Genomic DNA, 113,806 nt, shown 5'->3' on the forward strand with positions numbered 1-113,806 from the left:
TGCCCGGACAATGCGCGGGCGTGGAGTCATAGTTTTTTTGCAACTGCTCGGCGGTCCGGGCGCCGATAGAGGCCTGGGCGGTGGATACGCCGGCCAATAGGGCGACGGCAAGCAAGGTGCGGGATACTGAAGTGAGCATGATGAAGCCCTTATGGGGAGTGGGCTCACCAAATTAATGATGGAAAGAGCAGGGGTCATGAGTGAAAAAGTGCAGGATCAGGCAGTAAAGCCCTGGTATGTCTACTTGGTAAGGGCTGCCAATGGATCGCTGTATTGCGGTATCAGTGATGACCCGCAGCGGCGTTTTCTGGCGCACCAGAAAGGGCAGGGCGCGCGTTACTTCAAGACCAGCCCGGCCCAGGCGCTGGTGTATGTGGAGCAATGGCCGGACAAGAGCGAGGCGTTACGCCAGGAGCGGCTGGTGAAGCGGCTGCGCAAGTCGGCGAAGGAGGCGTTGGTGGCCTCCTATGGCGCAGTAGTGGCTGCTAATTAGGGCCGCTTCGCGCCCCATCGCCGGCAAGCCAGCTCCTACTTCGGCTGCATAGACCTCAGGCCTGTGCAGTACCTGTGGGAGTTGGCTTGCCGGCGATGGGCTGTGTAGCAGCCCCGGGGCCATCAGTCCTTGCGCCGCTTCAACTGATCCACCAAGGTGGTCGGAAGGCCCTTGATGATCAAGGTCCCTGCCGCTTCGTCATACTCGACCTTGTCCCCCAGCAGGTGCGCTTCGAAGCTGATCGACAACCCCTCGGCACGGCCGGTGAAGCGGCGGAACTGGTTGAGGGTGCGCTTGTCTGCGGGGATTTCCGGCGACAGGCCGTAGTCCTTGTTGCGGATGTGATCGTAGAACGCCTTGGGCCGGTCCTCGTCGATCAGGCTGGACAGCTCTTCCAGCGTGACCGGCTCGCCGAGCTTGGTCTGGGTAGTGGCGTACTCGACCAGGGTCTGGGTTTTTTCGCGGGCAGACTCTTCCGGCAGGTCTTCACTCTCGACGAAGTCACTGAAGGCCTTGAGCAGGGTGCGGGTTTCGCCCGGGCCGTCGACGCCCTCCTGGCAGCCGATGAAGTCACGGAAGTAGTCCGAGACCTTCTTGCCATTCTTGCCCTTGATGAACGAAATGTACTGTTTGGAGTTCTGGTTGTTCTTCCACTCCGACAGGTTGATGCGCGCCGCCAGGTGCAACTGGCCAAGGTCGAGGTGGCGCGAAGGCGTCACATCAAGCTCGGCGTTCACTGCCACACCTTCGCTGTGGTGCAGAAGGGCGATTGCCAGGTATTCGGTCATGCCTTGCTGGTAGTGGGCAAACAGGATGTGGCCGCCGGTGGACAGGTTGGATTCTTCCATCAGCTTTTGCAGGTGCTCCACGGCCACACGGCTGAAGGAGGTAAAGTCCTTTTCTTCGTCCAGGTACTGCTTCAGCCAGCCGCTCAGCGGGTAGGCGCCGGACTCGCCGTGGAAAAAGCCCCAGGCCTTGCCTTGCTTGGCGTTGTAGCTGTCATTGAGGTCGGCCAGCAGGTTTTCGATGGCGTCGGAGGCAGCCAGTTCGGAATCGCGGGCATGCAGCACGGCGGGGCTGCCATCGGGCTTTTTGTCGATCAGGTGAACGATGCAATGACGGATTGGCATGGAATTCTCGGCGAGCTGCAAAAGTCGTCCAGTTTACCCTAGACACCAGGTGATGCAGTGGCCGGATGTTGGCAGAAATGCCGGTTGTTCGTTTTTTGTTCAATTTTGTGCGTTTTGGGCTAAAACCCCCGAAAAACCTGCATTAAATCGAAGCGTGCAGCGGATATTTATCTGCTCCTGTGGTAGCTTTGCGCGGTCTTGCGCCCCTTGTGTGGCGCATTGCTGGCAGCGTGCTGTCGTCGTGTCGAACCAAACGTCGATTTGCGTATCTACATACGCGATTGGCGCGGCCCTCCACTTTCAGGGGCTGGCCCGATAACGTCGTAGTCCGCTGCATAACCATCGAATTTGATAGGGAAGGAACACCACCATGGCATTGACCAAAGACCAACTGATTGCCGACATCGCCGAATCGATCGCCGCGCCAAAAGCCACCGCCAAGAACGCTCTGGAGCAACTGGGCCAGATCGTTGCCGACCAGCTGGAAAACGGCGCTGAAATCACTCTGCCAGGCATCGGCAAACTGAAAGTCGCTGAGCGTCCTGCCCGTACCGGCCGCAACCCTTCGACTGGCGCTGCCATCGAAATCGCTGCCAAGAAAGTCGTCAAGTTCGTTCCGGCCAAAGTGCTGACCGACGCCATCAACAAGTAATTGTTGAAGCTTTGACGAAACCGCGCCCGGCTTGCCCGGACGCGGTTTTTTCATGCCTGGGTTTTACGCCCGGCGTGCCAGGCCTGGCGCGCCTCGTCGTCGTGGAAGCTCCAGGCGACCATGCGGCTTTGCTTCTGCCCCTGGCCCATTTCACTAATGCGCACGGCCTTGGCGCCCGCTTTCCTGAGCGCAGCCTCGATCCCCGGCAAGTTGCTGGCCTTGGACACCAGGCTGGTGAACCACAGTACCCGTTCGGCGTACTGCACGCTTTCACTGACCAGTTGGCTGACAAAGCGGATCTCGCCGCCTTCGCACCACAGTTCGTTGTTCTGGCCACCGAAGTTGAGCACCGGCAGCTTGCGCTTGGGGTCCTGCTTGCCGAGGTTCTTCCACTTGCGCTGGCTACCACGGGTGGCTTCGTCGCGTGAGGCATGGAAGGGCGGGTTGCACAGGGTCAGGTCGAAGCGTTCGCCCTCCTGCAGCAGGCCGCTGAGGATGTGCGCACGGTTGGCCTGTTGGCGCAGGGTGATGGCCTTGCCCAGGCCGTTGGCCTGGACGATGGCCTTGGCCGAAGCCAGGGCCACGGGGTCGATGTCCGAGCCAAGGAAGCGCCAGCGGTAGTCGCTGTGGCCCAGCAGCGGGTAGATGCAGTTGGCCCCCACGCCGATGTCCAGCGCACGCACCTGGGCGCCCTTGGGGATCTCGCCGGCATTGTCATCGGCCAGCAGGTCGGCGGCGACGTGAATGTAGTCGGCGCGGCCGGGAATCGGCGGGCACAGGTAGTCGGCGGGGATATCCCAGTGCTGGATGCCGTACTGGGCCTTCAGCAGCGCACGGTTGAACACCCGCACGGCCTCGGGGTTGGCGAAGTCGATGCTGGGTTTGCCGTGGGGGTTGGTGATGGTGAAGCGCGCCAGGTCAGGGTGGGCCTTTATCAGGCTGGGGAAGTCGTAGCGGCCCTGGTGGCGGTTGCGCGGGTGCAGGGTGGGTTTTTCGGTCATGATGGGGTCCTGAAAAGCATCGCCGGCAAGCCAGCTCCCACAGGTACAGCGCTTTCCTGTGGGAGTCGGCTTGCCGGCGATGGGCTGCGAAGCAGCCCGCTATGGCTTCACTTTTGGTTACAGCGCTGCAATCCGCGCATGCTGCTCGGTGAAGTTGGCCAGGGCCTGTTCGGACTCGGCCAGCTTGGCGCGTTCCTTCTCGATCACGGCAGGTGGTGCCTTGTCGACGAAGGCGGCGTTGGACAGCTTGCCACCCACGCGTGCCACTTCACCCTGCAGGCGCTGGATTTCCTTGTTCAGGCGCGCCAGCTCGGCATCCTTGTCGATCAGGCCGGCCATTGGCACCAGCACTTGCAGGTCACCGACCAGGGCGGTGGCCGACAGCGGCGCTTCGTCGGCATCGCCCAGTACGGTGAACGATTCGACCTTGGCCAGCTTCTTCAGCAGGGCTTCGTTTTCCTGCAGGCGACGCTGGTCGTCGGCGTTGGCGTTCTTAAGGAACAGCGGCAGCGGCTTGCCCGGGCCGATGTTCATTTCGGCGCGGATGTTGCGCAGGCCGACCATCAGCTCCTTGAGCCACTCGATGTCGCCTTCGGCAGCAGCATCGATGCGGCTTTCATTGGCCACCGGCCATGGCTGCAGCATGATGGTCTTGCCTTCGATGCCGGCCAGCGGCGCGATGCGCTGCCAGATTTCTTCGGTGATGAACGGCATGAACGGGTGCGCCAGGCGCAGCGCCACTTCCAGCACGCGCACCAGGGTGCGGCGGGTGCCACGGGCGCGCTCGACCGGGGCGTTCTCGTCCCACAGCACCGGCTTGGACAGCTCCAGGTACCAGTCGCAATACTGGTTCCAGATGAACTCGTACAGCGCCTGGCTGGCCAGGTCGAAGCGGAACTGCTCCAACTGGCGGGTCACTTCGGCTTCGGTACGCTGCAGCTGCGAGATGATCCAGCGGTCGGCCAGCGACAGCTCGTAGGCCTCGCCGTTCTGGCCGCAGTCCTCGCCCTTGTCCAGCACGTAGCGGGCGGCGTTCCAGATCTTGTTGCAGAAGTTGCGGTAGCCTTCGACGCGGCCCATGTCGAACTTGATGTCGCGGCCGGTGGAGGCCAACGAGCAGAAGGTGAAGCGCAGGGCGTCGGTGCCGTAGCTGGCGATACCTTCGGGGAACTCGGCCTTGGTCTGCTTGGCGATTTTCTCGGCAAGCTTGGGCTGCATCATGCCGCTGGTGCGTTTTTCCAGCAGGGCGTCGAGGGTGATGCCGTCGACGATGTCCAGCGGGTCCAGCACGTTGCCCTTTGACTTGGACATCTTCTGGCCCTGGCCGTCACGTACCAGGCCGTGCACGTACACGGTCTTGAACGGTACCTGCGGGGTGCCATCCTCGTTCTTGATCAGGTGCATGGTCAGCATGATCATGCGCGCAACCCAGAAGAAGATGATGTCGAAGCCGGTTACCAGCACGTCGGTGGAGTGGAACTTCTTGAGGAACTCGGTCTGTTCCGGCCAGCCCAGGGTAGAGAAGGTCCACAGGCCCGAACTGAACCAGGTGTCGAGTACGTCGTCGTCCTGGCGCAGGACCACGTCGGCGCCCAGGTTGTGCTTGGCGCGCACTTCTTCCTCGTTGCGGCCGACATAGACCTGGCCGGCCTCGTCGTACCATGCCGGGATGCGGTGGCCCCACCACAGCTGGCGGCTGATGCACCAGTCCTGGATGTCACGCATCCAGGAGAAGTACATGTTCTCGTACTGCTTGGGCACGAACTGGATGCGGCCATCTTCCACTGCGGCGATGGCAGGTTCTGCCAGCGGCTTGGTGGAAACGTACCACTGGTCGGTCAGCCACGGCTCGATGACGGTGCCCGAACGGTCGCCCTTCGGCACCTTCAGCGCGTGGTCGTCGATGCTGACCAGCAGGCCCTGGGCATCCAGGTCGGCGACGATCTGCTTGCGTGCGACGAAGCGGTCGAGGTTGGCGTACTGGGCCGGCAGGCGGGTGTCCACCTGCTCGTTGACGCTGCCGTCGAGGTTGAAGGCCTGCGCGCTGGCCAGCACGAAGGCATTCTTGTCGAAGATGTTCAGCAGCGGCAGGTTGTGGCGTTTGCCGACTTCGTAGTCGTTGAAGTCGTGGGCCGGGGTGATCTTCACGCAGCCGGTACCGAACTCGGGGTCGCAGTAGTCGTCGGCGATGATCGGGATGCGGCGGCCGACCAGCGGCAGTTCGACGAACTTGCCGATCAGTGCCTGGTAGCGCTCGTCGTTCGGGTTGACTGCCACGGCCGCGTCACCCAGCAGGGTTTCCGGACGGGTGGTGGCGACGACCAGGTAGTCCTTGCCTTCGGCGGTCTTGGCGCCATCGGCCAGTGGGTAGCGCAGGTTCCACAGGTGGCCCTTCTCGTCGTGGTTCTCCACTTCGAGGTCGGAGATGGCCGTGTGCAGCTTGGTGTCCCAGTTGACCAGGCGCTTGCCGCGGTAGATCAGGCCGTCTTCATGCAGGCGCACGAAGGCTTCCTTGACCGCTTCGGACAGGCCGTCGTCCATGGTGAAACGCTCGCGGCTCCAGTCGACCGACGAGCCCAGACGGCGGATCTGACGGCTGATGTTGCCGCCGGACTGGTCCTTCCATTCCCAGACCTTTTCCAGGAACTTTTCGCGGCCCAGGTCATGACGGTTCTGGCCCTTGGCCTCTAGCTGGCGCTCGACCAGCATCTGGGTGGCGATACCGGCGTGGTCGGTGCCTGGCTGCCACAGGGTGTCGCGGCCTTGCATGCGGCGGAAACGGATCAGGGCGTCCATGATCGCGTTGTTGAACCCGTGGCCCATGTGCAGGCTGCCGGTCACGTTCGGCGGCGGGATCATGATGGTGTAGGACTCGCCTGCACCTTGTGGAGCGAAATAGTTCTCGGACTCCCAGGTGTTGTACCAGGAAGTTTCGATGGCGTGCGGCTGGTAGGTCTTATCCATGCGCGGCGGGACCCTGTGCATTTATTCGGGAAAGCCGGGAAGTATAACCAAGCTGGGGGCCGCAGGCGACAAGCTGCTGCTATCTGGCAGGCAGGGACGGCCTATTCGCGGGTAAACCCGCTCCCACAGGAGCTGCGCAAGCTTTAAGACTTGCGCCGGTCCTGTGGGAGCGGGTTTACCCGCGAAGAAGGCATCGCCGAATTTCGGTTCTACTCGGAACGCTTGATCAACCGCTCAATCCGCGCATCCAGCCGGCGCTTGATCTCGTTCTCGATGTGCGGGGTAAAGTCGTTGATCACGTCCTGCATGATCATCTGCGCCGCCGCACGCAGTTCGCTTTCCAGGTGCAGCAGGGTGTCCTGGCGACGAGTCTGCGGGTCATCTTCGGGTTCGGCAGCTACCGGTTCGGCCGCAGGCACATGATTGCCGGGCGCTTCTTCCAGCAGCAACGGGATCTGCTCCACCGTCTCGGTCAGCAGCGGTGGTTGCAGGTCGGCGTCGCCAAGCAGCTGGCGTATCGACTCGAGGTCATCGAGCAGATGGGCGGAATCGGGCAGGGGGGAGGGCTTGTCCATCGTCGTCAAAGTCGCTGTAAGCGGTGGTCTTGCAGAGCATAGCCCTGTTCACGGTAGAAACGGAATCGTTCACGGGCCGATTGGCGGATGCCAGGCTCTTCAACGACGATTTCGGCCACCCGCTCGAACTGGCCAACGAAGGCCGGTACGCCGGCGCCCAGGTTGATCAACAGGTCGTGGTGGTCGCCCGCACTGTCGGCGGCCAGGCCCAATGCCACGCTGGCATCGGCATGCACCTCCGCGAGGTCGTGGGGCACGAAGGCCTCGCCCTTGAAGCGCCACAGGCGTTGGTCCAGCTCGTTGCGCTGCTCGGCGTCCTGGCAATACAGGTAGACCCGGTGGCCGAGGCGCCAGGCCTTTTCGCATAGCTTGCAGGCGAAATCGAGCCGCGCCGACAGCGAGTCGGTGGGCAGGATGTAGAAATCGACTTTGCTCATGGTGGTATCGCCGGCCGGTGGCGCGCGCGGCGCCACCGGCTCAATGGCGTCAGGCGCCGGCGCGGTCCAGCAGGTACTGGGTCAGCAGGGGTACAGGGCGGCCAGTGGCGCCCTTGTCCTTGCCGCCGCTGACCCAGGCAGTGCCGGCGATGTCCATGTGCGCCCAGTCGTAGGCCTTGGCAAAGCGCGACAGGAAGCAGCCGGCGGTGATGGTGCCGGCCTTCGGCCCGCCGATGTTGCCCATGTCGGCGAACGGGCTGTCCAGCTGCTCCTGGTACTCATCGAACAGCGGCAGCTGCCAGGCACGGTCGTCGGCGCGCTTGCCGGCGTCGAGCAACTGGCCGACCAGGTCGTCGTTGTTGCCCATCAGGCCAGTGGTGTGGCTGCCCAGGGCGACGATGCAGGCACCGGTCAGGGTAGCGATGTCGATGACTGCCTGCGGCTTGAAGCGCTCGGCGTAGGTCAGGGTGTCGCACAGCACCAGGCGGCCTTCGGCGTCGGTGTTGAGGATTTCCACGGTCTGCCCGCTCATGGTGGTGACGATGTCACCCGGGCGGGTGGCGCCGCCGCTCGGCATGTTCTCGGCGCAGGCCAGCAGGCACACCAGGTTGACCGGCAGCTGCAGCTCGAGCACCGCACGCAGGGTGCCGAGCACGCTGGCGGCACCGCACATGTCGTACTTCATTTCGTCCATGCCGGCGCCAGGCTTGAGGCTGATGCCGCCGGTGTCGAAGGTAATGCCCTTGCCCACCAGAACGAACGGCTTGTCCGCCTTCTTGCCGCCCTGGTAGTTGAGCACGATCAGGCGTGGCGGCTGGTCGCTGCCCTGGCCGACGGCATAGAACGCGCCCATGCCGAGGTCCTTGATCTTCTTCTCGTCCAGCACTTCGACTTTCAGCGCCTTGTGCGCCTTGCCCAGGTCCTTGGCCTGTTCGGCCAGGAAGCTTGGGTGGCACAGGTTGGGCGGCAGGTTGCCCAGGTCGCGCGTGAAGGCCATGCCGGTGGCGATGGCACTGGCATGCTTGACGGCACGTTCGACCTCGGCCTGGCCGGCCTTGTCGGTCAGCAGGGTGACCTTCTTCAGGGCGCGCGGCTCTGCCTTCTGGCTCTTGAAGCGATCGAACACGTACTCGCCGTCGAGCAGGGTTTCGGCCAGCAGGCGGTACTTGCCGTAGTGCGCGTCACGGTTGCTGACCGCAATGTCGTCCAGGGCCAGCACGGCGTCAGCGCCGTTCAGACCCTTGAGCACGCCGGCGACGCTGGCGACCAGTTTGCGCCAGGCGCGGTCGCCCAGGGCTTCGTCCTTGCCGCTGCCCACCAGCAGCACGCGCTCGGCCTTCAGGCCCGCGAGGTTCTGCAGGAGCAGGGTCTGGCCCGGCTTGCCGGCCAGGTCGCCACGTTTGAGCACGGCACTGATGGCGCCTTCGCTGGCCTGGTCGACGGCCTTGGCCACGGCGCCGAGCTTGCGGTTTTCACCTACCGGGAGGACCAGGGTGGCGGTTTTTACGGATGCAGCAGCTACGCTTTTTACAACCAGTTCCATGTCAGGATCCCCGAATGATCGATACAGTCGGCGCTGTGTATTCCAGCGCTCTGGACGGGCCTGGCCGCGTCGTCGCGCGCCAGCGGAAAAGCTGCCAGTTTGAGCCTGCGGCAAGCGTGCTGACAACCCCGTTATGCGCCTTCATGCGCGGCGAAGTGACAGGGGCGGTCAATCACAGGATAATGCGCGCACTTTACATGGAGGTTCGCCTTTGGCGAACCGGCATTGGTCTTGGCTGTACTAAGTCATTGTCTGGCGCCATTGATTGGCAGTCCGCCCTGACAACCCAGGAGTGTCTGGTTTGATCGTCTTTCGTTATCTGTCCCGCGAGGTCCTGGTGACCTTGAGCGCCGTCAGCGCCGTGCTGCTGGTGATCATCATGAGCGGGCGCTTCATCAAGTACCTGGCCCAGGCTGCCCAGGGTGTGCTCGACCCGAGCGTGCTGTTCCTGATCATGGGCTTCCGTCTGCCGGGCTTCCTGCAGCTGATCCTGCCTTTGGGGCTGTTCCTCGGCATTCTCCTGGCGTACGGGCGCCTGTACCTGGAAAGCGAGATGACCGTGCTGTCGGCCACCGGCATGAGCCAGCAGCGCCTGCTGGGCCTGACCATGGCGCCGGCCGCCCTGGTCGCCCTGCTGGTGGCCTGGCTTAGCCTGAGCCTGGCACCGCTGGGCGTGGCCCAGGTGCAGCAGATCATCGCCCAGCAGGATGCCCTGACCGAGTTCGACACCCTGGTGCCGGGCCGCTTCCAGACCCTGCGCGACGGCTCGCGGGTGACTTACACCGAAGAGCTGTCGGACGACCGCATCAACCTGGCCGGGGTGTTCATTTCCGAGAAGCGCTTCAACCAGGACAAGACCAAGGACCGCGCCCCGTCGGTGCTGGTTGCCGAAAAAGGCCACCAGGAAATCCAGGCCGACGGCAACCGCTACCTGGTGCTGGAAAACGGCTACCGTTACGACGGCAACCCGGGCCAGGCCGATTACCGTGCAATCAAGTACGACACCTACGGAGTGCTGCTGCCCAAGCCGGAAGTCGCCGAGGAAGTGACCGATCGCGAAGCCATCCCCACTTCCGAGCTGATCGGCAAGAAGGGCCTGCGTGAGCGCGCCGAGCTGCAATGGCGGCTGTCGCTGCCGATCCTGGTGTTCATCGTCACCATGCTGGCGGTGCCGCTGTCCCGGGTCAACCCGCGCCAGGGCCGCTTCCTCAAGCTGCTGCCGGCAATTCTTCTGTACATGGCCTACCTGACAATGCTGATTTCCGTACGCGGCGCCCTCGAGAAGGGCAAACTGCCGATCGCCCTGGGCATGTGGTGGGTCCACGGCCTGTTCCTGCTGATCGGCCTGGGCCTGATGTACTGGGAGCCGCTGCGCCTCAAGCGCGCCGCCCGTCGTGCGGAGGTGGCCCATGGGTAAGCTCGACCGCTACATCGGCCAGAGCGTGCTGCTGGCCATCCTCGCCGTGCTGGGGATCATCCTCGGCCTGGCTTCGCTGTTTGCCTTCATCGACGAGATGAGCGACCTGAGTGACACCTACACGGTGATGGAGGCGGGCAACTTCGTCCTGCTGACCGCACCGCGGCGGCTGTACGAAATGCTGCCGATGGCTGCCTTGATCGGCTGCCTGATCGGCCTGGGCAGCCTGGCCAGCAGCAGCGAACTGACCATCATGCGTGCTGCCGGGGTTTCCATCGGGCGCATCGTCTGGGCGGTGATGAAGCCGATGCTGGTACTGATGCTGGTCGGTCTGCTGATCGGCGAGTACGTGGCGCCGGTGACCGAGAACAAGGCCCAGGCCGACCGTTCCCTGGCCCAGGGCGGTGGTGAGGCGCAAAGCTCCAAGCGCGGCATGTGGCACCGCCAGGGCGAGGAGTACGTGCACATCAACGCCGTGCAGCCTAACGGCCTGCTGCTGGGTGTGACCCGTTACCGCTTCGACAGCGAGCGCAAGATTGTCACCTCGAGCTTCGCCCGCCGTGCACAGTACCAGGACGACCACTGGATGCTCAGCGACGTGCGCACCACCTTCTTCCGTGGCGACCACACCGAAGTGGTGACCGCGCCGCAGGAGCGCTGGGACGTTTCGCTCACGCCGCAACTGCTCAATACTGTGATCCTCGCGCCGGAGTCGCTGTCCATCACCGGGCTGTGGGACTACATCCACTACCTGTCCGACCAGGGCCTGAACAATGCCCGTTACTGGCTGGCGTTCTGGACCAAGGTATTGCAGCCGATGGTGACCGCGGCGCTGGTGCTGATGGCCATTTCCTTCATCTTCGGCCCGCTGCGTTCGGTAACCCTTGGCCAGCGCGTGTTCACCGGTGTACTGGTGGGCTTCGTGTTCCGCATCGCCCAGGACCTGTTGGGGCCTTCGAGCCAGGTGTTCGGCTTCCCGCCGCTGCTGGCGGTGGTGATCCCGGCAGGCATCTGTGCGCTGGCCGGTGTGTGGTTGTTGCGCCGGGCAGGTTGATGGCCTGAGCTGTACAAAAAAGCCGACCTCGGGGTCGGCTTTTTGCTGCTTGACCAATAGCTGTAGACTAGCGGCGAACTTGTAGGAGCAGCCTTGTGCTGCGAAAGGGCCGGTCTGGCAAAACACTCTCGTTGCCAGTGATGGCCTCTTCGCAGCACAAGGCTGCTCCTACAGGTACATTGGTTGCCCTGAAGCTTGTACTTATCTCTTCTGCTTAGGCACCCGCACCAGCTGGCTTTCCGAATAGATGTCATGCCAGCCCCTCTGGCGCTTGTCGATCAACGCCCAGAAAAAACCCAGCCCCAGGCACAGCCACGAGGCAATCGACACCACGAAGCGCAGCAGCGCCTGCCACAGGCTGATGGCCGTGCCATCGGCGTTCTGTACCCGCACGCCCCACACCTGCATGCCCAGGGTCTGCCCGCCATGGGTCCAGAACTTGGCAAAGAAACCGAACAGGACGAACAGCAGCACCGTCGACAGCAGAGGGTCGCCGTCCAGTGCGCCAGCCTCGGTCAATTCACGCATGCGGGCTTCGCCGATGATCGCCATCTGGATCATCTTGTAGGCGCCGGCGGTCACGATCAGCAGCGCCGTGCACAGCAGGAAGTCGTAGAACATCGCCGCCAGGCGCCGGCCCAGGCCGACCGGCGGAAAATCACCCTGAGGTGTGAGCAGAGGCTTGGACATGCAAAACGGCTCCAGAAGACGAAGCCGCTATTCTACGGGCAAAAAAAAGCCCCTGCACTTGGCAGGGGCTTTTCTCGAAGTCGGGTTCGGCTTAGCCGGCGACCTGAACTTTGTCAGCCTGCATGCCTTTCTGGCCCTGGACTGCTTCGAAGGTGACCTTCTGGCCTTCTTTCAGGCTCTTGAAGCCGTTACCTTCGATAGCGCGGAAGTGCACGAACAGATCCGGACCGCTTTCTGGGGTGATGAAGCCGTAACCTTTTTCGTCATTGAACCACTTGACGGTACCGTTCTGACGCTCAGCCATTGTCTTATTTCCTATGAAGCTTGAATTTTGATGACAGTTTCTTTTGCAATAAAGGAAGCAAAAGATTACTGGGCTGGGTTGCAGGAAAGTAAGAGACGTCGAACGGGTTGTAGCAGATTGCGGCTACTGGCCCAGGTCACGAACTGTTGCGACCCATGCAAACACAGTGCAGTGACTCTACGCCAACTCCCGAGCGAAAAACAAGCCCTTGGTCGTATGGAAAATCGGCCGTTTGCCGATAACCGACCGATTTGTCGGAAACGGCATGGCGCCTGGCCTGGCGCCATGTTCAAAAGTTATTGGACAGGTTCGAAAACGAATATGTCGAACCTGCCCGCAACCTTCACAAAACGGCTTCAGCCCCGGTAGTAACGTTGTGCCACAAAAGGCATTTTGCTGACTTTCAAGGCAACCTTCTTGCCACGCACCACGGCAAACAGTGGGGTGTCGATAGCGGTATGTTCACTATCGATATAACCCATTGCTACAGGTGCACCGAGTGTCGGGCCAAAGCCGCCGCTGCACACTTTGCCTACAGGTTTATCGTTTGCATCGACAATATCCGCGCCTTCACGTACTGGGGTACGCTCCTGCGGCAACAGGCCCACACGTTTGCTCGCCACACCATCACGCTGATGGGCGAAGATGGCTTCGGCACCCGGGAAGCCGGCGGCACGCGCACCATCGGCACGGCGAACCTTGGAAATGGCCCACAGCAGGCTGGCTTCCACCGGCGTGGTCTCGGTGTTCATGTCGTGACCATACAGGCACAGGCCGGCTTCCAGGCGCAGCGAGTCACGCGCACCCAGGCCGATCGGTTGTACTTCGGGCTCTGCCAGCAGACGGCGGGCCAGGGCTTCGGCGGCAAGTGCCGGTACCGAGATTTCGTAGCCGTCTTCGCCGGTGTAGCCTGAGCGGCTGACAAAGCAGTCTTCACCCAGCAGTTTCACCGGGCGGAACTGCATGAAGGTCATGCCGGCCACTTCCGGGGCCAGGCGTTCCAGCACCTTGACTGCCGCCGGGCCTTGCAAGGCCAGCAGGGCGCGCTGCTCGAACAGTGGCTGTACCTCGCAACGGCTGCCGATGTGCGCTTGCAGGTGGGCCAGGTCCTGATCCTTGCAGGCGGCGTTGACCACAAGGAACAGCGTGTCGTCGCCCAGGTTGGCAACCATCAAGTCATCGAGGATGCCGCCTTGCTCATTGGTGAACATGGCATAGCGCTGCATGCCCACCGGCAGGTCGATGATATCCACCGGCACCAGGCTTTCCAGGGCCTTGGCGGCATCGCTGCCGCGCAGGGTGATCTGGCCCATGTGCGAGACATCGAACAGGCCGGCCTGCTCGCGTGTGTGCAGGTGTTCCTTGAGCACGCCCAACGGGTACTGCACCGGCATGTCATAGCCGGCGAACGGCACCATGCGCGCACCCAGTTCCAGGTGCAGGGCGTGCAGTGGGGTCTTGAGCAGTGTTTCGGACATCGGTGACTCCTTGCTGTTGTTGTCGGGTCAACATTCGATGATGTTGACGGCCAGGCCGCCACGGGCGGTCTCTTTGTATTTGCTTTTCATGTCGGCGCCGGTCTGGCGCATGGTGCGGATGACCTTGTCGAGCGACACGTAGTGCTGCCCGTCGCCGCGCAAGGCCATGCGCACCGCGTTGATCGCCTTCACCGAGCCCATGGCGTTGCGCTCGATGCAAGGCACCTGGACCAGCCCGCCAATCGGGTCGCAGGTCAGGCCCAGGTTGTGTTCCATGCCGATTTCGGCAGCGTTTTCCACCTGTTGCACGCTGCCACCCATCACCTCGCACAGCGCCCCGGCGGCCATCGAACAGGCCACGCCGACCTCGCCCTGGCAGCCTACTTCGGCACCGGAGATGGAGGCGTTTTCCTTGTACAGGATGCCGATGGCCGCGGCGGTGAGCAGAAACCGCACCACCCCGTCCTCGTTGGCTCCCGGTACGAAGCGCATGTAGTAATGCAGCACCGCCGGGACAATGCCCGCCGCGCCGTTGGTCGGCGCGGTGACCACGCGCCCGCCGTAGGCGTTCTCCTCGTTCACTGCCAGTGCATAGAGGTTGACCCAGTCGAGCACCGACAGGGCATCGCGCAGGCTGGCCTCGGGATTGCGGCTCAGTTGGCGGTACAACGCCGGCGCTCGGCGCTTTACCTTCAGCCCACCCGGCAGGATGCCTTCATGCCGGCAACCGGCTTCGACACAGTCCTGCATCACCTGCCAGATGCGCAACAGCCCGGCACGGGTTTCCGCCTCGGGGCGCCAAGCCGCCTCGTTGGCCAGCATTACCTGGCTGATCGACAGGTTTTGCCCGGTGCAATGACCGAGCAGCTCCTTGGCGGTCTTGAACGGGTAGGTCAGCGGTGTGCTGTCCTCGACGATGCGGTCGTGGCCGGCAGCGTCCTGGTCGACCACGAAACCGCCGCCCACCGAGTAGTACTCGCGGCTGCGGATTTGCAGGCCGGCCTCGTCGAAGGCGCGGAAGATCATGCCGTTGGGGTGGTAGTCCAGCGGCTTGCGGATCATCGCCAGGTGCTGCTTTTCGATGAACGCGATGCTGTGCTCGCCGAGCAGGATCAGCCGACCGCTGTCGCGGATGGCCTGCAGGCGGGCAGGGATGGTGTCGGTGTCGATGACATCGGGGTGTTCGCCTTCAAGGCCCAGCAGCACGGCCTTGTCGCTGCCGTGGCCCTTGCCGGTGGCGCCGAGCGAGCCGTACAGCTCGGCCTTGACGCTGACCGTGCCGGCAAGCAGGCCATCACGACGCAGCCCTTCGGCGAAGCGCGCGGCGGCGCGCATCGGGCCGACCGTGTGCGAGCTGGAGGGGCCGATGCCGATCTTGAACAGGTCGAAGACGCTCAAAGACATGGTGGACCTCCAGCCAGGATATTGGGCAAACGGTGAACTCTGTGGGAGCGGGCGTGCCCGCGAATGCGTGGTTGAAGCCAACATCGCATTCGCGGGCACGCCCGCTCCCACAGCGGACCACACCTTGAGTCAGGTGGCGGGCCCGAGGGCTATCAGGCGTCCTGATAGCTCTCGATCGACGGGCAGGCGCACACCAGGTTGCGGTCGCCGAACACGTTGTCGACCCGGCCGACCGGCGGCCAGTACTTGCCTTCCACCAGGCTTGGCAGCGGGTACACCGCCTGTTCGCGGCTGTATCCATGGGCCCATTCGCCAACCAGCTCGGCCGCAGTGTGCGGGGCGTTCTTCAGCGGGTTGTCGTCCTTGTCCAGGCTACCGTTCTCGACCGCGCGAATTTCTTCGCGGATCTGGATCATCGCGTCGCAGAAGCGGTCCAGTTCTTCCTTGGACTCGCTTTCGGTCGGCTCGATCATCAGCGTGCCCGCCACCGGGAAGGACATGGTCGGGGCGTGGAAGCCAAAGTCGATCAGGCGCTTGGCCACGTCGTCGACGCTGATACCGCTGGTGTCCTTCAGCGGGCGCAGGTCGAGGATGCACTCGTGGGCCACCAGGCCGTTGCCGCCGGTATACAGAACAGGATAGTGCTCTTCCAGGCGACGGGCGATGTAGTTGGCGTTGAGGATTGCCATCTGCGAGGCACGCTTGAGGCCGGCACCACCCATCATGCGGATGTACATCCAGGTGATCGGCAGGATGCTGGCGCTGCCGAACGGCGCGGCACAAACCGCGCCCTCGGTGTTTTCCAGCTGCGCGTGGCCGGGCAGGAACGGCGCCAGGTGCGACTTGACACCGATCGGGCCGACGCCCGGGCCGCCACCGCCGTGCGGGATGCAGAAGGTCTTGTGCAGGTTCAGGTGGGATACGTCGCCGCCGAACTTGCCCGGGGCGCACAGGCCGACCATGGCGTTCATGTTGGCGCCGTCGATGTACACCTGGCCACCGTTGTCGTGGATGATCGCGCAGATTTCGCCGATCGCTTCCTCGAACACGCCGTGGGTCGACGGGTAGGTGATCATGATCGCGGCCAGGCGCTCGCGGTGTTCGATGGCCTTGGCGCGCAGGTCCTCGACATCGACGTTGCCGCGGGCATCACAGGCGGTGACCACCACGCGCATGCCGGCCATGTGCGCGGTTGCCGGGTTGGTGCCGTGGGCCGACGACGGGATCAGGCAGATGTCGCGGTGGCCTTCGCCACGGCTGCGGTGGTAGGCGCGGATGGCCAGCAGGCCTGCATACTCGCCCTGGGAACCGGCATTGGGCTGCAGCGACACGGCGTCGTAGCCGGTGGCGGCGCAGAGCATGGCTTCCAGCTCGGTGGTCATCTGCAGGTAGCCCTGGCTCTGCTCTGCGGGGGCGAACGGGTGCAGGTTGCCGAACTCGGCCCAGGTGACCGGGATCATTTCGCTGGCGGCGTTCAGCTTCATGGTGCACGAGCCCAGCGGGATCATGCTGCGATCCAGCGCCAGGTCCTTGTCGGCAAGGCGGCGCAGGTAGCGCATCAGCTCGGTTTCGCTGTGGTAGCGGTTGAATACCGGGTGCGAGAGGATGGCCGACTGGCGCAGCAGGGCGGCAGGCAGCAGCGAGCCGGTGCTGGCGGCCAGCGCGTTGAAGTCCGGCTGGGCCTGGTCGCCACCGATCAGTTGCCACAGGCTCTCGACATCGGCCTGGCTAGTGGTTTCGTCCAGCGACAGGCCCACGTGGCCAGCGTCGATCTGGCGCAGGTTGATGCCCTGGGCGCGGGCCTTGTCATGCAGGCTGGCAGTGGCGCTGCCGGTGGCCAGGGTCAGGGTGTCGAAGGCGCTGGCGCCCACTACCTGCACGCCCAGCGTCTTCAGGCCGGCGGCCAGGATCGCGGTCAGGGCATGGGTACGTTCGGCGATGCGCTTGAGGCCGGCCGGGCCGTGGTACACGGCGAACATGCTGGCGATGTTGGCCAGCAGCACCTGGGCGGTGCAGATGTTGCTGGTGGCCTTTTCGCGGCGGATGTGCTGTTCGCGGGTCTGCATGGCCAGGCGCAGGGCGGTCTTGCCGAAGCGGTCGATCGACACGCCGACCAGGCGGCCTGGCATGTCGCGCTTGAATGCGTCACGGGTAGAGAAGTAGGCCGCGTGCGGGCCACCAAAGCCCAGCGGCACACCGAAGCGCTGGGCGCTGCCGATGGCCACGTCGGCACCGAACTCGCCCGGCGGGGTCAGCAGGGTCAGGGCCAGCAGGTCGGCGGCCACGGCGACCAGGGCATTGGCTGCGTGGAAGCGCTCGACCACTTCGCGGTAGTCGAAGACTTCACCGTTGCTGGCCGGGTACTGCAGCAGGGCGCCGAAGAAGGCGCTGACATCGCCCAGCTCGCGTTCGTCGCCGACCACGATCTCGATACCCAGCGGCTCGGCACGGGTGCGCAGCACGTCGAGGGTTTGCGGGTGGCAGTGCACGGAGGCGAAGAAGGCGTGGCTGGCCTTGTTCTTCGACAGGCGCTTGCAGAAGGTCATGGCCTCGGCCGCAGCGGTGGCTTCGTCGAGCAGGGAGGCGTTGGCGATCGGCAGGCCGGTCAGGTCGCTGATCAGGGTCTGGAAGTTCAGCAGCGCTTCCAGGCGGCCCTGGGAAATTTCTGGCTGGTACGGGGTATAGGCGGTGTACCAGGCCGGGTTTTCCAGCAGGTTGCGCAGGATCGGCGCCGGAGTGTGGGTGTTGTAGTAGCCCTGGCCGATGTAGCTCTTGAACATCTGGTTCTTGCCGGCGATGGCCTTGAGCGCGGCAAGCGCGTCGGCTTCGCTCTGGCCGTCGTGCGAGCCGAGCACGCTGGTGCCCTTGATGCTGTCAGGGATGACCGCTGCGGTCATGGCTTCCAGCGAGTCGAAGCCGAGGGCGGCCAGCATGGCCTGCTCGTCAGCGGCGCGCGGGCCGATGTGGCGGGCGATGAATTCGTTGGCGGTGCCGAGGTTGATGGTCATGGCGGGATTCCTCAGGCGTCGTCGTTGGCTTTGATCAGGCGGTCGTAGGCGTCCTGGTCGAGCAGGGCGGCCACGGCGCTGGCGTCGGCGGGAATGAAGCGGAAGAACCAGCCTTCGCCCATCGGGTCTTCGTTGACCAGTTCCGGGCTGTCTTCGAGCTGGTCGTTGATCTGGACCACTTCGCCGGTCAGGGGCATGTACACACCGCTGGCGGCCTTGACCGACTCGACGGTGGACGCTTCGCTGCCTTTCTCATACTGCTGCAACTCTGGCAGTTGCACGAAAACCACATCGCCAAGGGCATTCTGGGCGTAGGCGGTGATGCCCACGGTGACGCTGCCATCGGCTTCGACGCGCAGCCATTCGTGATCTTCAGTGAAACGCAACTCGCTCATGGGGAATCCTCGGGAAGCAGGGCGTTAGGCGCAGTAGCTCCGCGCTCTTGGGGTTGGGATTCCCTTAGCAAAAATGCGGCCAATCGTTAAAAATCGTTATAAATCAATATGTTAATTATTTTTCGTATTCAGTTTGTCATTCTTTTGGAATGAAAACGCTACAGCGGCAGGGGGATGGAAAAGGGTTTGGGGATCAAACCCTTGCACTGCCGTATCTGTATGGGTGTGTATTGATTTCAATACGATGTACTGAAATCAATACAATCCTGCCTGCAGGGCGCGAGTTTCAGCCGTCAGTTCTTCAGGCGGCCCTTCTTGCGATGCCCGTTCTACGTAGTTCTACGTAGATCGCGCCCGTATTACTGCGAATTTTCTTGTGGACCCGGCATGGCGAAAGTGTCGCCGTCCTTATCCGGACACATACAACAACAAAAGCCGTCGCAGGTTTACCACCCGCGACAGGAGAAAATTCGATGACCACACTGGCTACCCGAATTGCCTGGTTTGCCGTTGCCTTGCTTGGTGCGTTCGCGCTGGGCACCCTTGCACTACGCAGAGGCGAAGCCATCAACGCCCTCTGGATCGTGACTGCAGCAGTCGCCATCTACCTCATTGCCTACCGTTACTACAGCCTGTTCATCGCCAACAAGGTGATGCAACTGGACGCCACACGCGCCACGCCCGCCGTACTCAACAACGACGGCCTGGACTACGTACCGACCAACAAGCACATTCTCTTCGGGCACCACTTTGCTGCCATTGCCGGCGCGGGCCCTCTGGTTGGCCCGGTGCTTGCCGCGCAAATGGGCTACCTGCCCGGAACACTCTGGCTGATCGCCGGTGTGGTCCTGGCGGGCGCTGTCCAGGACTTCATGGTGCTGTTCATCTCCACCCGTCGCAATGGTCGCTCCCTGGGCGAACTGGTACGCGAAGAAATGGGTTCCATTCCCGGTACCATTGCCTTGTTCGGTGCCTTCCTGATCATGATCATCATCCTCGCGGTGTTGTCTCTGATCGTGGTCAAGGCGCTGGCGGAGAGCCCCTGGGGCATGTTCACGGTAATGGCCACGTTGCCGATTGCAGTGTTCATGGGCGTCTACATGCGCTACCTGCGCCCAGGGCGTATCGGTGAGATCTCTGTGATCGGCGTGGTCCTGCTGCTGGCGTCCATCTGGTGCGGTGGACTGGTCGCCGCCGACCCAGTCTGGGGGCCTGCGTTCACCTTCACCGGGTTGCAGATTACCTGGATGCTCATCGGCTATGGCTTCGTTGCCGCGGTACTGCCCGTCTGGCTGATCTTGGCGCCACGGGACTACCTTTCGACCTTCCTCAAGATCGGGACTATCGTCGCCCTGGCAATCGGCATCCTGGTCATCGCCCCCGACCTGAAAATGCCAGCCGTTACCCACTTCATCGATGGTACGGGCCCGGTCTGGAAGGGCGCCCTGTTCCCCTTCCTGTTCATCACCGTGGCATGCGGCGCGGTGTCTGGCTTCCACGCGTTGATCAGTTCGGGTACCACACCCAAGCTGTTGGCCAATGAAAGTCATGCCCGTTACATCGGCTACGGCGCGATGCTGATGGAGTCCTTCGTCGCGATCATGGCCATTGTCGCGGCATCGGTCATCGAACCTGGGATCTACTTCGCCATGAACAGCCCGGCCGCTGTGGTGGGTGGCGATGTCGCGACCGTGGCGGCTACCGTGAGCAGCTGGGGTTTCACCATAACACCGGAAATCCTGCAACAGACTGCCGCCGACATTGGCGAGCACACCATCCTGGCTCGCGCCGGCGGAGCGCCGACCTTGGCCGTGGGGATTGCCCAGATCCTCCACCAGGCGCTGCCAGGCGAGAACACCATGGCGTTCTGGTACCACTTTGCAATTCTCTTCGAGGCACTGTTCATCCTCACCGCCGTCGATGCCGGCACCCGTGCAGGGCGCTTCATGCTGCAGGATCTGCTCGGCAATTTCGTGCCGGCACTGAAGAAGACCGACTCCTGGACGGCGAACCTGATCGCTACCGCAGGTTGCGTGGCCATGTGGGGCTGGCTGCTGTACCAAGGGGTGATCGACCCGCTGGGTGGCATCAACACCCTGTGGCCGCTGTTCGGCATCTCCAACCAGATGCTGGCCGGGATCGCGCTCATGCTCGGCTGTGTGGTGCTTATCCGCATGAAGCGTCAGCGATACGTCTGGGTTACCTTGATTCCAGCCGTCTGGCTGCTGATCTGCACCACTACGGCCGGTCTTATCAAGCTGCTGGACAAGGACCCCTCGATGGGCTTCCTGGCGCTTGCCAAGAAGTACAGTGATGCTGCCGCTGCAGGCCAGGTGCTGGCGCCTGCGAAGGATCTGATGCAAATGCAGCACGTTGTGTTCAATGCCTATACCAACGCGACGCTGACAGCATTGTTCCTGTTGGTGGTCCTTAGCATTCTTTGCTTTGCCGTGAAGGTGGGGCGCCGTGCCTGGGTCATGCCCGAGCGCACCGACAAGGAATCACCGTTCCAGCCACAGCCGGACGTCTGAGGGGGCGCCCGGAATGTTCAATGACCTGAGCAAGATGGGTAAGTACCTGGGGCAAGCCGCCCGGATGCTGGTCGGCATGCCAGACTACGACGCCTATGTGGAGCACATGCAGCTCAAGCACCCGGAAAAACCGCTGATGTCCTACGAGGCGTTTTTCCGGGAGCGCCAGGAGGCACGTTACGGTGGCGGGAAGGGACGCCCAGTTCGTTGTTGCTGAGCGCTGACTAGCCCAGGCAGGCGCAACGTTCATCATGGTGCTCTCGCTTTGGAAGGCCGGCAGCAGGCATAGTGCTGTTGCCGGCCCGCTCCTGCATTGGAAATGACCATGCAACTCAAGCACAAGATCGTCACTCTCAGTGTGCTTCCACTCGTCCTTTCGGTCCTGTTCATCTGTGTCCTCGTGTTTGCCCAGAGTCGCAAGCTGGAGGAGGAACAGGCACGCCTGGTTGAAAGCAGCATCATGGCAGCAAAGAAGGCCGAGTTGAAAAACTACCTAAGCCTGGCGATGAGCCTCATCGCGCCGTTGTATGAAGGCAGCACCGATGATGAAGCAACTCGGCAGCGTGCACTGGAGATCCTGTCCCAAGCCAACTTCGGCCTCGACGGCTACTTCTTCGTGTATGACCAGCAGGGCAAGAACCTGATGCACCCGAGGCAGTCCGAGCTGGTTGGCAAGCAACTCATTACGCTGACCGACAAGAACGGGCTACCGGTCATCCAGGCGCTACTCAAGAGCGCCAGGGAGGGCGATGGATTCCAGTTGTACGACTGGCAGAAGCCTTCTTCCGGGCAGATTACCGGGAAACTGTCATATGTCGTGATGCTGGACCGTTGGGGCTGGATGCTTGGCACAGGCATATACATCGACGATGTGGAGGTGGCGACCCGCAAGTCCCGGCAAGAGGTCGCTACCGGGGTACTGACCACGGTTCTGGCGATCGCCTCGTTCTCGTTGATTGCCGTACTGGTGATTTTTACCGGTGGCCTGATGCTGAACGTCAGTGAGCATCGCCTGGCGGACCGTAAGCTTTCCACGCTCAACCAGCGGATCGTGAACCTGCAGGAGGAGGAGCGCTCGCGGGTTTCGCGTGAACTGCATGACGGGATCAGTCAGGAGCTAGTGTCGATCAAGTTCCAGTATGAGCTGGCCGCCATCGAACTGGCCAACGGCCGGAGCGAGGGCCTGGAAAACCTGCGCAAAGGTACTTGCAGACTTGGCGCGGCGATCGGTGAGATACGCCGCATTTCCCATGATCTGCGCCCCTCGCTTCTGGACACGTTGGGGTTGTCGCCTGCCATCGAGCAACATGTCCGTGAGTTCGAGCAACGTACCTCGATTCACACCCAGTACGAATGTGGAATGGATGCGGCGGACATCGATACCAGCCTCAGGTTGACGCTGTTCCGCATCATTCAAGAGGCCCTCGCGAACGTGGAGCGTCATGCCAAAGCCACTGCCGCGATCGTTTCCGTCACGCAACAGCAGGGCATGATCGTATTGCGTGTGGAGGACAACGGGGTAGGGTTCGACACCCGCGCAGCAGACGAGTGCCACGGTATCGGCCTGAGGAACATTCGCGAACGAGTGGACCACCACTCGGGTAGCGTCAACATCGCATCCTCTTACGGCCGTACCGAGCTACAGGTGCAGATACCGGTTACGATCAGCTGAGCAGCCTTGCCACGCCAACCCTCGAGGACTCCATGAGCGTAACCCATCCGGTCAGAATCGCCCTGGTCGACGACCACGTCCTTGTGCGTGACGGCGTAAAGGCGCTGCTGTGCGCGATCCCGCACTTCGAGGTTGTCGGCCAGGCCGAGTCAGGAGCCCAGGCAATCGAGTTGGTAGCGACTACTGAACTGGACATTCTCCTGGTCGACGTAGGGCTTCAGGACATGAACGGGTTGGAGCTCACGCGCAAGCTGCGCGAACGCTACCCGGATATCAGGATCCTCATGCTGAGCATGTACGACAACCAGGAGTACGTCCGCACCTCCATCAGTTGCGGAGCGCTAGGTTATGTGCTGAAGAATGCGCCTTCCGCAGAGCTCATCGCGGCCATCGAGGCCATCGCTGCGGGAGGAAGCTTCTACAGCTCGGAAATCACTCGCAAGCTCGCCGTGAGCAACCGGGACGAGCACGAGCTGACGCCCCGTGAGTTGCAAGTGCTGTCAATGATCGCCAAGGGGCACAACAACAAGAAAATGGCCCAAGAGCTGGATATCAGTGTCCGTACAGTGGAAACCTATCGGCTGAGCATCAGGCGCAAGCTCAATATCGATACCCCTGCGGCACTCGTGAAATACGCCCTGGAGCATGGCCTGACCTCGATCTAGGCAATCCAGGGCAACGCCAGATACAGCTTGATGACGATGACATTGATGATGTCGATGAAGAACGCCCCCACCATCGGCACCACCAGGAAGGCAATGCGCGAGGCTCCGTAGCGCTGGGTCACCGCTTGCATGTTGGCGATTGCCGTTGGCGTTGCACCCAGGCCGAAACCACAGTGCCCGGCAGCCAGTACCGCTGCATCATAGTTGCGGCCCATGACCCGGAACGTGACGAATATCGCGAACAGTGCCATGACCAATGTCTGTGCGGCGAGCAATGCAAAGAATGGTAATGCCAGCGCTGAAAGGTCCCACAACTTGAGCGACATCAAGGCAATGGCCAGGAATAACGACAAACTCACATTGCCCAATACCGAGATTTCCCGCTCGAAGACTTGATAAAAGCCGAGCGCCGAAAGGCCGTTTCGCAACACCACGCCCACAAAAAACACGCAAACGAACGTTGGCAGTTCAAACGCAGTGCCTTTCAGCAAACCGTTAAGTAACGAGCCAGCGAGCAAACTGACAGCGATCAGCGCCAGTGTTTCGATAAATGAAAACGGTGTAATCAGGCGCTCTTTGTCTGGTTGTTCGAAACCCTTGGGCAGTTGTGGTGCTGGTTCTTCGATACCAGGTGTCGTTACCCGTCTGATCAGCAACCGGGCGACCGGGCCACCAATAAGGCCACCCAGTACCAGGCCGAAGGTAGCTGATGCCATTGCCAGTTCGGAGGCCGACGCCAGACCGAACTTTTCGGTGAAAGTGGCCCCCCACGCGGCGCCTGTACCGTGACCACCGGACAAGGTAATAGAGCCGGCCAGCAGGCCCATCAGCGGGTCGAGGCCAAGTGCCGTTGCCAGGCCGATACCCATGGCGTTCTGGACCAGCAGCAAGCCGGTTACCACCAGCAGGAACACGGTAACCACGCGGCCACCTTTTTTCAGGCTGGCGAAGTCTGCACTCAAACCGATGGTGGCGAAGAATGCCAGCATCAGAGGAGTTTGCAGGGAAGTATCGAATTGCACGTGGATATCGAAACTGCGCAACGCCAGGAACGCCAAGGCCACTACCAGGCCGCCAGCGACAGGTTCCGGAATATTGTAAGTGCGCAGGAAACCAATACGCGCGACCAGGCCGCGCCCCAATAACAGTACCAAAGAGGCGGCTACAAGCGTCCCGTAAAAATCGAGTTCAAACATCAGGTGCTCTCGTTATATCCAGTAGCGGACCACTTCCCGCTATGGGGCGGAGAAGTGGGGTGACAGGTGGGAATACACTGTCACCATTCTACGAGGCATACGTGGGAGAGTATCTTTCACTGGCGTAGGAAAAGCCTGAATAACAACCGGATTATTGCAATAACTATCAGGGGCCGCTTTGCGGCCCATCGCAGGCAAGCCAGCTCTCACATGGCACAACACATGACTCATTGGTTCAGCGAGGTTCTGTAGGAGCAGCCTTGTGCTGCGAAGAGGCCGGTACTAGCAACAGACAGGCTTTGTCAGTACCGGCCTCTTCGCAGCACAAGGCTGCTCCTACAAAGGACGCGTCAGACGAGCGATATTTGTTCTCTGCGCGACAGCGCAGCCCAAAAGGGCTGGGCAATCTCCCACAGGTATCGCGCAGAATTCAGGATGTGCGCGATACCTGTGGGAGCTGGCTTGCCTGCGACGGGCTGCGTAGCAGCCCCGTTGACGCTATCTGACAGGTATCAGGCTTTGCCCGGTATTCCATATTTGCGCAGGCGCTGCGCAATGGCGGTATGTGAAGTTTGCAAGCGCCCGGCCAGTTGCCGCGTGGACGGGTAGCTGGCGTACAGGCGTTGCAGCAGTTCGCGCTCGAAATCACTCACGGCCTGTTCCAGGCTGGCCACTTCGCCGTCCTGACCACGGGCCACCGAGGTGCCGGCGATGTCCAGGTCACCAATATCCACCAGGTTGCCCTCGCAGATGGCTGCGGCGCGGAATATCACGTTCTGCAGCTGGCGCACATTGCCCGGCCAAGGGTTGGCCAGCAGTGCCGAATGGGTAGCCGGGGTCAGCCTGCAGGGTGGACGCTGGATCTGCGTGCAGGCCTGCTGCATGAAGAAATGCGCCAGCATCAGGATGTCCTGGCCACGGTCGCGCAGCGGTGGCACTTGCAGATTGAGCACGTTCAGGCGGTAGAACAGGTCTTCGCGGAAGCTGCCTTCGGCGACCATGCGCTCCAGGTCGCGGTGGGTGGCGCTGATGATGCGTACATCCACCTTCACTTCGCGGTCGCCACCCACCCGGCGGAAGCTGCCATCGCTGAGAAAGCGCAGCAGCTTGGCCTGCAGGTATGGCGACATCTCGCCGATTTCATCGAGGAATACCGTGCCCTGGTTGGCCAGCTCCATCAGCCCGGGCTTGCCGCCCCGTTGTGCGCCGGTGAAGGCCCCGGGGGCGTAGCCGAACAGTTCGCTCTCGGCCAGGCTCTCGGGCAGCGCAGCACAGTTCAGGGCCAGGAATGGTGCCGCGTGGCGGCTGCTGATGGCGTGGCAGGCGCGGGCTACCAGTTCTTTGCCGGTGCCGGTTTCGCCATGCACCAGCAGCGGTGCATCGAGCGCCGCCACGCGCAGGGCGCGGGCCTTGAGGGTGCGGATGGCCGGTGACTCGCCGAGCAAGGCATCGAAGCCTTCGGCATGGTCGTGGTGCAGGGCCGACAGGCGTTCGCCCATGCGCGTAGGCGGATACAGTGTCAGCAGGCCACCGGCGTTGGTGATCGGCATGGCGTCCAGCAACAGGCTCTGGCCGTTGAGCTGCATCTCGCGCATGGGCAGGTGGAAGTTGTTGTCCAGCAGGGCCTGCAGCAGCGCCGGGTCGCCGAACAGCTCACCCACCGAGCGCCCGGCCGATTCGCGGCCGCACAGTTCGATCAGCGCCGGGTTGGCCAGCAGCACCTTGCCGGCACTGTCCACGGCCAGCACCGGGTCGCTCATCGCCGCCAGCAGGGCATCGAGCTGCAGGTGCCGGCGTTGGCCAGGGAGGATGTCGACCACGTCCACCGATTGCACGCCATGTACCTCGAACAGCGCGTCGTGCAGTTCTTCGAGCACGGCGGGGCTGAGGGTAGGGGCGTCGATGTAGACGTTCGGCGGGACCATCTCCACGGCGTCCAGGTTGAGGTTGCGGGCACCGAGCAGGGCGAGGACTTCCTGGGTGATGCCGACGCGGTCGATGAAGCTGACGTGGATGCGCATGGGGAGGGGGCGGTTGTGGCTGGGGGAGGGCGGTAGTATGCCTCAACATTGTCGGGGCCGCTTTGCGGCCCCGGTTCTTGAAATCACTCCAGATGTTCAGGCTTGATCGGGTCGCCCGATTTCACATCCAGCTTTTCGCGAATGTCCGCGAACATATGGTCATAAAGCTTGTGCGGCGAGCTCAGGCTCTCGAATTTCTTCGGTGGCTTCAGGTACGACTGCGCCCTTCGGCTCAGTTGCATGAGGAAGCTGGGCAATACCTGGTCCTTGGCCAGGAAGAACTTTTCTTCCACTGGCTTGCCTTCGATGCTGCCATGCATCTTGAACTGGATGCCTCTACCTTCCTTGGGGTCCGACACTGCCTCGTATTCGATGTTCAGGTCATAGCTGTGGTCATTCTGGTTCAGCGCGGTGCGCTCGATGTGTACATGACCGGGTTGGTACTGGGCCATGGCAAGCTCCTTTGGAAGGTCGAAAATGGCGGACGCTGGCGCCCGCCTACTGCATTCAACGGTAGCTGATCCCCGGCTTCGCGGTGGAAACGCGCGTGCCGGCGGTGCCTTTGACGATGTCTTCGATGTTCTCCAGCGAACTGATCACTGCCACTTTGCCGGTGTTGCGGGCAAAGTCGCAGGCGGCCTGCACCTTCGGCCCCATGGAGCCGGCGGCGAAGCCAAGGCGTTCGAGTTCGTCGGGGTGGGCCTGGGCAATGGCCTTTTGTGTGGGCTTGCCCCAGTCAACATAGGCCGCATCGACGTCGGTGGCAATGATCAGTAGGTCGGCGTCCAGCTGCTCTGCCAGCAGGGCCGAGCACAGGTCCTTGTCGATCACCGCCTCGATGCCCTTGAGCTTGCGGTTCTCATCGTACATGGTGGGGATGCCGCCGCCGCCGGCGCAAATCACGATGCTGCTCTTTTCCAGCAGCCACTTGATCGGGCGGATTTCGAAGATGCGTTTGGGTTTCGGGCTGGCCACCACTCGGCGGTACTTGTCGCCGTCGGCCTTGACCACCCAACCCTTTTCCTTGGCCAGGCGCTCGGCCTCTTCCTTGCCATAGACCGGGCCGATGAACTTGGTCGGGTCCTTGAAGGCGGGGTCGTTGGCGTCCACTTCGACCTGGGTCAGCAGGGTGGCGAACGGCACTTCGAAGGCCAGCAAGTTGCCCAGTTCCTGTTCGATCATGTAGCCGATCATGCCCTCGGTCTCGGCCCCCAGCACGTCCAGCGGGTAGGCCTCGTCGGGCTTGTAGGACAGGCCCTGCAGCGATAGCAGGCCAACTTGCGGGCCGTTGCCGTGGGCGATGACCAGTTCGTTGCCTGGGTGGATCTTGGCGATCTGTTCGGTGGCGGTGCGGATATTGGCCCGCTGGTTGTCAGCGGTCATGGGCTCGCCGCGACGCAGCAGGGCGTTGCCGCCCAATGCAACAACGATACGCATGGGAATGTCCTTTGCGGATATGGGGTGAGCGCCTCGATCCATTGTGGGAGCTGGCTTGCCGGCGATCACCGGCGAAGCCGGTGCCATGCACCGAGTTGCCTGTATCGCCGGCAAGCCAGCTCCCACAGGATCGAGGTGGTTGTCAGAGGTCAGCCAGTGTCGACACCAGGATCGCCTTGATCGTGTGCATGCGGTTTTCCGCCTGCTCGAAGGCGATGCAGGCCGGCGACTCGAAGACGTCGTCGGTCACTTCGATACCGTTGGCCAGGTCCGGGTACTGTTCGGCGATCTGTTTGCCTACCTTGGTTTCGGAGTTGTGGAACGCCGGCAGGCAGTGCATGAACTTGGTCCGCGGGTTGCCGGTGGACTTCATCAGCTGTGCATTCACCTGATACGGCTTGAGCAGCTTGATACGCTCACCCCAGGCTTCGATCGGCTCACCCATCGATACCCACACGTCGGTGTGCACGAAGTCCACACCCTTGACCGCGGCAACCGGGTCTTCGGTGAGGGTGATGCGTGCGCCGCTTTCCTCGGCGTACTTGTGGCAACGTTCGACCAGGTCGTCATGCGGCCACAGCGCCTTGGGCGCGGCGATGCGTACGTCCATGCCAAGCTTGGCGCCGATCAGCAGCAGCGAGTTGCCCATGTTGTTACGGGCGTCGCCCAGGTAGGCGTAGCTGATGTCGTGCAGCGGCTTGTCGCTGTGCTCGCGCATGGTCAGCACGTCGGCGATCATCTGGGTTGGGTGGTATTCGTCGGTCAGGCCGTTGAACACCGGAACGCCGGCGAACTTGGCCAGCTCTTCGACGATTTCCTGCTTGAAGCCCCGGTACTCGATGGCGTCGTACATGCGCCCGAGCACGCGGGCAGTGTCCTTCATGCTTTCCTTGTGGCCGATCTGCGACGAGGTCGGGTCGATGTAGGTGACATTGGCGCCCTGGTCATAGGCGGCCACTTCGAAGGCGCAGCGGGTACGGGTAGAGGTTTTTTCGAAGATCAGCGCGATGTTGTTGCCTTTCAGGTGCTGCTGCTCGGTGCCGGTGTACTTGGCGCGCTTGAGGTCGCGGGACAGGTCCAGCAGGTAGCGCAGCTCACGAGTGGTGTGGTGTTCCAGGCTGAGCAGGTTGCGGTTGTGAATATTGAACGCCATGACTTTTCTCCTTGAGTTTGGTGAACGCACCAGCCGCCGCTTTATGAGGGCGGCCGGGGGTAATGGTCGTTAGTAGTCGATCGGGTCGCGCACGATCGGGCAGGTCATGCAGTGGCCGCCGCCCCGGCCCCGGCCCAGTTCGCCGGCACTGATGGTGATGACCTCGATCCCGGCTTTGCGTAGCAGGGTATTGGTGTAGGTGTTGCGGTCGTAGCCAATGACCACGCCCGGTTCCATGGCCACCACGTTGTTGCCGTCATCCCACTGTTCGCGCTCGGCGGCAAAGCTGTTGCCACCGGTTTCGACCACGCGCAGCTTGACCCCAAGCTGCTCGCCCACCACCTCGATGAACGACTTGTTCTCGCGGCGCACGTCCATGCCGTAAGGCTTGCTTTCGTCCGGGCGGATGATGAACGGCACGATCTCTTTCACCACTTCCGGGAAGACCGTGACCAGGTCGCGGTCGCAGAAGCTGAACACGGTGTCCAGGTGCATGGCAGCACGGGATTTCGGCAGGCCGGCGACGATGACTTTTTCCACCGCGCCCTTGGCGAACAGGTTTTGCGCCAACTGGCCGATGGCCTGACGCGAGGTGCGCTCGCCCATGCCGATCAGCACGATGCCTTTGCCGATCGGCATCACGTCACCACCCTCAAGGGTGGCGTTGCCGTGGTCCTTGTCCGGGTCGCCGTACCACACCTGGAAGTCGGCGCCGGTGAACTCCTTGTGGAACTTGTAGATGGCGGTGGTCAACAGGGTTTCCTGGCGGCGCGCCGGCCAGTACATCGGGTTGAGCGTGACGCCGCCATAGATCCAGCAGGTGGTGTCGCGGGTGAACTGGGTGTTGGGCAACGGTGGAAGGATGAAGCTGGAGTGGCCCAGGTAGTCGTTGTACATCTTGACCACGCTGGCGCCTTCGCTTTCCGGCAAGTCCTGGCCTGCCACGCCGCCGATCAGGAACTCGGCCAGATGGCGTGGCTCGAGGCCTTCGAGCCAGCTTCGCACTTCATTGGTCAGGCCGACACCGACGGTGTCGGAGGTGATCTTGCGATCGAGGATCCACTTCAGTGCTTCGGGTTGCTGGACGATGTCGGTCAGCAGGTTGTGCATCTCCAGCACATCCACGCCACGCTCGCGCATCTTGGTGACAAAGTCGAAATGGTCACGCTTGGCCTGGTCGACCCAGATCACGTCGTCGAACAGCAGCTCGTCACAGTTGCTCGGCGTCAGGCGCTTGTGCGCCAGGCCCGGCGAGCAAACCATCACTTTGCGCAGTTTGCCGGCTTCGGAGTGGACACCGTACTTCTGTTTTTCAGCGGACATGATTTCATTCCTCCAGTTGAACGAAGACGTGGGTCAAAGGGTCAGGAAGCCGTCGTACAGGCCAAAGGCTGCCACCAGGGCACCGATGACCACGGCTGCGAAGATCAGTTTTTCCACGTTGGTGAAGACAGGTTGGCCAACCTCACGCTTGGCCTTGGCGAACAGGATTGCGCCAGGTGCGTAGAGCAGGGCCGAGAGCAGCAGGTATTTCACGCCACCGGCGTACAGCAGCCAGACGGCGTACAACAGGGCGATACCACCGATCACCAGGTCCTTCTGCCGTTCGGCCAGGGCCTGCTCGTAGGTTTCGCTACGCAGAGCCAGCAGGAAGGCATAGGCGGCCGACCACAGGTAGGGCACCAGGATCATCGAGGTGGCCAGGTAGATCAGCGACAGGTAGGTACTGCTGGAAAACAGCGTGATCACCAGGAAGATCTGCACCATGGCGTTGGTCAGCCACAGGGCGTTGGCCGGTACCTGGTTGGCGTTCTCGCGGCGCAGGAACTCCGGCATGGTATGGTCCTTGGCGGCGGCGAACATGATCTCGGCGCACAGCAGCACCCACGACAGCAGGGCCCCGAGCAGCGAGATGATCAGGCCGACGCTGATCAGTACCGCGCCCCAGTGGCCGACCACATGCTCCAGTACGGCAGCCATCGACGGGTTCTGCAGCTTGGCCAGTTCCGGTTGGGTCATGATGCCCAGCGACAGCACGTTGACCAGCACCAGGAACAGCAGCACGGTGACGAAGCCGATGACCGTGGCCTTGCCCACGTCAGAGCGTTTTTCCGCCCGCGACGAGAAGATGCTCGCACCCTCGATGCCGATGAACACCCACACGGTGACCAGCATCATGTTGCGCACCTGGTTCATCACGCTGCCCAGCTCTGGCGTACCTACCGCCCAGATGTCGGCGGTGAAGATGTCGAGCTTGAAGGCGAACAGGCAGATCAGGGCGAACAGCAGCAGCGGCACCACCTTGGCCACGGTGGTGATCAGGTTGATGAATGCTGCTTCCTTGATGCCGCGCAGCACCAGGAAATGCACGGCCCACAGCAGCACTGATGCGCCGATGATGGCGGCCGGGGTGTTGCCTTCGCCGAAGATCGGGAAGAAGTAGCCCAGGGTACTGAACAGCAGCACGAAGTAGCCGACGTTGCCCAGCCAGGCACTGATCCAGTAGCCCCAGGCCGAGGAGAAGCCCATGTAGTCGCCAAAGCCAGCCTTGGCGTAGGCATACACCCCGCCATCCAGGTCAGGCTTGCGGTTGGCCAGGGTCTGGAACACGAACGCCAGGGTCAGCATGCCGACCGCGGTGATCGCCCAGCCGATCAGTACAGCGCCAACCCCTGCGCTGGCAGCCATGTTTTGCGGCAGCGAGAAGATACCGCCACCAATCATCGAACCGACGACAAGTGCAACTAACGCGCCGAGCTTTAGTTTTCCGGATGAATCAGACATTTAACAACTCCTGCCAGGAGAAAGTTGACGACAGAGTAAATCCGACGCCGCTGCCATTCGCTGACTTGGGTCAGTTCATGGCGACGTGAAGTAGGAAAATTCCTTCACGAAGCTCCTGGAGAGTGCCGACAACTTATGCCGCAGGCCTTGCATGCTGGCACCTCCATGTCCATCTAGAGCAAACGCTCTGTTCAGCCTGCGATGCTTGACGCTAGCCGTTTTTGCCGCTTTCGCAAATTTTTCACAAGAATTTCGAGTTTTATCGGATTCTTTTCTAGTTGCTCCGGAGCTGCTAGTTTTTACGCAAAAGCTGGCATAGACAAAGCAGTTATTAGTGCTATAGCTTCATTGGTCAGGATCATTATAAGTAGCAACACTTATATGGACCGCATGGCTGTTTCAAGCCCGTGACAGTGCGCAAAAAAAAGGAAGGCTCATGAGCGAACCGGGACAGAAGCTGCGCCTGGGCGCGCTGATCGCGTTGGTGGTCGGCTCGATGATTGGAGGCGGGATCTTCTCGTTGCCGCAGAACATGGCGGCGCGTGCCGATGTGGGGGCTGTGCTGATCGGTTGGGGTATCACCGCAGTCGGCATGTTGGCCCTGGCTTTCGTATTCCAGACCCTGGCCAACCGCAAGCCGGAGCTGGACTCGGGAGTGTACGCCTACGCCAAGGCCGGCTTTGGCGAATACATGGGTTTTTCCTCGGCCTGGGGCTACTGGATCAGTGCCTGGCTGGGCAACGTCGGTTACTTCGTGCTGCTGTTCAGTACCCTGGGCTTCTACTTCCCGGTGTTCGGCGAGGGCAACACGCCAATTGCCATCGGCTGCGCCTCGCTGCTGCTCTGGGCGGTGCATTTCCTGGTGCTGCGCGGCATCAAGGAAGCGGCGTTCATCAACCAGGTGACCACCGTCGCCAAGGTGGTACCGTTGCTGATTTTCGTGGTGATCGCCGCGTTCGCCTTCCGCGCCGATATCTTCACACGTGACATCTGGGGCCTGAGCAACCCGCAGTTCGGCAGCGTGCTGGAGCAGGTGCGCAACATGATGCTGGTCACCGTGTTCGTGTTCATCGGCATCGAGGGCGCCAGTGTGTATTCCGGGCGCGCCCAGCGCCGCTCGGATGTGGGCAAGGCTACGGTGATCGGTTTTCTGGGAGTGCTGGCGCTGCTGGTGCTGGTCAACGTGCTGTCGCTGGGGGTGATGACCCAGCCGCAACTGGCCGGGCTGCAGAACCCGTCACTGGCTTCGGTGCTGGAGCATATCGTCGGGCCATGGGGCGCCTTGTTGATCAGTATCGGCCTGGCGGTTTCGCTGCTTGGCGCGCTGCTGTCGTGGGCGTTGCTGTGTGCCGAGATCCTCTACGCCACGGCGCGGGACAAGACCATGCCGCGTTTCCTGGCCAAGGAAAACGCCAACCATGTACCGGCCAACGCCCTGTGGCTGACCAACTGCATGATCCAGGGCTTCCTGCTGATCACGCTGTTTTCCGCCGGTACCTATACCAGCCTGATCTACCTGGCCTCGTCGATGATTCTTGTGCCCTACCTGTGGTCGGCGGCCTACGCCGTGCTGTTGGCGGTACGTGCAGAACCCTACGACGAGCAGCCGGCCCTGCGCCGCAAGGACCTGCTGGTGGCGCTGGTTGCCCTGGTATATGCCGTGTGGCTGTTGTACGCCGGCGGGCTGAAGTACCTGCTGCTGTCGGCGCTGCTGTACGCCCCGGGCGTGATCCTGTTCGCCAGGGCCAAGCATGAGCAGGGTAAAACCTTGTTCACCACTTGGGAAAAGCTGATTTTCGCTGCTGTGCTGGCAGGTGCCGCGCTGGCGGCCTATGCCCTGTACTCAGGGCTGCTGAGCTTGTGACGGGGCAGGGCAGGGGGCGTGCTCGGGGCGGGACCAGATCCACAGGTTGCCCAGGGTCATGCCGGCAATGGCCAGGAACACCGGCCAGCGGTGTTCCAGGAACGTCAGCATCAGGCCCGCGCACAGCAGCATGCTGAGGGTCGCGCTGACCTTGGCCCGGCGCTGGATCACCTTGCCATTGCGCCAGTTGTGCAATATCGGCCCGAAGAGCCGATGGTTCTCCAGCCAGGCAGACAGGCGCGGCGAACTGCGTGTGGCCGCCCAGGCAGCCAGCAGGATGAATTCGGTGGTCGGCAGGCCGGGAATGACGATCGCGACCAGGCCCACGCCCAGGCTCACGTAAGCCAAGGTCGCATACAGCAGGCGGGCGAGTTTCGAACGGGCGGGTCGGGTCATGGTCTCACTGCATGGAAGCGGTTCGGCCACCGGTAGGGTGGCCGGGGTATGGCGTGTCAAACCAGCGCGGCATCTGCAGCATAGGCATGCTTGAGCAGCTTGGTGAAGCGCTCGAAGGCAGCAACTGCGCCGCGTTCGGCAGCGGCTTCCTCTTCGGCCGACAGGGCCAGGCCATCAAGAATGCGGGTGAACTGTTTCCAGCCTTCGGCACGGCCACCGGCCGGTTCGCCCAGGTGTCGGGCACCGAAGCTGTCGGACAGTTCCAGGGCCACGGCACGCTTGATCAGAAACGCAGCGCCCAGTTTGGAGCCTTCGGAGACGAAGATCCAGCCCATTGCCTCACCCAGGCTCGGGTTGCGCAGGGTGCCCGGCACGGCTGGTGGTACTTCGGTGTCGAGGTCGGCGAGGTCCAGGCGGGCCTGTTCGGCACGGCAGCGCTCGGCCAGGTCGGGGATGATGGCGATCAGTTGCGGGTCGTTGTACAGGGCCTGCAGCTCGGCCTGGAACAGGTACTGGGCGACCACGAAGCGGGCGAAGCTTTCGCGGCTGTCGAAGGGCGCGTGGGCTTTGACCAGGGCATCAAGTTCGGCGTGGGGGGCGTGGGTGATCTGGTTGAGGCGCTGGGAGCGCAGGGCTGGGCGGTCGGTCATGGGGCAGTCCTTGGAAGAGGGGGGTCTAGAGACAAGACGAAACAGCGGGGGCGGGACAGTAAAAAAAGCTGGTATTTGTGCTGGTAGTGCCGGCCTCTTCGCGGGTTTACCCGCGAAGAGGCCGGCACTGACGAAACAAACCTGTCAGCGATAATCCAGGTCAGATATCCCAAACCACATTGATGCCGAAGTTGCGCCCCGGCATGGTCAGGCGGTCGATGTTGGCCGGCTGAGTCACGGCCGCTTCACCCTGGCCGTCGTAGCTGCGTACCGAATCCCACTGCCAGTACTTCTTGTCGGTGAGGTTGTACAGGCCGGCGTTGATGGTCACGTCGTCGGTGACCTTGTAGTAACCGGTCAGGTCCAGCACCCCGTAGCCCGGGGTGCGGAACTTGGAGCTCGAGCCGTCGGGCGAGTAGAAGTTGCTGTCGTCGACGCGGGTCTTGCGCTTGACCAATGTCCAGCTCAGCAGGCCGCCGTAGTGTTGTTGTTCGTAACCCAGGCCGAACACGCCTTTGAGCGGGTTGACGCTGTTCAGTGGCTCGCCGGTGTCATCGTTGCGGCCATAGGTGTAGGCGATCGAGCCCTGGGTATACAGGCCCTGCGGCGCACCGAAGTGGTCCAGGTTCAGGCGGCCCTTGACCTCGGTACCCTTGATGGTGGCGTGCTTGATGTTGTTGGCCTTGAAGGTCTGCTCCAGGTTGGCGCTTTGTACGGCATCTTCGTCGATGAAGTCGCGGTACTTGTTGTAGAACACCGCCACGTCGAAATTACCGGCGTCGAAGTTGCCACGCAGGCCGGTCTCATAGCTTTTGCTCTTTTCGGGTTCGAGACCCGGGTTGCCTTCGACGCGGTAGCCTTGCTCGATGTTCTGAAACTTCCCGTACATGGATTTGGCAGTCGGGGTGCGGAAACCTTCGGCGTACTGGCCATACCAGGTGTAGTTGTCGTTGAAGGCGTAGGTCAGGCCGAATTTGGGCGAGACGCGGTGCCACTTCTTGTCCGAGTCGTCCTGGGAGGTTGGTGCGGTACCGCTGGACTCCAGGCCACGCAGGAATTCCTCGGTGAACCTGGGCTCCATGCGCGTGTAGTCGTAACGAGCACCAGGCATGAAGGTCCAGTTGTTCCAGCGGATTTCATCCTGCACGAACAGGCTGTAGGTGTTCACGGTCGGGTCCGGGAAGTCGCTGACCAGGGCCTGGCCGTCTGCCGGACGCTCGGCGCCAGCGGCAGAACAGCCTGAACCAACGGCCAGGCAGGTACCGGTGCCGCTGCGGGAACCGGTGACCTTCTCGTGCTTGAGGGTGGTGCCGTACGTCAACAGGTGGTCGGTGGCGCCGAGGCTGAAGGCCTTGTCCAGCTGGGCGTCGAATAGCCACTGGCGGTCCTTGTACAGGGTGTCTCGGGTACGCAGTACCTGACGGCCAGGCGGTGCGTAGACTTCCTCGGTGTGCTGGTCGGTCTTGGCGATCTGGTAGTTCAGGCTCCACTTCACATGGTCGGCGACCAGCGAATCCAGGCCGAACTCATGGTTGATGCCAAGGCGTTCGCGGGTGACGGTGTCGTTGCCGTTACGCGCCTTGTAGTAACCTGGGGCACCAAAGCCAGGAATGAAAGGCCCGCCCACCGCACTGAGGATGTTCTGGTCGCGGTCATCCTTGTAGCGCTCGTAGGTGAAGCCCAGGCGCGCTTCGTCGGCGTAGTTCCAGCCCAGCTTGGCCAGCACGTTTGTGGTGCGCACGTCCATCGGGTTGGCTTCGGTACGCGCCAGGCCGTCACCGCTGTGGTCGCCGTGGGTCTCGGTTTCGTGACCGTTGCGCTGGCTCAGGTGCAACAGGCCGTCGAAGTCGCCCTGGCGGCCGGCGACGGTGGCCGAGGTCAGCCAGCTTTCGTCGGCCGAGCTGTAGCCGGTTTTCAGGCGGGCACCGGCGTCCTTGCCAGGCTTGATGATGTCGTCCGGGTCGAGGGTGAAGTAGCTCACCGCCCCGCCGATGGCGTTGCTGCCATACAGCACCGAGGCCGGGCCGCGGAGGATTTCCACACGCTTGACGATCTCCGGGTCAACGTAGTTGCGCTGGGTCTGGGCGTAGGGGCCGAAGAAGAAGCTGTCGGGGATCGACACGCCGTCCACCTGGGTGAGGATGCGCTCGCCATCGATACCACGGATGTTGTAGCCGTTCAGGCCGCTGCGCTGGCCGGTGCCGGCTACCGACACTCCTGGTTCGTAGCGCACAAGGTCCTGGATGTTGTTCACGTTCTGCCGGTCCAGTTGCTCGCGGGTCTGCACGCTGACGGTGCTCGGCACCTGGCTGACGTCCTGGGCGCTGCGGGTGGCGCTGACGGTCACCTGCTGCAGGGCAATCACATTGGCGCTGGCCTGGCGTTCGAGCACCACATTGCCGTTGCTGATCTTGCGAAAGCCCAGGCCGGTGCCGTGCAGCAGGCGCTTGAGCGCGGCTTCCGGCGGTAGCGAACCCTGCACCCCTGGTGATGCCACGCCGTTGGCCAGTTCTGCGCTGAAGCCGACCTGCCAGCCGGTGACCTGGCTGAAAGCATTGATGGCCGAAACCAGCGGCTGCTGGCCGATGCTGAAGCGGTAGTCGCCCATGCGCGGGCTGCTGGCCTGTGCCGGCTCGGCGGCCAGCGCCGGCAGGCTCATGGCGCCGCTGGCGAGCAGGGCGAGGTTCAGTAGGGAAAGGCTCAGGAGGGACAGTTGCCCTCCATGGCGAGGAAGGGTGGAGGGGCGGGTAGGACCTGTGGACATCGGAAGCGCTCCCTGACGCGCGGACTGTTATAGGTGATGGCTGTGCTCGTTTTCAAACGAGAATCAGTTGCATTGGCTATAACGAGACGGGCGGGGTAGCGTGACTGCGTAAAAATAAATTCAGGGGGCCATGATCATGTGCTGCCTGCACGGGCCTCATCGCCGGCAAGCCAGCTCTCATAGAACAACACATGACTCATTGGTTCGGCGAGGTTCTGTAGGAGCAGCCTTGTGCTGCGAAGAGGCCGGTACTGACAAAGCCTGTCTGTTGCTTGTACCGGCCTCTTCGCAGCACAAGGCTGCTCCTACAAAGGCCGCGTCAGACGAGCGATATTTGTTCTCTGCGCGACAGCGCAGCCCAAAAGGGCTGGGTAATCTCCCACAGGGACATCGCATTGCTTGAGGCCAATGCGGTCGGGGTGGGAGCTGGCTTGCCGGCGATGAGGCCGAGACAGGCAAAAGATCAGTTCAGGATAACCAGCGCCGGGTACTCATGCAGCTGTGCCGAGGTGATGTGGGCCAGCGCACGCAGGGTTTCCAGCGGCTGGTCGAGGCGGTAGTTGCCGGTGACCGCCATGTCTTCCAGCTGCGCATTGCGGTTGATGATCCAGCCCGGGTAGTAGCGCTGCACCTCGGCCAGCACCTGGCTCAGCGGGCAGTTCTCGAACACCAGGCGGCCGTCGACCCAGGCCAGGTCCTTGTGCATGTCGGGGCGCTGGCGCTTGCCGAATCCCTGGGGGCCGACGCTGATGCTGTCGCCGGCGCTCAGGCGGATGCGCTGGTCGCGGTCCCCCTGCAGGTCGACATCGCCGCGCTGCACCCGCACCTGTGCCTCGCCGTCGAGGTAGCGCACGGCAAAGTCGGTGTCGCGCACCTGCGCGCGCAACGGCCCGGCCTGCACTTCCAGTGGCAGCAGCGCGCCCTCGGGGACCTGAAAATAGGCCTCACCCTGCAGCAGGCGGGCGACCTGGCGACCATCACGCTGCTCGCTGGCAAATGCCGAATTGGTGTTGAGCAGCACTTTCGCCCCGTCTTCCAGCTGCAGGCGCTGGCGTTCTCCCACCACTGTCAGGTGGTCGGCCTGCAGGCGCATGGGCAGGTTGCCGAGGGTGAACAGCCCGACCAGCAGCAGCGCTACCGTGGCCAGGGGTTTCCAGTGGCTGCGCAGGCGCCCGCGCCACGAGCGGCGCTGTTGCTGATGCATCTGCAGGGCCACCTGGTGCAGCGGTGCGCCGTTCCACAATGCTTCTGCCTCGACATAGGCCTCGGCATTTTCCGGCGCTGCGCTCAGCCAGGCTTCGAAGGCCTGGGTGTCCTCGGCGTCGGCGCATTGCAGGCGCACCAGCCAGTCCAGCGCCTCGTCCATGGCACGAGCACGGGCGCTGGGCCCAGCGGGTGACGGGCGAGGGGCAGGGCTGTCGGTCACGGTGAATCCTTGAATGGTTTTTTTCGAATGATCAAGGCTGAGGCGGGGTGTGGCAAGGGCTTTGGGTTGTCTCACTTGAGGCGGTCGGCGACACCCATGCAGATCGCCATGATCAGTTTCAGTTCCTTCTGTACCGTGCTGGGAGAAACATTCAGTTGTCTGGCGATTTCCAGGTAGGTGGCGCCATGCAGCCGGCTTAGTATGAAGATGCGCTGCTGACGTTCGCTCAGTTGTTTGAGGCTGATACTCAGGTGCTTGAGCAACTGCTCGGCATGTGCCGCATCCTCGCTGCTGGTGGCCGGTGCGGCCACGCTGTGCAGGACCTCGTCGGGCACGTCGTCGACCAGCATGCGCGATTGCACCCGGCGCGCGCGCAGATGGTCGAGGGCCAGGTTGCGCGCGGTCTGGAACACGAACGGCTCGATGTGTTCGATGGGCCGCTCACCGAGCGCGCGGGAAACCCGCAGGTAGGTTTCCTGCAACAGGTCTTCGGCAGTGTTGGGGTTGCCCACCATGCGTTGCAGGGTGCGCAGCAGGGTAAGACGCTGGACGAGGAAGACAGAGTTGAACCGGGACTGACTCACAGGGGGACCTGGCCGACGAAAGGTTAATGATAATGCTTATCATCCTCCTCGAAGGTCAAGCCTGGAAATGTTAGGAAAAGGTAAAGATTGTGAGTATTGGGCGCAGAGGCGCTCGCCGCGGCATTATCAGCGCCTGTGAGATCGAGCGCCGCCCGCGCGGCGCTCGATCTCACAGGCGGTAAAAATGCCATGTCATGCTCAGCCGGCGCGGCACAACGCCAGGCAGTTATCCAGCATGCGGTTGGAGAACCCCCACTCGTTGTCATACCAGGCCAGCACCTTGAGCATGCGCCCGTTGGCCCGGGTATGGTTGGCATCGAAGATCGACGACAGCGGGTTGTGGTTGAAATCGCAGGAAACCAGCGGCAAGGCGTTGTAGCCCAATACCCTGGAATGCTTGCTGGCCTCGAGGAACAGCTGGTTGACCTGTTCGGCCGTGGCCTCGCGCTTGAGGTTGACCGTGAGGTCCACCAGCGACACGTTGATCACCGGCACCCGTACCGCCATGCCGGTCAGCTTGCCGGCCAGCTCCGGCAATACCAGGCCCACGGCCTCGGCAGCGCCGGTCTTGCTCGGGATCATCGACTGGGTTGCCGAACGCGCACGATACGGGTCGCCGTGGTACACATCGGTCAGCACCTGATCGTTGGTATAGGCATGGATGGTGGTCATCAGGCCCTGTTCGATGCCGAACTCGCGGTGCAGCACCTGGGCAATCGGTGCCAGGCAGTTGGTAGTGCAGGAGGCATTGGAGATGATCTGGTGCGAGGCCCGCAGGATGTCATGGTTGACCCCGTACACCACGGTGGCATCGGCGCCTTTGGCCGGTGCCGAGACAATCACCTTGCCAGCCCCCGCAGCCAGGTGGGCGGCGGCCTTGGCACGCTCGGTGAACAGCCCGGTGCATTCGAACACCACGTCGATCGCCTCGGCCTTCCAGGGCAGTTCGGCCGGGTTGCGGATGGCGCTGACCGCGATACGGTCACCATTGACCGTGAGGCTTTCGTGGTCGGCCTCGACGCTGGCGTCGAAAGTACCGTGCACGCTGTCGTACTTGAGCAGGTGGGCATTCATGGCGCTGTCGCCCAGGTCGTTGATGGCGACGACCTGCAGGTCCTGGCGGTAGCCTTGGGTATACAGTGCGCGCAGGACGTTGCGCCCGATGCGGCCGAATCCATTGATGGCGATGCGTAGGGTCATGGCAGTACCTCTGGCAGTCCGAGTGAAAGCTGTGGCACAAAGGAGCTTCACTGAAACGGTTTTGTTGTTGGAATTACAAGATTATTCACCTGCCGATAGAAAACAAGCCTTTTTAGTGGCAGTATTTTGTTTAAACATACAACGAGTGGTTGGGCGACGTGCCTCCACCGATGCAGCGGGCTCCTCTACCTTGAGCCTAGGCCGCAATCGTTTGGAGGGGAAATGCCCGGCAAACCGCCCTTACAATTAGCCTGGAGTCCAGTACATGCATCCGCGCATCCTTGAGGTCACCCAGCGGCTGGTCGAACGTAGCCGTGCCACCCGCGAACGCTACCTGCAACTGATTCGCGGCGCGGCCAGTGACGGCCCCATGCGTGCCAGCCTGCAGTGCGCCAACTTCGCCCATGGCGTGGCCGGTTGCGGCAGCGACGACAAGCAGACCCTGCGCCTGATGAACGCGGCCAACGTGGCCATTGTCTCGGCCTACAACGACATGCTTTCGGCGCACCAGCCGTACCAGCACTTCCCCGAGCAGATCAAGCAGGCCTTGCGTGAGGTCGGCTCGGTCGGCCAGTTCGCCGGTGGCGTGCCAGCCATGTGCGATGGCGTGACTCAGGGCGAGCCAGGCATGGAGCTGGCCATCGCCAGCCGTGAAGTGATCGCCATGTCCACTGCCGTGGCCCTGTCGCACAACATGTTCGACGCCGCGCTGATGCTGGGCATCTGCGACAAGATCGTTCCCGGCCTGATGATGGGGGCGCTGCGCTTCGGCCACCTGCCGACCATCTTCGTTCCGGGCGGGCCGATGGTCTCCGGCATTTCCAACAAGCAGAAGGCCGATGTGCGCCAGCGCTACGCCGAAGGCAAGGCCAGCCGCGAAGAGCTGCTGGAGTCGGAGATGAAGTCCTACCACAGTCCTGGCACCTGCACCTTCTACGGCACTGCCAATACCAACCAGTTGGTGATGGAGGTGATGGGCCTGCACCTGCCGGGCGCCTCGTTCGTCAACCCGTACACACCGCTGCGCGACGCGCTCACCGCCGAGGCCGCGCAGCAGGTCACGCGCATGACCAAGGCCAGCGGCAGCTTCATGCCGCTGGGTGAAATCGTCGACGAGAAGGCGTTGGTCAACTCCATCGTCGCGCTGCATGCCACCGGCGGCTCGACCAACCATACCCTGCACATCCCGGCGATTGCCCAGGCTGCGGGTATCCAGCTGACCTGGCAGGACATGGCCGACCTGTCCGAGGTGGTGCCGACCCTGTCCCACGTCTACCCCAACGGCAAGGCCGACATCAACCACTTCCAGGCCGCTGGCGGCATGGCCTTCCTGATCCGCGAGCTGCTCGATGCCGGGCTGCTGCACGAAGATGTCAACACCGTGGCCGGCCATGGCCTGCGCCGCTACACCCAGGAGCCGTTCCTCGACAACGGCAAGCTGGTGTGGCGCGAAGGGCCGCAGCACAGCCTGGACGAAAGCATCCTGCGCCCGGTGGCGCGGCCGTTCTCGGCCGAAGGCGGCCTGCGGGTGATGGAGGGCAACCTCGGTCGCGGCGTGATGAAGGTGTCCGCTGTTGCCCCCGAGCACCAGGTGGTCGAGGCCCCGGCGCGGGTGTTCCACGACCAGCAGTCGCTGGCCGATGCGTTCAAGGCCGGCGAGCTGGAGCGTGACTTCGTCGCCGTGGTGCGCTTCCAGGGCCCGCGCTGCAATGGCATGCCGGAGCTGCACAAGCTCACACCGTTCCTCGGTGTGCTGCAGGACCGTGGCTTCAAGGTGGCGCTGGTCACCGACGGTCGCATGTCCGGTGCCTCGGGCAAGATTCCGGCGGCCATTCACGTTTGCCCCGAGGCTTATGACGGCGGCCCGCTGGCACGGGTGCGCGATGGTGATATTGTGCGGGTCGATGGTGTCGAAGGCACGCTGCGGGTAATGGTGTCGGCTGAAGAATTGGCCAGCCGCGATCTGCCGCCAGCGCCACAGGGCAACGACCTGGGCTGCGGGCGCGAGCTGTTCGGCTTCATGCGCATGGCGTTCAGCCCGGCAGAGCAGGGCGCCAGTGCGTTCACCTCGGCCCTGGAGAACCTCAAATGAAGGACCTGCTGGTTGGCGACATCGGCGGCACCAATGCCCGTTTTGCGTTGTGGCGTGACAACCAGCTGCATGAAGTGAAGGTCTTTGCCACCGAGGACTACACCAGCCCGGAACAGGCCATCGAGGCTTACCTTGAAGGCTTGGGCATTCCCCGCGGCGGCGTGACTGCTGCCTGCCTGGCGGTGGCCGGGCCGGTCGATGGCGATGAGTTCCGCTTCACCAACAACCACTGGCGCCTCAGCCGCGTGGCCTTCTGCCAGACATTGCAGGTCGAGCGGCTGCTGCTGATCAACGATTTTACCGCCATGGCGCTGGGCATGACCCGCCTGCGTCCTGGCGAATTCCGCGAAGTATGCCCAGGCCAGGCGGACCTGTCGCGGCCGGCATTGGTCATTGGCCCGGGTACCGGGCTGGGCGTTGGCGCGCTATTGCGCCTGGGCGAACAGCACTGGCATGCCTTGCCGGGAGAGGGCGGGCACGTCGACCTGCCGGTGGGCAATGCCCGCGAAGCGGCGATTCACCAACAGATTCACGGGCAGATCGGCCATGTCAGCGCCGAGACCGTGCTCAGTGGCGGTGGCCTGCTGCGCCTGTACCAGGCAATTTGCGCGCTGGACGGCGACACACCCCGACACAAGACCCCGGCACAGATCACCGATGCCGCGCTCGGCGGCGAGCCGCGGGCGCTGGCGGTGATCGAGCAGTTCTGCCGGTTCCTCGGCCGAGTCGCTGGTAACAATGTTCTGACGCTGGGCGCACGGGGTGGGGTCTATATTGTCGGCGGCGTGATCCCGCGCTTTGCCGAGCTGTTCCTGCGCAGCGGGTTTGCCGCGAGTTTTTCCGACAAGGGCTGCATGAGTGGCTATTTCGCTGGCGTGCCGGTTTGGCTGGTGACGGCGGAGTTTTCCGGGTTGCTGGGGGCCGGGGTGGCTTTGCAGCAGGTGCTGGATAACCGATAGGTAGCAGGGGGCCGCTGTGCGGCCCATCGCGACACAAGGCCGCTCCTACACGGGGCCGCGCCATTCTGTAGGAGCGGCCTTGTGTCGCGATGGGCTGCAAGGCAGCCCCTGAACGCAACACCCGACAGCAGGCAAAAAGACCTGCAATCAATAAGAGGAAGGACCACCTTGAGCACTGCCGGCAAATCAATCCTGATGGTCGACGACGACCAGGAAATCCGCGAACTACTGCAAACCTACCTGAGCCGCTCCGGCTTCCAGGTGCATGCCGAAGCCGACGGCAAGGGCTTTCGCCGCGCGCTGGAAACCACCCCCTGCGACCTGGTCATCCTCGATGTCATGCTGCCCGACGAAGACGGCTTCAGCTTGTGCCGCTGGGTACGCCAGCACCCGCGACAGGCACGGGTACCGATCATCATGCTCACCGCCAGCTCCGACGAAACCGACCGGGTCATCGGCCTGGAGCTGGGCGCCGACGACTACCTGGGCAAGCCATTCAGCCCCCGCGAACTGCAAGCGCGGATCAAGGCCCTGCTGCGCCGCGCCGAGTTCGGCCAGGCGGCGCCGGGCAGTGCGGTGCTGGCCTTCGACGACTGGCGCCTGGACACGGTCAGCCACCGCCTGTTCCATCGCGACGGTGAGGAAGTGATTCTCTCCGGCGCCGACTTCGCCCTGCTCAAGCTGTTCCTCGACCACCCACAGCAGATCCTCGACCGCGACACCATCGGCAACGCCACCCGTGGTCGCGAGCCGATGCCGCTGGACCGCATCGTCGACATGGCGGTCAGCCGCCTGCGCCAGCGCCTGCGCGATACCGACAAACCACCCCGGCTGATCCGCACCGTACGCGGCAGCGGTTACCTGTTGGCTGCCCATGTCTGCAATGCGCCCTGAGCGGCGCTGGCGTCTGCTGCCGCGTTCGCTACTGGGGCGCATGCTGCTGCTGACCCTGCTGGTAGTGCTGCTGGCCCAGGGGTTGTCGAGCATCATCTGGGTTGCCCAATTGCGCGCCAGCCAGTTGCAGGGCCTGCGTGCCAGTGCCAGCAGCCTGGCTCATTCGATGAGTGCCAGTGTCAGCTACTTCCGCTCGTTGCCGGTGGCGTACCGGCCGATGGTCCTCGACCAGCTGCGCAGCATGGGCGGCACGCGCTTTTTCGTGTCCCTCAACGCCAAGCCGCTGGACATGCCGCTACTGCCCGTTACCCCACGCAAGCAGGCGGTGATCGATGTGTTCCAGCAAGTGCTGCATGAGCGCCTGGGTTCGCAGATGGAAATTTCCGTGGAGTTCGTCGGGCCGGACGACCTGCGTATCTTCAACAGCGGGCTGAAGCTCGACGAACTGCCACGGTCCTGGGCGCATTACTCGCTGACCCTGGAGCCACTCAACCCGCCGGTGCTGGTAACCCAGATCCGCCTGGGCGAGGGGGAGTGGTTGTACATCGCCTCGCTGCTGCCCGAACCCTACACCAGCCTGGAGGCCGAGCGCCTGCCGCGTCAGCAGATCGGCTTCATCGTGCTGACCACGGCCTTGCTGCTGTTGTTCATCGGCTTGCTGGTGCACTGGCAAAGCTGGCCGCTCAAGCGCCTGGCGCGGGCTGCGCGGGAGATGTCGCTGGGCGCCGATGTGGCGCCGGTGGCCGAAGGTGGTGGCAGCGAGGTGGTCGAGGTGGGGCGTGCGTTCAACAGCATGCGCGAGCGCATCAGCCGATACCTGACCGAGCGCAGCCAGCTGTTCAGCGCCATTTCCCACGACCTGCGCACGCCGATCACCCGCTTGCGCCTGCGCGTCGAGCTGCTGGAGGACGAGCGCCTGCAGGCCAAGTTCAGCCAGGATCTGGACGAGCTGGAACTGCTGGTCAAAGGCGCGTTGCAGTGCGTGAAGGACACCGACATCCACGAGAACATCGAGCCGGTCGACCTCAACCAGGTGCTGGAAATCCTGGCCGAGCCTTACCTGGGCGATGGCCGCATAACGCTCGAAGGCCGGGCGCTGGCGCCGTACCCGGGCAAGCCGCTGGCGTTGCGGCGCTGCATCGGCAACCTGATCGACAACGCCATCAAGTACGGCGAACGGGCGCGGCTGCGCATCATCGACAGTGCCGAGGGGTTCGTCCTGCAGGTGGATGACCAGGGGCCGGGGGTGCCGCAGCAGCAACTGGAACAGGTGTTCGAGCCGCACTTCCGTCTGGCCGGGCAGCAGCAGGGGTACGGGCTGGGGTTGGGGATTGCGCGCAACATTGCCCATAGCCATGGCGGGGAGGTGAGCTTGCTGAACCTGCGTGAGGGCGGGTTGCGGGTGACCTTGTATCTGCCGCGGGGCATGGACTGAAGGGTTGTATTGCCTCTACCGGTCCCTTCGCGGGTAAACCCGCTCCCACAAAGACCTCACAGGTCCATACAGACTCCGAGGCTAACGCAAAAACTTGTAGGAGCGGGTTTACCCGCGAAGAGGCCGGCACAGGCAACACAAATGTCACTGGCTGGTGACAAAGCCACCCTCCTTGGTGACATTCCCATCCAGGCCCGCTCACTAGAATTCGCAGACGACTGGCAAGGATCAAGCTGGCCCATGAGCACCTCCAACCTGGCTTCCACCCGCTGGCTCGACGCCCCGGCCCACAACGCCTGGCGCATGGCAGAAGGGCAACGCCTGCTGGCCTTCGCCACGGCTGCGAAACTGCCCGATGGCTTCGGTAGCCTCGACGCCGCAGGCCTGCTTGCCCCCGGTGCCCGCGCCGAAACCCTCATCACCACCCGCATGACCCACTGCTTTGCCCTGGCCCACCTGCAGGGGGTGCCCGGCTACATGGCCTATGCCGAACATGGCGTGGCCGCACTGCGTGGCGCGCTGCAGGATGCCACCTACGGCGGCTGGTTCGCCCACCCCGGTGGCCATGACGACAGCGGCAAGGCGGCTTACCTGCATGCCTTTGTCGCCCTGGCCGCCAGCTCGGCGGTGATGGCAGGCGCTAGTGGTGCACCAGTCCTGCTGGCAGACGCGGTGCAGGTGCTCGAAGCGCATTTCTGGAGCGAAGAGGAGGGGGCCCTGCGGGAAGCCTTCTCCCGCGCCTGGCAGCTGCCCGAGCAGTACCGTGGTGCCAACAGCAACATGCATGCGGTCGAGGGCTTCCTGGCCCTGGCAGACGTAACTGGCGACAACCTGTGGCTGCAACGTGCCTTGCGCATCGCCGAACGCATCATCCATACCCATGCCGCCGCCAACGGCTACCGGGTCATCGAGCATTTCGACGCCCTCTGGCAGCCGCTGCCGCACTACAACCAGGCGTACCCGGCAGACCACTTCCGGCCTTATGGCTCCACGCCCGGGCATGCCCTGGAGTGGGCGCGGTTGCTGCTGCACCTGGAGGCCAGCCTGGAACGGTCCGGCCTGCAAGCCCCGCGGTGGCTGCCAGACTGCGCCCGCGCATTATTCGACACAGCCTGCCAGCAGGCCTGGAACGTCGATGGCGCGCCCGGTTTCGTCTACACCCTGGACTGGGACGATCGCCCGGTGGTGCGCGCACGCCTGCACTGGGTACATGCCGAAGCCTGCGCCGCCGCAGCAGCACTGTTGCAGCGCACGGGCGACAGGCACTACGAACAGTGGTACCGCCGTTGCTGGGCCTTCATCGCCAACCATTTCATTGACCATGGCGCTGGCAGCTGGCACCACGAACTCGATGCGCACAACCAGCCGGCCGCGACCATCTGGCCAGGCAAACCCGACCTCTACCATGCCTACCAGGCGCTGCTGCTGCCGGGCTTGCCACTGGCACCCAGCCTGGCCTACAGCTTTGCCGGCAATGTAACCAAACGATGACATTCGCGCATCGCTTCGTTACCTGGCGAGGCGAGCACGCTGTTTAGACTTCATGCAACGCAAGCGATCGACTTGCACGGCATAACAACAAGAAAGGTGCTTCGATGAATTCCACGCTCCGTCTCGCTGCCGCAATCTCACTGGCCTCCTTGTTCCCGCTGAGTGCCTTGGCTGCCGATGCCAAAGGCAGTGTCGAGGTTGTGCACTGGTGGACCTCCGGTGGTGAAAAAGCGGCGGTCGATGTGCTCAAGGCCCAGGTCGAAAAAGATGGCTTCACCTGGAAGGACGGCGCCGTCGCCGGTGGTGGTGGTGCCACCGCCATGACCGTACTCAAGAGCCGCGCCGTGGCCGGCAACCCGCCGGGTGTCGCGCAGATCAAGGGCCCGGACATCCAGGACTGGGCTGCCACCGGCCTGCTCGACGCCGATGTGCTCAAGGATGTGGCCAAGGAAGAAAAGTGGGACTCACTGCTCGACAAGAAGGTCGCGGATACCGTCAAGTACGACGGTGACTATGTCGCCGTGCCGGTGAACATCCACCGCATCAACTGGCTGTGGATCAATCCTGAGGTCTTCAAGAAGGCCGGGATCGACAAGGCGCCAGCCACCCTCGACGAATTCTACGCCGCCGCCGACAAGCTCAAGGCCGCCGGCTTCATCCCGCTCGCCCATGGCGGCCAGCCGTGGCAGGACAGCACCGTGTTCGAAAGCGTGGTGCTGGCGGTCATGGGGGCCGATGGCTACAAGAAGGCCCTGGTCGACCTCGACAGCACGGCCTTGACTGGCCCGCAGATGGTCAAGGCGCTGACCGAACTGAAAAAGGTCGCCACCTACATGGACCCGGATGGCAAAGGCCAGGACTGGAACCTGGAAGCGGCCAAGGTCATCAACGGCAAGGCCGGCATGCAGATCATGGGCGACTGGGCCAAGAGCGAATGGACCCTGGCGAAGAAAACCGCCGGCAAGGACTACCAGTGCGTGCCGTTCCCCGGCACCGAAAAGGCCTTCCTGTACAACATCGACTCGCTGGTGGTGTTCAAGCAGAACGACGCCGGAACGTCTGCCGGCCAGCAGGATATTGCCCGCAAGGTGCTGGGTGAGAACTTCCAGAAGGTCTTCAGCAGCAACAAAGGCTCGATCCCGGTGCGCAACGACATGCTGGCCGACATGGGCAAGTATGGCTTCGACGCCTGCGCGCAGACCTCTGCCAAGGACTTCCTGGCCGATGCCAAAAATGGCGGCCTGCAGCCGAGCATGGCGCACAACATGGCCACCACGCTGGCCGTGCAGGGCGCGTTCTTCGATGTGGTGACCAACTACATCAACGACCCCAAGGCCGACCCGGCCGATGCGGCGAAGAAGCTGGCGGCGGCGATCAAGGCTGCCCAGTAAAGCTGGCAACCATCCTGTAGGAGCAGCCTTGTGCTGCGAAAGGGCCGGCATGGCTTGAGGCATTGCTGTACCTGCAATGGCCTCTTCGCAGCACAAGGCTGCTCCTACAAGCGTGCATGCCATTCCTGAAACGGGGATCTGAACCATGACCACAGCAACCGCCCAACTGCGGGCCTCACCCCTGGACGCGCTACAGCGCTGGCTGCCCAAGCTGGTGCTGGCGCCTAGCATGTTCATCATCCTGGTGGGCTTCTACGGCTACATCCTCTGGACCTTCGTTCTGTCCTTCACCACCTCGACCTTCCTGCCGACCTACAAATGGGCCGGCCTGGCGCAATACGCCCGGCTGTTCGACAACGACCGCTGGTGGGTGGCAAGCAAGAACCTGCTGCTGTTCGGCGGCCTGTTCATCGCCATCAGCCTGGTCATCGGCGTAGTGCTGGCGGTCTTGCTGGACCAGCGCATCCGTCGCGAAGGGTTCATCCGCACCATCTACCTGTACCCCATGGCGCTGTCGATGATCGTCACCGGTACCGCCTGGAAGTGGCTGCTCAACCCCGGCATGGGCCTGGACAAGCTGCTGCGTGACTGGGGCTGGGAGGGCTTTCGCCTGGACTGGCTGATTGATCCCGACCGGGTGGTGTACTGCCTGGTGATCGCCGCCGTGTGGCAGGCCTCGGGTTTCATCATGGCAATGTTCCTTGCCGGCCTGCGTGGCGTCGACCCGTCGATCATCCGTGCCGCGCAGATCGACGGCGCCAGCCTGCCGCGCATCTACTGGCGCGTGGTACTGCCCAGCCTGCGCCCGGTGTTCTTCAGCTCGCTGATGATCCTCGCGCACATTGCCATCAAGAGCTTCGACCTGGTGGCGGCCATGACTGCCGGCGGCCCTGGCTACTCGTCCGACCTGCCGGCGATGTTCATGTATTCGTTTACCTTCAGCCGCGGCCAGATGGGCATGGGCTCGGCCAGCGCCATCCTGATGCTAGGGGCGATCCTGGCGATCCTCGTGCCTTACCTGTACTCGGAGCTGCGGAGCAAACGCCATGCATAGCCCTCTCGACAAAGCGGTGCTGAGCCCGAGCCGTATCGCCATCCACGCCGTGCTGTTGCTGGCGGTGCTGCTGTACCTGGTACCGTTGGTGGTGATGCTGCTGACCAGCTTCAAGACCCCGGAAGACATCAGCACCGGCAACCTGCTGAGCTGGCCGGCAGTATTTACCGGCATCGGTTGGGTCAAGGCCTGGAGCACGGTCAGCGGTTACTTCTGGAATTCGATCATGATCACCGTGCCAGCGGTGCTGATCTCCACCGCCATCGGCGCGCTGAACGGCTATGTGCTGTCGATGTGGCGCTTCCGCGGTTCGCAGCTGTTCTTCGGCCTGCTGCTGTTCGGCTGCTTCCTGCCGTTCCAGACTGTACTGCTGCCGGCCTCGTTCACCCTCGGCAAGCTCGGCCTGGCCAGCACCACGACCGGTCTGGTGCTGGTACACGTGGTCTACGGCCTGGCCTTCACCACGCTGTTCTTCCGCAACTTCTACGTAAGCATCCCCGATGCGCTGGTCAAGGCCGCGCGTCTGGACGGTGCCGGGTTCTTCACCATCTTCCGCCGCATCATCCTGCCGATGTCCACGCCGATCATCATGGTCTGCCTGATCTGGCAGTTCACCCAGATCTGGAACGACTTCCTGTTCGGCGTGGTGTTCTCCAGCGGCGATTCGCAACCGATTACCGTGGCCCTGAACAACCTGGTCAATACCAGCACCGGGGCCAAGGAATACAACGTCGACATGGCGGCGGCGATGATCGCCGGCCTGCCAACCCTGCTGGTCTACGTGGTGGCAGGCAAATATTTCGTCCGCGGGCTGACTGCTGGCGCGGTAAAGGGGTAAGTCATGGCAACGCTCGAACTTCGCAATGTGAACAAGACCTACGGCAGCGGTTTGCCGGACACCCTCAAGGACATCCAGCTGTCGATCAAGGATGGCGAGTTCCTGATCCTGGTCGGCCCCTCGGGCTGCGGCAAGTCGACCTTGATGAACTGCATCGCCGGGCTGGAGCAGATCACCGGCGGCGCGATACTCATCGACCAGCAGGACGTCAGCGGCATGAGCCCCAAGGACCGCGACATCGCCATGGTGTTTCAGTCCTACGCGCTGTACCCGACCATGAGCGTGCGCGAGAACATCGAGTTCGGCCTGAAGATCCGCAAGCTGCCGCAAGCTGCAATCGACGAGGAAGTGGCGAGGGTGGCCAAGCTGTTGCAGATCGAGCACTTGCTAGCGCGCAAGCCGGCGCAGCTGTCCGGTGGCCAGCAACAGCGCGTGGCCATGGGCCGGGCGCTGGCACGGCGGCCGAAGATCTACCTGTTCGATGAACCGCTGTCCAACCTCGATGCCAAGTTGCGCGTCGAGATGCGCACCGAAATGAAACTGATGCACCAGCGCCTGAAGACCACCACCGTGTACGTCACCCATGACCAGATCGAGGCCATGACCCTGGGGGACAAGGTGGCGGTGATGAAGGACGGCATCATCCAGCAGTTCGGCACCCCGCAGCAGATCTACAACGATCCGGCCAACCAGTTCGTCGCCAGCTTCATCGGCTCGCCGCCGATGAATTTCATCCCGGTGCGCCTCACGCAACAGGACGGGCGCCTGCTGGCCGTGCTCGACAGCGGCCAGGCGCGTTGCGAGCTGCCCTTGGGAATGGCCGCGGACGAGATGGATGGCCGCGAGGTCATCCTCGGCATCCGCCCCGAGCAGATTGCCCTGGGTGCAGCCGAGGGCAATGGCCTGCCCGGCATTCGCGCCGAGGTGCAGGTGACCGAGCCCACCGGGCCAGACCTGCTGGTATTCGTCACCCTCAACCAGACCAAGGTCTGCTGCCGCCTGGCGCCGGATGTGGCGTGCCGGGTCGGCGATAACCTGAACCTGCAATTCGACCCAGCCCGGGTGCTGCTGTTCGACGCCGCCAGCGGCGAGCGCCTGCACCTGGCCACCACTGCTGCAACCATGAAAGACAACGTGGCGCACTTCAAGGGCCGATAACTCGTCTACACCATCAAATAAGAAAAAGAGGACGCAAAGGGATGGAACAGCGCAAACGCATCAGGACATTGGGCTCGCTGGCCTTGCTCGCGCCACTGGCGATGGCTGTTGGCAGCAGCGTTCAGGCTGCCGAAGCTTTTTCCAGCGAATCGAAGTGGATGACCGGCGACTGGGGCGGCACCCGCACCGAGTTGCTGGAAAAGGGCTATGACTTCACCCTCGATTACGTCGGCGAGGTTGCCGGTAACCTGCACGGTGGATACAACGACGACAAGACTGCGCGCTACAGCGACCAGTTCGCCCTCGGCGCGCACCTGGACCTGCAGAAAATCTTTGGCTGGCACGACGCCGAGTTCAAGCTGGCGATCACCGAGCGCAGCGGCCGCAACCTGTCCAACGACCGCATCAGCGACCCGCGCGCCGGGCAGTTCAGCTCGGTGCAGGAAGTGTGGGGCCGCGGCCAGACTTGGCGCCTGACCCAGATGTGGGTCAAGCAGAAGTACTTCGACGGTGCGCTGGACGTGAAATTCGGCCGCTTCGGCGAGGGCGAGGATTTCAACAGTTTCCCTTGCGACTTCCAGAACCTGGCCTTCTGCGGCTCGCAGGTGGGCAACTGGGTTGGCGGCATCTGGTACAACTGGCCGGTCAGCCAGTGGGCGCTGCGGGTGAAATACAACATCACTCCGGAATTCTTCGTTCAGGTCGGTGCCTTCGAGCAGAACCCTTCCAACCTGGAAACCGGCAACGGCTTCAAGCTCAGTGGCAGCGGCACCAAAGGCGCGATCCTGCCGGTGGAAGCGGTGTGGTCACCCAAGGTCAATGGCCTGCCGGGCGAGTACCGTCTGGGTTACTACTACAGCACGGCCAAGGCCGACGATGTGTTCGATGACGTCAACGGCAACCCGCAGGCGCTGACGGGCGAGGCCTTCAAGTCGCACTCCAGCAAGCATGGCTGGTGGGTGGTGGCACAGCAGCAGGTCACTGCCCATGGCGGCGATGTAAACCGTGGCCTGAGCCTGTTCGCCAACTTCACCGTGCACGACAAGGCCACCAACGTCGTCGACAACTATCAGCAACTGGGCTTGGTCTACAAAGGCGCATTCGACGCCCGGCCCAAGGACGATATCGGCTTTGGCGTGGCGCGCATTCATGTGAATGACGACGTGAAGAAGCGCGCGGAACTGCTCAACGCCCAGAGCGGCATCAGCGATTACGACAACCCAGGCTTCGTGCCGCTGCAGCGTACCGAGTACAACGCCGAGCTCTACTACGGCTTCCACGTCACCAACTGGCTGACCGTGCGGCCCAACCTGCAGTACATCAAGAGCCCCGGCGGCGTGGATGAGGTGGACAACGCGCTGGTCGCAGGTTTGAAGATTCAGTCGTCATTCTGAGAGCAATTGTTGTAAATTTACGCCAATCCACTTCGGTACCCGACAACCACTGGTCTTCAGTGGTTGTCGGGGATAGGCCGAGACAGCGCTATCTCAAACAACAAGAGCTCTGAACCATGCCCGAACATCCGCTCCATCGCTTCTTCACCTCGCAGCGGCCCCGGCCGACATTCGAGTGGGAGCGTTACCAGCAGCGCGATGTGCTGATCATCGACCATCCCCGTTGCCAGGCGGTGTTCAGCCGCCAGGGTGCGCAACTGCTGCATTTTCAACCAGCGGGTGAACGGCCCTGGCTGTGGTGCGCCGAGCAGTGGCCGCAGGTGGGGGCGATCCGCGGTGGCGTGCCGGTGTGCTGGCCATGGTATGGCCGCCACCCCAGCGAGGACTTGTGGCCCGCCCATGGCTGGGCGCGCCTGCTCGACTGGAAGCTGGTGGACAGCCGCGAGGACGAGGAGGGCGTAACCCTGAAATGGCGGCTGGACCTGTGCGACTGGCAGGTTGACCTGCATGCCCGGCTGGGTAGCCGCATGGAGCTGAGCCTGAGCACCGAGCACCAGGACAGCGAACCCTGCCAGCTGAGCCATGCCCTGCTGGCCTACTGGCGCATCAGTGACGTGTCCGAGATAGCGCTGTCCGGGCTGGAGGATATCGAAGGCTACGACCGCCTGAACCGCCAGGCCTGCCGTGAAGATGGCGCGCTGAAGCTCAAGGGCGGTTGCCAGAAGGTCTACCCCGGCACGCCGCGGGTGCAATTGCAGGACCCGGCCTGGCAGCGCGAGCTGTGCATCGATACCGGTGACAGCGACGACACGGTGGTGTGGCACCCGGGCAACCGCCCGCTGATGGGCGTGACCGGGCGTGAATGCCAGCGCTTCGTCTGTGTCGAGGCCGCCAGCGGCAGTGGCGAGGGCCTGAGCCTGGCGCCGGGGCAGCGTGCCCACCTGCGCCTGCAGGCGCACCGGCTCAGTTGAGCTCGTCGTCCTCGATCGGGTAGCGGCTGGCGTTGAGGCTTTCCTTGATCTTGCGCAGGTGCGGCTGGAAGTCCACGCCGCGACGCAGGGTCATGCCGGTGGCCAGCACATCGAGCACGGTCAGCTGGATGATCCGCGAGGTCATCGGCATGTAGATGTCGGTGTCTTCCGGCAGCGGAATGTGCAGGCTCAGGCTGCAGGCATTGGCCAGTGGCGAACCGGCAGCGGTCAGGCCCAGTACCGAGGCGCCGTTTTCCCGGGCCAGGCGGGCCACCTCGACCAGTTCGCGGGTGCGCCCGGTGTAGGAGATGATGACGAACAGGTCGCCGGTGTGCGCCACCGAGGCCAGCATGCGCTGCATCAGCACGTCGGCGTGGGCCGATACTGCCAGGTTGAAGCGGAAGAACTTGTGCTGGGCGTCCAGCGCCACCGGCGCCGAGGCGCCCAGGCCGAAGAAGTGGATCTGCCGGGCCTGGATCATCATGTCCACGGCACGGCTGACCTGTTGCGGGTCGAGCTGCTGGCAGGCGCTGTCGAGCGAGGCGATGGCACTGGCGAAGATCTTCTGGGTGTAGGCTGCCGGGTCATCGTCAGCCTCCACCGCGCGGCTGACGTAGGCGGCGCCGCTGGCCAGGCTCTGCGCCAGCTGCAGCTTGAGCTCGGGGTAGCCGCTGACGCCGAACGAGCGGCAGAAGCGGTTGACGGTCGGTTCGCTGACCTTGGCCGCCTGGGCCAGCGCAGCGATGCTGAAACGGGTGGCTTGTTGCGGATTGAGCAGGATGACTTCGGCGACTTTGCGTTCGGCCTTGTTCAGCTCGTCGAGGCGGCCCTGGATCTGTTCCAGGAGGTTTCGCACGCGGTCCATGGGTGTGTCCTTGGGTCGGGAAGACAGCCGGCTGTTGGAGCAGCAGGCTTTTTGCACGGTCGTCTATCGTACTGTCGGCGCGGTTGACGTACCACTTGTCTGTAACACTTGTGTGTAATGTTGTGGTTTTTACTACATTATCCCTTGAAAACCGTATGTGAAAGCGGTATTCCTAGACCAACTTTAGGAAAGAACCAACATCATGGCTGCGATCAGTGTCGAACCTTGCACCTTTGCCCTGTTTGGCGCCTTAGGCGACCTGGCATTGCGCAAGCTGTTTCCTGCCCTCTATCAGCTCGACCGGGCCAACCTGCTGCACCCGGAAACCCGCCTGCTGGCGCTGGCCCGCGAGGCCGGTAGCGCGCAGGGCCACCTGGACAGCATCGAGGCGCACCTGCGCCGGCATGTGCCCGAGGCCGATATCGAGCCCGCCGCACTGGGCCGTTTCCTCGCCAGGCTGAGCTACCAGCACCTGGATTTCCTCCAGCCCGAGGGCTATCAGGCCCTGGCCGAGCAGTTGCCGGACGAGCTGCCGCTGATTGCCTACTTCGCCACCGCTGCGGCGGTGTACGGGGCCATCTGCGAAAACCTCGACAAGGCCGGGCTGGCCGCACGCACCCGAGTGGTGCTGGAGAAGCCCATTGGCCACGACCTGGAGTCGTCGCGCCGGGTCAATGATGCTGTGGCTCGGTTCTTCCCAGAGAGCCGGGTCTACCGCATCGACCACTACCTGGGCAAGGAAACAGTGCAGAACCTGATCGCCCTGCGTTTCGCCAACAGCCTGTTCGAAACCCAGTGGAACCAGAATTCCATCTCCCATGTGGAGATCACCGTCGCCGAGAAGGTCGGTATCGAAGGCCGCTGGGGCTACTTCGACAAGGCCGGCCAGCTGCGCGACATGATCCAGAACCACCTGCTGCAGCTGCTGTGCCTGATCGCCATGGACCCGCCCAGCGAGCTGTCGGCCGACGCCATCCGTGACGAGAAGGTCAAGGTACTCAAGGCCCTGGCACCGATCACCGGCGAAGGGCTGAGCACCCGTGTGGTGCGCGGCCAGTACATCGCCGGCTACAGCGATGGCAAGCCTGTGCCCGGTTACCTGGAAGAAGACAACGCCAACGCCCAGAGCGACACCGAAACCTTCGTCGCCCTGCGTGCCGACATCCGCAACTGGCGCTGGTCGGGGGTGCCGTTCTACCTGCGTACCGGCAAGCGCATGCCGCAGAAACTGTCGCAGATCGTCATCCACTTCAAGGAAACGCCGCACTACATCTTCGCTCCGGAACAGCGTTTGCAGATCGGTAACAAGCTGATCATCCGCCTGCAACCGGACGAAGGCATTTCTTTACGGGTGATGACCAAGGAGCAGGGCCTGGATAAAGGCATGCAACTGCGCAGCGGCCCGTTGCAGCTGAATTTCTCCGATACCTGGCGCAGTGCAAGGATCCCGGATGCCTACGAGCGGCTGTTGCTCGAAGTGATGCGCGGTAACCAGAACCTGTTCGTGCGCAAGGATGAAATCGAGTATGCCTGGAAGTGGTGCGACCAGCTGATTGCTGGCTGGCGTAACGCAGGCGATGCGCCCAAGCCCTACGCCGCAGGCTCCTGGGGGCCGATGAGCTCGATTGCACTGATCACACGCGATGGGAGGGCGTGGTATGGGGATATCTGAACTGAAACTGCCAGCGACTGTGACGGTACATGAGCTGGCGGATGCCAAGGCTCTGGCCGCAGCCCAGGCCCATGACGTGGCCGAGCGCCTGCGCGCAGCCATTGCCGCCAAGGGCCAGGCCTGCGTGGTGCTATCCGGCGGCCGCAGCCCGGTGCCGTTCCTCGAGAAGCTGGCCAGCGAAAACCTCGACTGGGCCAAGGTCACCGTCAGCCTGGCCGATGAGCGCTGGGTGCCGGTGGAGCATGCCGACAGCAACGCCGGCCTGCTGGCGCGCCACCTGTTCAAGGGCGCGGCAGCCAAGGCCCGCTTCGTTGGTCTTTACCAGCAGGCGGAGAACCTTGATGCCGCTGCAGGCAAGGCCGATCAGGCCTTGGCCGAGCTGCCGCCAATTGACGTACTGGTGCTGGGCATGGGGGATGATGGCCATACAGCTTCGCTGTTCCCCGCCAGCCCCAACCTGGAGGCAGGCCTCGACCTAGCCAACTCACGCCGCTGCCTGCCCTTGCTGGCACCGAGCGTGCCGCGCCAGCGCCTGTCGATGACCCGCTCGCTGCTGGCCAGCTCCGCCTTTACCGCGCTGTCCGTACAAGGGCAGGGCAAACTCGCTACCCTGCGCGCCGCGCTGGCTGGCACCGACCTTTCCGAAATGCCGATACGCGCTTTTCTTCACGCCCCCCTGGACATCTACTGGTGCCCATGAGCCAAGGATCCACAGTCATGACCACCCTTGAACGCCCACAGCCCAAGCTCTCGATGGCCGACAAAGCCGCACGGATCGACGCCATTTGCAAAGAGGCGCGCATCCTGCCGGTGATCACCATCGCCCGTGAGGAAGACATCCTGCCGCTGGCTGACGCCCTGGCCGCCGGCGGTATCCGTACCCTGGAAGTGACCTTGCGCTCGCAATATGGCCTGAAGGCCATCCAGGTGTTGCGCGAGCAGCGCCCGGAGCTTTGTGTCGGTGCCGGCACCGTGCTCGATCGTGGCATGTTCGCCGCGGTTGAAGCTGCGGGTGCGCAATTCGTCGTTACGCCAGGCATTACCCAAGACATTCTCGAAGCTGGTGTGGACAGCGAGATCCCGCTGTTGCCAGGCATCAGCACGCCGTCCGAAATCATGATGGGCTACGCCCTGGGCTACCGCCGCTTCAAGCTGTTCCCGGCGGAGATCAGCGGCGGGGTAGCGGCGATCAAGGCCTTTGGCGGCCCGTTCGGCGATATTCGTTTCTGTCCTACGGGCGGGGTGAACCCGGCCAACGTGCGCAACTACATGGCGTTGCCCAATGTGATGTGTGTGGGTGGTACCTGGATGCTCGACAGCAGCTGGATCAAGAACGGCGACTGGGCGCGGATCGAAGCGTGCAGTGCGGAAGCGATGGCGCTGCTGGACGCCAACTGAATTTGTTGTGTGCTTTACGGCTTGTGGGGCGCTTGGTCGGCGCCCCTTTTTTTGCCTGAAATTCTTGCAGTGCCTGTGCCGGCCTCTTCGCAGCACAAGGCTGCTCCTACAAGGAACTGCATAGCATCCGGACCTTGCGCTGCCCCATGTAGGAGCAGCCTTGTGCTGCGAAGAGGCCGGCACAGGCCAACAAAAAAGCCCGCATCAAACGATGCGGGCTTTCTCATTCATTGCGGTACGGCTCAGGCCGCCTTGGCTTCCTGCTGGCTCAGCGAGCGGTTCAGCGCGCTGAACAGTGCCTTGAAGCTGGCCGTGGTGATGTTTTCATCGATACCCACACCATGTACCGGGCGACCACCGGCCACGCGCAGTTCGATATAGGCCGCGGCCTTGGCATTGGTGCCGGCGCCAATGGCATGCTCGTTGTAGTCCATGATCTCCACGGCAATCGGCAGGCCGGCCACCAGTGCTTCCAGTGCGCCGTTGCCCTTGCCGCGCCAGTGCAGGGTAGTCTCGCCTTCGCCCGCCACTTCCACTTCCACGGCGCTGTGGCCGTTCTCTTCCTGCAGACGGTGGCTGACCAGCGCATACGGGGAGTTGGCCTGCAGGTATTCCTTGTGCAGCAGGCTGTAGATCTGCTGGGCGGTCATTTCCAGGCCCAGGCGGTCGGTTTCGCCTTGTACTACCTGGCTGAATTCGATCTGCATGCGGCGCGGCAGGCTGATGCCGTATTCCTGCTCGAGCAGGTAGGTGATGCCGCCTTTGCCCGACTGGCTGTTGACGCGGATCACCGCCTCGTAGCTGCGGCCGATGTCGGCCGGGTCGATCGGCAAGTAAGGCACTTCCCACAGCTCGCCTTCCTGCTGCTTGGCGAAGCCCTTGCGGATGGCGTCCTGGTGCGAACCGGAGAACGCGGTGTGGACCAGGTCGCCCACGTACGGGTGGCGTGGGTGTACCGGCAGCTGGTTGCACTCTTCGACCACCTTGCGCACGCCGTCGATGTCGGAGAAGTCCAGCAGCGGGTCGATGCCCTGGGTGTAGAGGTTCAGCGCCAGGGTCACCAGGTCGACGTTACCGGTACGCTCGCCGTTGCCGAACAGGCAGCCTTCGGCACGATCGGCGCCGGCCATCAGGCCCAGCTCGGTGGCGGCAATACCGGTGCCACGGTCGTTGTGGCAGTGCAGGCTGATGATCACGCTGTCGCGACGGCTCACATTACGGCAGAACCACTCGATCTGGTCGGCGTAGATGTTCGGGGTGGACACTTCCACGGTGGCCGGCAGGTTGAGGATGATCTTGTGCTCGGGGGTCGGGTTCCACACCTCGATGACCGCGTCGCAGACTTCCTTGGCGAACTCCATCTCGGTGGCGCTGAAGGTTTCCGGCGAGTACTGGAAGGTCCACTGGGTTTCCGGCTGCTGGGCGGCATACTTGACGAACAGCTTGGCCGCGTTCACCGCGATGTCCTTCACGCCTTGCTTGTCCTGGTTGAAGACAATACGGCGGAACGACGGGCTGGTGGCGTTGTACAGGTGGACGATGGCCTTCTTCGCCCCGCGCAGCGATTCGAAGGTACGGGCGATGAGGTCTTCACGGGCCTGGGTGAGCACCTGGATGGTGGTGTCGTCCGGGATGTGGCCGTCTTCGATCAGCATGCGCACGAAGTCGAAATCGGTCTGCGAGGCGGATGGGAACGAGGCTTCGATTTCCTTCACGCCAACCTGCACCAGGGTCTTCCAGAAGCGCAGTTTCTTCTCCGAATCCATCGGCTCGATCAGCGACTGGTTGCCATCACGCAGGTCGGAGCTGCACCAGATTGGCGCGGCGGTGATGGTCTTCGACGGCCAGGTACGGTCAGGCAGGTCGATGGTCGGGAAAGCGCGGTATTTCTTCGAAGGGTCTTTGAGCATGGTCATGGAAGCAATCCTTTTGTGTGCGGCCGAGATCGGGCCTGCCGAGCGATAACGAGATAAAAGGCGAGGCGACGCGATTCAGCCTGGTAGTCGGGCGCTGACCAGGCAGAGGCTGCGATGTTGTCGGAGCAGGATGAGGGTGCTGTAGGTTTTCATGCCTTCAACCCTAACCAGTGGGGTGGGTGATGGCAAGCGTTCAGAAAAAATTGAGAGGAATGCTTAAAAAAAGCTAAAAGGCGAGATTTTATGGCATGAAAGCAAAGCTGGCTTATTGATTGTTGCGCAGTATTTTTCGATGGCGCAACACAGTTGAACTGATGTCGACTGTGCTGGCCCTTTCGCGGGTGAACCCGCTCCCACAGGTGCAGCGCCATCCCTGTGGGAGCGGGTTTACCCGCGAAGAGGCCGGCACAGGCAGTACCGCTCTCAGGGCTGGAACGCACCAATGAAAATCGCCGGATCCACCCGTGCATCGTTCAGGCTGACGTTCCAGTGCATATGTGGCCCGGTAGCCCGCCCGGTCGAGCCCACGCGCCCCACCACCTCGCCCCGGCGCAGCTGCTGCCCCACCTGCACATCGATCTTCGACATATGGCAGAACATGCTGATAAAGCCCTGCCCGTGGTCGACGAACACCGTGCGGCCGTTGAAAAAGTAATCGCCCACCAGGATCACCTTGCCATTGGCCGGGGTCTTGATTGGCGTGCCGGCCGGCACCGCGAAGTCCAGCCCGGCATGCGGGTTGCGTTCTTCGCCATTGAAGAAACGGCGCACGCCGAACTTGCTCGACAGCGGGCCACTGACCGGCTTGTCGAGAATCAGGTTGCTGGGCAGGGTCGGGCTGAAGCTGCGGTAAGCCTTGATCTGCTCGGCCAGCTCACGATCGATGCGCTTGAGGTCGGCCGGGTTCGGGTTGACCTGGCGGGTGTTCTTCAGGGTGATGCGCTGCTCGGGGTATTTCTTGCTACCGACCGTGAAGGGCAGGGTACGGCCGCCCTGGCTCAGCATCGCGGTGCCGGGCTTCTGGGTCAGCGGGATGCCGACGATGGCCAGCCAGTTGTCCTGCTCCTTCACCACCAGCACCGGTTTGCCGTCGAAGCGGGCGCTGGGCGCGCTGGCGGCGGGGCCGAGGTCGACCACCGCCACGCCGCCGGGTACCGGCTTGTTCAGCGTGCGGGTGATGTAGCTGGCCTGGGCGCCGCCGGCCAGCAGCAGGAGGGAAAGGGCAAGTAGGGGCGCGAGCAGGCGGGGCATGTGTCAGTCCAGAAGTGAGAGGGTGACCGGGGTCAGGTGGTTGTCTTCGACCCGCACCAACAGCTCGCCTTCGTTCAGGCGGGCGGTCAGGCGCTGGCCATTGCGGGTCTGTTCGGCGCTGCGGATGGCCTGGCCCTGTTCGTCCAGCAGGATGCTGTAGCCGCGGGCGAGGGTGGCCAGCGGGCTGACCACCTGAAGCGTCTGCAACTGGGCCTGGAAGCGCTGGCGGCGGTCCTTGAGCACCTCGCGCATGGCCCGTGGCAGGCGCTCGGCCAGGCTGTCCAGGCGTTGGCCCAACAGTTTCAGGGTTCGCCCCGGGTGCTGCGCGGCGAGGCGGGTGTCCAGGCGTGCCAGGCGCTCGTGGCGCTGGTTGAGGTTGAGCATGAACGCGCGGCGCAAGCGCATGTCCAGGTCGTCCAGGCGTTGGGCCTGCTGGCGCAGGCGCTCGCCCGGGTGACGCAGGCGCCGGGTCAGTGACTCCAGGCGCAGGCGGTCGTGGGTCAGGCGGTTCTGCATGCGCAGCAGCAGGCGCCGTTGCAGGCCATCCAGGCGTTGCTGCAGGCCACTGTTGTCGGGGGCCAGCAGCTCGGCGGCAGCAGACGGTGTAGGCGCGCGCACGTCGGCGACAAAGTCGCTGATCGAGACATCGGTCTCATGGCCCACGGCGCTGACAATCGGCGTGACACAGGCGGCCACGGCCCGCGCCACTGCTTCTTCGTTGAAGCACCACAAGTCTTCAAGCGAGCCGCCCCCCCGGGCCAGGATCAGTGCATCGAACCCCCGGCTATCGGCCAGGCGGATCGCGCGCACGATCTGTGCAATGGCTTCGCGGCCCTGCACTGCGGTGGGGATCAGGTTCAGTTCCACTTGCGGGGCGCGGCGACCGAACACACTGATGATGTCGCGGATCACTGCGCCGGTGGGCGACGTAATGATGCCGATGCGCTGCGGGTGGGCCGGCAGCGGCTGCTTGCGTTCGGCGCTGAACAGCCCCTCGGCACCGAGCTTCTCTTTTAATGCCTCGAAGGCCAGGCGCAAGGCGCCATCACCGGCCGGCTCGACGGTGTCGAGAATCAGCTGGTAATCGCCACGCCCTTCGAACAGCGAAACCTTGCCGCGTACCCGCACCGCCAGACCGTCGCGCAGGGCCTGGCGCACCCGCGTGGCGTTCTGTCGGAACAGCGCGCAGCGCACCTGTGCGCCGCTGTCCTTGAGGGTGAAGTACATGTGGCCGGACGCCGGGCGGGCGAGGTTGGAAATCTCGCCTTCCACCCACACGCTGCGGAACACGTCTTCCAGCAGCACGCGGGCGCGGCCGTTGAGTTGGCTGACGGTAAGGACCTCGCGGTCCAGGCCGAGTCGTTCGAAAGGGTCTCTGATCATGGCGGGCATCATAAAGGACATCGGCCCCGGTTGTCTGTCCTGGCCCTATCGCCGGCAAGCCGGCTCCCACAGGTATCGCGCTGGCTTGGGCCTCATGCTGTCCCTGTGGGAGCCGGCCCAGCCCTTTGGGCTGCGCTGTCGCGTAGATAACTGAAAGTGCAAGCAGTCCGCATACCCTGTGGGAGCGGCTTTAGCCGCGAAGAATCCAACGCGGTGCATGGCACCGGCTGGGCCGGTGTTCGCGGCTAAAGCCGCTCCCACAGGGTCCCTGCTAATTCAATGAGTTAAGTGCAGTTCTATGGGGGCCGGCCTTTCAGGCCTGCATCGCCGTCACGAACTGGCGCACCATCGAACCTGCGTCACGCCTGCAAGCCATCGCCACAGTACTCTCACACCCCCCCTCCAGCGCCACGAAGCTGACCGACGCCGGCGCAATCTCACGCATGCATTCCGGCAACAACGCCACCCCAAACCCCGCCTGAATCAACTGCAACTGGGTGGTCTTGCGCGACAGCACCTGCGCTGCTCGCGGGAAAAAGCCTGCCTCCATGCACATCGAGGCCGACAGGTAGCTCAGCCCGCCACGGTCCCGGTGCGGAATGGAAATGAAGCGCTCTTCCCGCAGTTGTTCCAGTTTCACCTGTGGCGCGCTGGCCAAGGGATGCCCGGCGGAGACCGCCAGCAGCAGGGGTTCGCTGAACAGTTCATGCAGCACCACCCCTTCATGCTGGCGCAGCACCGGCAAGCGCAGCAGGCCGATATCCAACCGCCCGGCAGCGATATCCTCCAACTGCGCCTCCGACGACTGCTGGGCAATTTCCAGCGAAACACCTGGGTTGTCGCGCAAGTAACCGCCCAGGCGAGCCAGCAGCGGGCCGGTCAGCGGCACTGTACTGGAGTGGTTCAGGCGCAGACTGCCCTGCAGCCCTTCGCCAATGTCGCGGGTTACACGCTCGGCCTGCGCCAAGTCGGCCAGCAAGCGCCGCGCCCGTTCCAAAAAGGCCTGGCCAGCCAGTGTCAGGCGCGGGAGGCGCGCGGTGCGTTCGAACAGCGGCGTGCCCAGTTGCTGCTCCAGTTCCTTGATCTGCCGGCTCAGCGCCGACTGGGCGATGTACAGCCGCTCGGCGGCAGCGCTGAAGCTGCCGCATTCGGCGATTTCCACGAAGTAACGCAATTGGCGGATCGACGTCATGTCATGCCTTTTCGAGATGAGTGTGGCGACAAAGGCATATTAGTCGGCATGGCTCATGGCTGGCTAACCTTTGCCTGTCTTTCCAGGAACTGCTGCCATGCTCGCCCAACTGTCGTTTTCCGGCCTCGACTGGCTGCCTATCCTGCTTGGTGTCGGCGCTGCCTACATCGTCTTCGGCATCGCCGGTTTCGGCACCGCGCTGGTGGCCGGCCCAGTGCTGATCCATTTCATGCCGCTGTCGCGGATCATTCCGCTGCTGGTGCTGCTGGACTTCGTCGCCGCCTTCGGCAACCTGCTGCCCTCGCGCCGCGATGTCGTGCGCGGCGAACTGCTGCGGCTGCTGCCGTTCATGGCCATTGGCTGCGCGCTGGGTGTGGTATTCCTGCTACAGCTGAAGTCAGACCTGTTGCTGCTGCTGATGGGGCTGTTCGTCACGGCGTATGCCCTGTACGGGCTGGCGGTGAAGGTACGGCCGGCCAGTCTGTCGGGTTTCTGGGCAATGCCGATGGGCACGGCAGGCGGGCTGTTCGGCGCCTTGTTCGGCAGCGGCGGCTTCCTTTATGCGCTGTACCTGAGCGCGCGGCTGGAGGTGAAGGAACAGGTGCGCGCTACCCAGAGCGCGCTGATCAGTTGCAGTACGGTGGTGCGGCTGACGCTGTTCCTTATCGCAGGCGTCTATGCCGACCAGAGCCTGCTGTTGCTCGCCGCCTGCCTGTTGCCGGTCATGCTCGTCGGCCTCTGGGCAGGGCGCAGGCTTACCCATCGGCTGTCTCGCGAAGCCTTCGTGCGCCTGGTCACCTGGCTGGTGCTGGCCAGCGGCCTGGCGCTGATCGGTCGCTACCTGAGCGCCTGAGCAGGCGGTAGAATTGCGCTATTACCGCAGTTTTTCAGGCTTGCCCCGTTCATGAACACCCAGAGCATCATCGTTCCCAAGCTTTCTACCGTCCCGGTGCACGAAGCCCGTGCCCGCGCCATCCTGCGCTGGCTGGTGCGCGAGAAAGTCGTCGAGGAACAGCTGACCACCTGTGGCCGCACCGGCAATCGCATGGGCCATGCCCTAGCCGAAGGTGCCCGCAAAGTGGCCCTGCATCCGGAGAAACTGCCCTTCGGCGAACAGGTCAACGGCCTGGAGGTGATGCTCAAGCGCTGCATCTATACCCCTACCGAAGGTTTCCTCGAAGAGGCCGGTTGCCCCGAGTGCCGGCGCGAGGTGGGTGAGCCGCTGTTCGAAAGCCTGGAAGAATGGATGCCGGCAGTTAGCGACAACTTCACCTGCCCGTTGTGCGGCTTCGAAGATGACATCAATGGCTTCATTTACCTGCAGCCATGTGCCTTTTCCAACCTGGGGTTCATCTTCAACAACTGGGGCGAGGCCGGGTTCACCCAGGCCTTCCTCGACAGCTTCGCCGACTGGCTCGACCAGCCGGTGGCCGTGGTACAGGTAAAACTGCCACAAGGCTGACCGAAGGCCCTTATTTTGCATTGAGCGGCGCGCCGTGCATGAGTATAATGGCGCGCTTCCATTTTTCCCGCCCGGGAGCCCCCGCGATGCTGCGTATCAGCCAAGAAGCCCTGACCTTCGACGATATCCTCCTTGTACCTGGCTATTCCGAGGTACTGCCTAATGAAGTCAGTCTCAAGACCCGTTTGACCCGTGGCATCGAGCTGAACATTCCGCTGGTATCCGCTGCCATGGATACCGTGACCGAAGCGCGCCTGGCCATTGCCATGGCCCAGGAAGGCGGCATCGGCATCATCCACAAGAACATGACCATCGAACAGCAGGCCAGCGAAGTCCGCAAGGTCAAGAAGTTCGAGGCTGGCGTGGTCAAGGACCCGATCACCATCGACGCCGACGCCACCGTGCGCGACCTGTTCGACCTGACCCGCCTGAACAACATCTCCGGCGTTCCGGTGCTGGCGAATGGCGACCTGGTCGGTATCGTCACCTCCCGTGACGTGCGCTTCGAAAGCCGCCTGGACGCCAAGGTCCGCGACGTGATGACCCCCAAAGAGCGTCTGGTCACCGTCCGCGAAGGCGCCGACAAGAACGAAGTCCGCGAGCTGCTGCACAAGCACCGCCTGGAAAAAGTCCTGATCGTTGACGACAAGTTCAACCTCAAGGGCATGATGACCGTCAAGGACATCGAAAAGGCCAAGGCCTACCCGCTGGCCAGCAAGGACGACCAGGGTCGCCTGCGCGTCGGCGCCGCGGTCGGCACCGGCAAGGACACCGGCGAGCGTGTTGCCGCCCTGGTGGCTGCTGGCGTTGACGTGGTTGTGGTCGATACCGCCCACGGTCACTCCAAAGGTGTGATCGATCGCGTTCGCTGGGTCAAGGAAACCTACCCGCAAGTGCAGGTGATCGGCGGCAACATCGCCACCGGCGCTGCCGCCAAGGCTCTGGCCGAAGCTGGCGCTGACGCGGTCAAGGTCGGTATCGGCCCAGGCTCCATCTGCACCACCCGTATCGTTGCCGGCGTAGGCGTGCCGCAAATCAGCGCCATCGCCAACGTTGCCGCTGCACTGGAAGGCACTGGTGTGCCACTGATCGCCGACGGCGGCATCCGCTTCTCGGGTGACCTGTCCAAGGCCATCGTTGCCGGTGCTTCCTGCGTGATGATGGGTTCGATGTTCGCCGGTACCGAAGAGGCTCCGGGTGAAGTCGAACTGTTCCAGGGCCGTTCCTACAAGGCCTACCGCGGCATGGGCTCGCTGGGGGCCATGGCACAGGCGCAAGGCTCGTCCGACCGCTACTTCCAGGACTCCTCGGCCGGCGCCGAGAAGCTGGTACCGGAAGGCATCGAAGGCCGTGTTCCCTACAAGGGCGCGCTAGCCGCGATCATCCACCAGCTGATGGGCGGCCTGCGTTCGTCCATGGGCTACACCGGCAGCGCAACCATCGAAGAGATGCGCACCAAGCCGGAATTCGTGCGCATCACCGGTGCCGGCATGGCCGAGTCCCACGTGCATGACGTGCAGATTACCAAAGAAGCCCCTAACTACCGCGTAGGCTGAGGCTTCCAGCTACAACAGAAAGCGGGGCTGTCATGACAGCCCCGCGTCGTTTCCGATTTCCACTGACGAGATTGAGTCATGGCCCTCGACATTCACGCTCACCGCATCCTGATCCTCGATTTCGGTTCCCAGTACACCCAGCTGATCGCCCGCCGCGTGCGCGAAATCGGCGTGTACTGCGAGCTGCATCCGTTCGACATGGACGATGAAGCGATCCGCGAATTCAACCCGCGCGGCATCATCCTCGCCGGCGGCCCCGAGTCGGTCCACGAAGCCAACAGCCCGCGCGCCCCGCAGGCGGTGTTCGACCTGAACGTACCAGTGCTGGGCATCTGCTACGGCATGCAGACCATGGCCGAGCAGATGGGCGGCAAGGTCGAAGGTTCCGACCTGCGTGAATTCGGTTATGCCCGCGTGGACGTGGTTGGCAAGAGCCGCCTGCTCGACGGCATCGAAGACCACATCGACGCCGACGGCGTGCTGGGCCTGGACGTGTGGATGAGCCACGGCGACAAGGTCACCCAGATGCCGGGCAACTTCCACGTGCTGGCCAGCACCCCGAGCTGCCCGATCGCCGGCATGTTCGACGACGCGCGCGGCTACTACGGCGTGCAGTTCCACCCGGAAGTGACCCACACCAAGCAGGGCGGTCGCATCCTGTCCCGCTTCGTGCAGGACATCTGCGGCTGTGAAGCCCTGTGGACTCCGTCCAACATCGTCGAAGACGCCATTGCCCAGGTGCGTGAGCAGGTCGGTTCGGCCAACGTCCTGCTGGGCCTGTCCGGTGGCGTCGACAGCTCCGTCGTTGCCGCACTGCTGCACCGCGCCATCGGCGACCAGCTGACCTGCGTATTCGTCGACAACGGCCTGCTGCGCCTGCACGAAGGCGACCAGGTGATGGCCATGTTCAAGGAGAACATGGGCGTCAAGGTCATCCGCGCCGACGCTGAAAAGCAGTTCCTCGACAACCTGGCCGGCGAAGCCGACCCGGAGAAGAAGCGCAAGATCATCGGCCGCACCTTCATCGACGTGTTCGATGCCGAAGCCAGCAAGCTGGAAAACATCCAGTTCCTCGCCCAGGGCACCATCTACCCGGACGTGATCGAATCGGCGGGCGCCAAGAGCGGCAAGGCCCACGTGATCAAGTCGCACCACAACGTTGGTGGCCTGCCGGAGGAAATGAACCTCAAGCTGGTCGAGCCGCTGCGTGAACTGTTCAAGGACGAAGTGCGCAAGATCGGCCTGGAGCTGGGCCTGCCGTACGACATGGTCTACCGCCACCCGTTCCCGGGCCCGGGCCTGGGCGTGCGTATCCTTGGTGAAGTGAAGAAGGAATACGCTGACATCCTGCGTCGCGCCGACCACATCTTCATCGAAGAGCTGCGCAAGGCCGACTGGTACCACAAGACCAGCCAGGCATTCGTGGTGTTCCAGCCGGTCAAGTCGGTAGGCGTCGTCGGCGACGGCCGTCGCTACGCCTGGGTCGTGGCCCTGCGTGCCGTCGAGACCGTGGACTTCATGACTGCGCGCTGGGCGCACCTGCCGTACGAGCTGCTGGAAACCGTCAGCGGCCGTATCATCAACGAAATCGATGGTATCTCGCGCGTTACCTACGACGTGTCGAGCAAGCCGCCAGCGACTATCGAGTGGGAATGATCGGGTAGCCAGCTCAGGCTGGTGCCCGTAGGCACGGATACACCAGAAAGCCCGCATAATTGCGGGCTTTCTGGTTCTTGCTCATTCAGATTTGCTTATTCTTTTGGCTTTTTGACAAATAGCGCTTTCTGGTAGACATTATAGGAAAGCAACCTGCTCTTCACCGCGACGAACTCATCGCCCTCCACGCGCTGCGGGTGCTTTTCCTGCGGGTCATTCTCGATATTGTATTTGGTCAGGGTGTCCGAACTGAATTCGTATATGTATTTGTAAGGGTGCTCCACCAAGGCTGACGCCAGTTGGTCAAAGAACGTGGACATGAAAAATGTGCGTTTGCCATGTTCCCTCAACAAGCTGATGCCTTGGACAGACAGGGGCGACTCGATCACGCCAAAAAAGTCGGCGACCGTGGGCGCAACATCGATCTGGTGACTGGTCGTTGTGGCGGGTTTGGGCAGTGACTTTTCCTTGGCCCAGAAAATCAGGGGTACGGTCACTTCTTCTTCGTGCATGGAAGCGTTGTGAATGAAGAGACCGTGCTCACCAAACGACTCTCCGTGGTCACCCACGAGCACGAATAATGTCGCGTCCAGAAGGCCTTGCTTGTCGAATGATGTCAGCATTTCACCCAGTACGCTGTCTGTTCTGGCTATGCAGTCTTCATACTTTTCCAGCTCGCTCAGTAATGGGGGCCCTTGGCTGCATTGGTAGGGGTAGTGGGCTGCGCTTGGGAAGTAGAGTGCGATGAAACCCTGGCCATTATTTTTTATCTTCTCCAGGTAAGAGATGCTGGATGAAAACAGCTGTTCATCACTCTCTCCGAAGCTACTGGCGTGTTGTGAGCGATTTTCGGCATGGGTGATCTCCGAAACTGCATAGGCATTCGATACGCCGATGGACTTCAGGAAACCCTCCATGTTTTCGAATTGCAGGTACAGCGAGCTGAATGCAACGGCTTCCATGTTTTTCCTGTTTTTCAGCTCATGGATGACGCTGGGTTGTAGCAGGTACATGGCCTCTTTGATTTCAATATCTGGGTAGGCGTGCAGCCCCGTCAGGATCGCGTGGTAGCCTTTGGACGAGTGAGGCACTGATACGTACGTTTTGAAGAGCATGCCCTCCCGAGAGAGCTTATCGAAGGTGGGATACCTCTCGGCGGTTTTGATGTCGGGCGCAAAAACGCTGTTCCAGCGCACCGACTCCAGAATGATGAAGACCAGGTTCTTGAAGTCTGGTGTGGCATGAGATTGAAGTTTTCGGATGTCGTTGACGCTGGTTAGCGGGTAGGCGGGTTGTTCGAATGGCAGCGGCGGTCTATGCGGAGCTGCATTCAAGAAGGTGGTGCTTCTGAGTGTTGTGACCAGCGGACTGACGACAATATTTTCGTTCAGGTGATAGCGTGCGTCTTTGGCATGGATGGAGCCGATGAGCAGGGCGCCTATCACCAGCAGCGACGCCCAGAGGTGTTGTCTTTTCTTTATTGTGACCGTGCGCTGTTCTTTATAAGCGATGTAGGTTGCCAGCCCAGCGAAAGACCAGGTCATCAGGTAGGCAAGAAAAAGCACAAAGACAATGAACCTGAATGTGTGCCCGAACCCGGCGGCTTGGGTGAGGAACACCTCGGCTCCGGAGGTCAGGTTGCTTGCGTTCTGCAGGCTGTAGCGTATCAGTTGCCAGTCCAGTGGCTTCAGCCATAGCTCCCGAACTCGCATGTCCACCAGCAGGAACAGCAGCAAGGCGCCTGAGGCGATGCTTAACAGATAAAAATTGAATTTGTTTCTGGTTATGGTGGTGGCAGCAATCACAAAGAAGGCGACCACCAGCAGCACGTCTTGAAGCAAGTACAGGGCAATATCGAGAACACCGGTCTCCACCCATCGATAGGAGAAAAACTCGATCAGGATGATCTTCGGTGCCAGAAGAAGGCCTGAAGTGAGCAGCAGCGAAAAATACAGTAATGAATTCCTGTGCCACATGGTGTCAAACCTTCGCATTCACAGTGCAGGCGTCTTGTCTGAAGCGATAGGCGGGCAGAAGGCCAGCACCTGTGCACCCTGTCTGTTGAACTTAAGCAGCCCACCCTGAATCGGGCAAGTCAGCCTCTGGGCGTTAGTTGGGTACCGGGGGGAGCAGGTTGCCACAGGTGTCGGGGCAGATAACCGGTCGCGCGACAAGACTTCACTTAATCTTTCGCAAATGCAGGTGTATCGTATTCGCCCTTTATCGCCAGCCCCTGCTGGCAGACTGATTGCGCAGAATGAGGTACCCGCACCGATGTCCTTTACTCGTCGACAAATGCTCAAAGGCCTCACTGGCCTGGTTGTGGTGGGCCTGGGCGCCGGAGGCGCGGCCCGCTACTGGCTGGGCAAGGTCGAGGACGAGAACGCAGGGCACGACTACGAGCTTATTGCCGCGCCTCTGGATGTGGAACTGGTACCGGGTTTCAAGACCGAAGCCTGGGCCTTCGGCCTGTCGGCACCAGGTACCGAGTTGCGCGTACGCCAGGGCACCTGGCTGCGGGTGCGCTTCATCAACCACCTGCCGGTCGAAACCACCATCCACTGGCACGGTATCCGCCTGCCGCTGGAAATGGACGGCGTGCCCTATGTGTCGCAGCTGCCAGTCAAGCCGGGCGAGTACTTCGACTACAAATTCCGTGTGCCGGACGCCGGCAGCTACTGGTACCACCCGCATGTCAGCAGTTCCGAAGAGCTGGGCCGTGGCCTGGTCGGCCCGCTGATCGTCGAGGAGCGCGAGCCGACCGGCTTCAGGCATGAGCGTACGCTCAGCCTGAAGAACTGGCACGTGGACGAGCAGGGCGCCTGGTTGCCGTTCAGCATCCCGCGTGAGGCGGCGCGCAACGGCACCGCCGGGCGCCTGATCACCATCAATGGCCAGGCCGATTCGGTCACCGAGTTGCCAGCCGGCCAGGTTGTGCGGGTGCGTCTGCTTAACCTGGACAACACCTGGACCTACCGCATCAACCTCAAGGGCAACTGCGAGGCAAAAATCTATGCTCTGGACGGCAACCCGGTAACCCCGCGCCCATTGGACGATGACTACTGGCTCGGCCCAGGCATGCGTATCTGCCTCGCTATCCGTATTCCTGAGGCGGGGGAGGAGATCTCCCTGCGCGACGGTTTCGTGCGCCTGGGCACCCTGCGTTCGGTTGCCAGCAACGACGCGCCAAGTGACTGGCCGCCGGCGCTACCGCCCAACCCGATCGCCGAGCCGGACCTGGAGAATGCCGAAAAGCTCAACTTCAATTTCGAGTGGGCGGCGAAAGTCTCGGTCACTACGGACCAGGATAAGCCGTCGAGCATGTGGCAGATCAACGGCCAGGCCTGGGACATCACCGACAAGACCTGCGCCGAGCGCCCCATTGCCACGTTGCAGAAGGGCAAGAGCTACATCTTCGAGCTGAAGAACATGACCCAATACCAGCACCCGATCCACCTGCACGGCATGAGCTTCAAGGTGATCGGCTCCAACCGTCATGACATCAAGGAGCCGTGGTTCACCGATACCTACCTGCTGGGCAAGAACGAGCGCGCCCAGGTGGCGCTGGTGGCGGATAACCCGGGCACCTGGATGTTCCACTGCCACGTCATCGACCACATGGAAACCGGCCTGATGGCCGCGATCGCGGTGGTCTGATGCGCCCGCAGATCATCGATCGCAGTCGCGATCAGGAATTCATGCGCCTGGCCCTGGCCCTGGCCGCCGAAGGTGCGGCCATGGGCGAGGTGCCGGTGGGCGCGGTACTGGTGCAGCATGGGCAGGTGATCGGGCAGGGCTTCAACCGGCCGATCATCGACAGTGACCCCAGTGCGCACGCCGAGATGGTGGCCATTCGCGCGGCGGCGAAATCCGCCAGTAACTACCGGCTACCCGGCAGCACCCTGTATGTGACCCTGGAACCGTGCAGCATGTGTGCGGGGTTGATCGTGCATTCGCGGGTGATGCGGGTGGTATTCGGCGCGCTAGAGCCCAAGGCGGGGATCGTGCAGAGCCAGGGGCAGTTCTTCGGGCAGGGTTTCCTGAACCACCGGGTGATGGTGGAGGGCGGGGTGCTGGCGGAGGAGTGCGGGCAGATCCTCAGTGACTTCTTCAAGGCTCGCCGAGCCAAGTCTTGACCTGTTCCGGCCCCTTCGCGGGCACGCCCGCTCCTACAGGTACACCGCAGGCCTGAGGAGATTGATATTCCTGTGGGAGCGGGCGTGCCCGCGAAGAGGCCGGTGCAGGCCTACATCGGCGGCGACTGCTCCGCCGGCTTGTCCTTGTTCACCCCGGGCACATGCAGGCTGCCCTCGGCCACCTGGCCTTCGAGCTGCGGCTGGGTCACCCAGGTGAGGATGTCGTAGTAGCGACGGATGTTGGCCACGAAATGCACCGGCTCGCCGCCACGTGCATAGCCGTATTTGGTCTGGCGATACCACTGCTTCTGCGACAGCCGCGGCAGCATCTTCTTCACGTCCAGCCACTTGTTCGGGTTGAGCTTCTCGCGCTTGGCCAGGGTGCGGGCGTCTTCCAGGTGGCCGCTGCCGACGTTGTAGGCAGCCAGGGCGAACCAGGTGCGGTCCGGTTCCTGGATGCTGTCATCGAGCTCTTCCTTGATCTTCATGAAGTACTTGGCGCCGCCCTGGATGCTCTGCTTCGGGTCCAGGCGGTTGGACACGCCCATGGCCTGGGCGGTGCGCTGGGTCAGCATCATCAGGCCGCGCACGCCGGTCTTGGAGGTGACCTCGGGCTGCCACATCGATTCCTGGTAGCCGATGGCGGCCAGCAGGCGCCAGTCCACCTGCTCAACCTTGGCGTAGCTCTTGAAGTGCTTCTCGTACTTGGGCAGGCGCTGCTGCAGGTGCTGGGCGAAAGTGTAGGCACCCACATAGCCCAGGACGTCGACATGGCCGTAGTAGCGGTCCTTCAGGCGTTGCAGGGTGCCGTTCTTCTGCGCCTTGTCGAGGAACTCGTTGACCTCGTTGAGCAGGCTGTTGTCTTCACCGGCCGCCACCGCCCAGCGCTGGTCGCGGGTGTCGCCCAGGTCGAAGGCAACCCGCACGTTGGGGAAGTACACCTGGTTCATCGCCAGCTCGTTGGAGTCGACCAGGGTCAGGTCGATCTGGCCTTCGTCGACCATGCGCAGCAGGTCGACCACCTCGACGGCGTCGGATTCCTCGTATTCCAGGCCCGGGTACTGCTTTTTCAGCTCGGCCAGCTGGTCGGCATGGCTGCTGCCCTTGAGCACCATGATCTTCTTTCCGACCAGGCCCTTGGCGTTGGTGGGGCGCGTGCGGCCGTTGCGGTAGATGACCTGTGGGGTCACTTCCAGATAAGGGTGGGAGTACCTGACCTGGGCCTTGCGCCGTTCGCTGGTGACCAGGCCGGCCGCTGCCAGCACCGGGCCGGAGGGCTTGCCGAGGCTGTCGTACAGCTCATCGAGGTTGTCGGCGGTCTCGATCTGCAGCTTCACGCCCAGATCTTCGGCGAAATGCTGGACCAGCTCGTACTCGAAGCCGGTTTCGCCGTTGCGGTCCTGGAAGTAGGTGGCGGGGCTGTTGCGGGTGATCACGCGCAGCACGCCATCCTCCTTCACGCGCTCGAGGGTGCTGGGTTTTTCAACGCAGGCACCGAGCAGCAGAAAGAGTCCGGTTGCGAAAAGCCATCTGGCGCAACGCTGGCGCAAAGCAGTGTGGGCGAACATAGGTTGCAGTATACGCAAAGGACTGGCCCAACCATATCTCGACAACTGTTAGCTTGTCTGGTAGCGGGTTCTGTGCTTTGGGGGCTTGCCTTTGGAGGTTCAGCGCCTGGGAGATCGAGCGCCGCCCGCGCGGCGCTTCGCAGCACAAGGCTGCTCCTACATCTGTTTCGGGCCAGTAACGCCTGCGCCAATGCGCGCGACTGCCTTGATTTTCCGACACGCTGCCGAGGTGGACGCCAAGGGGCCGCGCGCCACTCCCCCAGGAATAATTGGCCCGAAGCAGATGTAGGAGCAGCCTTGTGCTGCGAAGCGCCGCGCGGGCGGCGCTCGATTTCACAGGCGCTAAATCTCTAAAGGTAGGCCCCCTGAATTCTGACCCGCAAGTCCGGTTCCGCCGCCCGGCAGCCGTGGCTTAGAGCGGGTGCCGAAACCCTTCGAATTAGGCTAGAATGCACGGCCTCTAAGCACACCCCTTCCTGAGGCTGTCCCGACGATGTTGATCCTGCGCGGCGCTCCTGCCCTTTCTGCCTTTCGCCACGGTAAATTACTCGAGCAACTGAGCCAGAAAGTCCCCGCTGTTACTGGTTTGTATGCCGAATTTGCCCATTTCGCCGATGTCGACGGCGAGCTGACCGCCGACCAGCAGCAGGTGCTGGGCCGTCTGCTCAAGTACGGCCCGAGCGTGCCGGTACAGGAGCCGAGCGGCCGCCTGTTCCTGGTCGTGCCGCGCCTGGGCACCATTTCGCCGTGGGCCAGCAAGGCCAGCGACATCGCTCACAACTGCGGCCTGCAGTCGATCCAGCGCCTGGAGCGCGGTATCGCCTACTACGTTGCCGGCAACCTGAGCGAAGCCGACGCCGAACTGATCGCCGCCGAGCTGCACGACCGCATGACCCAGCGCGTGCTCGGCCAGCTGGAGCAGGCCGCTGACCTGTTCAGCCATGCCCAGCCCAAGCCGATGACCTCGGTGGACATCCTCGGTGGTGGCCGTGATGCCCTGGCCAAGGCCAACATCGACCTGGGCCTGGCCCTGGCCGAAGACGAGATCGACTACCTGGTCAACGCCTTCCAGGGCCTCAAGCGCAACCCGAACGACATCGAACTGATGATGTTCGCCCAGGCCAACTCCGAGCACTGCCGCCACAAGATCTTCAACGCCAGTTGGGACATCGACGGCCAGGCTCAGGAAAAGAGCCTGTTCGGCATGATCAAGAACACCTACCAGATGCACAACGAAGGCGTGCTGTCGGCGTACAAGGACAACGCCTCGGTGATCGTCGGCAACGTTGCCGGCCGTTTCTTCCCGAACCCTGAAACCCGCCAGTACGGCGCGGTGCAGGAGCCGGTGCACATCCTGATGAAGGTCGAGACGCACAACCACCCGACCGCCATCGCCCCGTTCTCCGGCGCCTCCACCGGCTCCGGCGGCGAAATCCGCGACGAAGGCGCGACCGGCCGTGGCGCCAAGCCCAAGGCTGGCCTGACCGGCTTCACCGTGTCCAACCTGCGTATCCCGGGCTTCGAGCAGCCGTGGGAGCAGGCCTACGGCAAGCCTGAGCGTATCGTCGACGCCCTCGACATCATGATCGAAGGCCCACTGGGTGGCGCTGCGTTCAACAACGAATTCGGTCGCCCGGCCCTGACCGGCTACTTCCGTACCTTCGAGCAGGCCATCAACACCCCGCACGGTGAAGAAGTGCGCGGCTACCACAAGCCGATCATGCTGGCCGGTGGCATGGGCAACATCCGTGAAGACCACGTGCAGAAAGGCGAAATCACTGTCGGCGCCAAGCTGATCGTGCTCGGCGGCCCGGCCATGCTGATCGGTCTGGGCGGCGGCGCCGCTTCGTCGGTGGCGACCGGTGCCAGCTCGGCTGACCTCGACTTCGCTTCGGTACAGCGCGAAAACCCGGAAATGGAGCGCCGTTGCCAGGAGGTCATCGACCGCTGCTGGCAGCTGGGCGACAACAACCCGATCGCCTTCATCCACGACGTTGGCGCCGGTGGTATCTCCAACGCCTTCCCAGAACTGGTCAACGACGGTGGCCGTGGTGGCCGCTTCGAACTGCGCAACGTGCCCAACGACGAGCCGGGCATGGCCCCGCACGAAATCTGGAGCAACGAATCGCAGGAGCGTTACGTGCTGGCCGTCAGCGCCGTCGACTTCGAGCGCTTCAAGGCAATCTGCGAGCGTGAGCGTTGCCCGTTTGCCGTAGTGGGTGAAGCGACTGAAGAGAAGCACCTGACCGTAAGCGACAGCCATTTCGGCAACACGCCGGTAGACATGCCGCTCGACGTACTGCTGGGCAAGCCGCCACGCATGCACCGTTCGGTTACCCGCGAAGCCGAGCTGGGCGATGACTTCGACCCGAGCAAGCTGGACCTGGACAACGCCGTTCAGCGCGTCCTCAGCCACCCGGCCGTGGCCAGCAAGAGCTTCCTGATCACCATCGGCGACCGCACCATCACCGGCCTGGTAGCTCGTGACCAGATGGTCGGCCCGTGGCAGGTACCGGTGGCCGACTGCGCCGTCACCGCCACCAGCTTCGACGTCTACACCGGTGAAGCCATGGCCATGGGCGAGCGTACCCCGCTGGCTCTGCTGGATGCCCCGGCGTCCGGCCGCATGGCAATTGGCGAGACACTGACCAACCTGGCTGCCTCGCGCATCGAGAAGCTGTCCGACATCAAACTGTCGGCCAACTGGATGTCTGCCGCCGGCCACCCAGGTGAAGACGCCCGCCTGTACGACACCGTCAAGGCTGTCGGCATGGAGCTGTGCCCGGAGCTGGGCATTACCATTCCGGTCGGCAAAGACTCGATGTCGATGAAGACCAAGTGGAGCGACGAGGGCGTAGAGAAGAGCGTTACCTCGCCAATGTCGCTGATCATCACCGGCTTCGCCCCGGTCACCGACATCCGCAAGACCCTGACCCCGCAACTGCGCATGGACAAGGGCGAGACCGACCTGATCCTGATCGACCTGGGCCGCGGCAAGAACCGCATGGGCGCTTCGATCCTGGCACAGACCTACGGCAAGATCGCTGCCCAGGCACCGGACGTCGATGATGCCGAAGACCTGAAGGCGTTCTTCGCCGTGATCCAGGGCCTGAACGAAGATGGTCACCTGCTGGCCTACCATGACCGTTCCGACGGCGGCCTGGTCACCACCGTGCTGGAAATGGCCTTCGCCGGCCACTGCGGCCTCGATCTGCACCTCGACCCGCTGACCGACAGCAAAGGCGACGTGCCGGCCATCCTCTTCAACGAAGAACTGGGCGCGGTCATCCAGGTTCGCCAGGATGCCACCCCGGACGTACTTGCACAGTTCAGCGCCGCTGGCCTGGGTGAAGGCTGCGTCGCGGTGATCGGCAAGCCGGTCAACAACGGTGAAGTGTCCATCAGCCTGAACGGCGAAGTGCTGTTCGACGACGACCGCCGCATGCTGCAGCGCCAGTGGGCCGAGACCAGCTACCAGATCCAGCGCCTGCGTGACAACGCCGACTGCGCCGACCAGGAATTCGACCTGCTGCTCGAGGAAGACAACCCGGGCCTGTCGGTCAAGCTGGGCTTCGACGTCAACGACGACATCGCCGCGCCGTACATCAAGAAGGGCGTGCGTCCGCAAGTGGCCATCCTGCGCGAGCAGGGCGTCAACGGCCAGGTCGAGATGGCAGCCGCCTTCGACCGCGCCGGCTTCGCCGCCATCGACGTGCACATGAGCGACATCCTCGCCGGCCGTGTCGACTTCGAAGCCTTCAAGGGCCTGGTCGCCTGCGGTGGCTTCTCCTACGGTGACGTGCTGGGTGCCGGTGAAGGCTGGGCCAAGTCGGCGCTGTTCAACAGCCGCGCCCGTGACGCCTTCCAGGCCTTCTTCGAGCGCACCGACAGCTTCGCCCTGGGCGTGTGCAACGGTTGCCAGATGATGTCCAACCTGCACGAACTGATCCCGGGCACCGAGCACTGGCCGCACTTCGTGCGCAACCGCTCGGAGCAGTTCGAGGCGCGTGTGGCCATGGTCGAAGTGCAGAAGTCCAACTCGATCTTCCTGCAGGGTATGGCCGGTTCGCGTATGCCGATCGCCATCGCCCACGGTGAAGGCCATGCCGAGTTCGCCAGCGAAGAAGCACTGCTGGCAGCCGACCTGTCCGGTTGCGTGGCCCTGCGCTACGTCGACAACCACGGCAAGGTCACCGAAGCCTACCCGGCCAACCCGAACGGCTCGCCGCGTGGTATCACCGGCCTCACCAGCCGCGACGGCCGCGTGACCATCATGATGCCGCACCCGGAGCGTATGTTCCGTGCCGTGCAGAACTCCTGGCGCCCGGATGAGTGGCAGGAAGATGCCGCGCTGATGCGTATGTTCCGTAACGCACGGGTGTGGGTGAACTAAGGCGTGTACAAGCTCGCCTTCTTCGTCCCCGCCAGCCACGTCGAAGTGGTCAAGGCCGCTGTGTTCGCCGCTGGTGGCGGTCGCATCGGTGACTATGACCACTGCGCCTGGCAGACGCTGGGCCAGGGCCAGTTCCGCCCGCTGGACGGCAGCCAGCCGTTCCTCGGGCAAACCGGCCAGGTCGAGGTGGTGGAAGAGTGGAAGGTGGAGCTGGTGGTGGCTGACGACCTGATTGCCCAGGTCGTCGCTGCACTCAAGCAGAGCCACCCGTACGAGACGCCAGCCTACGAAGTCTGGCGGCTCGCCGAGTTCTAGACCGCATCAAGGCCATCGCCGGCAAGCCAGCTCCCACAGGAATATCGCAGTCATCAGAACCTGTGATATCTCTGTGGGAGCTGGCTTGCCGGCGATAGGGCCCTACAATCCAGCCACAATCTCCTTGCCCTGCCCCGGCCGCTTCAACCACCCACAAGCCAGCAACCCCACCTCGAACAGCACCCACATCGGCACCGCCAGCATCGTCTGCGAAAACACATCCGGCGGCGTCAGGATCATCCCCACCACAAAGCAGCCGACGATCACGTAGGGCCTGCTGCGCCGCAATGTAGCCACATCGGCCAACCCCACCCAGACCACGATAAACGTCGCCACCGGGATCTCGAACGCCAGCCCGAACGCCAGAAACAGCGCAAGGATGAAGTCCAGGTACTGGCTGATATCAGTCATCATCGCCACCCCCTCCGGTGTCACGCTGGCAAAGAAGCCGAACATCATCGGGAACACCAGGAAGAAGGCGAAGGCCATGCCGGCGTAGAACAGCACGATGCTCGATACCAGCAACGGCAGGGCAATGCGCCGTTCACGGCGGTACAGCCCCGGCGCCAGAAAGCCCCAGGCCTGGTGCAGCAGTAGTGGCATGGCGATAAACACTGCGCACATCGCAGTCAGCTTGAACGGCGTCAGGAACGGCGAAGTGACGCTGGTGGCGATCATGCTCGCGCCTTCCGGCAAGAAGCGCCGCAGCGGTTCGGAGATCAGCGTGTACAGCGCCTGGGCGAAGGGGAACAGGCCGGCGAACACCAGCGCCACCAGCGCCAGGCACCGCACCAGGCGTTTGCGCAGGTCGCGCAGGTGTTCGGTCAGCGGCATGCTCGCCGCCGGGTCCAGGGCAATGCTCATGAAAGGTTTTCCTTGGGGGGAGCGACCGTGGCCGCATCATTGGCCGGCTCCGCCTTCAGGCTGATGCCTTGGCGGATCTCCTGTTCCAGGCGCTGCAAAGGCGCACTGTCGAGATTGGGTAGCTCGACAGCGGGCAGTTCGATCTCCCGCTCCACCTGCCTGCGCAAGGCGTGCATGGCCCTGCGCGCCTGGCCCAGGCCGCGCCCGAGGGTGCGTGCCGCTACCGGCAGGCGCTCCGGGCCCAGCACCAACAGTGCGACGATGCCGACCAACAGCAACTCGCTGAAGCCTACCTCGAACATCAGGGCTGACGGTCCGCTTGCGGTTGCTGCGTACCCTGACCGGTCAGCGGGCACTGTTGCTGCACCTGCGTATGCGCTGGGGGAGTGGCGTCAGTGTCACCGCCCATGGACTTGCGAAAACCCTGGATCGCCTCGCCCACATCGCTACCCAGGCCCTTGAGGCGCTTGGTACCAAACAGCAGGAATACGATCAGCAGTACGATCACCAGTTGCCAGATTCCAATGCCACCCATTGCGACCACTCCTGTAAGGTCATGAAAAGGAAAGACAATCCTGCCGCGCGCAGATGACGTACACATGACGAACGGTCACTGCCATCTACCTGCAACACCGGGCGTGTTGACTGGCGTCTTTATTCGGCGACAGAGGCAGGCAAGGATGGGTGGCAGGCAACAGCAGGGCGCGGCCCTGCTGATGGTGATGGTGGTGCTGGCGATGCTGGCGGCGGGCATGGCCTGGCTGGTGGAAGATGGCCGGCGCCAGGTCGATGATGTGCGCCTCTTGCACCAGCGGGTGCAGGCGCGAGCGATGGAGCAGGCCGGCCTGGCCTATGCCGAGCAGGCCCTGCGTGACCCCAGCTGGCGGCTTAGCCCGCTGTTCTGGCAGGCCTTGCGCGGGCAGCCGTTGAACTACGATTTTGGCGCCGGCCAGGCGCAGTTGCGGGTGCGCGACCAGCACACCTGTTTCAATGTCAATGCGTTGCTCGGTGCTGACGGCGAGCGGGCTGCGCGCCAGTTGCGCTACCTGCTGGGCGACGACATGGCTGCCGAGCGCCTGGTCGATGCCCTGGCCGACTGGCTGGATGCCGACAGCGATGCCCGCCTGCAGGGCGCCGAGAGCGCCCAGTACCTGCGCCAGCAACCACCACGCCTGGCAGCCAACCAGCCGATGCTCGATACCAGCGAGCTGAATCTGCTACTGGAGCCGGACGCCAGCCGCCAGGGCCGTTACCCGATGCTGTGCGCCTTGCCGCAGACCACCGGCTGGCGGCTGAATGCCAATGCCTTGGGGCTGGAGCATCTGCCGTTGCTGGAAGCGCTGTATGAAGGGCGTTATCCGCGCTCGTTGCTCAGCCGCATCGTCAGTGGCCGGCCGGCGTCGGGTTATGTGGATGCAACTGCGCTACGCCAGGCCCTCGGGGCGGTGGATGACGAAACTTTCGAACGGTTGAGCGAAGGGCTGCTGCTGAACAGCGGGTATTTCCTGTTGCAGCTGTCGTTCGCGGAGGAGGGGCGGGTGATACGCAGCGAGTTCCAGGTGGAGGCGCTGGGGGTGGTGCAATGGCATGCGCGGGTGCCTGCGCAGCAGGTGCGGGTGCGTAGCCGGGAGCCGATTGTTCGGTAATATTCACCGGCCTCTTCGCGGGTAAACCCGCTCCCACAGGTACTGCAAAGTGTTCAAAAACTGTGCGGTCCCTGTGGGAGCGGGTTTACCCGCGAAGAGGCCGGTACAGCCAGCACAAGGCTGACTGACCGGCGCCCTGTCAGGCGGTGCCGATCTCCCCGCCATCGATACGCTGGATCACCACGGTCGCAGCCCGCGGCCTTACCGTGGCACCTGCCGGGGTGGCATCGGTGGCCTTGTCGGTATACGGCCAGTTATCCGGGTGCTGGATGTTGACGAACAGCGTCTTGTTGTCCGGGGTAAAGGTAATCCCGGTCACTTCGCAGCCATTCGGCCCGACGAAGAAGCGGCGCAGGTCCACCTGGTTCTGCGCGTTCACCGGCACCTGCTTGCCGCTGGCATCCACCAGGTTGGTGGGGATCACAGCCAGCAGCTGGTCGTTGGTGTAGTCCGTCACGGTGCTCTCGCCGTTGTCGGTCTCGAACCACAGCACGCCACGGCTATCGAAACTCATGCCGTCCGGGCTGGCGAACTGGTTCAGTTCGGTCAGGCCGGAGCGGTTGATGTCGGCCGTACCGGCAGCGTTGGCGCCGAACACGAAGATGTCCCAAGTGAAGCTCAGCTGGTCGTCGCTGTCGTGCCAGCGGATGATGTGGCCGTGACGGTTCGGGCCGCGCGGGTTGGCTGCATCGACCTTTTCCGGGGTGCGCGCGCTGTTGTTGGTCAGGGTCAGGTACACGTCGCCGTTCAGCGGGTTGACCGTGGTCCATTCCGGGCGGTCCATCGGCGTTGCGCCCACGGCATCGCCAGCACCACGGGTGTTGAGGATGATGCCCGGCAGGTCGCCATACAGCGCACCCAAGGTGCTGCCGCCAGTGGTCGCAGTGCCCACGTCCAGCAGCAGCCAAACGCCAGTGCCGTCGGCATTGAAGCGGGCCACGTACAGCTTGCCCTGGTCAAGGTACTTGGCGCCGGTGGCCAGGCGGTCGGCCGGGTTGGCGTCGGCGGCGTCCCACACAGCGGTGGACACCCACTTGTACAGGTACTCGTTGTTCGAATCGTCGCCCATGTACCACACCAGCGGTTTGCCCGCGACCGCCAGGCCCGGGCAGCAACCTTCGTGGCGGAAACGGCCCAGCGCGGTGCGCTTGGTGGCCAGTGTGGCGCTGTTGTACGGATCGATCTCGACGATGTAGCCATAGGTGCTGGCTTCGTTGCGGTAGTCGTCGGTAGCGCTGGCGCCTTTGACGGTGACGTCGAAACGGGCGAATTCGTCGGCCACTTCGCTGCTGTCACCGGCTGCGGTTTCCCACTTGTACTGGCCGCTGGAGGTGCCCACGCCAATGCGGCGCTGGTCTTCAGGGCGGGTACCTTTGTTGACGAAGATGCCTGGCCAGTTCTCTTCACAGGTCAGGTAGGTACCCCAGGGGGTGTAGCCGTTGCCGCAGTTGTTGTTGGTGCCGCGGCAGTGGGTGCCGTCCGGCGAATACTTGGTCTTCACGTGATCGGTGCCGCGCAGGGGGCCGGTTATTTCCATGCGCGAGGCGGTTGTGAAACGGCGGTTGAGCGGGTCGTTGTCGACCACCTGCCAGCGGCCGCCGATTTTCTGCAGGCGCACCACGCCGGCACCGTGGGCGTTGATTTCCTTGCGCACTTCCTCGACCGGGCGCTTGCCGTTCACATCGGTGGTCGGGCCGGCCGGGTGCAGGGCGGCGGTGTCGATGTACTCGAAGTTGATCGCCAGCAGGCCGTCTTCGGAGCTGCCGTTGATGGGGAAGAAGTGCATGCCGTCATGGTGCATGCCCATGGCGTTGGCCTGGTCGGCCGAGGTGTTGCTGCCGTCGGATTTCCACGGGTTGCCGTTGCTGTTGATCGGCGTGCCCCAGGGCGCCAGTACATAGGCGCTGTAACCGGCGGCTACCACGCAGGCGTCGGTGCGCGAGCCCGGAATGGACTGAAAGCCCAGTGCCAGTTTCGGCACTTCCGGCTCAGTCACGGGTGGCTCGGTGACCGGATCATCGTGATCGGAACCACCACCGTCGAAGCAGCCTGTCAGGCCGGTACCGGCAATCATGGCGATGGCGGCGCCCAGGCTGCCACGCATCACGCTGCGGCGGCTCAGGTAGGCGTCCATGACGCTGGCCATCGGCAGGTTGCCGCTTTGGTTCCGGTCCAGGTTGTCGCCGGTATCTCGACTCATCAGGGTGTCCTTATGTTGGCTGAGTTGGAGGAACCGCGACTTTAGTGCGCAAATATGATGATTCATTGGCAGAAATGTTAAAGGGGTTTTAAAACAACTCGCTCTTAGAAGTGTGCTCCACAGATCAATTTGGAATGGCTGTCGGATTTCTGCCATCAAACTGTAATGCCAACGCCGCAACATCCGGGGCCCTGAATGAACATGGATAAGGATGGCGGGTTCGATGGCAAGCAGTGTGCACAGGCGCGAAGTGATCAGCTGGATGGGTATCGGTGCCTTGGCACCGTTGCTCGGCGCCTGCTCCGCCCTTCCTGGGCAGCAGGGCGGCAATGCCAGCTTCGACCTGCTGTACGTGGCCGACACCCTCGATGCCCGCCAGCCTGGCCAGGCCGTGGTGCCGGCCACCCGCCTGGGGCCGGTCAGCCACCTGGGCCGCGCCCCATGGATGACCGGCAGCAGTGCCAGCATCGCCTACCCGCAACTGGCGCCATTGCTCGATGCCAGCCAGGCTGCATCTGCCCAGCTGGGCGGCTATGCGGTGCTGGCGGCGTTGCTCGAGCAACTGCGCGGCGAGGCTGGGGCGGGCAACAGCCTGACCCTGGAAAACGGCCAGGGCTGGAATGGCAGTGGCCTGGCCTACCTGACCCAGGGCGAAAGCGGCCTGCAGGGCAGCCAGCTGCTGGGCAGCGAAGCGCGGGTCAGCAGCGACGAGCGCGTGCTGTGGCCACAGCGCAGCCCGGCGCTGTATCGCCAGGCTGGCACCGTTACCCTGGGCGCCGGGCTGGCAGACACACAACGCCGGGCTTTGGGCCTGGAAGCCTTGCACGTCTTCGAACGTGGCGGTGCACGTATTGCTGTGGTCGGCGTGACCGACCCCTACGCCCAGGACCAGAAAGCCTCTCTTAAACAGTGGTACCAGTCATTGCAGCCGGTGTTCGAACAAGCCCGGAGCGAGGCCGACCTGGTGGTGGCCATGGCCGATGTCGGTACCGGGCCGGGTCTGTGGCTGGCCGAGCGAGTGCCGCAGATCGACGTGCTGCTGTGCGCCCGCGGCCAGGACCTGTGGCCGGCGCCGGTCGAGGTTAGCCAGGCCAGCGGCCGCCGCGTGCCGGTGCTGTTCGCCGGTTGCCGGGGCAGCGGCGCCTTCCGCCTGCGCTGCCAGCGCGTGGCCGGGCTGTGGCAGTTCGACGGGCGTTTCTTCCCAGCCTTTGAGCACCAGCTGGCACCCGCCGCGCAGCAGCGTATTGGGGCATTGCAGGCAGAACTGCGCCAGCAGCGCGCCGGCCACGCGGCCTGGCTCGACCAACCGCTGGCCCGCGCGCCCCAGGCGCTGTGGCGCCGCGATACCCGAGGCGGCAGCTGGGACCGTCTGCTGCATCAGGCCCTGGCCGATGACAGCAGCATGCCGGTGCTGCTGCCGGGCCTGCGCTATGACTACCCGCTGCCCGCCGGGGCGGCCATTACCCGCGAACACCTGATCAGCCTCACCGGTGGCTACCCGGCACCGGTGGTCGAAGCGCCGGCCCGGCAGGTCGAACAAGTGCTGGAAAACGCCGCGGAGCAACTGTTCGGCGACCCGCTGCTGCTGGACAACAGCCAGGACCTGCCGCGCTGGCAGGGCCAGGCCTGGCGTGTCAGCTACAGCCCGCAAGGCAAGCGCATCAGTGGCCTGGAACCGGTGCAGGGCCTGTGCCGCACCTTTGGCCTGCAATTCGAAACCCAGGCCGGCGAGCCGCTGTGGCAACGGGTCGAAGCCTGGCTCGCCCGCCAGGCGACCGACTGGCAACTGGCGCCGCTGCAACTGCCCGAAGTGCGCTATGTGCAGGGGCACCCGGGCTGGCACCCAAGGCAACTGGCCTCGTGATGCTCGCCTCGCGCCTGCTGACTGGCGCTGGCCTGACCCTGGCCGGCTGGCTGGCCGCCCAGTGCGTGCTGCAACTGTGCCGCCAGCCGCAACCGGCCACTGCGCCTGCCGTGGCCGACAAACCGTTGCCTGGCTTGATGGTCGGCCATTGGCAGGTACCTGTCGACGACGGTGCCATCGCCATCACCCGCCTGCCGTTGCAATACCTGGGCGGCCTCAAGGCCCAGCCGCTGGGCTCCAGCGTAGTGGTGCTGCGCTATGGCGAGCAGGTGCGCACCTTGGCCCGCGGCCAGCGCCTGGCGCCAGGGATCGTGCTGCAGGACATCGACAGCGATGGCCTGATTTTCAACAACCAGGGGCGGCGTGAACGCCTGCCCTGGCCGCCACGCCCCGCCGTGACCGGCCTCAAGCGGCAAGGATGAACGATGCCTGTTAGATATTGTGTGGCGGCCGCGCTGAGCCTGGCCCTGTCCATGGCTTGTGCTGAAGAGCCGGTGTTCGACGACAACGGCACGCCGATGTACGAGGTGAACTTCGTCGACACCGAACTGGGCGAGTTCATCGACAGCGTGTCGCGCATTACCGGCACCACCTTCATCGTCGACCCCCGGGTCAAGGGCAAGGTCACCGTGCGCACCGTCGACCTGCACGACGCCGATGCCATCTACGACATCTTTCTGGCCCAGCTGCGCGCCCAGGGCTACGCCACTGTCGACCTGCCCAACGGCAGCGTGAAGATCGTTCCCGACCAGGCCGCCCGCCTGGAGCCTGTGCCGGTGGAGGCGGGAGGGCAGCAGGGGGAAGGCAGCGACAGCGTGGCCACGCGGGTATTCAATGTGCGCAACGCTGCCAGCGAGCAGGTGCTGGGCATTCTCAAGCCCCTGATCGACCCACGGGTCGGTGTGATCACACCTTATCCGGCAGCGCACCAGTTGGTAGTTACCGACTGGCGCAGCAACCTGGAACGTATCGCCAGCTTGCTGCGTCAGCTCGACCGCCCCCAGGATGCACCAGGCAGTGGCAGTACCCAGGTCATCTACCTGCGCCATGCCAATGCTGGTGAAGTGGTCAAGGTGTTGCGCGGGCTCAGCCAGGAAGGCATGGCGCCCTCTGAAGGTGCGGGCGAAGGAGAGGGCAAGGAAAGGCCCGTAGTGCCTGTCGCCGGAGGCTCGGGCATCCGCCTGGAATACGAAGAAGGCACCAACGCCGTGGTCATGGTCGGCCCCGACAGCGAGCTGGCTGCCTACCGCGCCATCGTCGAGCAGCTGGACATCCGCCGTGCCCAGGTAGTAGTCGAAGCGATCATCGCCGAGGTATCCGACAGCAGCGCCCAGGAACTGGGCGTGCAGTGGCTGTTCGCTGACGAGAAGTTCGGTGCCGGCATCGTCAATTTCGGCAGCAACGGGGTAAACATCGCCAGCATCGCCGGGGCCGCTGCCAGTGGCGACAACGAGGCCCTTGGCGATTTGCTGTCCAGCACCACCGGCGCCATGGCGGGTATCGGCCATTTCGGCGGCGGTTTCAATTTCGCCATGCTGGTCAACGCGCTGAAGGGCAAGGGCGGCTTCAACCTGCTGTCCACGCCCACCCTGCTGACCCTGGACAACGCCGAGGCGTCGATCCTGGTCGGCCAGGAAGTGCCCTTCGTCACCGGATCGGTGACGCAGAACAACGCCAACCCGTACCAGACCATCGAGCGCAAGGAAGTCGGGGTGAAGCTGCGCATCAAGCCGCAGATCAACATCGACAACAGCGTGCGCCTGGACATCGTCCAGGAAGTGTCGTCGATTGCCGACACCACGGCTGCCAGCGACGTGATCACCAACAAGCGCGAGATCAAGACCAAGGTCATGGTCGAAGACAATGGCCTGGTGATCCTCGGCGGCCTGATCAGCGACGAACTGAGCACCAGCGACCAGCATGTGCCGCTGCTTGGCGATATCCCTTACCTGGGCCGGCTGTTCCGCTCCGACGCCACGAAGAACACCAAGCAGAACCTGATGGTGTTCATCCGCCCGCGCATCCTGCGTGACGGGCCGAGCCTGGCCGGGCTCAGCGAAGACAAGTACCGTACCTTGCAGCAGACCACGCCGCTGCAGTTGCCCGACCTGGCGGATGCGCAAAACGCTACGCCGCTGTTGCAGGTGTTCCCCTCCAGCCGCGCACGGCTGGAGGGCGGTGACTGGTGATGCTGCCTTATCGCCAGGCACGGCAGAGCGGGGTGGCCATGGCACCGGCGGAGCACGGCTGGCAGCTGTGGCTGCGGCCCGACGCCGACAGCGCCCAATTGCAGGAGCTGCTGCGCGTGCACGGCCAGCCCAGCCTGCTCGAATACCTGGAGCCTGCACTGTTCGACGAACGCCTCGGCCAGCTGTACCAGGCCGGCGATGCTGCCACCGAGGCGCTGATCGAGGGCATCGGCGACCAGGTCGACCTGGACAGCCTGATGAGCGAAATGCCGCGCATCGAGGACCTGCTGGAAAGCGACGACGAAGCCCCGGTGATCCGCTTGATCAACGGCCTGTTCGGCCAGGCCCTGCGCCTGCGCGCTTCGGACATTCATATAGAAACCTTCGAGCAGAGTCTCGTGGTGCGCCTGCGGGTCGATGGCCACCTGCGCGAAGTGTTGCGCCCACCGCGTGCGCTGTCGGCCATGCTGGTGTCGCGGATCAAGGTCATGGCCCGTCTGGACATCGCCGAAAAGCGCCAGCCCCAGGATGGCCGTATCACCCTGCGTGCGGCGGGGCGCGAAGTGGATGTGCGGGTCTCGACACTGCCCGGCATCCACGGCGAACGGGTGGTGATGCGCGTGCTCGACAAGCAGGCCAGCCTGCTGGCGCTGGGCAACCTGGGCATGCCGGCGGCGGTGTTGCAGGGCCTGCGCAGTTGCCTGGCGCGGCCCAACGGCATCGTGCTGTCCACGGGGCCGACCGGTTCGGGCAAGACCACTACCCTGTATGCCAGCCTCAACAGCCTCAACGACGGCAGTCGCAATATCCTCACTGTCGAGGACCCGGTGGAATACGCTATCGCCGGCATCGGCCAGACCGCCATCAACCCGCGTGCCGGGCTGACCTTTGCCAGCGGCCTGCGCGCGATCCTGCGTCAGGACCCGGACGTGATCATGCTCGGCGAAATCCGTGACCAGGAGACCGCGCAGATCGCCGTGCAGGCCAGCCTCACCGGCCACCTGGTGTTGTCCACGCTGCACACCAACAGTGCGGTGGGCGCGGTGACCCGCCTGCGCGACATGGGCATCGAACCGTTCCTGATCGCCTCGTGCCTGCGCGGCGTACTGGCCCAGCGCCTGGTGCGGCGCCTGTGCAGTTGCGCCGTGGCGCACCCGCTGCAGCCGGCGGAACGCGACCTGTGGCCCGAGCTGGCAGCGCTGGGCAGCAGCTACCACGCGGTGGGCTGCGAGCAGTGCCAGGGCAGCGGGTATGTCGGGCGCCTGGGCCTGTATGAATTCGTCGAACTGGATGCCGGGCTGATCGGCCTGTTGTACGACGGCGCCAGCGAACTGGCCATGCAGGACTACCTGGCCGGGCGCCGGCAGAGCCTGGTGGCGATGGCCAGTGACTGCCTGGCCCGTGGCGAGACCAGCCTGGCCGAAGTACTACGCGTGGTGCAGGGCTGAGCCATGCCGACCTATCGCTACCAGGCCGTCGACCTCGCCGGCAAGACCCACAAGGCCAGCTTGCAGGCCGACAGCGAACGTCATGCCCGCCAGTTGTTGCGTGAGCAGGGCCTGTTCGCCCGCCGCTTGCAGCGTCACGAAGCCGGCACCCGGCAACCCCGGCGCCAGCGCCTGAGCCGCGCCCAGCTGTGCGAACTGACTCGTCAGCTGGCCACCCTGACCGGTGCCGGTATCCCTCTGGTCGACGCCCTGGCTACCCTGGAACGGCAACTGCGCCAGCCCGCCTTGCACAGTGTGCTGGTGGCCTTGCGCGGCTCGTTGGCCGAAGGCCTGGGCCTGGCTCGCAGCCTGGCACGTCAGGGGGCACCGTTTACCGGCCTGTACTGCGCGCTGGTCGAGGCCGGCGAGCGGTCCGGTCGCCTGGCCCAGGTGCTGACCCGCCTCGCTGACCACCTGGAGCAGGTTCAACGACAGCAGCACAAGGCACGTACCGCGCTGATCTACCCCACCGTGTTGATGGGGGTGTCGCTTGCCGTGGTGGTAGGCCTGATGACCTTCGTCGTACCCAAGCTCACCGAACAGTTCGCCCATGCCGGGCAAAGCCTGCCGCTCATTACCTCGTTGCTGATCGGCCTGAGCCAAGGGCTGGTGCAGGCCGGGCCCTGGCTTTTGGCGCTGGCCCTGTTGCTTGGCGCGCTCGGCGGCTGGTTGCTGCGCAAGCCGCACTGGTGCCTGCGCCGTGACCAGCTGCTGCTACGCCTGCCACATATAGGCAACCTGCTGCAGGTGCTGGAAAGCGCGCGCCTGGCACGCAGCCTGGCAATCCTCAGCGGCAGTGGCGTGGCCCTGCTCGAAGCCCTGCAAGTGGCCACCGAAACCGTCGGCAACCGCCGTATCCGCCTGGCCATGGAGCAGGTGCGCCAGCAAGTTCAGGGCGGCACCAGCCTGCATCGCGCGCTGGATGCCTGCCAGCAGTTCCCGCCGCTGCTGGTGAACATGGTCGGCAGCGGCGAGGCCAGCGGCACCCTGGCCGACATGCTCGAGCGCGTGGCCGATGACCAGGAGCGCGGCTTCGCCCGCCAGGTCGATACCGCCATGGCGCTGTTCGAACCCCTGATGATCCTGGTGATGGGCGCCGTGGTGCTGTTCATCGTGCTGGCGGTGCTGTTGCCGATCATGCAACTCAACCAGGGCCTGCAACTGTGACGACAAGGAGTACTGCCATGCAGCATCGACGTAACCGCCAGCGCGGTTTCACCCTCATGGAAATCATGGTGGTGATTTTCATCATCGGCCTGCTCATCGCCGTGGTCGCGCCCAGCGTGCTGGGCAACCAGGACAAGGCCATGAAGCAGAAGGTGATGGCCGACCTGGCCACCCTGGAGCAAGCGCTGGACATGTACCGCCTGGACAACCTGCGCTTCCCCAGTAGCGAGCAGGGCCTGGCCGCGCTGGTGAGAAAGCCGGCCCAGGAGCCGCTGCCACGGGCCTGGCGCAGCGACGGCTACGTGCGCCGCCTGCCGGAAGACCCGTGGGGCACCCCTTACCAGTACCGCATGCCCGGCGAACATGGCCGGGTCGACGTGTACTCGCTGGGTGCCGACGGGCTGCCGGGCGGCGAAGGCCAGGATGCCGACCTGGGTAACTGGGAACTGTAACGGGTGCGTCGTCAGCGGGGCTTCAGCCTGATCGAATTGCTGGTGGTGCTGGCCATCGCTGGGCTGATGACCGGATTGGCGGTGGCCGGGTTCGGCAACAGCCAGGCCAGTGTCGACCAGGCGCTGCAACGGCTGGCGAGCGAGGCCCGGTCGCAGGCCGCGCTGGCCCGGCATGCCGGGCAGCTGCGCGGGCTGCGCTGGAATGGCCAGCGTCCGGAGTTCGTCCGGCGCGAGGGTAATGGCTGGGTGGTCGAGGCAGTCGCCCTTGGTGACTGGCCCAAGGGGCTGCGCCCGGACTGGCCGGCCAGCCCGCAGCCGCGCCTGTTGTTCACCCCACATGGCTGGGCGCAACCAGGCAAGGTGCGCTGGCGTTGGGCCGATGGCAGCCAGCAATGGGCCTGGAGCCGCGATGGCCGCATGCAGGTGGTGGTCGCCCCATGAAGCGGCATCAGCGTGGCTTCACCCTGCTGGAGGTGACCGTGGCCCTGGCGATTGCCGCGGTGCTGGCGGTGATCACCAGCCAGGTTTTGCGCCAGCGCCTGGCGGTGCAGGACAACCTGCAGCAACACCGCCTTGGCCTGCTATGCGCGCGAGAACTGCAAACCCGCTTTGCCGTCGAGCAGTACTGGCCAGCTGAAAACCAGGTTGGCGGTGAACTGAGCCAGGGCGGCCAGCGCTGCCACTGGCAACTGCAACTGCGCCGCACCCGCGTACGCGACCTGCGCCGTGGCGAGCTGCTGTTGTTCGCCGACCGCGACCAGCGCCTGCCGCTAGGCCAGTACACCGTGTTTCTGGAGCGGCCATGAGTTACAGAGATCGTGAAGCGTGCGCGGTCCCTGTAGGAGCGGGTTTACCCGCGAAGCAGGCACCGCGGTACATGGCACCGGCTTCGCCGGTGTTCGCGGGTGAACCCGCTCCCACAGATGCCCAGTTCAACCCCCCGCGCAGATGTCTACCCACGAGGCACCGCCAGGCCGGCCTTACCCTGATCGAGCTGATGGTAGCCCTGGCACTTACCGCCGTGCTCGGCATCATGCTCGCCGCCCTGGTCAACGGCTGGCTCAAGGTTCGCGAACGCCTGCAGGTCACCAACCAGGAAACCTCGGTATTGGATTTCTGCCTGGCCCTGGAGCGTCGCTTCGACAGCCCGGTAATGCGCCGTGTCTACGACCAGCGCCTGCCCTTGGCCAGCCGCTGGCTGGACTGGCAACCGGCAAGCAACCAGTTGCTCTGGGTCGCCATCACTGGCATGCCGGAAGCCGAAGGCGGCTCGCGCCTGCAGCGCCAGCGCCTGCGCTTCGAGGCGCGTGAGCAGCGCCTGCTGCTGGAAAGCTCGGCCGATCTCTATGCCGCCGCCGCCCCACGCTGGGTCCAGCGCGAGCGGCTCGACCGGGTCAGCGCCATGAATGTTCTTTATTACCAGGGCGGCCGCTGGCTGGCCTGGCCTTCCGACCAACCTGCGCACCCCGGCCGTGGCGTGCGTCTGGAACTGCAGCGTGACGGAGCACCCTATGTCTGCACTTTCGCCCTCCCTTGGGGGCGCTCATGAAGTTTGAATGGCGGCGGCGCAGCCCGGCCCAGTCGTGGCTGTTGCTGCGACCGGGCGTTGTCTGGCACTGGGCGCTGGCCGAGGGCGGCCTTGTGCAACGCCATGGGCAGGGCGAGCCTCCGGCGAACCTGCAAGCCCGTGTGGCGTTGATCCTGCCTGCCGAGACCTGCAGCTACTTCCGCGTGCCGGCACCGCCCGGGCTCAAGCGTGAAGAATGGCCGCTGTTGCTCGAAGACCGTTTGCTGCAGGCCGTCGACGAAGTGACATGTGCCTGCCTGGCTCGCGAGCCAGGCCACCTTCGGTTGCTGGTAGTGGCCCGTCAGCAACTGGACGACTGGCGCGGGCAGTGCGCCGAATGGGGCTTGCAGGTGGCACGTTGCTGGGCAGAACTACAGCTGCTGCCGCCGCCCGAGGCGGGACGTGCCTGGCAATGGCAGCGCACACCCGGCATGTATTTGTACAAAGGGCTGGCCGAAGGCGGGCAGGAGCACTGGCTGGCCTGGCCGGATGCACTGGGCGAGGTGCCACGGCAACCGTGGGCGGAGCTGCAAAAGGTTTCGCTGAGCGGCGACTGGCCCAGTACGCTGGCACCGCTCGATTCATTGCCCGGCCTGTTCGAGCGTACCCGCAAGGTGCGTTCGCTGCCGGTGGTGTCCCGGCCGCAGCAACGGTTGCTTGCGGCCTGCCTGGTACTGGCTGCCGTCTGGGGCGGGCTGTGGTTGAGCAAGCAGTGGGCCCAGGCGCAACTCTGGCGCAGCCAGGTCATCGCCGTGACCGGTGAGCAGGCCAGCCCCCGGCACGCCGCGCAGGCCCTCAAACGCCTGCGCGAAAGTGAATTGCAACAGCAGCTGCGCACGCGCCAGCTCGAAGACCTGCAGGCTGCGTTGCAGGCCTGGCTGCGTGACCATCCCGGCTGGCGCCTGCAAGCGGTGCGCTTCGATGGCCAGCGCTGGCACTTGCGGCTGGAAGGCGAGGGCGGTGCGCCGCCATTGAGCGACATGGCGACAGCCGCCGGGGCCTCTGTCCAGGTGCAGGACGGCCAAGTGGTGTTCGACCTGGGAGCAGCCTCATGAACCGGGACTGGATACAGCGTCATCGTTTGAAGTTCGCCTGGCTACTGATTGCTGTTTTGCTGGCTTTCCTGGCCCTGCGCGCAGGCCTTGCGCAATGGCGCGAGCTCAGCCAGTGGCGCGGGCTGGCCGAACAGGCCGCCAGCCTTCAAGGCGGCCCGGGGTTGAGCCTGGAGCGGCTACGCCAGTCGGCCCAGGCGCGGCAGATCGAACTGGCCGAGGTCGATGCGCAGGGCAAGACCTGGCAACTGCGCGGGCAGGTGGCCGACGAGCGAGTGCTGCAAGGCTGGTTGCAGACCCTGCGTGCAGAAGGCGTACAGCCATTGCAGTGGGGGCTGGAACAGCATGAAAAGAGATTGCGCTTCGACCTGGTGGTGCGACCATGAGCCGAAGAAGTGTGGCGTGGGGGCTGTTGGTATTCACCGTGACATTGCTGGTGGAACTGCCGGCCAGCTGGGTGGTGCGCGGGATAGGCCTGCCAGCGCGCGATGTCAGCGGCAGCCTGTGGCAAGGCCAGGCGCAGCAACTGGGGCCGGTCGGGCCATTGCGTTGGGCGGTGCAGCCCTGGCGCTTGCAGGCGGATGCACAGCTGGGCTTTCAGGGCCAGGCCTGGCAGTTGCGCGTCGAAGGCTGGCCATGGCGCTGGCGGTTGGAGGCGACGGCCATGGGGGCCCAGGCGACGGTGGCGACGGATTACCGTTTGGCCGGCCAGTGGCAGGGCACGTTGCGGGTGCAGGGGGCAGGGCGGCAATGCCGTGCCAGCGAAGGCCGCATGACGGTAACCGACCTTGCCCTGAGCGAGCCTTGGTCACTGGGCCTGGGGCAGGGCTGGCTGGAAATGGACTGCCGCAGCGGCTGGCACCTGCGCGGGCAGTTGGCGCAGCAGGGGCAGCATCAGTTGGCCGTGGATGCTGACCTGCCCGCGCGCCGGGCGCAGGTGGTGGTCGAGTTGCAGCCGGAGGCGGCGCTGACGCCTTTGCTGCGTGGGGTGCAGTGGCTTGGACCGCAGGCGCTGGCAGGGCAGCGGGATTTGCGCTGGTAGACAGATGTTGTCGCCGGCAAACTGGCTCGGTTCCTACAACTTATCCAATCGACTCTGACCCGTCCTTTGTAGGAGCAGCCTTGTGCTGCGAAGAGGCCGGTACGAGCAATAATCAGGCTTTGTCAGTACCAACCTCTTCGCAGCACAAGGCTGCTCCTACAAAAACTCACTGAACCAATGAGTTCCATGAGAGCGGGTTTACCCGCGAACACGGGCGAAGCCCGTGCCCTCCAGCGCGGCGCCTGCCTCAGTTTTTCTTGCCCTGCACACTCGAAGCCCACTGCTCACTGCGATTGTGCCCGCTGGTCCTCAACAACCCCAGGTCCAGTGCATTTTCCCCATCCGCCGCGCCCTTGCCCTTGGCCATTTCGGCCACCGCGGTGCCCAGGTCCACTGGCGAGTTGGACGCATCGATCGACACATCCCGGCGATAGTCGTTACCGCTCAGTGTTTCCCGGCTAACCGAGTTGGCGTCGAGTACCACATCGCCTTTGGCCGACTGCAAGCGTGCCCCCACCAGCTGAGCGTTGCCACCAACCTGCAGGTCGATGCCGTCGCTACCTTTGAGCGTGGCCTGCTGGCCTACGCTGTCGCGCTGCGCGTGCGACACGTCGAGGCTGAAAGTGGGCGACAGCCCCGGGTCTGCCTTGCTCAGGGCGGAGCCAGCTTTTTCATTCACCTTGCTCCCCAGCGGCCCTGCCATCGAAGTGGCCGCGTTGACGTAGCCCCGCGGGTTTTTCTCCTGGCTCAGGCGGGCATCGCCTTTAACGCTCAGGGTATCGACGCTGTCCTTGCGGCTGGCGATACGCAGGTCGCCATCGATCATTCCCTTGATATGCCCAGCTTCCACGGTGGCGCCTTCGAGGCGGGTATCGCCGCGGCTTTGCAAGTCGATGCGCTCGGCGCGCAGGTCGCTGGCATTCCAGGTGAGGTTGTCGCGCTTGTCGAGCTCCACCTTGAGGCGGCCATGCAGGCCGCGGGTGTCGAGCGCGCCCTTGGCCATGTCGAAGCCGGCGCCGGCGGTGATGTCGAGGTTGTCACGTCGCTCCTGGCTGGAGGACGCTTCCACCAGCATGCCGCCATTCGATGCGTCGAGGGTTATCTGTTCGGCCGAGGCCTGCAGGCCCTCAAGGTGCAGGGCGACATTCTCGCGGGCGCTGCTGCCCAGGGTCACTGTGCCGTTGCTTGCGAACAGGGCATTCACCGCCTGGCGTGCCTCTTCGTCCTGCTTGCCGTGGCTGAAGTGGCCTCCGATGGCACCGCCCTTGGTGTCGCCAGCCTTGACCGCCAGCTCCACGCCGCCGCCCATCTTGGCGCCGGTAGCGTTCTGGGTGTCGCTGGCCGCCTTGACCTGCAGCCGACCGCCGCTTTGCAGTTGAATGTCGCCGGTCTTGGCCTCACGGCTGCCAATGCGGGTGCCTTCGAGCAACAGGTCGCCGCCACTGCTCAGTTGTACCTGGCCCTTGGCGTCGATCTGCGCCACCTGGGCCTTGCGCTGTGTGCTCTGGTTCTGGCCATGGTCGAGGTAGCCCCGGCCATCGACGCCGGTGCTGCCCGGGCGGTTGCCGACCTTGGCCCAGGCATTGCCGTCGAGCTGGCGTGACTGCTGTTCGACCTGGTCGGTTGCCTGGGGCAATGTCAGCGAACCGGCACTGCTCATGACCACGCTGCCTTCCCCGCCATCGATGCGCGTCCCTTCATAATGCCCTGAGCTGCCCAGTTGCACCTGGATGCCCTGTTGCCCATACAGGCTGCCGGGTACGGCGTTGCTGGTGCTGTCCTTTTTGTCCAGCGAGCCGCCTTTGCCGGCGGCGCGTACATTGAGGTCTTCGCCGGTGCTGGTGTCCAGGCGCACATCGCCGCCGTAGGCCAGGCGTTGCACGGTATTTTCCTGGGTGTTCTCGGCCTCCTGCATCTGGTGTTGTCGGGCCTCGATCTGCAGCTTGCCGGCGTTGGCGCGCCAGGCGGTACCCTGGTCGGTGATGTTGTCGGCCTTGACTTCAACCTTGGCCCCGGACAACTCGCTCACCTGGGCAAAGCCGCGGCGCTGGTTTTCCAGGCGCTTGAGGTGGTCCACGGTCATGTCGGCGCCAACGCTGGGCGGCGCCATGGCGTCTTCGGGGGAGGCTTGCTGGAAGCGTGCGGCTTCTTCGCCCAGCACCAGGCGTTCGATGGGGCGGGTAAGGTCGCGATACTCGACACTGGCGCCGAGGCTGCCCGACCAGTCGTCACGGCTTTGTTCACGTTCCTCGGTATCCTGCACCGCGCGGTTGTCGATGCGTTTGGCAGTTACCTGCAGAGTGTTGCCAGCCTTGACGCGTGCGGCCTCGGTGACCAGTTCATCGCCTTTGAGCTTCAGGTCGCCGCTGGCCTGCAATGTGCTGCGTTGCGCCTTGCTGTCGCGTTCAGTCTGCGCCTGGCGGTTGTGATGGCCTTCGAACAAGCTGCCCAGCCGGTCGATGCCGCCGGTCACCGTCAAACCGCCGCCACTGCGGGTGGTGCTGGTGGTTTTGTCGCGGTCATTGCGGGTTGCTCCCAGCGTCACCTTTTGGGCCTGCACATCGAGGTCGCCTGCGGCGGCCTTCACAGTGGAACCGTTGACCTGCAGGTGAGCCCCGCTGCCAAGGCTCACCGAAGCTCCCCCGAGCTCACTGGCGACCTGGCTGGTGGTGCGCTGCCTGCTGCTGCTGGTGGCGACGTCATAGGCAATGCCGGCCGAATACTGGCGGGACTCGGGCTTGCCATCCTCGGCCTCCTGGGTCTGCTTGGCGCTGGCGGTGAAACCACGTTGCTGGTTACGGGTTTCGCGCTCGTCAACCGCTTGCGCGCTGGTAATCAGCAGGTCGCCCTTGGCCTCTACCTGCAGGTGCTCGCCCGCTACGACCTTGGCGCCCTGGATGCGCATTTCCTCGGCGCTGGCCAGGCGCAGATTGGTGGCCGAGCTGACGTCGCTGGTAAGCACCTGTTGCGTACGCTCGGTGTTCTCGCGGTCGCTGCCAATCAGGCCGAACAGCTTGCTGTCGCTGGTACGGTCGGTAGAGGTGGTGCGACCATGGTCGGCTTCGATGGCCAGTGAACCTTTTGTGCTGTAAAGCACCGAGTCCTCCTTGCCGAACACGGTACTGCCCTTGATGGCTACCTGGTCAGCTGTCACGGTAAGCTTGCCATCCGCCGTGACACTGCTGCCGGCAACGGCCTGGCCTTTGCTGTCGTTACCCTTGCGGTCGCCAAAGAAGGTGCCGGATACCAGGTCGCCGCGATAGTCGCGCCGGGTACCGCGCTGCTGCAGGGCGGTGGTAGCGATGTTTGCCTCCTTGGCTTCGATCGCCATGTCGCCGCGGCTGTGCAGGCTGCTCCCCTTCACATCGACAGTATTCTTGGCCTTGAGCGTCATGCGCTGGGCCTGGAGCGCACTGCCTTGTGCGGTTTCCTTGTACTGGTCGGTATCACTGTCACCGCGCCACAAGTCCTTGCGGTGGCGAACCTGCTCTTCGGTGTGCTGGCTGTCGATGCCGGCAGCGATGGCCAGGTTGGCGCCGCTGTCGAGGGTCAGCTCATTGCCAGAATCCACCTTGGCAGCCACCAGGCGCATGTCGTCAGCGGATTGCAGCAGCACGCTGTCCTTGCCTTGCAAGCGGCTGCCCTGTTGCTGCTGCTGGGTAGTGGTAGTTTCGCGGTTGTAGGTTTCGCGGGTGACGAACAGGAACTTCTTGTTCCAGCTGTCGCTGTCGCGCTCGATGTTCTCGTGGGTTGTGGCATCCAGCGTGAGCTTCTTGCCCGCCTTGGCCTCGATTCGCCGAGCCTGCCCATCGACGGTTTCAAGTGTCAGATCATCGGCAGCGGTCAGCCGCAGATCGCCCTGTTCGCTGTGCAGTTCGACGGGGGTGTCGGCCTTGCCGCTGACCTGCAGGGCGCCGGCCGACTGGATGTCGACCCCGTCGATGCCAAGCAGCTGCGATGCCCCCACACGCACACCAGCACCTTCTGCGGTGCTCACCACGCGAATGCGCCCGGCGCGCATGGCACCGAACAGGCTGGCATCGATGCTGGAAGGGGTACCGGGCAGGTGCTCGACAATTTCGCCGCTGCTGCTGTCGATGCGGTTGCGACCCACGGTGATATCGATGGAGTTGCGCGCCATCAGCAGCCCTTTGCTGTCCACGCGCGGGGCAATCAGCTCGAGGGCGCCGTTGGGGTTTCGCTGGCCGCCCTCGAGCACTTGCAGGGTACCGCTGGCGTTGAGCGTGTCGAGGTACTTCAGTTGCTGGCCCTCGAACTCGGGGGTACCCACCACGAAGCCGGCGCGTGTAGTGTTGATGAAACTGCCGCCGTTGAGGGTGATGCCATTGGGGTTGGCCAGTATGTAGTCGGCCGGGCGGCCGAAGATTTCCTGCGGCCCTTCGATCAGCGAGGCGTTGCGGCTGACCACCTCGTTGAGGATGGTCGAGGCGGCCTGGCCCTGGAATTGCGGGTTGGCCGCCAGGGCACCGGCCAGTTCCGACTGCCCGGCCTGGGTGGCATTGTTCAGCACCAATCCTGAACGGTCGACGTTGTAGTCGAGGAACTGGTTGTGTGACAGCCCGTTGGCGTTTGGCGCGACAATATCGATGACCGGGACGCCGTGGCCGTCGTTGATGACCGCTGTACCGCCGGGGCCGCTGGTTGCTGCCAGGCCGCCCTGGGCCAGTGCGGCGCCGGGCCCGAGCAGGCCGAGGAAGATGGCCCAGCGCAAGATATCCGGGCGGGAAGACGACTGCGAGAGTGTTTGCATGTTCTCGTTCTCTTTGTTGTGGGTGATTCAGATGGTCAGGGCCAGTTCCACTACCCAGAAGCCGGGTTCCAGCAGCGGGCGGGGTAGGTCGCTGGCGTACAGCGCGCGTTGGTAACCCAGGCGCAGGTGGCTGCCGGGCAGGCTCAGTTCCGCACCGGCGGTGGCCCCGGCAAGGCGTTGTGAAGGCTTGCCTTCGGCAGTGCGGGTCCAGCCCAGGTCCAGGCCGATGTAGGGGCGCACCTGCAGGGGAGCCGTCCAGCGCTCCGGCAGCGGCTGACTGGCGGTGTTGCGCCAGACGGCGCTGCTGGCACCGGAGTAGGTACGCAGGCGAAACCCGCGCACGGCCGAATCGTCGCTGACCAGCAACTGCTCGACGGCGGGTAGCGGGTCACTGCTGTATTGCAGAGCCAGCTCGCTCTGCCAGCGCCATGGGTGGCTGGCCGGGCCTTGGCGCAGGTGCAGCAGGTTGGCGCGGTACTTGCGAAAATCCGGGCGCAGGCGTTCCGCTCCCAGCGGTGAACGGTCGGCGCCGAAGGCATCGACGCCCTGGGCGACACCGAGGTAGCCATTCCACAGGCCGCCCTGGAGCCACAGCAGGTTGATACCCGCTTCCACGCAGACCAGGGTGGGGCTCTGCTGGACGATCATCGCGCCCGCGCTGCGGTTGACCATCTGCTTGCGGTCCAGCCGGGCGCTGGCGCTGAGCATGCCTTGCTGGTTGCGCCACAGCACCCGCTCGACGCTCAGGCCCTGGTAGCTGCTGCTGCCGTCGGCTACCTGGCGGCTGTGGGGGAGCGGCGCCTCGTAGCGCAGCTCGCTGGCGCTGAGCGCGAAGGTCCAGGCGCCGTAGGGGATGCTGTAGTACAGCGAGATGCCTTGGCTTTGCCCGGGCGCATCGAGCACCGTGCCGTTCAGTGACAGGCGCAGGTCATCATTGAGGCCCAGCGGGCTGTCCAGGCCGAAGCCGAGGTTCAGGCGATGACGCCCGGTCAGGTCGCTGCCGCGGTTGTCGAAGCGGCTGTCCAGGTGCCCGCGCGAGGCCACCTTGCGCGGCTGCACGACAACCCGGGTGCCGCCCTGCAGTTCACCGGGCAGCAACTCTGCGGACAGGTCATAAGCGCGCAGCCGGTTGAGCTGGTCGAGGCCTTGCTCCAGGGCTGGCAGGAACAGTGGCTGCCCGAGCAGGCCGGGAAAGGCGCCGGGGAGGGACAGGGGCAGCTCGGGGCCGGCCATTTCGATGGACTCGACGAACCCCTCGACGATGACCAGGTTCAGCGGTGCGCCGTCTTGTGGAGGTTGCTGCAGGTAGGGCCGGCTGGTCGGGTATCCGGCTTGCACATAGCGCTGGGTGATGGCTTTCAGCAGCCCGTTGATTTCCGCGATACCCATGCACGGGGTAATGAACCTGCGGAGGGTTGGCGTTAGCGCCGAGTCGGAAAGCTCGCGGTTGCCGGCCACGCGTACGCCGGTGATGGCCCAGCAGTGCTGGTCGTGGGGGAGGGGGGCGGTGGCGTCGTGGCTTTCGGCAGGGGCGGGCTGGCGCTGCCAGCGTTCCAGGCGCTGTTGCTGTTCCAGCTGTCGCAGCCCGCGCTGCTGATCGCGCAGTTGCTGGCTGGCCGGGTCGTCGGCCAACGCCTGTGGTGCGGCCAGCAAACCTGACAGGCAGCAGGTGAGCGCCCAGCAGGTGGCGCGATGAATGTGGAACGGCATTGAAGCACCCCGCAAATGATGTACGGATTTCGTACTCGTCTGCGTGGATGCTAAAAATTAAGGGGTTCGCCTGGATGCAGTACCCGGCCTAAGCGCTTGTAGGGCGCGTTCTTGCCTGATGGTGGGAAGCTTCCTACAGCATCAGTTGAAAGGCCCGCTATCAGGGCCGAATTTCGATCAACGTGCCATCCCGCACCAGGTCCCACACTTCCTGCATGTCGCGGTTACGCATGGCAATACACCCATCCGTCCAGTCCAGGGTGTGGAAGTACCACTCCGGATACTCGTCGTTGATCGGCGTGCCATGGATCATGATCATGCTGCCGGCACTCACCCCTTCACGAGTGGCACGGGCCGCGTCGTTGATGTTCGGGTAGTTGATGTGTATGGCCAGGTTGAAACGGTCGCTTTGCTTGCGCCAGTCCAGCCAGTAAAGGCCCTCGGGGGTTTTCTTGTCGCCTTCGCGCTCCTTGGCGCCCTTTGGCTGCTTGCCCAGCGAGATGCGGTAGGTCTTCAGCGGTTCGCCACGGCTGATCAGTTGCAGACGGCGCTCGGACTTGATCACCAGCACCTTGTCGATCAGCGGTTGCATGGCCTGCTGCGAAGGCGACGGGGTTTGCACTGCCGGCTGGGGCTTGCGGATGATGGTCTCGGTGAAGGCCGCCTGGGACACCGAGGTAACGCAAAGGCAGAAAAGGGCAAGCAACCAGCGCATGTAACGGTATCCCTGAAGGCTTCTAGGTGGTGGGCGAGACGTTCATCGGCGGCAGGTATTCATGGCCTATGGGGTAGTGCTGCCCGATGCGATCGCGATAGTAGCATTCTAGTGTGCGAGTGACGGTGCGGAAAGCCAGCTCGCCCCACGGAATCTCATGTTCCTCGAACAGCCGCACCTCCAGGCTTTCGACACCGACAGCGAAATCAAGGTCCGCAAGCTCGGCGCGAAAGAACACGTGCACCTGGTTGATGTGTGGCAGGTCGAACAGCTGGTACAGGCTCATGCTGCCGACCCGGGCGCAGGCCTCCTCGACGGTTTCGCGACGGGCGGCCTGGTCCAGGGTTTCGCCGTTTTCCATGAAACCGGCGGGCAGGGTCCAGAAGCCGCGGCGTGGCTCGATGGCGCGCCGGCACAGCAACACCTGGCTGCCCCAGGTCGGCAACACGCCGGCGACGATGTTGGGGTTCTGGTAGTGGATGGTCTGGCAAACCTCGCAGACATACCGCAGGCGGCTGTCGCCCTCGGGGATCCGCTGAGTGACCGGCTGGCCGCACGCGCTGCAGAATTTCATGTGTCGTTCCTTTTGCTCCGGGCTATCTTGGCGCGCCGGCCGTGCCGTCGCAAGCGCACGGGGCTTGGGTGCTTCGCGCCTTTGGTGCATCATGCAAGGCAGGCCTTGGATATGAGCGTGCGCAATGCTGGACGAGCTACTTCGCCGAATGAGCAACCACCAACCCGCATCACTGGAAACCGACCGGCGGTTCCCCGAAGCGGCGGTCCTCTTGCCCATTACCCGCAGCGAAGCGCCCGAGCTGGTCCTGACCCTGCGCGCCAAGGGCCTGTCCACCCACGGCGGCGAAGTGGCTTTTCCCGGTGGCCGCCGCGACCCGGAAGACCCGGACCTGGTGTTCACCGCGCTACGTGAAGCCGAAGAAGAAATCGGCCTGCCACCAGGCCTGGTGGAAGTGATCGGCCCGCTCAGCCCGCTGATTTCGCTGCACGGCCTGAAAGTGACGCCATTCGTCGGGCTCATCCCCGATTTTGTCGAATACCGTGCCAATGATGCCGAGATCGCGGCAGTATTCACCGTGCCGCTGGAATTCTTCCGCCAGGACCCGCGCGACCATACCCACCGTATCGATTACCAGGGGCGCAGCTGGTATGTGCCCAGCTATCGCTATGGCGAATACAAGATCTGGGGGTTGTCGGCGATCATGATCGTCGAACTGGTCAACCTGCTGTTCGATGCCGGCATCAGCCTGCACCAGCCCCCGGAGCGTTACATCGAAAACTGAGCGGGGCCAACCCCGTCGTCTGCGTTGCAGCCTGAGGAGCAAGCATGAAATACCGCCTGGGCGACCTGCGGGTCGAGAGCCACCCCACCAGTTGGGCCGCACCCAACGCCACGCTGATCGGCAAGGTGCGCCTGCAGGCCGATGCCAGCGTGTGGTTTGGCGCGGTGCTGCGCGGGGACAACGAGCTGATCGACATTGGCGAAGGCAGCAACGTGCAGGATGGCACGGTGATGCACACCGACATGGGCTCGCCGTTGACCCTGGGCAAGGGCGTGACCGTTGGCCACAACGCCATGCTGCATGGCTGCACGGTGGGCGACTACAGCCTGGTCGGTATAAACGCGGTCATCCTCAATGGCGCGCGCATCGGCAAGCATTGCATCATTGGCGCCAATGCGCTGATTGCAGAAGGCAAGGAGATCCCCGACGGTTCGCTGGTGATGGGCTCGCCGGGCAAGGTGGTGCGCGAGCTGACCGAACAGCAGAAGCGCATGCTTGAGGCCAGTGCCGCGCATTATGTGCACAATGCCCAGCGTTATGCACGGGAGTTGGTGGTTGATGATGAGTGATGTAGTGGAGCGACCGGTGGCCTCGCCGTGCGTGAGTATCTGTGCACTGGACGAGCAGGATATCTGCACAGGTTGCCAGCGAACCGTGGCGGAAATCAGCCGCTGGGGGCGGATGGACAACGACGAGCGCCGGGCTGTGCTCAAGCGTTGCCATGAAAGGGCCGTGGAGGCCGGCCTCATCCTGTAGGCTGACGCGCCCCCCTGTAGGAGCAGCCTTGTGCTGCGAAGAGGCCAGCAAGGCAAAAGGTGATCGTTTGCAGATATGGCCTCTTCGCAGCGCAAGGCTGCTCCTACATGTCCTGTGCATGGCTTGAGGTCGGTGCCTGCGGGTTTACCCGCGAACCAGCCAGCGGTAATCTGTGCGGCTTGCCCACAGACTACCCGCCATGTTCTATCTGATTGCCTACATCAGCAGCGTAGTGCTGATCAACTACGCCTTCTCCAGCGCGCCACACCTGGACATCATCTGGTCCGCCTGGGGCGGCCTGGTGTTCATCCTGCGCGACATGGTGCAAACCCGCTTCGGCCATGGCGCCCTGGTCGCCATGCTGGCGGCGCTGGTGCTGTCCTACGTCACCTCGGAACCGGCCATCGCTCTGGCCAGCGCCACCGCCTTCTTCATTTCCGAACTGATCGACTGGCTGGTGTTCAGCGTCACCCGCCGACCGCTGCGCGACCGCCTGTGGCTGAGCTCGGCGCTGAGCATCCCGGTGGACACCTTCATCTTCTTCGGCATGATCGGTGCCCTGACCCCAGCCGTGATCGGCACCGCCATGGCCTCGAAATTCGCCGGGGTCACCGCCGTATGGCTGGCCATGGCATTTCGCGCCCGGCGGGCCGCCGTGGCGGGTTGATGGTGTAGAATAGCGGTCCTTTTTCAGCGGGCGGCGCCAAGCCTGGTGCGGCCCCGGACGCCTTCGAGGACCTGAAATGACCCGTATCGGAACCCCTTTGTCGCCCACCGCGACCCGTGTACTGCTCTGCGGCTGTGGCGAGCTGGGCAAGGAAGTGGTGATCGAGCTGCAGCGCCTGGGCGTCGAAGTGATCGCCGTCGATCGCTACGCCAATGCCCCGGCAATGCAGGTGGCGCACCGCAGCCACGTGGTCAACATGCTCGATGGCGTGGCCCTGCGCGCAGTGATCGAGGCCGAGAAGCCGCACTACATCGTCCCTGAAATCGAAGCCATCGCCACCGCCACCTTGGTCGAGCTGGAAAACGAAGGTTTCAACGTGGTGCCGACCGCCCGCGCCACCCAGCTCACCATGAACCGTGAAGGCATCCGCCGCCTGGCCGCCGAAGAGCTGGACCTGCCAACCTCGCCGTACCACTTCGCCGACACCTACGAAGACTACGCCAAGGCCGTGGCCGATGTCGGCTACCCGTGCGTGGTCAAGCCGGTGATGAGCTCGTCGGGCAAGGGCCAGAGCCTGCTGCGCAGCGATGCCGACCTGCAGAAGTCGTGGGACTACGCCCAGGAAGGCGGCCGCGCCGGCAAAGGCCGGGTCATCGTCGAGGGCTTCATCGACTTCGAATACGAAATCACCTTGCTGACCGTGCGCCACGTCGGTGGCACCACCTTCCTCGAGCCTGTCGGCCACCGCCAGGAGAAGGGCGACTACCAGGAATCGTGGCAGCCGCAGGCCATGAGCCCGAAGGCGCTGGCCGAGTCGCAGCGGGTGGCCAAGGCGGTCACCGATGCCCTGGGTGGTCGTGGCCTGTTTGGCGTGGAACTGTTCGTGAAGGGCGACCAGGTGTGGTTCAGCGAAGTCTCGCCGCGCCCGCATGACACTGGCCTGGTGACCCTGATTTCCCAGGACCTGTCGCAGTTTGCCCTGCATGCCCGTGCCATTCTTGGCCTGCCGATTCCGGTAGTGCGCCAGTTCGGCCCTTCTGCTTCGGCGGTGATCTTGCCCGAGGGGCAGTCGCAGCAGACCAGCTTTGCCAACCTGGGTGCGGCGCTGAGCGAGCCGGATACCGCCATTCGCCTGTTCGGCAAGCCGGAAATCAACGGTACCCGCCGCATGGGCGTGTGCCTGGCGCGTGATGATTCGGTCGAAGCGGCGCGTGCCAAGGCGACCCGTGCTTCGCAGGCGGTCAAGGTCGAGTTCTGATCCGATTGGGGCTGCGTTGCAGCCCATTCGCAGCACAAGGCTGCTCCTACAAGGGCAACGCATCCCCCTGTAGGAGCAGCCTTGTGCTGCGAATGGGGCGCAGGGCGCCCCCAACTGTTCAAAGTTCGGTATTGCGGGTCTCTTTCAGGCACAGCACGGCAATCAAGCTGATCACCGCCGCCACCGACACATAACCCCCCACCCAGCTCAACCCACCCATGCTCACCAGCTTCTGGGCAAAGAACGGTGCCGCCGAGGCGCCGACGATGCCGCCCAGGTTATAGGCCGCCGAAGCGCCGGTATAACGCACGTGGGTCGGGAACAGTTCAGGCAGCAGTGCCCCCATCGGCGCAAAAGTCACGCCCATCAGGAACAGTTCGATGGCCAGGAACAGCGCCACACCTGCGGTCGACCCCGAAGTCAGCAGCGGCTCCATGGTAAAGCCCGAGGCCACTGCCAGCAGGCCGCCGACGATCAGCACCGGTTTGCGCCCGTAGCGGTCGCTGAGCCAGGCCGACAGTGGTGTGGCCAGGGCCATGAACACCACCGCGAAACACAGCAGGCCAAGGAACGTCTCGCGGCTGTAGCCCAGCGTGGTCACGCCATAGCTCAGCGAGAACACCGTGGAGATGTAGAACAGCGCGTAGCACACCACCATCGCCGCTGCGCCCAGCAGGGTCGGCAGCCAGTATCTGGAAAACAGGTCGACCACCGGCATTTTCACCCGCTCATGGCGGGCGACAGCCTTGGCGAATACCGGGCTTTCTTCCAGCTTCAGGCGCACATACAGGCCCACCAGTACCAGCGCGGCGCTGAGCAGGAACGGAATGCGCCAGCCCCACTCGCGGAACTGCTCATCGCTGAGCACCAGGGCCAGGGTCAGGAACAGGCCGTTGGCGGCCAAAAAGCCGATCGACGGGCCCAGCTGCGGGAACATGCCGAACCAGGCTCGCTTGCCTTCGGGCGCGTTCTCGGTGGCCAGCAAGGCCGCGCCACCCCATTCGCCACCCAGCCCCAGGCCTTGGCCAAAGCGCAGCAGGCAGAGGATGATCGGCGCCCATACACCAATGCTGTCATAGCCCGGCAGCACGCCGATGGCTGTGGTGGACACGCCCATCAGCAGCAGCGAGGCGACCAGGGTCGACTTGCGGCCGATACGGTCGCCAAAGTGGCCGAACAGTGCCGAACCCAGCGGGCGCGCCAGGAAGGCGATACCGAAGGTGAGGAAGGCCGCCAGCATCTGCGCGGTGCCTGACCCGGACGGGAAGAACACCGGGCCGATCACCAGGGCGGCGGCAGTGGCGTAGACGTAGAAATCGTAGAACTCGATGGCGGTGCCGATGAAGCTGGCGGTGGCTACCCGCGCGGGCGAGTTGACCGGCGCGGCAGGCGCTTCGGCATAGGTGCTGCTGGTTGTCATTGAATAGGTCCCTGACAGTCTGGTCCGGCTCCATTGGGATAAGCCCCGCGGCGTGCAATGCAAAAGGGCAGGCACGGTGGCGCGGGCGCCGGAGCGTTTTGTTGTTGTGTGCGCCCGACTGACGATAGCCCAAGGGGGATAGGGGCGGGGGCGGGCACTGTTCGGGGTGTTGAAGCAGGACCGCGGGGCGTGTCAGTGGAGCGGACTGGCCGTGGAGCGCCGGGTGCGGGTAGCAGGCGGGACGGCGGGGCTGGGTAAGCGTGACCCGAGTATAGCTATCGGGTCACGGTCCACACCAGTACCTTGCTGGCACAATTGTCCTCTGTTTCGAGGATTTCCAGGCGATAGCGGCCGATCTTCAGGCAAACGGCGCTTTCCGGGATACTTTCCAGCGCTTCGGTGACCAGCCCGTTGAGGGTTTTCGGCCCGCCGTCGCAGGGCAGGTGCCAGCCCAGACTGCGGTTGATTTCACGCAGCGAAGCGGTGCCGTCAATGACGAAAGTGCCATCGGGCTGTGGGTGCACGTGGGGGTTGTCCAGGCTGTGTTCATCCTCGAACTCGCCAACGATCTCTTCGAGGATGTCTTCCAGGGTGACGATGCCCAGCACCTCGCCGTACTCGTCCACCACCACGCCCAGGCGGCGCTGCTGCTTGTGGAAGTTCAGCAGCTGCATTTGCAGGGGCGTGCTCTCGGGTACGAAATAGGGCTCGTAGCAGGCGCCGAGCAGCATCTCCAGGGTCAGCTCGGCCTTGGGCAGCAGGTGGCTGATCAGCTTGGTATTGAGGATTGCTTCAACCTGGTTGATGTCGCTGTGGTACACCGGCAGGCGGGTGTGCCGGCTGACGATCAGTTGCTCGATGATGCGTTCGATCGGCTCGTCGAGGCTGATGCCGTCCACTTCGTTGCGCGGTACCAGGATGTCGTTGACGGTCATCTTGTCCAGTGACTGCAGGCCGTCGAGCAGACCGTGGCGCGGTGCTTCGTGTTCCTCATCCTCGTCGAATTCGTCGGCTTCCTGCGGGTGCAGGGCCACGGCCGTGGGTTGCACGCGGAACGGACGCAGGATCAGCTTGGCAATGCCATCCAGCAGGCAGGCTAGCGGTTGCAGCAGGGCGAGGGGTACTTTCAGCAGGCTGGTGCCGAGGCTGACGAACGCCTGCGGGTTGCGCCGGGCCAGGCGCCGCGGCAGGTATTCGGCAAATACCAGCAGGACGAGGGTGGCGGCCAACCCGGCCAGCCAGAAGCCGTGCTCGCCGCTATGGCGCTGGCCGAGCAGGCAGGCCAGGCCCAGCACCAGCAGCTTGCCCAGGCTGGCGCACAGCACCAGGGCCTGGGCCGGCAGCACGGGCTGGCCGTCCTCGCCGGTGCGCAGCGTGCCATTGAGTTGCAGGCGGGCGGCGTCCACCGCGGTGAACAGCGCCGACCACAATAGGGCCAGTGCCAGGGTGCCGAATAGCGGTGCGTACGGCAGGGTATCCATGGGCGGCCGTCAGATATGCAGGATGAATTCGCGAACCAGCTTGCTGCCGAAATAGGCCAGCATCAGCAGGCAGAAACCGGCCAGCGTCCAGCGGATGGCCTTGTGGCCACGCCAGCCCAGGCGGGTACGGCCCCACAGCAGCACGCTGAACACCACCCAGGCGATACAGGCCAGCAGGGTCTTGTGTACCAGGTGCTGGGCGAACAGGTTGTCGAGGAACAGCCAGCCGGAGATCAGCGACAGCGACAGCAGGCACCAGCCAGCCCAGAGGAAGCCGAACAGCAGGCTTTCCATGGTTTGCAGCGGCGGGAAGTTGCGGATCAGCCCGGACGGGTGCTTGTTCTTCAGTTGGCGGTCTTGCAGCAGCAACAGCAGGGCCTGGAACACCGCAATGGTGAACAGCCCATAGGCCAGGATCGACAGCAGGATATGCGCGAGGATACCCGGCTCTTCGTTGACCAGCGGCACCGTGCCGGGGGGCGCGAACTGGGCCAGCAGCGCGGTCACCGCGCCCAGCGGGAACAGCAGCACCAGCAGGTTTTCCACGGGTATGCGCAAGCAGGCCAGCAGGGTCAGGGCGATGACGGCCACGGCGATCAGGCTGGCGGCACTGAAGAAGTCCAGGCTCAGGCCCAGCGGGGTGATCAGCTGGAAGAACAGCGCACCGGCCTGGGCGAGTACCGCGAAGGTACCCAGCAGGGCAAGCAGGCGCTTGTCGGCCTTGCGGTTCTGGGCAAGGTAAGAGCCCTGGTAGATGGCCGCTGCTATATATAGGCCGGCGGCGATCAGGTTGGGGATGAGGCTGGGTGAGGAGAACATAAGTCCTGGTTGGCGAGCCTTAAAGAGACGGAGTTTGGCATAGATCGCGCTGGTCTAGGAAGACTGGCAGACTGCGGTGCGGCATTCGCGGGTGAACCCGCTCCCACAGGTACGGCGCCGGTTTCGAATGTGGTGCAGGCCCTGTGGGAGCGGGTTCACCCGCGAAGAGGCCGGCACAGCCACCGAATATCTACCAGGCCGCCAGCAAGGTGTGCGCCGCCGCCGCACTTCGCTATAATCGCCGCCTTGCTGTGCCCGGCGGGTATGCATTCCCCCCTGGGCGCCTGACAAACCTCGGCTTTTACTGGGCCTGAAAGGATCACCATGTTCGAAAACCTGACCGACCGCCTGTCACAGACGCTGCGCCATGTCACCGGCAAGGCCAAGCTGACCGAAGACAACATCAAGGACACGCTGCGCGAAGTGCGCATGGCCCTGCTCGAGGCCGACGTTGCCCTGCCGGTGGTCAAGGATTTCGTCAACAGCGTCAAGGACCGTGCAGTCGGCACCGAAGTGTCGCGCAGCCTGACCCCGGGCCAGGCGTTCGTGAAGATCGTCCAGGCCGAGCTGGAAAGCCTGATGGGCGCGGCCAACGAAGACCTCGCACTGAACGCCGCTCCGCCAGCCGTGGTGCTGATGGCCGGCCTGCAGGGCGCCGGTAAGACCACCACCGCCGGCAAGCTGGCGCGCTTCCTCAAGGAGCGCAAGAAAAAGAGCGTGATGGTGGTGTCCGCCGACGTCTACCGCCCGGCGGCGATCAAACAGCTGGAAACCCTGGCCAACGACATCGGCGTAACCTTCTTCCCGTCCGACATCAGCCAGAAGCCGGTGGCCATCGCTGAAGCGGCCATCCGCGAAGCCAAGCTGAAGTTCATCGATGTGGTCATCGTCGACACCGCCGGCCGTCTGCACATCGACGCCGACATGATGGACGAGATCAAGGCGTTGCATGCCGCGGTCAAGCCGATCGAGACCCTGTTCGTGGTCGACGCCATGACCGGCCAGGACGCCGCCAACACCGCCAAGGCCTTTGGCGAGGCGCTGCCGCTGACCGGCGTGGTGCTGACCAAGGTCGACGGTGACGCCCGTGGTGGTGCCGCGCTGTCGGTGCGTGCCATCACCGGCAAGCCGATCAAGTTCATCGGTATGGGCGAGAAGACCGAAGCCCTCGAACCGTTCCACCCCGACCGCGTCGCCTCGCGCATCCTCGGCATGGGTGATGTGCTCAGCCTGATCGAGCAGGCCGAGCAGAACATCGACAAGGCCAAGGCCGACAAGCTGGCCAAGAAGCTGAAGAAGGGCAAGGGCTTCGACCTCGAAGACTTCCGTGACCAGCTGCAGCAGATGAAGAACATGGGCGGCCTCGGCGGCCTGATGGACAAGCTGCCGAGCATCGGTGGGGTCAACCTGTCGCAGATGGGCAACGCCCAGGGCGCCGCCGAGAAGCAGTTCAAGCAGATGGAAGCAATCATCAACTCCATGACCCCGGCCGAGCGCCGTGATCCGGAGCTGATCAGCGGCTCGCGCAAGCGCCGCATTGCCATCGGTTCCGGCACCCAGGTGCAGGACGTCGGCCGCCTGATCAAGCAGCACAAGCAAATGCAGAAGATGATGAAGAAATTCTCCGCCAAGGGCGGCATGGCCAAGATGATGCGCGGCCTTGGCGGGATGCTGCCGGGCGGCGGCATGCCGAAGCTGTAACCCCTATTCCGGGGGCCTGCCGTTTGTCCGGCAGGCGCCCAGAACCCCCGCCGTGGCGGGGCAATGGCCGCGGATTTCGCGGCTCAACCGGCAGATCTGGACGGCAGGGCAGGGCCTTGCCGAAAAAGTCATTTGCAAATGTCCGTGTATTCCCCGAGAATATGCGGCCTTTTGGGCACCCGTGTGCCTATTTGGCATTCAGATTTGCAGTACCAGCTGCTGTATCAACTGCAGCACCGACTATAGGAACGATGTTCACATGGTAACCATTCGTCTGGCCCGTGGCGGCTCGAAAAAGCGCCCATTCTACCACCTGACCGTGACCAACTCGCGTAACGCCCGTGACGGCCGTTTCGTTGAGCGCGTAGGTTTCTTCAACCCGATCGCTGCTGGCGCCGAAGTCAAGCTGTCGGTCAACCAAGAGCGCATCAACTACTGGCTGAGCCAGGGTGCACAGCCGTCTGAGCGCGTTGCTCAGCTGCTGAAGGACGCTGCCAAGGCTGCTGCCTGAGTAGTATGAACGCGACGCCAGAAAAGGCTGACGACCTCATCGTCGTTGGCAAGATTTTTTCGGTTCACGGCGTTCGCGGCGAGGTGAAGGTGTATTCCTTTACCGATCCGATTGAAAACCTGTTGGATTATCCGCGCTGGACGCTTCGGCACGAAGGCAAGGTAAAGCAGGTCGAGCTGGTCAACGGTCGTGGCTCCCAGAAGGGCCTGGTCGTGAAGCTGAAAGGCCTCGATGATCGTGATGAAGCCCGTCTTCTGAGCGGTTACGAAATCTGCATTCCGCGGAGCCTTTTGCCCAACCTGGCTGCTGACGAGTACTACTGGTACCAGTTGGTCGGCCTCAAGGTCATCAACCAGGACGAACAACTGTTCGGCAAGGTCGATCACCTGTTGGAGACCGGTGCGAACGATGTAATGGTGGTCAAGCCCTGCGCAGGCAGCCTGGATGATCGCGAGCGTCTGTTGCCCTATACGGCGCAATGCGTGCTCGACGTCGACCTGGAAGCAGGCGTGATGCGGGTTGAATGGGACGCGGACTTCTAAACGATGGGTAACCTTCGCGTAGACGTCATCACGTTGTTCCCCGAGATGTTCTCGGCCATCACGGAGTACGGCATTACCAGCCGCGCGGTGAAACAGGGGTTGCTTCAGGTGACCTGCTGGAACCCGCGGGACTACACCACAGATCGTCACCACACGGTGGATGATCGGCCGTTTGGCGGTGGTCCGGGCATGGTGATGAAAATCAAGCCTCTGGAAGATGCCCTGGTTAGCGCCAGGCAAGCGACCGGAGCAGCGGCGAAGGTGATCTACCTTTCGCCACAAGGCCGCAAGCTGACTCAGCAGGCGGTCAAAGGCCTGGCCGAACAGGAATCGTTGATCCTGATCGCCGGTCGTTATGAAGGCATCGACGAGCGCTTTATCGAGGCTCATGTCGATGAGGAGTGGTCGATTGGCGACTATGTGCTTTCCGGTGGCGAGCTGCCGGCCATGGTACTGATCGATGCGGTTACACGGCTGCTGCCCGGAGCTTTAGGGCATGTGGACTCGGCGGAAGAGGATTCCTTCACCGACGGTCTGCTCGATTGCCCGCACTACACCCGGCCTGAGGTGTATGCGGATCAGCGTGTTCCCGACGTGTTGCTAAGTGGCAACCATGCACACATCCGGCGTTGGAGAATGAAGCAGTCCCTTGGTAGGACCTTCGAACGACGCGCCGATCTTCTGGAAAGTCGCTCGCTTTCTGGAGAAGAGAAGAAGCTGCTCGAGGAATATCTCCGCGAGCGGGACGATAGTTAAACGTATCGATGGTGGATCACGTATCCATCTTAGGAGCACAGCATGACCAACAAGATCATCCAGCAGCTCGAAGCCGAGCAGATGAGCAAGGAAATCCCGACCTTCGCACCAGGCGACACCGTTGTCGTTCAGGTTAAAGTGAAGGAAGGTGAGCGTTCCCGTCTGCAGGCGTTCGAAGGCGTCGTTATCGCCAAGCGTAACCGCGGTCTGAACAGCGCCTTCACCGTGCGCAAGATCTCCAGCGGCGTTGGCGTAGAGCGTACCTTCCAGACCTACAGCCCGCAAATCGACAGCCTGGCCGTGAAACGTCGTGGTGACGTGCGTAAAGCCAAGCTGTACTACCTGCGCGACCTGTCCGGCAAAGCCGCTCGCATCAAGGAAAAACTGTCCTGAGTGCAGTTTGCCCGGTGGCCGAGGCCGCCTAGCGAGAAAAAAGCAGCCTTCGGGCTGCTTTTTTGCGTTTTGACCCCCGAAGATGTGATTGCCATGACTACCCGAGACCAGGAAATCCTGCGCCGCACCGAACTGTCGGTGACCCGCGTG

100 protein-coding genes (2 of these 100 cut by a window edge) are annotated in these 113,806 nt (G+C 63.5%); 56 read left to right on the top strand and 44 right to left on the bottom strand.

Annotation, left to right across the window (positions count from 1 at the left end; genetic code table 11):
* Positions 1–139 carry the start of a hypothetical protein gene (locus E5221_RS05430; protein WP_039612749.1) on the bottom strand. Its footprint begins 734 nt before the window's first position, so the window shows 139 of its 873 coding nt (coding positions 1–139); the start codon lies at positions 137–139; its stop codon lies off the left edge, out of view.
* Between the two features lie 57 nt (positions 140–196).
* Here E5221_RS05430 and E5221_RS05435 point away from each other — a divergent pair, with 57 nt between their 5' ends.
* Positions 197–493 (top strand): GIY-YIG nuclease family protein, encoded by a 297-nt coding sequence (locus tag E5221_RS05435; RefSeq protein WP_247846963.1) that lies wholly within the window; start codon positions 197–199, stop codon positions 491–493.
* A gap of 122 nt (positions 494–615) precedes the next feature.
* Here E5221_RS05435 and yejK read toward each other — a convergent pair whose 3' ends face one another.
* Positions 616–1,623 carry a nucleoid-associated protein YejK gene (gene yejK / locus E5221_RS05440; RefSeq protein WP_013971093.1) on the bottom strand — a complete coding sequence of 336 codons (1,008 nt, stop codon included), beginning with the start codon at positions 1,621–1,623 and terminating at the stop codon, positions 616–618.
* Between the two features lie 370 nt (positions 1,624–1,993).
* Here yejK and E5221_RS05445 point away from each other — a divergent pair, with 370 nt between their 5' ends.
* Positions 1,994–2,275: an HU family DNA-binding protein gene (locus E5221_RS05445; RefSeq protein WP_003257928.1), complete on the top strand. Its 282-nt coding sequence runs from the start codon at positions 1,994–1,996 to the stop codon at positions 2,273–2,275.
* A gap of 50 nt (positions 2,276–2,325) precedes the next feature.
* Here E5221_RS05445 and rlmF read toward each other — a convergent pair whose 3' ends face one another.
* The 5 genes from rlmF to E5221_RS05470 all read right to left on the bottom strand — a co-directional run bounded on the left by rlmF (position 2,326) and on the right by E5221_RS05470 (position 8,795).
* Positions 2,326–3,276, bottom strand: a complete 951-nt coding sequence (gene rlmF / locus E5221_RS05450; RefSeq protein ID WP_061551959.1) for a 23S rRNA (adenine(1618)-N(6))-methyltransferase RlmF — start codon at positions 3,274–3,276, stop codon at positions 2,326–2,328.
* Between the two features lie 117 nt (positions 3,277–3,393).
* The gene (locus tag E5221_RS05455; protein ID WP_013971095.1) at positions 3,394–6,240 is read right to left on the bottom strand and encodes a valine--tRNA ligase; all 2,847 of its coding nucleotides are present in this window, start codon (positions 6,238–6,240) and stop codon (positions 3,394–3,396) included.
* 209 nt (positions 6,241–6,449) lie between these two features.
* Positions 6,450–6,815 (bottom strand): hypothetical protein, encoded by a 366-nt coding sequence (locus tag E5221_RS05460; RefSeq protein WP_013971096.1) that lies wholly within the window; start codon positions 6,813–6,815, stop codon positions 6,450–6,452.
* Between the two features lie 5 nt (positions 6,816–6,820).
* Entirely contained in the window at positions 6,821–7,252 is a 432-nt protein-coding gene (locus E5221_RS05465; RefSeq protein ID WP_247846965.1) for a DNA polymerase III subunit chi, read from the bottom strand.
* A 49-nt stretch (positions 7,253–7,301) separates the two neighbouring features.
* Complete coding sequence (locus tag E5221_RS05470; protein WP_003257933.1) at positions 7,302–8,795, bottom strand: leucyl aminopeptidase; 1,494 nt, start codon at positions 8,793–8,795, stop codon at positions 7,302–7,304.
* 14 nt (positions 8,796–8,809) lie between these two features.
* On the opposite strand from E5221_RS05470, the gene E5221_RS05475 reads away from it, so the two are divergent.
* The 3 genes from E5221_RS05475 to lptG are packed head-to-tail and all read left to right on the top strand — an operon-like array spanning position 8,810 to position 11,266.
* The gene (locus E5221_RS05475; protein WP_003257935.1) at positions 8,810–9,100 is read left to right on the top strand and encodes a hypothetical protein; all 291 of its coding nucleotides are present in this window, start codon (positions 8,810–8,812) and stop codon (positions 9,098–9,100) included.
* Complete coding sequence (lptF, locus tag E5221_RS05480; protein ID WP_015269075.1) at positions 9,097–10,212, top strand: LPS export ABC transporter permease LptF; 1,116 nt, start codon at positions 9,097–9,099, stop codon at positions 10,210–10,212. The genes E5221_RS05475 and lptF overlap by 4 nt, the downstream gene beginning before the upstream one ends.
* Positions 10,205–11,266, top strand: a complete 1,062-nt coding sequence (gene lptG, locus E5221_RS05485) for an LPS export ABC transporter permease LptG (protein ID WP_015269076.1) — start codon at positions 10,205–10,207, stop codon at positions 11,264–11,266. Before lptF ends, lptG begins: the two co-directional genes overlap by 8 nt.
* Before the next feature lie 201 nt (positions 11,267–11,467).
* Here lptG and E5221_RS05490 read toward each other — a convergent pair whose 3' ends face one another.
* The 6 genes from E5221_RS05490 to gcvH form a co-directional block, all read right to left on the bottom strand.
* On the bottom strand, positions 11,468–11,956 hold the full coding sequence (locus E5221_RS05490; RefSeq protein WP_015269077.1) for an RDD family protein: 489 nt from the start codon (positions 11,954–11,956) through the stop codon (positions 11,468–11,470).
* A 91-nt stretch (positions 11,957–12,047) separates the two neighbouring features.
* Entirely contained in the window at positions 12,048–12,260 is a 213-nt protein-coding gene (locus E5221_RS05495; protein ID WP_003257941.1) for a cold-shock protein, read from the bottom strand.
* A gap of 356 nt (positions 12,261–12,616) precedes the next feature.
* Positions 12,617–13,738 carry a glycine cleavage system aminomethyltransferase GcvT gene (gene gcvT / locus E5221_RS05500; protein WP_247846966.1) on the bottom strand — a complete coding sequence of 374 codons (1,122 nt, stop codon included), beginning with the start codon at positions 13,736–13,738 and terminating at the stop codon, positions 12,617–12,619.
* A 27-nt stretch (positions 13,739–13,765) separates the two neighbouring features.
* Complete coding sequence (locus E5221_RS05505) at positions 13,766–15,142, bottom strand: L-serine ammonia-lyase (RefSeq protein ID WP_247846968.1); 1,377 nt, start codon at positions 15,140–15,142, stop codon at positions 13,766–13,768.
* A 152-nt stretch (positions 15,143–15,294) separates the two neighbouring features.
* Entirely contained in the window at positions 15,295–18,150 is a 2,856-nt protein-coding gene (gene gcvP, locus E5221_RS05510) for an aminomethyl-transferring glycine dehydrogenase (RefSeq protein ID WP_247846970.1), read from the bottom strand.
* Positions 18,151–18,161: 11 nt separating this feature from the next.
* Positions 18,162–18,545: a glycine cleavage system protein GcvH gene (gene gcvH, locus E5221_RS05515; protein ID WP_003257943.1), complete on the bottom strand. Its 384-nt coding sequence runs from the start codon at positions 18,543–18,545 to the stop codon at positions 18,162–18,164.
* 473 nt (positions 18,546–19,018) lie between these two features.
* Here gcvH and E5221_RS05520 point away from each other — a divergent pair, with 473 nt between their 5' ends.
* From E5221_RS05520 to E5221_RS05535, 4 genes are all read left to right on the top strand, one after another.
* Positions 19,019–21,076 carry a carbon starvation CstA family protein gene (locus E5221_RS05520; RefSeq protein ID WP_039612755.1) on the top strand — a complete coding sequence of 686 codons (2,058 nt, stop codon included), beginning with the start codon at positions 19,019–19,021 and terminating at the stop codon, positions 21,074–21,076.
* A 13-nt stretch (positions 21,077–21,089) separates the two neighbouring features.
* Positions 21,090–21,293, top strand: coding sequence for a YbdD/YjiX family protein (locus E5221_RS05525; RefSeq protein ID WP_003257949.1), 204 nt, complete (start codon positions 21,090–21,092; stop codon positions 21,291–21,293).
* Between the two features lie 108 nt (positions 21,294–21,401).
* A complete protein-coding gene (locus tag E5221_RS05530; RefSeq protein ID WP_039612817.1) occupies positions 21,402–22,748 on the top strand; it encodes a cache domain-containing protein in 1,347 nt (448 codons plus the stop codon).
* Between the two features lie 32 nt (positions 22,749–22,780).
* Positions 22,781–23,413: a response regulator transcription factor gene (locus tag E5221_RS05535; protein WP_247846971.1), complete on the top strand. Its 633-nt coding sequence runs from the start codon at positions 22,781–22,783 to the stop codon at positions 23,411–23,413.
* Here E5221_RS05535 and gltS read toward each other — a convergent pair.
* The 7 genes from gltS to arcD (E5221_RS05570) all read right to left on the bottom strand — a co-directional run bounded on the left by gltS (position 23,410) and on the right by arcD (E5221_RS05570) (position 32,004).
* Positions 23,410–24,609, bottom strand: a complete 1,200-nt coding sequence (gltS, locus tag E5221_RS05540) for a sodium/glutamate symporter (RefSeq protein ID WP_247846972.1) — start codon at positions 24,607–24,609, stop codon at positions 23,410–23,412. The genes E5221_RS05535 and gltS overlap by 4 nt on opposite strands.
* 512 nt (positions 24,610–25,121) lie before the next feature.
* The gene (locus E5221_RS05545) at positions 25,122–26,630 is read right to left on the bottom strand and encodes a sigma-54-dependent transcriptional regulator (RefSeq protein ID WP_061551963.1); all 1,509 of its coding nucleotides are present in this window, start codon (positions 26,628–26,630) and stop codon (positions 25,122–25,124) included.
* Between the two features lie 83 nt (positions 26,631–26,713).
* Positions 26,714–27,082, bottom strand: coding sequence for a DUF5064 family protein (locus E5221_RS05550; protein ID WP_013971111.1), 369 nt, complete (start codon positions 27,080–27,082; stop codon positions 26,714–26,716).
* Positions 27,083–27,137: 55 nt separating this feature from the next.
* The gene (gene arcC / locus E5221_RS05555) at positions 27,138–28,067 is read right to left on the bottom strand and encodes a carbamate kinase (protein WP_003257953.1); all 930 of its coding nucleotides are present in this window, start codon (positions 28,065–28,067) and stop codon (positions 27,138–27,140) included.
* 142 nt (positions 28,068–28,209) lie between these two features.
* Positions 28,210–29,220, bottom strand: a complete 1,011-nt coding sequence (locus E5221_RS05560) for an ornithine carbamoyltransferase (RefSeq protein ID WP_013971112.1) — start codon at positions 29,218–29,220, stop codon at positions 28,210–28,212.
* A 69-nt stretch (positions 29,221–29,289) separates the two neighbouring features.
* The gene (gene arcA, locus E5221_RS05565; RefSeq protein ID WP_003257954.1) at positions 29,290–30,543 is read right to left on the bottom strand and encodes an arginine deiminase; all 1,254 of its coding nucleotides are present in this window, start codon (positions 30,541–30,543) and stop codon (positions 29,290–29,292) included.
* Positions 30,544–30,576: 33 nt separating this feature from the next.
* Positions 30,577–32,004 carry an arginine-ornithine antiporter gene (gene arcD / locus E5221_RS05570; RefSeq protein WP_015269087.1) on the bottom strand — a complete coding sequence of 476 codons (1,428 nt, stop codon included), beginning with the start codon at positions 32,002–32,004 and terminating at the stop codon, positions 30,577–30,579.
* Positions 32,005–32,440: 436 nt separating this feature from the next.
* On the opposite strand from arcD (E5221_RS05570), the gene arcD (E5221_RS05575) reads away from it, so the two are divergent.
* The gene (arcD, locus tag E5221_RS05575) at positions 32,441–33,868 is read left to right on the top strand and encodes an arginine-ornithine antiporter (RefSeq protein WP_247846974.1); all 1,428 of its coding nucleotides are present in this window, start codon (positions 32,441–32,443) and stop codon (positions 33,866–33,868) included.
* On the opposite strand, the gene E5221_RS05580 is transcribed toward arcD (E5221_RS05575), so the two are convergent.
* The 6 genes from E5221_RS05580 to gap all read right to left on the bottom strand — a co-directional run bounded on the left by E5221_RS05580 (position 33,848) and on the right by gap (position 40,888).
* Positions 33,848–34,264, bottom strand: coding sequence for a YbaN family protein (locus tag E5221_RS05580; protein WP_013971115.1), 417 nt, complete (start codon positions 34,262–34,264; stop codon positions 33,848–33,850). The genes arcD (E5221_RS05575) and E5221_RS05580 overlap by 21 nt on opposite strands.
* A 56-nt stretch (positions 34,265–34,320) precedes the next feature.
* Positions 34,321–34,914, bottom strand: coding sequence for a biliverdin-producing heme oxygenase (locus E5221_RS05585; RefSeq protein ID WP_182329096.1), 594 nt, complete (start codon positions 34,912–34,914; stop codon positions 34,321–34,323).
* 160 nt (positions 34,915–35,074) lie between these two features.
* The gene (locus E5221_RS05590) at positions 35,075–37,678 is read right to left on the bottom strand and encodes a TonB-dependent receptor (RefSeq protein ID WP_247846975.1); all 2,604 of its coding nucleotides are present in this window, start codon (positions 37,676–37,678) and stop codon (positions 35,075–35,077) included.
* Positions 37,679–38,141: 463 nt separating this feature from the next.
* Entirely contained in the window at positions 38,142–39,104 is a 963-nt protein-coding gene (locus E5221_RS05595) for a FecR domain-containing protein (protein ID WP_061551891.1), read from the bottom strand.
* A gap of 71 nt (positions 39,105–39,175) precedes the next feature.
* A complete protein-coding gene (locus tag E5221_RS05600) occupies positions 39,176–39,688 on the bottom strand; it encodes a sigma-70 family RNA polymerase sigma factor (protein ID WP_039612760.1) in 513 nt (170 codons plus the stop codon).
* A gap of 198 nt (positions 39,689–39,886) precedes the next feature.
* A complete protein-coding gene (gene gap / locus E5221_RS05605) occupies positions 39,887–40,888 on the bottom strand; it encodes a type I glyceraldehyde-3-phosphate dehydrogenase (protein ID WP_003257961.1) in 1,002 nt (333 codons plus the stop codon).
* A gap of 265 nt (positions 40,889–41,153) precedes the next feature.
* Between gap and edd the strand changes: the two genes are divergently transcribed.
* From edd to E5221_RS05660, 11 genes are all read left to right on the top strand, one after another.
* Positions 41,154–42,980, top strand: coding sequence for a phosphogluconate dehydratase (gene edd / locus E5221_RS05610; RefSeq protein ID WP_013971120.1), 1,827 nt, complete (start codon positions 41,154–41,156; stop codon positions 42,978–42,980).
* On the top strand, positions 42,977–43,939 hold the full coding sequence (locus E5221_RS05615; RefSeq protein WP_061551892.1) for a glucokinase: 963 nt from the start codon (positions 42,977–42,979) through the stop codon (positions 43,937–43,939). The genes edd and E5221_RS05615 overlap by 4 nt, the downstream gene beginning before the upstream one ends.
* A gap of 168 nt (positions 43,940–44,107) precedes the next feature.
* On the top strand, positions 44,108–44,833 hold the full coding sequence (gene gltR, locus E5221_RS05620) for a two-component system response regulator GltR (RefSeq protein WP_003257963.1): 726 nt from the start codon (positions 44,108–44,110) through the stop codon (positions 44,831–44,833).
* Entirely contained in the window at positions 44,814–46,268 is a 1,455-nt protein-coding gene (locus E5221_RS05625) for an ATP-binding protein (RefSeq protein ID WP_025337865.1), read from the top strand. Before gltR ends, E5221_RS05625 begins: the two co-directional genes overlap by 20 nt.
* Positions 46,269–46,508: 240 nt before the next feature.
* The gene (locus E5221_RS05630; RefSeq protein WP_247846977.1) at positions 46,509–47,759 is read left to right on the top strand and encodes an AGE family epimerase/isomerase; all 1,251 of its coding nucleotides are present in this window, start codon (positions 46,509–46,511) and stop codon (positions 47,757–47,759) included.
* Positions 47,760–47,863: 104 nt separating this feature from the next.
* On the top strand, positions 47,864–49,150 hold the full coding sequence (locus E5221_RS05635) for an ABC transporter substrate-binding protein (protein WP_247846978.1): 1,287 nt from the start codon (positions 47,864–47,866) through the stop codon (positions 49,148–49,150).
* 145 nt (positions 49,151–49,295) lie between these two features.
* Positions 49,296–50,204, top strand: coding sequence for a sugar ABC transporter permease (locus E5221_RS05640; RefSeq protein ID WP_013971125.1), 909 nt, complete (start codon positions 49,296–49,298; stop codon positions 50,202–50,204).
* Entirely contained in the window at positions 50,197–51,042 is an 846-nt protein-coding gene (locus E5221_RS05645) for a carbohydrate ABC transporter permease (RefSeq protein ID WP_003257967.1), read from the top strand. The genes E5221_RS05640 and E5221_RS05645 overlap by 8 nt, the downstream gene beginning before the upstream one ends.
* A 3-nt stretch (positions 51,043–51,045) precedes the next feature.
* Positions 51,046–52,200, top strand: a complete 1,155-nt coding sequence (gene ugpC / locus E5221_RS05650; RefSeq protein ID WP_013971127.1) for a sn-glycerol-3-phosphate ABC transporter ATP-binding protein UgpC — start codon at positions 51,046–51,048, stop codon at positions 52,198–52,200.
* A gap of 101 nt (positions 52,201–52,301) precedes the next feature.
* Positions 52,302–53,594, top strand: coding sequence for a carbohydrate porin (locus E5221_RS05655; RefSeq protein ID WP_230397116.1), 1,293 nt, complete (start codon positions 52,302–52,304; stop codon positions 53,592–53,594).
* A gap of 116 nt (positions 53,595–53,710) precedes the next feature.
* Entirely contained in the window at positions 53,711–54,565 is an 855-nt protein-coding gene (locus E5221_RS05660) for a D-hexose-6-phosphate mutarotase (protein WP_013971129.1), read from the top strand.
* On the opposite strand, the gene hexR is transcribed toward E5221_RS05660, so the two are convergent.
* Complete coding sequence (gene hexR, locus E5221_RS05665; protein ID WP_169774905.1) at positions 54,558–55,421, bottom strand: DNA-binding transcriptional regulator HexR; 864 nt, start codon at positions 55,419–55,421, stop codon at positions 54,558–54,560. The genes E5221_RS05660 and hexR overlap by 8 nt on opposite strands.
* A gap of 211 nt (positions 55,422–55,632) precedes the next feature.
* On the opposite strand from hexR, the gene zwf reads away from it, so the two are divergent.
* The 3 genes from zwf to E5221_RS05680 are packed head-to-tail and all read left to right on the top strand — an operon-like array spanning position 55,633 to position 58,500.
* Entirely contained in the window at positions 55,633–57,102 is a 1,470-nt protein-coding gene (zwf, locus tag E5221_RS05670; protein ID WP_013971130.1) for a glucose-6-phosphate dehydrogenase, read from the top strand.
* Complete coding sequence (gene pgl / locus E5221_RS05675) at positions 57,089–57,802, top strand: 6-phosphogluconolactonase (RefSeq protein WP_061551896.1); 714 nt, start codon at positions 57,089–57,091, stop codon at positions 57,800–57,802. Before zwf ends, pgl begins: the two co-directional genes overlap by 14 nt.
* 17 nt (positions 57,803–57,819) lie before the next feature.
* Positions 57,820–58,500 (top strand): bifunctional 4-hydroxy-2-oxoglutarate aldolase/2-dehydro-3-deoxy-phosphogluconate aldolase, encoded by a 681-nt coding sequence (locus E5221_RS05680; RefSeq protein ID WP_015269102.1) that lies wholly within the window; start codon positions 57,820–57,822, stop codon positions 58,498–58,500.
* 242 nt (positions 58,501–58,742) lie between these two features.
* Here the strand turns inward: E5221_RS05680 and leuA are convergent, their stop codons facing one another.
* From leuA to E5221_RS05700, 4 genes are all read right to left on the bottom strand, one after another.
* Positions 58,743–60,416: a 2-isopropylmalate synthase gene (gene leuA, locus E5221_RS05685; RefSeq protein WP_013971133.1), complete on the bottom strand. Its 1,674-nt coding sequence runs from the start codon at positions 60,414–60,416 to the stop codon at positions 58,743–58,745.
* A gap of 423 nt (positions 60,417–60,839) precedes the next feature.
* Entirely contained in the window at positions 60,840–61,667 is an 828-nt protein-coding gene (locus tag E5221_RS05690) for a M23 family metallopeptidase (RefSeq protein ID WP_015269103.1), read from the bottom strand.
* Between the two features lie 3 nt (positions 61,668–61,670).
* Positions 61,671–63,050, bottom strand: a complete 1,380-nt coding sequence (gene xseA / locus E5221_RS05695) for an exodeoxyribonuclease VII large subunit (RefSeq protein WP_061551900.1) — start codon at positions 63,048–63,050, stop codon at positions 61,671–61,673.
* A 313-nt stretch (positions 63,051–63,363) separates the two neighbouring features.
* Positions 63,364–64,242: a LysR substrate-binding domain-containing protein gene (locus E5221_RS05700; RefSeq protein WP_061551897.1), complete on the bottom strand. Its 879-nt coding sequence runs from the start codon at positions 64,240–64,242 to the stop codon at positions 63,364–63,366.
* Between the two features lie 97 nt (positions 64,243–64,339).
* Here E5221_RS05700 and E5221_RS05705 point away from each other — a divergent pair, with 97 nt between their 5' ends.
* The 4 genes from E5221_RS05705 (at position 64,340) to guaA (ending at position 68,916) form a co-directional block, all read left to right on the top strand.
* Entirely contained in the window at positions 64,340–65,095 is a 756-nt protein-coding gene (locus E5221_RS05705) for a sulfite exporter TauE/SafE family protein (RefSeq protein WP_013971137.1), read from the top strand.
* A 51-nt stretch (positions 65,096–65,146) separates the two neighbouring features.
* Positions 65,147–65,704 (top strand): hypothetical protein, encoded by a 558-nt coding sequence (locus tag E5221_RS05710; RefSeq protein ID WP_003257977.1) that lies wholly within the window; start codon positions 65,147–65,149, stop codon positions 65,702–65,704.
* Positions 65,705–65,790: 86 nt separating this feature from the next.
* A complete protein-coding gene (guaB, locus tag E5221_RS05715) occupies positions 65,791–67,260 on the top strand; it encodes an IMP dehydrogenase (RefSeq protein ID WP_013971138.1) in 1,470 nt (489 codons plus the stop codon).
* Positions 67,261–67,338: 78 nt separating this feature from the next.
* Positions 67,339–68,916: a glutamine-hydrolyzing GMP synthase gene (gene guaA, locus E5221_RS05720; RefSeq protein WP_013971139.1), complete on the top strand. Its 1,578-nt coding sequence runs from the start codon at positions 67,339–67,341 to the stop codon at positions 68,914–68,916.
* A 95-nt stretch (positions 68,917–69,011) separates the two neighbouring features.
* Here guaA and E5221_RS05725 read toward each other — a convergent pair whose 3' ends face one another.
* The gene (locus tag E5221_RS05725) at positions 69,012–70,892 is read right to left on the bottom strand and encodes a sulfatase-like hydrolase/transferase (RefSeq protein WP_247846980.1); all 1,881 of its coding nucleotides are present in this window, start codon (positions 70,890–70,892) and stop codon (positions 69,012–69,014) included.
* 298 nt (positions 70,893–71,190) lie between these two features.
* Here E5221_RS05725 and E5221_RS05730 point away from each other — a divergent pair, with 298 nt between their 5' ends.
* Both E5221_RS05730 and tadA read left to right on the top strand, forming a co-directional pair.
* Positions 71,191–72,573 carry a multicopper oxidase family protein gene (locus tag E5221_RS05730; RefSeq protein ID WP_247846982.1) on the top strand — a complete coding sequence of 461 codons (1,383 nt, stop codon included), beginning with the start codon at positions 71,191–71,193 and terminating at the stop codon, positions 72,571–72,573.
* A complete protein-coding gene (gene tadA, locus E5221_RS05735; RefSeq protein ID WP_013971157.1) occupies positions 72,573–73,052 on the top strand; it encodes a tRNA adenosine(34) deaminase TadA in 480 nt (159 codons plus the stop codon). Before E5221_RS05730 ends, tadA begins: the two co-directional genes overlap by 1 nt.
* Positions 73,053–73,162: 110 nt before the next feature.
* Here tadA and mltF read toward each other — a convergent pair whose 3' ends face one another.
* A complete protein-coding gene (gene mltF / locus E5221_RS05740) occupies positions 73,163–74,620 on the bottom strand; it encodes a membrane-bound lytic murein transglycosylase MltF (protein ID WP_015269112.1) in 1,458 nt (485 codons plus the stop codon).
* A 493-nt stretch (positions 74,621–75,113) separates the two neighbouring features.
* On the opposite strand from mltF, the gene purL reads away from it, so the two are divergent.
* Together purL and E5221_RS05750 are read left to right on the top strand one after the other, a co-directional pair.
* Positions 75,114–79,013, top strand: a complete 3,900-nt coding sequence (gene purL, locus E5221_RS05745) for a phosphoribosylformylglycinamidine synthase (RefSeq protein WP_061551028.1) — start codon at positions 75,114–75,116, stop codon at positions 79,011–79,013.
* A 3-nt stretch (positions 79,014–79,016) separates the two neighbouring features.
* Positions 79,017–79,328 carry a hypothetical protein gene (locus E5221_RS05750; protein WP_015269114.1) on the top strand — a complete coding sequence of 104 codons (312 nt, stop codon included), beginning with the start codon at positions 79,017–79,019 and terminating at the stop codon, positions 79,326–79,328.
* Positions 79,329–79,430: 102 nt separating this feature from the next.
* Here the strand turns inward: E5221_RS05750 and tatC are convergent, their stop codons facing one another.
* From tatC to tatA, 3 genes are read right to left on the bottom strand one after another with little or no spacing between them, the layout of a single operon-like run.
* The gene (gene tatC / locus E5221_RS05755) at positions 79,431–80,192 is read right to left on the bottom strand and encodes a twin-arginine translocase subunit TatC (RefSeq protein WP_003257986.1); all 762 of its coding nucleotides are present in this window, start codon (positions 80,190–80,192) and stop codon (positions 79,431–79,433) included.
* Positions 80,189–80,494: a Sec-independent protein translocase protein TatB gene (gene tatB / locus E5221_RS05760; RefSeq protein WP_061551027.1), complete on the bottom strand. Its 306-nt coding sequence runs from the start codon at positions 80,492–80,494 to the stop codon at positions 80,189–80,191. Before tatB ends, tatC begins: the two co-directional genes overlap by 4 nt.
* A complete protein-coding gene (gene tatA, locus E5221_RS05765; RefSeq protein ID WP_013971163.1) occupies positions 80,494–80,727 on the bottom strand; it encodes a twin-arginine translocase TatA/TatE family subunit in 234 nt (77 codons plus the stop codon). Before tatA ends, tatB begins: the two co-directional genes overlap by 1 nt.
* A gap of 145 nt (positions 80,728–80,872) precedes the next feature.
* On the opposite strand from tatA, the gene gspK reads away from it, so the two are divergent.
* Entirely contained in the window at positions 80,873–81,838 is a 966-nt protein-coding gene (gene gspK, locus E5221_RS05770) for a type II secretion system minor pseudopilin GspK (protein WP_247846983.1), read from the top strand.
* A 139-nt stretch (positions 81,839–81,977) separates the two neighbouring features.
* On the opposite strand, the gene E5221_RS05775 is transcribed toward gspK, so the two are convergent.
* On the bottom strand, positions 81,978–84,038 hold the full coding sequence (locus E5221_RS05775) for a PhoX family phosphatase (protein WP_061551025.1): 2,061 nt from the start codon (positions 84,036–84,038) through the stop codon (positions 81,978–81,980).
* A gap of 223 nt (positions 84,039–84,261) precedes the next feature.
* Between E5221_RS05775 and E5221_RS05780 the strand changes: the two genes are divergently transcribed.
* From E5221_RS05780 to E5221_RS05835, 12 genes are all read left to right on the top strand, one after another.
* Positions 84,262–85,902, top strand: coding sequence for a lipoprotein UxpA (locus tag E5221_RS05780; protein WP_247846984.1), 1,641 nt, complete (start codon positions 84,262–84,264; stop codon positions 85,900–85,902).
* Complete coding sequence (locus E5221_RS05785) at positions 85,899–86,324, top strand: pilus assembly protein PilZ (protein WP_247846985.1); 426 nt, start codon at positions 85,899–85,901, stop codon at positions 86,322–86,324. The genes E5221_RS05780 and E5221_RS05785 overlap by 4 nt, the downstream gene beginning before the upstream one ends.
* A gap of 3 nt (positions 86,325–86,327) precedes the next feature.
* Positions 86,328–88,091, top strand: a complete 1,764-nt coding sequence (gspD, locus tag E5221_RS05790; protein ID WP_247846986.1) for a type II secretion system secretin GspD — start codon at positions 86,328–86,330, stop codon at positions 88,089–88,091.
* Positions 88,091–89,539, top strand: coding sequence for an ATPase, T2SS/T4P/T4SS family (locus E5221_RS05795; RefSeq protein WP_061551022.1), 1,449 nt, complete (start codon positions 88,091–88,093; stop codon positions 89,537–89,539). The genes gspD and E5221_RS05795 overlap by 1 nt, the downstream gene beginning before the upstream one ends.
* 3 nt (positions 89,540–89,542) lie before the next feature.
* The gene (gspF, locus tag E5221_RS05800) at positions 89,543–90,745 is read left to right on the top strand and encodes a type II secretion system inner membrane protein GspF (RefSeq protein ID WP_015269124.1); all 1,203 of its coding nucleotides are present in this window, start codon (positions 89,543–89,545) and stop codon (positions 90,743–90,745) included.
* Positions 90,746–90,762: 17 nt separating this feature from the next.
* Entirely contained in the window at positions 90,763–91,197 is a 435-nt protein-coding gene (gene gspG, locus E5221_RS05805) for a type II secretion system major pseudopilin GspG (protein ID WP_061551020.1), read from the top strand.
* Between the two features lie 3 nt (positions 91,198–91,200).
* Positions 91,201–91,638 (top strand): type II secretion system minor pseudopilin GspH, encoded by a 438-nt coding sequence (gspH, locus tag E5221_RS05810; protein ID WP_015269125.1) that lies wholly within the window; start codon positions 91,201–91,203, stop codon positions 91,636–91,638.
* Entirely contained in the window at positions 91,635–92,003 is a 369-nt protein-coding gene (locus E5221_RS05815; protein WP_061551019.1) for a type II secretion system protein GspI, read from the top strand. Before gspH ends, E5221_RS05815 begins: the two co-directional genes overlap by 4 nt.
* Positions 92,004–92,074: 71 nt before the next feature.
* Entirely contained in the window at positions 92,075–92,746 is a 672-nt protein-coding gene (locus E5221_RS05820; protein WP_082810542.1) for a prepilin-type N-terminal cleavage/methylation domain-containing protein, read from the top strand.
* Positions 92,743–93,819, top strand: coding sequence for a type II secretion system protein GspL (gene gspL / locus E5221_RS05825; protein ID WP_247846988.1), 1,077 nt, complete (start codon positions 92,743–92,745; stop codon positions 93,817–93,819). The genes E5221_RS05820 and gspL overlap by 4 nt, the downstream gene beginning before the upstream one ends.
* Positions 93,816–94,202 carry a type II secretion system protein GspM gene (gene gspM / locus E5221_RS05830; protein ID WP_247846990.1) on the top strand — a complete coding sequence of 129 codons (387 nt, stop codon included), beginning with the start codon at positions 93,816–93,818 and terminating at the stop codon, positions 94,200–94,202. The genes gspL and gspM overlap by 4 nt, the downstream gene beginning before the upstream one ends.
* Positions 94,199–94,858 carry a type II secretion system protein N gene (locus tag E5221_RS05835; protein WP_247846991.1) on the top strand — a complete coding sequence of 220 codons (660 nt, stop codon included), beginning with the start codon at positions 94,199–94,201 and terminating at the stop codon, positions 94,856–94,858. Before gspM ends, E5221_RS05835 begins: the two co-directional genes overlap by 4 nt.
* 247 nt (positions 94,859–95,105) lie before the next feature.
* Here E5221_RS05835 and E5221_RS05840 read toward each other — a convergent pair whose 3' ends face one another.
* From E5221_RS05840 to E5221_RS05855, 4 genes are all read right to left on the bottom strand, one after another.
* Positions 95,106–99,629: a hemagglutinin repeat-containing protein gene (locus tag E5221_RS05840; protein ID WP_247846993.1), complete on the bottom strand. Its 4,524-nt coding sequence runs from the start codon at positions 99,627–99,629 to the stop codon at positions 95,106–95,108.
* Between the two features lie 27 nt (positions 99,630–99,656).
* Positions 99,657–101,339, bottom strand: a complete 1,683-nt coding sequence (locus E5221_RS05845) for a ShlB/FhaC/HecB family hemolysin secretion/activation protein (protein ID WP_247846994.1) — start codon at positions 101,337–101,339, stop codon at positions 99,657–99,659.
* A gap of 160 nt (positions 101,340–101,499) precedes the next feature.
* Entirely contained in the window at positions 101,500–102,054 is a 555-nt protein-coding gene (locus E5221_RS05850) for a L,D-transpeptidase family protein (protein ID WP_013971179.1), read from the bottom strand.
* Positions 102,055–102,076: 22 nt separating this feature from the next.
* Positions 102,077–102,628, bottom strand: a complete 552-nt coding sequence (locus E5221_RS05855; protein WP_039612785.1) for an NUDIX hydrolase — start codon at positions 102,626–102,628, stop codon at positions 102,077–102,079.
* 124 nt (positions 102,629–102,752) lie between these two features.
* Between E5221_RS05855 and E5221_RS05860 the strand changes: the two genes are divergently transcribed.
* The 5 genes from E5221_RS05860 to purT all read left to right on the top strand — a co-directional run bounded on the left by E5221_RS05860 (position 102,753) and on the right by purT (position 106,033).
* Positions 102,753–103,352 carry a CoA pyrophosphatase gene (locus E5221_RS05860; RefSeq protein ID WP_003252125.1) on the top strand — a complete coding sequence of 200 codons (600 nt, stop codon included), beginning with the start codon at positions 102,753–102,755 and terminating at the stop codon, positions 103,350–103,352.
* A gap of 44 nt (positions 103,353–103,396) precedes the next feature.
* Positions 103,397–103,921, top strand: coding sequence for a gamma carbonic anhydrase family protein (locus E5221_RS05865; RefSeq protein WP_015269134.1), 525 nt, complete (start codon positions 103,397–103,399; stop codon positions 103,919–103,921).
* Complete coding sequence (locus E5221_RS05870; protein ID WP_061303200.1) at positions 103,911–104,108, top strand: DUF1289 domain-containing protein; 198 nt, start codon at positions 103,911–103,913, stop codon at positions 104,106–104,108. Before E5221_RS05865 ends, E5221_RS05870 begins: the two co-directional genes overlap by 11 nt.
* A gap of 199 nt (positions 104,109–104,307) precedes the next feature.
* On the top strand, positions 104,308–104,775 hold the full coding sequence (locus tag E5221_RS05875; protein WP_039612787.1) for a VUT family protein: 468 nt from the start codon (positions 104,308–104,310) through the stop codon (positions 104,773–104,775).
* Between the two features lie 76 nt (positions 104,776–104,851).
* Positions 104,852–106,033 carry a formate-dependent phosphoribosylglycinamide formyltransferase gene (gene purT, locus E5221_RS05880; RefSeq protein ID WP_247846995.1) on the top strand — a complete coding sequence of 394 codons (1,182 nt, stop codon included), beginning with the start codon at positions 104,852–104,854 and terminating at the stop codon, positions 106,031–106,033.
* A gap of 118 nt (positions 106,034–106,151) precedes the next feature.
* On the opposite strand, the gene E5221_RS05885 is transcribed toward purT, so the two are convergent.
* From E5221_RS05885 to ccsA, 3 genes are all read right to left on the bottom strand, one after another.
* On the bottom strand, positions 106,152–107,453 hold the full coding sequence (locus E5221_RS05885) for an MFS transporter (protein WP_025337910.1): 1,302 nt from the start codon (positions 107,451–107,453) through the stop codon (positions 106,152–106,154).
* Between the two features lie 275 nt (positions 107,454–107,728).
* Positions 107,729–108,934 carry a transporter associated domain-containing protein gene (locus E5221_RS05890; protein WP_015269138.1) on the bottom strand — a complete coding sequence of 402 codons (1,206 nt, stop codon included), beginning with the start codon at positions 108,932–108,934 and terminating at the stop codon, positions 107,729–107,731.
* 9 nt (positions 108,935–108,943) lie between these two features.
* Positions 108,944–109,753, bottom strand: a complete 810-nt coding sequence (ccsA, locus tag E5221_RS05895; protein WP_015269139.1) for a cytochrome c biogenesis protein CcsA — start codon at positions 109,751–109,753, stop codon at positions 108,944–108,946.
* Positions 109,754–110,077: 324 nt separating this feature from the next.
* On the opposite strand from ccsA, the gene ffh reads away from it, so the two are divergent.
* The 6 genes from ffh to E5221_RS05925 all read left to right on the top strand — a co-directional run.
* Positions 110,078–111,454 carry a signal recognition particle protein gene (gene ffh, locus E5221_RS05900; protein ID WP_013971189.1) on the top strand — a complete coding sequence of 459 codons (1,377 nt, stop codon included), beginning with the start codon at positions 110,078–110,080 and terminating at the stop codon, positions 111,452–111,454.
* 259 nt (positions 111,455–111,713) lie between these two features.
* Entirely contained in the window at positions 111,714–111,965 is a 252-nt protein-coding gene (gene rpsP / locus E5221_RS05905; RefSeq protein ID WP_247846997.1) for a 30S ribosomal protein S16, read from the top strand.
* Between the two features lie 5 nt (positions 111,966–111,970).
* Positions 111,971–112,507, top strand: a complete 537-nt coding sequence (gene rimM, locus E5221_RS05910) for a ribosome maturation factor RimM (RefSeq protein WP_013971190.1) — start codon at positions 111,971–111,973, stop codon at positions 112,505–112,507.
* Between the two features lie 3 nt (positions 112,508–112,510).
* Positions 112,511–113,263 carry a tRNA (guanosine(37)-N1)-methyltransferase TrmD gene (gene trmD, locus E5221_RS05915; protein WP_003252146.1) on the top strand — a complete coding sequence of 251 codons (753 nt, stop codon included), beginning with the start codon at positions 112,511–112,513 and terminating at the stop codon, positions 113,261–113,263.
* A 42-nt stretch (positions 113,264–113,305) separates the two neighbouring features.
* Complete coding sequence (gene rplS / locus E5221_RS05920) at positions 113,306–113,656, top strand: 50S ribosomal protein L19 (RefSeq protein ID WP_003252148.1); 351 nt, start codon at positions 113,306–113,308, stop codon at positions 113,654–113,656.
* Positions 113,657–113,749: 93 nt separating this feature from the next.
* On the top strand, positions 113,750–113,806 hold the 5' end (the start) of the coding sequence (locus tag E5221_RS05925) for an acyl-CoA thioesterase (protein ID WP_023660491.1). The gene runs 351 nt beyond the window's last position; 57 of the gene's 408 nt are visible here — the first part of the coding sequence; it begins with the start codon at positions 113,750–113,752; its stop codon lies beyond the right edge, outside the window.

Origin of the sequence: Pseudomonas sp. A2 (assembly GCF_023100865.1) — a bacterium.
GTDB classification, from domain to species: domain Bacteria; phylum Pseudomonadota; class Gammaproteobacteria; order Pseudomonadales; family Pseudomonadaceae; genus Aquipseudomonas; species Aquipseudomonas asiatica.

Bases quoted from the DNA above. Each gene is read 5' to 3' on its own strand.
- E5221_RS05435 (WP_247846963.1), top strand. From the start codon at position 197: ATGAGTGAAAAAGTGCAGGATCAGGCAGTAAAGCCCTGGTATGTCTAC.
- yejK (WP_013971093.1), bottom strand. From the start codon at position 1,623: ATGCCAATCCGTCATTGCATCGTTCACCTGATCGACAAAAAGCCCGAT.
- E5221_RS05445 (WP_003257928.1), top strand. From the start codon at position 1,994: ATGGCATTGACCAAAGACCAACTGATTGCCGACATCGCCGAATCGATC.
- rlmF (WP_061551959.1), bottom strand. From the start codon at position 3,276: ATGACCGAAAAACCCACCCTGCACCCGCGCAACCGCCACCAGGGCCGC.
- E5221_RS05455 (WP_013971095.1), bottom strand. From the start codon at position 6,240: ATGGATAAGACCTACCAGCCGCACGCCATCGAAACTTCCTGGTACAAC.
- E5221_RS05460 (WP_013971096.1), bottom strand. From the start codon at position 6,815: ATGGACAAGCCCTCCCCCCTGCCCGATTCCGCCCATCTGCTCGATGAC.
- E5221_RS05465 (WP_247846965.1), bottom strand. From the start codon at position 7,252: ATGAGCAAAGTCGATTTCTACATCCTGCCCACCGACTCGCTGTCGGCG.
- E5221_RS05470 (WP_003257933.1), bottom strand. From the start codon at position 8,795: ATGGAACTGGTTGTAAAAAGCGTAGCTGCTGCATCCGTAAAAACCGCC.
- E5221_RS05475 (WP_003257935.1), top strand. From the start codon at position 8,810: ATGATCGATACAGTCGGCGCTGTGTATTCCAGCGCTCTGGACGGGCCT.
- lptG (WP_015269076.1), top strand. From the start codon at position 10,205: ATGGGTAAGCTCGACCGCTACATCGGCCAGAGCGTGCTGCTGGCCATC.
- E5221_RS05490 (WP_015269077.1), bottom strand. From the start codon at position 11,956: ATGTCCAAGCCTCTGCTCACACCTCAGGGTGATTTTCCGCCGGTCGGC.
- E5221_RS05495 (WP_003257941.1), bottom strand. From the start codon at position 12,260: ATGGCTGAGCGTCAGAACGGTACCGTCAAGTGGTTCAATGACGAAAAA.
- gcvT (WP_247846966.1), bottom strand. From the start codon at position 13,738: ATGTCCGAAACACTGCTCAAGACCCCACTGCACGCCCTGCACCTGGAA.
- E5221_RS05505 (WP_247846968.1), bottom strand. From the start codon at position 15,142: ATGTCTTTGAGCGTCTTCGACCTGTTCAAGATCGGCATCGGCCCCTCC.
- gcvP (WP_247846970.1), bottom strand. From the start codon at position 18,150: ATGACCATCAACCTCGGCACCGCCAACGAATTCATCGCCCGCCACATC.
- gcvH (WP_003257943.1), bottom strand. From the start codon at position 18,545: ATGAGCGAGTTGCGTTTCACTGAAGATCACGAATGGCTGCGCGTCGAA.
- E5221_RS05520 (WP_039612755.1), top strand. From the start codon at position 19,019: ATGACCACACTGGCTACCCGAATTGCCTGGTTTGCCGTTGCCTTGCTT.
- E5221_RS05525 (WP_003257949.1), top strand. From the start codon at position 21,090: ATGTTCAATGACCTGAGCAAGATGGGTAAGTACCTGGGGCAAGCCGCC.
- E5221_RS05530 (WP_039612817.1), top strand. From the start codon at position 21,402: ATGCAACTCAAGCACAAGATCGTCACTCTCAGTGTGCTTCCACTCGTC.
- E5221_RS05535 (WP_247846971.1), top strand. From the start codon at position 22,781: ATGAGCGTAACCCATCCGGTCAGAATCGCCCTGGTCGACGACCACGTC.
- gltS (WP_247846972.1), bottom strand. From the start codon at position 24,609: ATGTTTGAACTCGATTTTTACGGGACGCTTGTAGCCGCCTCTTTGGTA.
- E5221_RS05545 (WP_061551963.1), bottom strand. From the start codon at position 26,630: ATGCGCATCCACGTCAGCTTCATCGACCGCGTCGGCATCACCCAGGAA.
- E5221_RS05550 (WP_013971111.1), bottom strand. From the start codon at position 27,082: ATGGCCCAGTACCAACCCGGTCATGTACACATCGAGCGCACCGCGCTG.
- arcC (WP_003257953.1), bottom strand. From the start codon at position 28,067: ATGCGTATCGTTGTTGCATTGGGCGGCAACGCCCTGCTGCGTCGCGGC.
- E5221_RS05560 (WP_013971112.1), bottom strand. From the start codon at position 29,220: ATGGCGTTCAATATTCACAACCGCAACCTGCTCAGCCTGGAACACCAC.
- arcA (WP_003257954.1), bottom strand. From the start codon at position 30,543: ATGTCCGCTGAAAAACAGAAGTACGGTGTCCACTCCGAAGCCGGCAAA.
- arcD (WP_015269087.1), bottom strand. From the start codon at position 32,004: ATGTCTGATTCATCCGGAAAACTAAAGCTCGGCGCGTTAGTTGCACTT.
- arcD (WP_247846974.1), top strand. From the start codon at position 32,441: ATGAGCGAACCGGGACAGAAGCTGCGCCTGGGCGCGCTGATCGCGTTG.
- E5221_RS05580 (WP_013971115.1), bottom strand. From the start codon at position 34,264: ATGACCCGACCCGCCCGTTCGAAACTCGCCCGCCTGCTGTATGCGACC.
- E5221_RS05585 (WP_182329096.1), bottom strand. From the start codon at position 34,914: ATGACCGACCGCCCAGCCCTGCGCTCCCAGCGCCTCAACCAGATCACC.
- E5221_RS05590 (WP_247846975.1), bottom strand. From the start codon at position 37,678: ATGTCCACAGGTCCTACCCGCCCCTCCACCCTTCCTCGCCATGGAGGG.
- gap (WP_003257961.1), bottom strand. From the start codon at position 40,888: ATGACCCTACGCATCGCCATCAATGGATTCGGCCGCATCGGGCGCAAC.
- edd (WP_013971120.1), top strand. From the start codon at position 41,154: ATGCATCCGCGCATCCTTGAGGTCACCCAGCGGCTGGTCGAACGTAGC.
- E5221_RS05615 (WP_061551892.1), top strand. From the start codon at position 42,977: ATGAAGGACCTGCTGGTTGGCGACATCGGCGGCACCAATGCCCGTTTT.
- E5221_RS05625 (WP_025337865.1), top strand. From the start codon at position 44,814: ATGTCTGCAATGCGCCCTGAGCGGCGCTGGCGTCTGCTGCCGCGTTCG.
- E5221_RS05630 (WP_247846977.1), top strand. From the start codon at position 46,509: ATGAGCACCTCCAACCTGGCTTCCACCCGCTGGCTCGACGCCCCGGCC.
- E5221_RS05635 (WP_247846978.1), top strand. From the start codon at position 47,864: ATGAATTCCACGCTCCGTCTCGCTGCCGCAATCTCACTGGCCTCCTTG.
- E5221_RS05640 (WP_013971125.1), top strand. From the start codon at position 49,296: ATGACCACAGCAACCGCCCAACTGCGGGCCTCACCCCTGGACGCGCTA.
- E5221_RS05645 (WP_003257967.1), top strand. From the start codon at position 50,197: ATGCATAGCCCTCTCGACAAAGCGGTGCTGAGCCCGAGCCGTATCGCC.
- ugpC (WP_013971127.1), top strand. From the start codon at position 51,046: ATGGCAACGCTCGAACTTCGCAATGTGAACAAGACCTACGGCAGCGGT.
- E5221_RS05655 (WP_230397116.1), top strand. From the start codon at position 52,302: ATGGCTGTTGGCAGCAGCGTTCAGGCTGCCGAAGCTTTTTCCAGCGAA.
- E5221_RS05660 (WP_013971129.1), top strand. From the start codon at position 53,711: ATGCCCGAACATCCGCTCCATCGCTTCTTCACCTCGCAGCGGCCCCGG.
- zwf (WP_013971130.1), top strand. From the start codon at position 55,633: ATGGCTGCGATCAGTGTCGAACCTTGCACCTTTGCCCTGTTTGGCGCC.
- pgl (WP_061551896.1), top strand. From the start codon at position 57,089: ATGGGGATATCTGAACTGAAACTGCCAGCGACTGTGACGGTACATGAG.
- E5221_RS05680 (WP_015269102.1), top strand. From the start codon at position 57,820: ATGACCACCCTTGAACGCCCACAGCCCAAGCTCTCGATGGCCGACAAA.
- leuA (WP_013971133.1), bottom strand. From the start codon at position 60,416: ATGACCATGCTCAAAGACCCTTCGAAGAAATACCGCGCTTTCCCGACC.
- E5221_RS05690 (WP_015269103.1), bottom strand. From the start codon at position 61,667: ATGCCCCGCCTGCTCGCGCCCCTACTTGCCCTTTCCCTCCTGCTGCTG.
- xseA (WP_061551900.1), bottom strand. From the start codon at position 63,050: ATGATCAGAGACCCTTTCGAACGACTCGGCCTGGACCGCGAGGTCCTT.
- E5221_RS05700 (WP_061551897.1), bottom strand. From the start codon at position 64,242: ATGACGTCGATCCGCCAATTGCGTTACTTCGTGGAAATCGCCGAATGC.
- E5221_RS05705 (WP_013971137.1), top strand. From the start codon at position 64,340: ATGCTCGCCCAACTGTCGTTTTCCGGCCTCGACTGGCTGCCTATCCTG.
- E5221_RS05710 (WP_003257977.1), top strand. From the start codon at position 65,147: ATGAACACCCAGAGCATCATCGTTCCCAAGCTTTCTACCGTCCCGGTG.
- guaB (WP_013971138.1), top strand. From the start codon at position 65,791: ATGCTGCGTATCAGCCAAGAAGCCCTGACCTTCGACGATATCCTCCTT.
- guaA (WP_013971139.1), top strand. From the start codon at position 67,339: ATGGCCCTCGACATTCACGCTCACCGCATCCTGATCCTCGATTTCGGT.
- E5221_RS05725 (WP_247846980.1), bottom strand. From the start codon at position 70,892: ATGTGGCACAGGAATTCATTACTGTATTTTTCGCTGCTGCTCACTTCA.
- E5221_RS05730 (WP_247846982.1), top strand. From the start codon at position 71,191: ATGTCCTTTACTCGTCGACAAATGCTCAAAGGCCTCACTGGCCTGGTT.
- tadA (WP_013971157.1), top strand. From the start codon at position 72,573: ATGCGCCCGCAGATCATCGATCGCAGTCGCGATCAGGAATTCATGCGC.
- mltF (WP_015269112.1), bottom strand. From the start codon at position 74,620: ATGTTCGCCCACACTGCTTTGCGCCAGCGTTGCGCCAGATGGCTTTTC.
- purL (WP_061551028.1), top strand. From the start codon at position 75,114: ATGTTGATCCTGCGCGGCGCTCCTGCCCTTTCTGCCTTTCGCCACGGT.
- tatC (WP_003257986.1), bottom strand. From the start codon at position 80,192: ATGAGCATTGCCCTGGACCCGGCGGCGAGCATGCCGCTGACCGAACAC.
- tatB (WP_061551027.1), bottom strand. From the start codon at position 80,494: ATGTTCGAGGTAGGCTTCAGCGAGTTGCTGTTGGTCGGCATCGTCGCA.
- tatA (WP_013971163.1), bottom strand. From the start codon at position 80,727: ATGGGTGGCATTGGAATCTGGCAACTGGTGATCGTACTGCTGATCGTA.
- gspK (WP_247846983.1), top strand. From the start codon at position 80,873: ATGGGTGGCAGGCAACAGCAGGGCGCGGCCCTGCTGATGGTGATGGTG.
- E5221_RS05775 (WP_061551025.1), bottom strand. From the start codon at position 84,038: ATGAGTCGAGATACCGGCGACAACCTGGACCGGAACCAAAGCGGCAAC.
- E5221_RS05780 (WP_247846984.1), top strand. From the start codon at position 84,262: ATGGCAAGCAGTGTGCACAGGCGCGAAGTGATCAGCTGGATGGGTATC.
- gspD (WP_247846986.1), top strand. From the start codon at position 86,328: ATGCCTGTTAGATATTGTGTGGCGGCCGCGCTGAGCCTGGCCCTGTCC.
- E5221_RS05795 (WP_061551022.1), top strand. From the start codon at position 88,091: ATGCTGCCTTATCGCCAGGCACGGCAGAGCGGGGTGGCCATGGCACCG.
- gspF (WP_015269124.1), top strand. From the start codon at position 89,543: ATGCCGACCTATCGCTACCAGGCCGTCGACCTCGCCGGCAAGACCCAC.
- gspG (WP_061551020.1), top strand. From the start codon at position 90,763: ATGCAGCATCGACGTAACCGCCAGCGCGGTTTCACCCTCATGGAAATC.
- E5221_RS05815 (WP_061551019.1), top strand. From the start codon at position 91,635: ATGAAGCGGCATCAGCGTGGCTTCACCCTGCTGGAGGTGACCGTGGCC.
- E5221_RS05820 (WP_082810542.1), top strand. From the start codon at position 92,075: ATGGCACCGGCTTCGCCGGTGTTCGCGGGTGAACCCGCTCCCACAGAT.
- gspL (WP_247846988.1), top strand. From the start codon at position 92,743: ATGAAGTTTGAATGGCGGCGGCGCAGCCCGGCCCAGTCGTGGCTGTTG.
- gspM (WP_247846990.1), top strand. From the start codon at position 93,816: ATGAACCGGGACTGGATACAGCGTCATCGTTTGAAGTTCGCCTGGCTA.
- E5221_RS05835 (WP_247846991.1), top strand. From the start codon at position 94,199: ATGAGCCGAAGAAGTGTGGCGTGGGGGCTGTTGGTATTCACCGTGACA.
- E5221_RS05840 (WP_247846993.1), bottom strand. From the start codon at position 99,629: ATGCAAACACTCTCGCAGTCGTCTTCCCGCCCGGATATCTTGCGCTGG.
- E5221_RS05845 (WP_247846994.1), bottom strand. From the start codon at position 101,339: ATGCCGTTCCACATTCATCGCGCCACCTGCTGGGCGCTCACCTGCTGC.
- E5221_RS05850 (WP_013971179.1), bottom strand. From the start codon at position 102,054: ATGCGCTGGTTGCTTGCCCTTTTCTGCCTTTGCGTTACCTCGGTGTCC.
- E5221_RS05855 (WP_039612785.1), bottom strand. From the start codon at position 102,628: ATGAAATTCTGCAGCGCGTGCGGCCAGCCGGTCACTCAGCGGATCCCC.
- E5221_RS05860 (WP_003252125.1), top strand. From the start codon at position 102,753: ATGCTGGACGAGCTACTTCGCCGAATGAGCAACCACCAACCCGCATCA.
- E5221_RS05865 (WP_015269134.1), top strand. From the start codon at position 103,397: ATGAAATACCGCCTGGGCGACCTGCGGGTCGAGAGCCACCCCACCAGT.
- E5221_RS05870 (WP_061303200.1), top strand. From the start codon at position 103,911: ATGATGAGTGATGTAGTGGAGCGACCGGTGGCCTCGCCGTGCGTGAGT.
- E5221_RS05875 (WP_039612787.1), top strand. From the start codon at position 104,308: ATGTTCTATCTGATTGCCTACATCAGCAGCGTAGTGCTGATCAACTAC.
- purT (WP_247846995.1), top strand. From the start codon at position 104,852: ATGACCCGTATCGGAACCCCTTTGTCGCCCACCGCGACCCGTGTACTG.
- E5221_RS05885 (WP_025337910.1), bottom strand. From the start codon at position 107,453: ATGACAACCAGCAGCACCTATGCCGAAGCGCCTGCCGCGCCGGTCAAC.
- E5221_RS05890 (WP_015269138.1), bottom strand. From the start codon at position 108,934: ATGGATACCCTGCCGTACGCACCGCTATTCGGCACCCTGGCACTGGCC.
- ccsA (WP_015269139.1), bottom strand. From the start codon at position 109,753: ATGTTCTCCTCACCCAGCCTCATCCCCAACCTGATCGCCGCCGGCCTA.
- ffh (WP_013971189.1), top strand. From the start codon at position 110,078: ATGTTCGAAAACCTGACCGACCGCCTGTCACAGACGCTGCGCCATGTC.
- rpsP (WP_247846997.1), top strand. From the start codon at position 111,714: ATGGTAACCATTCGTCTGGCCCGTGGCGGCTCGAAAAAGCGCCCATTC.
- rimM (WP_013971190.1), top strand. From the start codon at position 111,971: ATGAACGCGACGCCAGAAAAGGCTGACGACCTCATCGTCGTTGGCAAG.
- trmD (WP_003252146.1), top strand. From the start codon at position 112,511: ATGGGTAACCTTCGCGTAGACGTCATCACGTTGTTCCCCGAGATGTTC.
- rplS (WP_003252148.1), top strand. From the start codon at position 113,306: ATGACCAACAAGATCATCCAGCAGCTCGAAGCCGAGCAGATGAGCAAG.